Annotated in this window: 102 protein-coding genes and 1 pseudogene (2 of these 103 cut by a window edge); 57 read left to right on the top strand and 46 right to left on the bottom strand. The window is 72.2% G+C overall.

Annotated elements, in window-relative coordinates:
* The 12 genes from ACIQNG_RS21445 to ACIQNG_RS21390 form a co-directional block, all read left to right on the top strand.
* Positions 1 to 302: the 3' portion of a hypothetical protein gene (locus ACIQNG_RS21445; protein WP_401486944.1), read on the top strand. Its footprint begins 427 nt before the window's first position; the window shows 302 of its 729 coding nt (coding positions 428–729); its start codon lies off the left edge, out of view; the stop codon is at positions 300 to 302.
* 118 nt (positions 303 to 420) lie between these two features.
* Positions 421 to 1578: a sensor histidine kinase gene (locus tag ACIQNG_RS21440; protein ID WP_401486943.1), complete on the top strand. Its 1158-nt coding sequence runs from the start codon at positions 421 to 423 to the stop codon at positions 1576 to 1578.
* Between the two features lie 94 nt (positions 1579 to 1672).
* Positions 1673 to 2341, top strand: coding sequence for a response regulator (locus ACIQNG_RS21435; protein ID WP_401486941.1), 669 nt, complete (start codon positions 1673 to 1675; stop codon positions 2339 to 2341).
* Positions 2342 to 2479: 138 nt separating this feature from the next.
* Positions 2480 to 4678 carry an MMPL family transporter gene (locus ACIQNG_RS21430; RefSeq protein WP_401486939.1) on the top strand — a complete coding sequence of 733 codons (2199 nt, stop codon included), beginning with the start codon at positions 2480 to 2482 and terminating at the stop codon, positions 4676 to 4678.
* A gap of 624 nt (positions 4679 to 5302) precedes the next feature.
* Positions 5303 to 6382: an ABC transporter substrate-binding protein gene (locus ACIQNG_RS21425; RefSeq protein WP_401434823.1), complete on the top strand. Its 1080-nt coding sequence runs from the start codon at positions 5303 to 5305 to the stop codon at positions 6380 to 6382.
* Entirely contained in the window at positions 6379 to 7230 is an 852-nt protein-coding gene (locus ACIQNG_RS21420; RefSeq protein ID WP_401486937.1) for an ABC transporter permease, read from the top strand. The genes ACIQNG_RS21425 and ACIQNG_RS21420 overlap by 4 nt, the downstream gene beginning before the upstream one ends.
* Positions 7206 to 8024 carry an ABC transporter ATP-binding protein gene (locus ACIQNG_RS21415; RefSeq protein ID WP_401486935.1) on the top strand — a complete coding sequence of 273 codons (819 nt, stop codon included), beginning with the start codon at positions 7206 to 7208 and terminating at the stop codon, positions 8022 to 8024. The genes ACIQNG_RS21420 and ACIQNG_RS21415 overlap by 25 nt, the downstream gene beginning before the upstream one ends.
* Positions 8021 to 9361 (top strand): LLM class flavin-dependent oxidoreductase, encoded by a 1341-nt coding sequence (locus ACIQNG_RS21410; protein WP_401486933.1) that lies wholly within the window; start codon positions 8021 to 8023, stop codon positions 9359 to 9361. Before ACIQNG_RS21415 ends, ACIQNG_RS21410 begins: the two co-directional genes overlap by 4 nt.
* A complete protein-coding gene (locus ACIQNG_RS21405) occupies positions 9358 to 10617 on the top strand; it encodes a vanadium-dependent haloperoxidase (RefSeq protein WP_401486931.1) in 1260 nt (419 codons plus the stop codon). Before ACIQNG_RS21410 ends, ACIQNG_RS21405 begins: the two co-directional genes overlap by 4 nt.
* A gap of 111 nt (positions 10618 to 10728) precedes the next feature.
* Positions 10729 to 11202 carry a carboxymuconolactone decarboxylase family protein gene (locus tag ACIQNG_RS21400; RefSeq protein ID WP_401434835.1) on the top strand — a complete coding sequence of 158 codons (474 nt, stop codon included), beginning with the start codon at positions 10729 to 10731 and terminating at the stop codon, positions 11200 to 11202.
* 310 nt (positions 11203 to 11512) lie between these two features.
* The gene (locus ACIQNG_RS21395; RefSeq protein WP_401486929.1) at positions 11513 to 11878 is read left to right on the top strand and encodes an RNHCP domain-containing protein; all 366 of its coding nucleotides are present in this window, start codon (positions 11513 to 11515) and stop codon (positions 11876 to 11878) included.
* Positions 11879 to 11901: 23 nt separating this feature from the next.
* Positions 11902 to 12327, top strand: a complete 426-nt coding sequence (locus ACIQNG_RS21390; RefSeq protein ID WP_401434840.1) for an RNHCP domain-containing protein — start codon at positions 11902 to 11904, stop codon at positions 12325 to 12327.
* A 146-nt stretch (positions 12328 to 12473) separates the two neighbouring features.
* Here ACIQNG_RS21390 and ACIQNG_RS21385 read toward each other — a convergent pair whose 3' ends face one another.
* The 5 genes from ACIQNG_RS21385 to ACIQNG_RS21365 form a co-directional block, all read right to left on the bottom strand.
* Entirely contained in the window at positions 12474 to 13730 is a 1257-nt protein-coding gene (locus ACIQNG_RS21385; protein ID WP_401486926.1) for a cytochrome P450, read from the bottom strand.
* 121 nt (positions 13731 to 13851) lie between these two features.
* Entirely contained in the window at positions 13852 to 14625 is a 774-nt protein-coding gene (locus ACIQNG_RS21380; protein WP_401486924.1) for a peptidoglycan DD-metalloendopeptidase family protein, read from the bottom strand.
* A gap of 71 nt (positions 14626 to 14696) precedes the next feature.
* Positions 14697 to 15572 (bottom strand): C40 family peptidase, encoded by an 876-nt coding sequence (locus tag ACIQNG_RS21375; protein WP_401486923.1) that lies wholly within the window; start codon positions 15570 to 15572, stop codon positions 14697 to 14699.
* Between the two features lie 95 nt (positions 15573 to 15667).
* On the bottom strand, positions 15668 to 16219 hold the full coding sequence (locus ACIQNG_RS21370) for an RNA polymerase sigma factor (RefSeq protein ID WP_401487156.1): 552 nt from the start codon (positions 16217 to 16219) through the stop codon (positions 15668 to 15670).
* A 140-nt stretch (positions 16220 to 16359) separates the two neighbouring features.
* A complete protein-coding gene (locus ACIQNG_RS21365) occupies positions 16360 to 17019 on the bottom strand; it encodes a M15 family metallopeptidase (protein ID WP_401434849.1) in 660 nt (219 codons plus the stop codon).
* A gap of 475 nt (positions 17020 to 17494) precedes the next feature.
* Between ACIQNG_RS21365 and ACIQNG_RS21360 the strand changes: the two genes are divergently transcribed.
* The 3 genes from ACIQNG_RS21360 (at position 17495) to ACIQNG_RS21350 (ending at position 21899) form a co-directional block, all read left to right on the top strand.
* On the top strand, positions 17495 to 20845 hold the full coding sequence (locus ACIQNG_RS21360) for an AfsR/SARP family transcriptional regulator (RefSeq protein ID WP_401486921.1): 3351 nt from the start codon (positions 17495 to 17497) through the stop codon (positions 20843 to 20845).
* A 248-nt stretch (positions 20846 to 21093) separates the two neighbouring features.
* Positions 21094 to 21462 carry a hypothetical protein gene (locus tag ACIQNG_RS21355; protein ID WP_401486919.1) on the top strand — a complete coding sequence of 123 codons (369 nt, stop codon included), beginning with the start codon at positions 21094 to 21096 and terminating at the stop codon, positions 21460 to 21462.
* Positions 21462 to 21899: a peptidase M23 gene (locus ACIQNG_RS21350; RefSeq protein WP_401486917.1), complete on the top strand. Its 438-nt coding sequence runs from the start codon at positions 21462 to 21464 to the stop codon at positions 21897 to 21899. Before ACIQNG_RS21355 ends, ACIQNG_RS21350 begins: the two co-directional genes overlap by 1 nt.
* Here the strand turns inward: ACIQNG_RS21350 and ACIQNG_RS21345 are convergent.
* Both ACIQNG_RS21345 and ACIQNG_RS21340 read right to left on the bottom strand, forming a co-directional pair.
* Complete coding sequence (locus ACIQNG_RS21345; RefSeq protein WP_401486915.1) at positions 21848 to 22054, bottom strand: hypothetical protein; 207 nt, start codon at positions 22052 to 22054, stop codon at positions 21848 to 21850. The two genes, ACIQNG_RS21350 and ACIQNG_RS21345, sit on opposite strands and share 52 nt — an antisense overlap.
* A gap of 83 nt (positions 22055 to 22137) precedes the next feature.
* A complete protein-coding gene (locus ACIQNG_RS21340; protein ID WP_401486914.1) occupies positions 22138 to 22875 on the bottom strand; it encodes a D-Ala-D-Ala carboxypeptidase family metallohydrolase in 738 nt (245 codons plus the stop codon).
* A gap of 213 nt (positions 22876 to 23088) precedes the next feature.
* On the opposite strand from ACIQNG_RS21340, the gene ACIQNG_RS21335 reads away from it, so the two are divergent.
* Positions 23089 to 23682, top strand: a complete 594-nt coding sequence (locus tag ACIQNG_RS21335; protein ID WP_401434865.1) for a DUF6309 family protein — start codon at positions 23089 to 23091, stop codon at positions 23680 to 23682.
* A 222-nt stretch (positions 23683 to 23904) separates the two neighbouring features.
* On the opposite strand, the gene ACIQNG_RS21330 is transcribed toward ACIQNG_RS21335, so the two are convergent.
* Positions 23905 to 24315: a MerR family transcriptional regulator gene (locus ACIQNG_RS21330; RefSeq protein ID WP_401434868.1), complete on the bottom strand. Its 411-nt coding sequence runs from the start codon at positions 24313 to 24315 to the stop codon at positions 23905 to 23907.
* Between the two features lie 49 nt (positions 24316 to 24364).
* On the opposite strand from ACIQNG_RS21330, the gene ACIQNG_RS21325 reads away from it, so the two are divergent.
* Positions 24365 to 25246, top strand: coding sequence for an NAD(P)-dependent oxidoreductase (locus ACIQNG_RS21325; RefSeq protein ID WP_401486912.1), 882 nt, complete (start codon positions 24365 to 24367; stop codon positions 25244 to 25246).
* Here the strand turns inward: ACIQNG_RS21325 and ACIQNG_RS21320 are convergent.
* Together ACIQNG_RS21320 and ACIQNG_RS21315 are read right to left on the bottom strand one after the other, a co-directional pair.
* Positions 25224 to 27176, bottom strand: a complete 1953-nt coding sequence (locus tag ACIQNG_RS21320) for a DUF2264 domain-containing protein (protein ID WP_401486910.1) — start codon at positions 27174 to 27176, stop codon at positions 25224 to 25226. The genes ACIQNG_RS21325 and ACIQNG_RS21320 overlap by 23 nt on opposite strands.
* Before the next feature lie 259 nt (positions 27177 to 27435).
* The gene (locus tag ACIQNG_RS21315) at positions 27436 to 29856 is read right to left on the bottom strand and encodes a glycosyl hydrolase family 95 catalytic domain-containing protein (protein ID WP_401486908.1); all 2421 of its coding nucleotides are present in this window, start codon (positions 29854 to 29856) and stop codon (positions 27436 to 27438) included.
* A 406-nt stretch (positions 29857 to 30262) separates the two neighbouring features.
* On the opposite strand from ACIQNG_RS21315, the pseudogene ACIQNG_RS21310 reads away from it, so the two are divergent.
* A pseudogene (locus tag ACIQNG_RS21310) lies at positions 30263 to 30928 on the top strand (ThuA domain-containing protein); the annotation flags it as partial.
* Positions 30929 to 31023: 95 nt separating this feature from the next.
* Here the strand turns inward: ACIQNG_RS21310 and ACIQNG_RS21305 are convergent.
* A complete protein-coding gene (locus tag ACIQNG_RS21305) occupies positions 31024 to 31983 on the bottom strand; it encodes a TauD/TfdA dioxygenase family protein (RefSeq protein WP_401486907.1) in 960 nt (319 codons plus the stop codon).
* 482 nt (positions 31984 to 32465) lie between these two features.
* Here ACIQNG_RS21305 and ACIQNG_RS21300 point away from each other — a divergent pair, with 482 nt between their 5' ends.
* Positions 32466 to 35840: a pyruvate carboxylase gene (locus ACIQNG_RS21300; RefSeq protein WP_401486905.1), complete on the top strand. Its 3375-nt coding sequence runs from the start codon at positions 32466 to 32468 to the stop codon at positions 35838 to 35840.
* A gap of 113 nt (positions 35841 to 35953) precedes the next feature.
* Here ACIQNG_RS21300 and ACIQNG_RS21295 read toward each other — a convergent pair whose 3' ends face one another.
* Both ACIQNG_RS21295 and ACIQNG_RS21290 read right to left on the bottom strand, forming a co-directional pair.
* On the bottom strand, positions 35954 to 37483 hold the full coding sequence (locus tag ACIQNG_RS21295) for a carboxylesterase/lipase family protein (RefSeq protein WP_401486903.1): 1530 nt from the start codon (positions 37481 to 37483) through the stop codon (positions 35954 to 35956).
* Positions 37484 to 37503: 20 nt separating this feature from the next.
* Positions 37504 to 38418: an MBL fold metallo-hydrolase gene (locus ACIQNG_RS21290; protein WP_401486901.1), complete on the bottom strand. Its 915-nt coding sequence runs from the start codon at positions 38416 to 38418 to the stop codon at positions 37504 to 37506.
* Positions 38419 to 38594: 176 nt separating this feature from the next.
* Between ACIQNG_RS21290 and ACIQNG_RS21285 the strand changes: the two genes are divergently transcribed.
* On the top strand, positions 38595 to 41507 hold the full coding sequence (locus tag ACIQNG_RS21285; protein WP_401486900.1) for an AAA family ATPase: 2913 nt from the start codon (positions 38595 to 38597) through the stop codon (positions 41505 to 41507).
* A 152-nt stretch (positions 41508 to 41659) separates the two neighbouring features.
* On the opposite strand, the gene ACIQNG_RS21280 is transcribed toward ACIQNG_RS21285, so the two are convergent.
* The 5 genes from ACIQNG_RS21280 to ACIQNG_RS21260 form a co-directional block, all read right to left on the bottom strand.
* Positions 41660 to 42736: a thiopeptide maturation pyridine synthase gene (locus ACIQNG_RS21280; protein ID WP_401486898.1), complete on the bottom strand. Its 1077-nt coding sequence runs from the start codon at positions 42734 to 42736 to the stop codon at positions 41660 to 41662.
* On the bottom strand, positions 42733 to 43686 hold the full coding sequence (locus ACIQNG_RS21275; RefSeq protein WP_401486896.1) for a thiopeptide-type bacteriocin biosynthesis protein: 954 nt from the start codon (positions 43684 to 43686) through the stop codon (positions 42733 to 42735). The genes ACIQNG_RS21280 and ACIQNG_RS21275 overlap by 4 nt, the downstream gene beginning before the upstream one ends.
* A gap of 1 nt (position 43687) precedes the next feature.
* Positions 43688 to 46237: a lantibiotic dehydratase gene (locus ACIQNG_RS21270; RefSeq protein WP_401486894.1), complete on the bottom strand. Its 2550-nt coding sequence runs from the start codon at positions 46235 to 46237 to the stop codon at positions 43688 to 43690.
* 22 nt (positions 46238 to 46259) lie between these two features.
* Positions 46260 to 46424 carry a hypothetical protein gene (locus ACIQNG_RS21265; RefSeq protein WP_401434907.1) on the bottom strand — a complete coding sequence of 55 codons (165 nt, stop codon included), beginning with the start codon at positions 46422 to 46424 and terminating at the stop codon, positions 46260 to 46262.
* A gap of 110 nt (positions 46425 to 46534) precedes the next feature.
* Positions 46535 to 47710, bottom strand: a complete 1176-nt coding sequence (locus tag ACIQNG_RS21260; protein WP_401486892.1) for a cytochrome P450 — start codon at positions 47708 to 47710, stop codon at positions 46535 to 46537.
* A gap of 165 nt (positions 47711 to 47875) precedes the next feature.
* On the opposite strand from ACIQNG_RS21260, the gene ACIQNG_RS21255 reads away from it, so the two are divergent.
* Complete coding sequence (locus tag ACIQNG_RS21255) at positions 47876 to 48673, top strand: VOC family protein (protein ID WP_401486890.1); 798 nt, start codon at positions 47876 to 47878, stop codon at positions 48671 to 48673.
* Positions 48674 to 48779: 106 nt separating this feature from the next.
* Here the strand turns inward: ACIQNG_RS21255 and ACIQNG_RS21250 are convergent, their stop codons facing one another.
* Complete coding sequence (locus ACIQNG_RS21250; RefSeq protein WP_401486888.1) at positions 48780 to 49436, bottom strand: maleylpyruvate isomerase N-terminal domain-containing protein; 657 nt, start codon at positions 49434 to 49436, stop codon at positions 48780 to 48782.
* A gap of 141 nt (positions 49437 to 49577) precedes the next feature.
* Entirely contained in the window at positions 49578 to 49931 is a 354-nt protein-coding gene (locus ACIQNG_RS21245) for a hypothetical protein (protein ID WP_401434917.1), read from the bottom strand.
* 201 nt (positions 49932 to 50132) lie between these two features.
* Here ACIQNG_RS21245 and ACIQNG_RS21240 point away from each other — a divergent pair, with 201 nt between their 5' ends.
* The gene (locus ACIQNG_RS21240; protein WP_401486886.1) at positions 50133 to 51602 is read left to right on the top strand and encodes an aminotransferase class V-fold PLP-dependent enzyme; all 1470 of its coding nucleotides are present in this window, start codon (positions 50133 to 50135) and stop codon (positions 51600 to 51602) included.
* 55 nt (positions 51603 to 51657) lie between these two features.
* On the opposite strand, the gene ACIQNG_RS21235 is transcribed toward ACIQNG_RS21240, so the two are convergent.
* On the bottom strand, positions 51658 to 53355 hold the full coding sequence (locus ACIQNG_RS21235; RefSeq protein WP_401486884.1) for an ATP-binding cassette domain-containing protein: 1698 nt from the start codon (positions 53353 to 53355) through the stop codon (positions 51658 to 51660).
* Positions 53356 to 53385: 30 nt separating this feature from the next.
* Positions 53386 to 54255: a S1 family peptidase gene (locus tag ACIQNG_RS21230; protein WP_401434924.1), complete on the bottom strand. Its 870-nt coding sequence runs from the start codon at positions 54253 to 54255 to the stop codon at positions 53386 to 53388.
* Between the two features lie 237 nt (positions 54256 to 54492).
* On the opposite strand from ACIQNG_RS21230, the gene ACIQNG_RS21225 reads away from it, so the two are divergent.
* The 13 genes from ACIQNG_RS21225 (at position 54493) to ACIQNG_RS21165 (ending at position 68971) form a co-directional block, all read left to right on the top strand.
* Positions 54493 to 54984 carry a helix-turn-helix domain-containing protein gene (locus ACIQNG_RS21225; RefSeq protein WP_401486882.1) on the top strand — a complete coding sequence of 164 codons (492 nt, stop codon included), beginning with the start codon at positions 54493 to 54495 and terminating at the stop codon, positions 54982 to 54984.
* A gap of 10 nt (positions 54985 to 54994) precedes the next feature.
* Complete coding sequence (locus ACIQNG_RS21220) at positions 54995 to 55915, top strand: NADP-dependent oxidoreductase (protein WP_401487154.1); 921 nt, start codon at positions 54995 to 54997, stop codon at positions 55913 to 55915.
* A gap of 168 nt (positions 55916 to 56083) precedes the next feature.
* A complete protein-coding gene (gene hppD, locus ACIQNG_RS21215) occupies positions 56084 to 57289 on the top strand; it encodes a 4-hydroxyphenylpyruvate dioxygenase (protein ID WP_401486880.1) in 1206 nt (401 codons plus the stop codon).
* Positions 57290 to 57433: 144 nt separating this feature from the next.
* Positions 57434 to 58630, top strand: coding sequence for a fumarylacetoacetase (gene fahA / locus ACIQNG_RS21210; RefSeq protein WP_401486878.1), 1197 nt, complete (start codon positions 57434 to 57436; stop codon positions 58628 to 58630).
* Positions 58631 to 58724: 94 nt separating this feature from the next.
* The gene (locus tag ACIQNG_RS21205) at positions 58725 to 59408 is read left to right on the top strand and encodes a GntR family transcriptional regulator (protein WP_401434933.1); all 684 of its coding nucleotides are present in this window, start codon (positions 58725 to 58727) and stop codon (positions 59406 to 59408) included.
* Between the two features lie 293 nt (positions 59409 to 59701).
* The gene (locus ACIQNG_RS21200) at positions 59702 to 60922 is read left to right on the top strand and encodes an amino acid ABC transporter substrate-binding protein (protein WP_401434935.1); all 1221 of its coding nucleotides are present in this window, start codon (positions 59702 to 59704) and stop codon (positions 60920 to 60922) included.
* Positions 60922 to 61806, top strand: a complete 885-nt coding sequence (locus ACIQNG_RS21195; protein ID WP_401434938.1) for a branched-chain amino acid ABC transporter permease — start codon at positions 60922 to 60924, stop codon at positions 61804 to 61806. The genes ACIQNG_RS21200 and ACIQNG_RS21195 overlap by 1 nt, the downstream gene beginning before the upstream one ends.
* Positions 61803 to 63854 carry an ATP-binding cassette domain-containing protein gene (locus tag ACIQNG_RS21190; protein ID WP_401486875.1) on the top strand — a complete coding sequence of 684 codons (2052 nt, stop codon included), beginning with the start codon at positions 61803 to 61805 and terminating at the stop codon, positions 63852 to 63854. The genes ACIQNG_RS21195 and ACIQNG_RS21190 overlap by 4 nt, the downstream gene beginning before the upstream one ends.
* On the top strand, positions 63851 to 64627 hold the full coding sequence (locus ACIQNG_RS21185) for an ABC transporter ATP-binding protein (protein WP_401434942.1): 777 nt from the start codon (positions 63851 to 63853) through the stop codon (positions 64625 to 64627). Before ACIQNG_RS21190 ends, ACIQNG_RS21185 begins: the two co-directional genes overlap by 4 nt.
* Positions 64624 to 65739, top strand: a complete 1116-nt coding sequence (locus ACIQNG_RS21180) for a hypothetical protein (protein WP_401486873.1) — start codon at positions 64624 to 64626, stop codon at positions 65737 to 65739. The genes ACIQNG_RS21185 and ACIQNG_RS21180 overlap by 4 nt, the downstream gene beginning before the upstream one ends.
* A gap of 116 nt (positions 65740 to 65855) precedes the next feature.
* Positions 65856 to 67196 carry a DUF5624 domain-containing protein gene (locus ACIQNG_RS21175; protein ID WP_401486871.1) on the top strand — a complete coding sequence of 447 codons (1341 nt, stop codon included), beginning with the start codon at positions 65856 to 65858 and terminating at the stop codon, positions 67194 to 67196.
* 58 nt (positions 67197 to 67254) lie between these two features.
* Positions 67255 to 68073 (top strand): HpcH/HpaI aldolase/citrate lyase family protein, encoded by an 819-nt coding sequence (locus ACIQNG_RS21170; RefSeq protein ID WP_401486869.1) that lies wholly within the window; start codon positions 67255 to 67257, stop codon positions 68071 to 68073.
* 22 nt (positions 68074 to 68095) lie between these two features.
* A complete protein-coding gene (locus ACIQNG_RS21165) occupies positions 68096 to 68971 on the top strand; it encodes an amidohydrolase family protein (protein WP_401486867.1) in 876 nt (291 codons plus the stop codon).
* Between the two features lie 350 nt (positions 68972 to 69321).
* On the opposite strand, the gene ACIQNG_RS21160 is transcribed toward ACIQNG_RS21165, so the two are convergent.
* Together ACIQNG_RS21160 and ACIQNG_RS21155 are read right to left on the bottom strand one after the other, a co-directional pair.
* Positions 69322 to 69561, bottom strand: coding sequence for a twin-arginine translocase TatA/TatE family subunit (locus ACIQNG_RS21160; protein WP_401434954.1), 240 nt, complete (start codon positions 69559 to 69561; stop codon positions 69322 to 69324).
* A 17-nt stretch (positions 69562 to 69578) separates the two neighbouring features.
* Positions 69579 to 70154: a TerD family protein gene (locus ACIQNG_RS21155; RefSeq protein WP_401486865.1), complete on the bottom strand. Its 576-nt coding sequence runs from the start codon at positions 70152 to 70154 to the stop codon at positions 69579 to 69581.
* A 149-nt stretch (positions 70155 to 70303) separates the two neighbouring features.
* On the opposite strand from ACIQNG_RS21155, the gene ACIQNG_RS21150 reads away from it, so the two are divergent.
* A complete protein-coding gene (locus ACIQNG_RS21150; protein ID WP_401486863.1) occupies positions 70304 to 70693 on the top strand; it encodes a BlaI/MecI/CopY family transcriptional regulator in 390 nt (129 codons plus the stop codon).
* A 6-nt stretch (positions 70694 to 70699) separates the two neighbouring features.
* Positions 70700 to 71662 carry a M56 family metallopeptidase gene (locus ACIQNG_RS21145; RefSeq protein WP_401486861.1) on the top strand — a complete coding sequence of 321 codons (963 nt, stop codon included), beginning with the start codon at positions 70700 to 70702 and terminating at the stop codon, positions 71660 to 71662.
* Positions 71663 to 71681: 19 nt separating this feature from the next.
* On the opposite strand, the gene ACIQNG_RS21140 is transcribed toward ACIQNG_RS21145, so the two are convergent.
* The 6 genes from ACIQNG_RS21140 to ACIQNG_RS21115 form a co-directional block, all read right to left on the bottom strand.
* Positions 71682 to 72137: a tellurite resistance TerB family protein gene (locus ACIQNG_RS21140; protein WP_401486859.1), complete on the bottom strand. Its 456-nt coding sequence runs from the start codon at positions 72135 to 72137 to the stop codon at positions 71682 to 71684.
* 105 nt (positions 72138 to 72242) lie between these two features.
* A complete protein-coding gene (locus ACIQNG_RS21135; protein ID WP_401487152.1) occupies positions 72243 to 73211 on the bottom strand; it encodes a sporulation protein in 969 nt (322 codons plus the stop codon).
* A gap of 175 nt (positions 73212 to 73386) precedes the next feature.
* Positions 73387 to 73851 carry a nitroreductase family deazaflavin-dependent oxidoreductase gene (locus tag ACIQNG_RS21130; RefSeq protein ID WP_401486857.1) on the bottom strand — a complete coding sequence of 155 codons (465 nt, stop codon included), beginning with the start codon at positions 73849 to 73851 and terminating at the stop codon, positions 73387 to 73389.
* 112 nt (positions 73852 to 73963) lie between these two features.
* Positions 73964 to 74389, bottom strand: coding sequence for a hypothetical protein (locus ACIQNG_RS21125; RefSeq protein WP_401486855.1), 426 nt, complete (start codon positions 74387 to 74389; stop codon positions 73964 to 73966).
* Positions 74390 to 74501: 112 nt separating this feature from the next.
* The gene (locus ACIQNG_RS21120; RefSeq protein ID WP_401486853.1) at positions 74502 to 76337 is read right to left on the bottom strand and encodes a glycoside hydrolase family 3 protein; all 1836 of its coding nucleotides are present in this window, start codon (positions 76335 to 76337) and stop codon (positions 74502 to 74504) included.
* Positions 76338 to 76582: 245 nt separating this feature from the next.
* Positions 76583 to 77281: a TetR/AcrR family transcriptional regulator gene (locus ACIQNG_RS21115; protein WP_401486851.1), complete on the bottom strand. Its 699-nt coding sequence runs from the start codon at positions 77279 to 77281 to the stop codon at positions 76583 to 76585.
* 108 nt (positions 77282 to 77389) lie between these two features.
* Here ACIQNG_RS21115 and ACIQNG_RS21110 point away from each other — a divergent pair, with 108 nt between their 5' ends.
* Entirely contained in the window at positions 77390 to 78076 is a 687-nt protein-coding gene (locus ACIQNG_RS21110; protein WP_401486849.1) for an NAD(P)-dependent oxidoreductase, read from the top strand.
* Positions 78077 to 78099: 23 nt separating this feature from the next.
* On the opposite strand, the gene ACIQNG_RS21105 is transcribed toward ACIQNG_RS21110, so the two are convergent.
* The 4 genes from ACIQNG_RS21105 to ACIQNG_RS21090 all read right to left on the bottom strand — a co-directional run bounded on the left by ACIQNG_RS21105 (position 78100) and on the right by ACIQNG_RS21090 (position 81852).
* Positions 78100 to 79260, bottom strand: coding sequence for an oxygenase MpaB family protein (locus tag ACIQNG_RS21105; protein WP_401486847.1), 1161 nt, complete (start codon positions 79258 to 79260; stop codon positions 78100 to 78102).
* A 166-nt stretch (positions 79261 to 79426) separates the two neighbouring features.
* A complete protein-coding gene (locus ACIQNG_RS21100; RefSeq protein WP_401486845.1) occupies positions 79427 to 80479 on the bottom strand; it encodes a polyprenyl synthetase family protein in 1053 nt (350 codons plus the stop codon).
* On the bottom strand, positions 80472 to 80750 hold the full coding sequence (locus tag ACIQNG_RS21095; RefSeq protein ID WP_401486843.1) for a polyprenyl synthetase: 279 nt from the start codon (positions 80748 to 80750) through the stop codon (positions 80472 to 80474). The genes ACIQNG_RS21100 and ACIQNG_RS21095 overlap by 8 nt, the downstream gene beginning before the upstream one ends.
* A 163-nt stretch (positions 80751 to 80913) precedes the next feature.
* Positions 80914 to 81852: an aldo/keto reductase gene (locus ACIQNG_RS21090; protein ID WP_401486841.1), complete on the bottom strand. Its 939-nt coding sequence runs from the start codon at positions 81850 to 81852 to the stop codon at positions 80914 to 80916.
* A gap of 480 nt (positions 81853 to 82332) precedes the next feature.
* Between ACIQNG_RS21090 and ACIQNG_RS21085 the strand changes: the two genes are divergently transcribed.
* The 12 genes from ACIQNG_RS21085 to ACIQNG_RS21030 all read left to right on the top strand — a co-directional run bounded on the left by ACIQNG_RS21085 (position 82333) and on the right by ACIQNG_RS21030 (position 93299).
* Positions 82333 to 82608, top strand: coding sequence for a hypothetical protein (locus ACIQNG_RS21085; RefSeq protein ID WP_401434990.1), 276 nt, complete (start codon positions 82333 to 82335; stop codon positions 82606 to 82608).
* A 219-nt stretch (positions 82609 to 82827) separates the two neighbouring features.
* Positions 82828 to 83316 (top strand): MarR family winged helix-turn-helix transcriptional regulator, encoded by a 489-nt coding sequence (locus ACIQNG_RS21080; RefSeq protein WP_401434992.1) that lies wholly within the window; start codon positions 82828 to 82830, stop codon positions 83314 to 83316.
* A complete protein-coding gene (locus ACIQNG_RS21075; protein WP_401486839.1) occupies positions 83313 to 84629 on the top strand; it encodes an MFS transporter in 1317 nt (438 codons plus the stop codon). The genes ACIQNG_RS21080 and ACIQNG_RS21075 overlap by 4 nt, the downstream gene beginning before the upstream one ends.
* Positions 84630 to 84971: 342 nt before the next feature.
* Positions 84972 to 85424: a hypothetical protein gene (locus ACIQNG_RS21070; protein WP_401486837.1), complete on the top strand. Its 453-nt coding sequence runs from the start codon at positions 84972 to 84974 to the stop codon at positions 85422 to 85424.
* 106 nt (positions 85425 to 85530) lie between these two features.
* Entirely contained in the window at positions 85531 to 86619 is a 1089-nt protein-coding gene (locus tag ACIQNG_RS21065) for a protein kinase family protein (RefSeq protein WP_401486835.1), read from the top strand.
* 55 nt (positions 86620 to 86674) lie between these two features.
* Positions 86675 to 86947, top strand: coding sequence for a hypothetical protein (locus ACIQNG_RS21060; RefSeq protein WP_401435000.1), 273 nt, complete (start codon positions 86675 to 86677; stop codon positions 86945 to 86947).
* 413 nt (positions 86948 to 87360) lie between these two features.
* Positions 87361 to 88212: an ABC transporter ATP-binding protein gene (locus ACIQNG_RS21055; protein ID WP_401435003.1), complete on the top strand. Its 852-nt coding sequence runs from the start codon at positions 87361 to 87363 to the stop codon at positions 88210 to 88212.
* 2 nt (positions 88213 to 88214) lie between these two features.
* Entirely contained in the window at positions 88215 to 88973 is a 759-nt protein-coding gene (locus ACIQNG_RS21050; protein ID WP_401486832.1) for an ABC transporter permease, read from the top strand.
* 10 nt (positions 88974 to 88983) lie between these two features.
* A complete protein-coding gene (locus ACIQNG_RS21045) occupies positions 88984 to 89787 on the top strand; it encodes an ABC transporter permease (protein ID WP_401486830.1) in 804 nt (267 codons plus the stop codon).
* 230 nt (positions 89788 to 90017) lie between these two features.
* A complete protein-coding gene (locus ACIQNG_RS21040; protein WP_401486828.1) occupies positions 90018 to 90773 on the top strand; it encodes a (5-formylfuran-3-yl)methyl phosphate synthase in 756 nt (251 codons plus the stop codon).
* A 7-nt stretch (positions 90774 to 90780) separates the two neighbouring features.
* Positions 90781 to 92184, top strand: a complete 1404-nt coding sequence (locus ACIQNG_RS21035; protein ID WP_401486826.1) for an aldehyde dehydrogenase family protein — start codon at positions 90781 to 90783, stop codon at positions 92182 to 92184.
* 2 nt (positions 92185 to 92186) lie between these two features.
* The gene (locus ACIQNG_RS21030) at positions 92187 to 93299 is read left to right on the top strand and encodes an NAD(P)-dependent alcohol dehydrogenase (RefSeq protein ID WP_401487150.1); all 1113 of its coding nucleotides are present in this window, start codon (positions 92187 to 92189) and stop codon (positions 93297 to 93299) included.
* A gap of 19 nt (positions 93300 to 93318) precedes the next feature.
* On the opposite strand, the gene ACIQNG_RS21025 is transcribed toward ACIQNG_RS21030, so the two are convergent.
* The gene (locus ACIQNG_RS21025; RefSeq protein WP_401486824.1) at positions 93319 to 94224 is read right to left on the bottom strand and encodes a class I SAM-dependent methyltransferase; all 906 of its coding nucleotides are present in this window, start codon (positions 94222 to 94224) and stop codon (positions 93319 to 93321) included.
* A gap of 438 nt (positions 94225 to 94662) precedes the next feature.
* On the opposite strand from ACIQNG_RS21025, the gene ACIQNG_RS21020 reads away from it, so the two are divergent.
* On the top strand, positions 94663 to 95697 hold the full coding sequence (locus ACIQNG_RS21020; protein ID WP_401486822.1) for a dioxygenase: 1035 nt from the start codon (positions 94663 to 94665) through the stop codon (positions 95695 to 95697).
* Between the two features lie 693 nt (positions 95698 to 96390).
* Here ACIQNG_RS21020 and ACIQNG_RS21015 read toward each other — a convergent pair.
* Together ACIQNG_RS21015 and ACIQNG_RS21010 are read right to left on the bottom strand one after the other, a co-directional pair.
* Positions 96391 to 97422 (bottom strand): LacI family DNA-binding transcriptional regulator, encoded by a 1032-nt coding sequence (locus tag ACIQNG_RS21015; RefSeq protein ID WP_401486819.1) that lies wholly within the window; start codon positions 97420 to 97422, stop codon positions 96391 to 96393.
* 415 nt (positions 97423 to 97837) lie between these two features.
* Positions 97838 to 99775, bottom strand: a complete 1938-nt coding sequence (locus ACIQNG_RS21010) for a glycosyltransferase family 2 protein (RefSeq protein ID WP_401486818.1) — start codon at positions 99773 to 99775, stop codon at positions 97838 to 97840.
* Positions 99776 to 99928: 153 nt separating this feature from the next.
* Here ACIQNG_RS21010 and ACIQNG_RS21005 point away from each other — a divergent pair, with 153 nt between their 5' ends.
* Positions 99929 to 100312, top strand: coding sequence for a winged helix-turn-helix transcriptional regulator (locus ACIQNG_RS21005; RefSeq protein WP_401486816.1), 384 nt, complete (start codon positions 99929 to 99931; stop codon positions 100310 to 100312).
* Positions 100313 to 100348: 36 nt separating this feature from the next.
* Here the strand turns inward: ACIQNG_RS21005 and ACIQNG_RS21000 are convergent, their stop codons facing one another.
* Positions 100349 to 101023, bottom strand: coding sequence for a rhomboid-like protein (locus ACIQNG_RS21000; RefSeq protein ID WP_401486814.1), 675 nt, complete (start codon positions 101021 to 101023; stop codon positions 100349 to 100351).
* 222 nt (positions 101024 to 101245) lie between these two features.
* Positions 101246 to 101608, bottom strand: coding sequence for a MerR family transcriptional regulator (locus ACIQNG_RS20995; protein WP_401486812.1), 363 nt, complete (start codon positions 101606 to 101608; stop codon positions 101246 to 101248).
* Positions 101609 to 101801: 193 nt separating this feature from the next.
* Here ACIQNG_RS20995 and ACIQNG_RS20990 point away from each other — a divergent pair, with 193 nt between their 5' ends.
* Both ACIQNG_RS20990 and ACIQNG_RS20985 read left to right on the top strand, forming a co-directional pair.
* Positions 101802 to 102707, top strand: a complete 906-nt coding sequence (locus ACIQNG_RS20990) for an NADP-dependent oxidoreductase (RefSeq protein WP_401486811.1) — start codon at positions 101802 to 101804, stop codon at positions 102705 to 102707.
* A gap of 239 nt (positions 102708 to 102946) precedes the next feature.
* The gene (locus ACIQNG_RS20985; RefSeq protein WP_401486809.1) at positions 102947 to 103381 is read left to right on the top strand and encodes a hypothetical protein; all 435 of its coding nucleotides are present in this window, start codon (positions 102947 to 102949) and stop codon (positions 103379 to 103381) included.
* A 196-nt stretch (positions 103382 to 103577) separates the two neighbouring features.
* Here the strand turns inward: ACIQNG_RS20985 and ACIQNG_RS20980 are convergent, their stop codons facing one another.
* Positions 103578 to 103859, bottom strand: coding sequence for a hypothetical protein (locus ACIQNG_RS20980; protein ID WP_401486808.1), 282 nt, complete (start codon positions 103857 to 103859; stop codon positions 103578 to 103580).
* Positions 103860 to 104667: 808 nt separating this feature from the next.
* Between ACIQNG_RS20980 and ACIQNG_RS20975 the strand changes: the two genes are divergently transcribed.
* Both ACIQNG_RS20975 and ACIQNG_RS20970 read left to right on the top strand, forming a co-directional pair.
* Positions 104668 to 104853: a hypothetical protein gene (locus ACIQNG_RS20975; RefSeq protein WP_401486806.1), complete on the top strand. Its 186-nt coding sequence runs from the start codon at positions 104668 to 104670 to the stop codon at positions 104851 to 104853.
* Positions 104854 to 104950: 97 nt separating this feature from the next.
* Positions 104951 to 105865, top strand: a complete 915-nt coding sequence (locus ACIQNG_RS20970) for an SDR family oxidoreductase (RefSeq protein ID WP_401486804.1) — start codon at positions 104951 to 104953, stop codon at positions 105863 to 105865.
* Between the two features lie 748 nt (positions 105866 to 106613).
* Here ACIQNG_RS20970 and ACIQNG_RS20965 read toward each other — a convergent pair.
* Positions 106614 to 106865: a hypothetical protein gene (locus ACIQNG_RS20965; RefSeq protein ID WP_401486803.1), complete on the bottom strand. Its 252-nt coding sequence runs from the start codon at positions 106863 to 106865 to the stop codon at positions 106614 to 106616.
* A gap of 189 nt (positions 106866 to 107054) precedes the next feature.
* On the opposite strand from ACIQNG_RS20965, the gene ACIQNG_RS20960 reads away from it, so the two are divergent.
* A complete protein-coding gene (locus ACIQNG_RS20960) occupies positions 107055 to 107264 on the top strand; it encodes an AMP-binding protein (RefSeq protein ID WP_401486802.1) in 210 nt (69 codons plus the stop codon).
* On the opposite strand, the gene ACIQNG_RS20955 is transcribed toward ACIQNG_RS20960, so the two are convergent.
* The 5 genes from ACIQNG_RS20955 to ACIQNG_RS20935 all read right to left on the bottom strand — a co-directional run.
* A complete protein-coding gene (locus ACIQNG_RS20955; RefSeq protein ID WP_401435041.1) occupies positions 107240 to 107494 on the bottom strand; it encodes a hypothetical protein in 255 nt (84 codons plus the stop codon). The two genes, ACIQNG_RS20960 and ACIQNG_RS20955, sit on opposite strands and share 25 nt — an antisense overlap.
* A 215-nt stretch (positions 107495 to 107709) precedes the next feature.
* Positions 107710 to 111435: a glycoside hydrolase family 2 TIM barrel-domain containing protein gene (locus tag ACIQNG_RS20950; RefSeq protein WP_401486801.1), complete on the bottom strand. Its 3726-nt coding sequence runs from the start codon at positions 111433 to 111435 to the stop codon at positions 107710 to 107712.
* Between the two features lie 1236 nt (positions 111436 to 112671).
* Complete coding sequence (locus ACIQNG_RS20945) at positions 112672 to 113205, bottom strand: carboxymuconolactone decarboxylase family protein (RefSeq protein ID WP_401486799.1); 534 nt, start codon at positions 113203 to 113205, stop codon at positions 112672 to 112674.
* A 280-nt stretch (positions 113206 to 113485) separates the two neighbouring features.
* Positions 113486 to 115129 (bottom strand): flavin-containing monooxygenase, encoded by a 1644-nt coding sequence (locus ACIQNG_RS20940; RefSeq protein ID WP_401486797.1) that lies wholly within the window; start codon positions 115127 to 115129, stop codon positions 113486 to 113488.
* Positions 115119 to 115343, bottom strand: the 3' end of a protein-coding gene (locus tag ACIQNG_RS20935) for an alpha/beta hydrolase (protein WP_401486795.1). The gene runs 843 nt beyond the window's last position; 225 of the gene's 1068 nt are visible here — the last part of the coding sequence; the start codon falls outside the window, past its right edge; the stop codon is at positions 115119 to 115121. The genes ACIQNG_RS20940 and ACIQNG_RS20935 overlap by 11 nt, the downstream gene beginning before the upstream one ends.

Raw genomic sequence — 115343 nt, 5'->3', positions numbered from 1 at the left:
GGTTCGGCCTGTGGCACGGATACGGACGCCTGGACTTCGACCACGTCCCCACCTTCCCCACCCCGGAACGGGACGAGGTGCTGCTCGCCGGGGCCCTCGCCGACGCCCCCTCCCCGGAACTCATGGAGGACTTCGCCGAACTGCCCGACCTGTGGTGGCCGCAGGACGCCGCCTGGTGCCTCGGCGGTGACGTGGGTCTGGTCAGCACCTACGTCGGCGGCACCCCGGAGCTGATCGCCGACCTGCTGGCCGCGCCGGACCTGGAGGCCCACCCCGTCGCACCCGGCGCCACCGTCGACTGACCTACCCCCACGGTCGCGTACCGCCCGCCGCGCCTACCCCCAGGGTTGCGCCCCGACCCCTAAGGGTTCCGACTGCGGGAGGAAGGCGCAGGTCAGACGGGCGACCTACGCTGAGCCCATGGTCTCCGACGCCCTGTCCAGGCTGCATCGCCGGCTGCTCACCGCCCGCCACAGCGACACCGCGCTCGCCGTCGGTCTCTTCGTCCTGATCGGCCTCGGCAGCCTGCGGTCACTGATCGGTCCGTCCGACGAACCGTGGAGCGCCGTCGTGATCAGCTGGCTGCTGATCGCCGCCTCCTGCGGCGCGCTCCGGTTCCGCCGCCAACGGCCCGTCGCCGTCGCCGTCCTCGTCCTCGTGGCCTGCGCGGCGTACTACCTGACCAGCACGTACGACGGACCGCTGCTGGTCGTCGCGGTCGTCGCCCTCTACACCGTGGCCGCCGAGGGCCATCTGACGGCGGCCGTCACCCTGGGAGCGGTCGCCGTCGGCAGCACCGCCCTCGGCACCCTCGCCGGCAACGACGACGTCACCGGCGTCGCCCTGTTCATGCTCACCGGCTGGATCGTCGGCATCGTCGCCCTGGGCCGGCTGCGCCACAACCGGCTGATCTACACCCGGCAGGTGCAACGCCGGGCCGTCAGCGAGGAACGGCTGCGGATCGCCCGTGACCTGCACGATGTCATCGGCCATCACATCTCCCTGATCAATGTGCAGTCGTCGGCCGCACTGCGCCGGCTCACCCGCCACCCCGACACCGGCGCCGCCCAGGCCGAGCAGGCGCTCGCCGCCATCAAGGACTCCAGCCGCGAGGCCCTGCGCGACCTGAGGGCCACGCTCGGCGTGCTGCGGCAGGCGGGCGAGTCCGCGCCCACCGCCCCCGCGCCCGGCCTCGCCCGCATCGACGACCTCGCCCGGTCCGCCCGCGGCGCCGGACTCGACGTACGGGTCGAGTCGGCGGGGGAGCGGCACGCCCTGCCCGCCGAGGTCGACCTGGCCGCCTACCGGATCGTCCAGGAGTCACTGACCAATGTCACCCGGCACGCCCGCGCCGCCGCCGTCGTCATCCGCATCGACCAGCGGCCCGGCGCACTGCACGTGGAGATCGAGGACGACGGCCACGGCCCCACCCCGGGCTCCCACGGCACCGGCATCAGCGGTATGCGCGAACGCGCCCGAGCCCTCGGCGGCGCACTCTCCACCGGCCCCGGCGTCCACGGCGGCTTCACCGTCCGGGCCACACTGCCGTACACCCCGCCGACGGCGACCGGGCCGTAGCCGACCCCCGCGCCCCCTCCCCGCGTCGCCCCGCCCGATCCGTCATCATGGGCGAAGGCCCCCGTCCCCGTTCCGATCGGAGCACCCCACCCCCATGATCAAGGTCCTGCTGGCGGACGACCAGCGCCTCGTGCGTGCCGGGTTCCGGTCGATCCTGGAGGACGAGGAGGACTTCGACGTGGTCGGCGAGGCGGGCGACGGGGACGAGGCCGTCGCCCGGTGCCGGGAACTCGCCCCGGACGTGGTGCTCATGGACATCCGCATGCCCGGCACGGACGGCCTGGAGGCGGCCCGCAGGATCGCCGGGGACCCGCGCCTCGCGGCGGTGAAGGTCGTCATCCTGACCACCTTCGACCTGGACGACTACGTGTACGGCGCGCTGCGCGCCGGGGCCAGCGGCTTCCTGGTCAAGGACACCGAACCGGAGGAACTGATCCAGGCGGTACGGGTGGCCGCGCGCGGGGACGCGCTGATCAGCCCGGGCATCACCAGGCGGCTGATCGCCGAGTTCGCCGGGCGGGTCAAGGTGCCCGAGCCCAGCCCCCGGCTCAACGCCCTCACCGAACGCGAACGTGAGGTGATGCGCCTGGTCGCCCAGGGCCTCACCAACGACGAGATCGCCGCCCACCTGGTGCTCAGCCCCGCCACCGCCAAGACGCATGTCAGCCGCATCATGACCAAGCTCGACGTCCGCGACCGCTCCCAACTGGTCGTGCTGGCCTACGAGTCGGGCATGATCACCCCCGGCTGGCTCGGCGGCTGACGGCGGTTCCGCCCCCGGGACCCGGTGGGCCCGCAACCCCGGGCGTACGCCCGCCCCGCCGTCCGCAACCACGGGGGTAGCCCGGTTGTCCCCCGCAGGCCGACGCGGGGAGCCCCCGTCGCTCCCGAACCTGTCGGCATGAACGCACACGCACCGTCCGGCACGGACCACCGCCGGGGCCCCGGCCATCCCCAGGACGGACCGCCGCCCGGCGCGCGCGGCGGCGTCCTCGCCCGGCTGGCCGGCTGGTCACAGCGGCGGCGCTGGGCCGCCGTCCTCCTGTGGGTCCTGGTCGTCGTCGCGATCACCGCAGGATCCCAGGCGGCGGGCAGCGCCTACCGGAACGACTTCTCGCTGCCCGGCACCGACTCCCAGGCCGCCACCGACCTGCTGCGCGAACACGGCGCCGCCCAGGCCGGGGGCAGCGTACAGATCGTCCTCCAGGACCCGGCCGGGGTGGCCGACGACCGCTCCGCCGTCGAGACCATGCTGGCGACGGTGCGCGGCCTGCCCGGCGTGGCCGAGGTCCGCAGCCCCTACGAGGACGCCGCGGCCGTCTCCGAGGACGGCACCGTCGCCTACGCGACCGTGACCCTCGACGGCACGTCGGAGGAGGTGCCGAAGGACGACGTCACCCGCGTCATCGCCACCGCCCGAGGCGCCGCGGGCGACGGCCTGCGCGTCGAACTCGGCGGCGAGGCCGTACGCGGCGCCGAGGAGGGCGAGGGCGGGGCCGCCGAAGGCGCCGGCATGCTCGCCGCGCTCGTCGTCCTGGTGCTCCTCTTCGGCTCCCTGCTCGCGGCGGCCGTCCCCCTGGTCACCGCCCTGTTCGCGGTCGGCGGCGCCGTCGGCCTCATCGCCCTGGCCTCGCGCGTCTTCACCGTCGCCGACTTCACCCCGCCCATCATGATGCTGGTCGGCCTCGGCGTCGGCGTGGACTACGCGCTGCTGATCTTCTACCGCTACCGGCACGAGATCACGGCCGGATCCGACCGTGCCACCGCGACCCGCACCGCGCTGGACGCCGCCGGCCGCACCGTCGTCTTCGCCGGGTGCACGGTCGTCATCGCCCTGCTCGGACTGATCGCCCTCGGCCTCGGCTCCCTCCAGGGCGTCGCCCTGGCCGTCGCGCTCACCGTGCTGGTCACCCTGGCGGCCTCGCTGACCCTGCTGCCCGCGCTGCTCGCCCTGTTCGGCCGCCGGATCGAGCGGCACATCCACAAGAAGGCCGCGAAGGCGCGGGCCAAGGGCCGCCACGAGGGCGCCGGATGGCGGACCTGGGCCACCGCCGTACAGCGCCGGCCGCTGCCCGCGCTGCTCGCCACGGTCATCGCCCTGCTCGCCCTGTCGGCCCCCGCCCTCGGGATGCGCCTGGGTTTCGCCGACGCGGGCAACGACCCCACCACGACCACCGGCCGGCAGGCGTACGACCTGCTCGCCGACGGCTTCGGCCCCGGCTTCAACGGCCCGCTGGTCGTCGTGGTCGACGGGGGGACCGCGGACGCCGCCGCACAAGTGCGCACCACCCTCGCGGACACCGAGGGCATCGCCGCCGTCAGCCCGCCCCTGCCCACCCGTGACAGCGCCGTCTCCACCCTCATCGCCTACCCGGACACCGAGCCCCAGGACGAGGGCACCACCGACCTGGTGCACCGGCTCCGCGACGCGGTGCTGCCCGGCCTTGAGGAGCGGACCGACGCCACCTGCCTCGTCGGCGGCTCCACGGCGGCCACCCAGGACTTCTCCGACGCGGTCTCCGCCCGGATGCCGCTCTTCGTCGCCCTGGTCGTCGGACTGTCCGCGCTGCTGCTGATGGTCGTCTTCCGCTCCCTGCTCATCCCGCTCAAGGCGGCCCTGCTCAACCTGCTGTCCATCTCGGCGGCCCTCGGCGCCATCACCCTCGTCTTCCAGCACGGCTGGTTCGGCGTCGAACCGGGGCCCATCGAGGCGTTCATCCCCGTCATGATCTTCGCCATCGTGTTCGGGCTCTCCATGGACTACGAGGTGTTCCTCGTCTCCCGCATCCACGAGGAGTGGGAACACACCAAGGACCACGCCGGGGCGGTACGGGAGGGCCTCGCCGCGACCGGCCGGGTCATCACCGCCGCCGCGGCCATCATGATCGTGGTGTTCGCCGCGTTCGTGCTCAGCCCGAGCCGGATGCTCCAGCAGTTCGGGCTGGGCCTCGCGGTGGCCGTGCTGCTCGACGCCGTGCTCATCCGCTGCCTCATCGTGCCCGCCGTGATGCAACTGCTCGGCACCCGCGCCTGGTGGCTGCCGCGCCCCCTCGGCCGGCTGGTACCGAAGGTGGCGCTGGAGCGCCCCTCCACCGACTGACCGGCCCGCACACCGCACCCCACCGGCCCGGCACCCGGCCCCACCGGCCCGGCACCCGGCCCCACCGGCCCGGCACCCGGCCCCACCGGCCCGGCACCCGGCCCCACCGGCCCGGCACCCGGCCCCGACGGGACCGCCGCACCTCACCCCATCCCACCCCATCCCACCGGGACCGCCGCACCGCCCCACCGGGCACCGCGGCGGTCCCGTCGTCCTTCCCACCCGCAGCGCCCGCCCGCCGCCCTCCGACGCCCGCCCGCCGCCCTCCGACGGCCGCCCGCCCGTCCATCCGGCCGGACGGCCATTGTTACGGAAGCATGGCGCCGCCACGAAGCTGTCATTGCAGAATCCCTCCTTCAACTCCCGCTTCTTGACCGGAATTTGCCCCACGGATAGCTTCATGCGTATGCGGAAGCCCCGGCAGTTCAGAAAGCGGCCAGTCATCGATCTGATGCGTGTCGCCACTGCCGTGTGTCGTTGAGCCGTCCGGCCGCCACCCCCACCGCCTTTCGTCCGGCTGCTTCTCAGGCAGTCCTGGTGCTTCCCCTTTCGTATCCCTTTCACCGCCACTGAATTTCCCCCCGGTTCCCAGGGCGGTTTCCCGATTTCCCGTGAAGGCCCTTCATGACCTCTCGCACACGCATGCCCGGAATCCGTCGAGCGGCCGTCCTCGCCGCCCTCACCGCCCTCCCTCTCACCCTCACCGCGTGCGTGGAGAATGCCGCGTCCACCGCGGGCAGTGAAGACGTCTCCGCCGAGAAGATCCCGGCCACCGTCTCCTCCGGCACCACCCTCACCGTCGGCGCCCCCGACCTCAAGGTCGCCCTCGAACTCTCCGGGCAGATCGACGACCTGCCCTTCACCGTGAAATGGGCCAACATCAGTGGCGGCCCCCAATGCTCGGAGGCGTTTCGCGCCGACGCCCTCGATCTCTGCTCGGCCGCCGAGATCCCCTCCATCAACGCCCACTGGACGGGGCTCGACACCAAACTCGTCGCCGGCCGATTCCGCGCGGACCCGATCAAGAACCCCATCTACGAACTCGGCATCGCACCCGACGCCGACATCGCCACCCTGGAAGACCTGCGCGGAAAGAAGATCGCCTACAGCCCCGGACAGGCCCAGGGCGCCCTCGTCCTGCGCATTCTGGAGAAAGCCGGACTCACCCAGGACGATGTGGAACTCGTCGAGATCGCCAGCACCGGCGACGTCTATCCCACCGCCCTCGGAAACCATCAGGTCGACGCCGCCCCGCTCGGCGATGTGAACATCAAGCGCTATCTCACCAAGTACGGCGGCGACGGCGGCACCACCATCCAGCACGGACTGCGCGACGACCCGGCCCACCTCTGGGCCCTCACCGAGTCCGTCAGCGACCCGCAGAAGGCCGCGGCCACCAGGGAACTCATCGAGTTCTGGGCCCGCGCCCAGATCTGGATCGACGAACACCCCGAGGACTGGATCGAGGGCTACTACGTCAAGGACCAGGGACTCAGCCCCGAGGACGGCGAGTACCTCGTCCGGCGCAACGGCCACCCCGACATCCCCGCGGACTGGACCGCCGTCATCGAACGCCAGCAGCAGACCATCGACCTGCTGGCCCGGGAGCAGGACCACGAATCCTTCGACGCGGAGATCCTCTTCGACCGCCGCTTCGAATCGGTCGCCGCCGACGCCCTCGCCGCCGAAGGGACGACACCATGAGCACCACGGCCTACGAGAAACAGACGGCCCCCGCGGCCCCCACCGCCCGCCCGGCCCCCGTCCGCCTCGGCCGCAGGCGTCTGGGCCCCGGACGCCCCGTCCCCTACGGCTGGGCCGTCGGCCCGCTCCTGCTCCTCGCGCTCTGGGCGGCCGGCTCCGCCCTCGGCCTCCTCGACCCACGCAGCCTGCCCGCGCCCTGGACCATCGCGCGGACCTCCGCCGACCTGCTCGCCGACGGCCGCCTCCAGTCCCATCTGGCCACCTCCGCGCAACGCGCCCTGCTCGGCCTGCTGTTCGGAGTGGCCGCCGGACTCGTCCTCGCCGTCCTGTCCGGCCTCAGCCGTGTCGGAGAGGCGGTCATCGACGGCCCGGTGCAGATCAAACGGGCCATCCCCTCCCTCGCCCTCATCCCCCTGCTGATCCTCTGGTTCGGCATCGGCGAGACGATGAAGGTCGTCACCATCGCGCTCGGTGTGCTCGTGCCCGTCTACATCCACACCCACAACGGCCTGCGCACCATCGACAGCCGTTACGTCGAACTCGCAGAAACGGTACGCCTGTCCCGGCTCGGCTTCGTCCGCCATGTCGTGCTCCCCGGCGCCCTGCCGGGCTTCCTGCTCGGCATGCGCTTCGCGGTCACCGCCGCCTGGCTGGCCCTGGTGGTGGTCGAGCAGGTCAACGCCACCAGCGGCATCGGCTACATGATGGAACTGGCCCGCACCTACGGCCAGACCGACATCATCCTCGTCGGACTCGTCGTCTACGGTCTGCTCGGCCTCGTCTCCGACGCCCTCGTCCGGCTCGTGGAGAGGAGGACCCTGTCATGGCGCCGCACCCTGGCGGGCTGACCACCGCGGAGGACCGCACCACCGTCACCGCCCTCGTACGGTCTTTCGGGGCGCGTACGGTGCTCGACCGACTGGACCTGTCCATCGCCCCCGGCGAGTTCGTCGCCCTCCTCGGCCGCAGCGGCTCCGGCAAGAGCACCCTGCTGCGGGCCCTGGCCGGGCTCGACCACGACGTCACCGGCAGCGGCGACCTCACCGCCCCCGCCCATGTCTCGGTCGTCTTCCAGGACGCCCGGCTGCTGCCCTGGAAGCGGCTGCTCGACAATGTCGTCCTCGGTCTGACCGGCCCCGACGCCGAGCATCGGGGCAGGGCCGCGCTGGCCGAGGTGGGCCTCGCCGGACGCGAACGGGCCTGGCCCGTCGAACTCTCCGGCGGTGAACAGCAGCGCGTCTCCCTCGCCCGCTCCCTCGTACGGGAACCACAACTCCTCCTCGCGGACGAGCCGTTCGGGGCGCTCGACGCCCTCACCCGGCTCCGGATGCACACCCTGCTGCGACGGCTGTGCGCACGGCACCGGCCCGCCGTGCTCCTCGTCACCCACGACGTGGACGAGGCCATCGCCCTCGCCGACCGGGTCGTCGTCCTCGACCGGGGCCGGATCGCGGCCGACGAGCCCGTCACCCTGCCCGCACCACGACGCCACGGCGACACCGGGTACGCCGCCCTGCGCGGGCGCCTGCTGAACCACCTCGGAGTGGATCCCGTGGACCTCACGGACCTCACGGACCTCACCGAACGCACCGGCCCCGCGCCCGACCGTACGCGACCTCCCGAGAGGAGCGGCGCCGCATGACGTCCCGCAAGCTCCGGCTGAACCTGTTCATCTACCCCGGCGGCCACCACGAGGCCGCCTGGCGGCACTCCGGCACCGACCCCGGACGACTCCTCGACATCGGCCTCTACCAGGACCTCGCCCGCCGCGCCGAACGGGCCGCGTTCGACGCGGTGTTCTTCGCCGACGGACCCAGCCTCGCCGACAACGTCCGCTACGCCAGCCGGTTCCGCCTGGAACCCTTCACCTGGCTCTCCGCGATCGCCGCCGCCACCGAACGCATCGGCCTGATCGCCACCGCCTCCACCACCTACACCGAGCCCTACAACCTGGCCCGGCTCTTCGCCTCCCTCGACCACCTCAGCCGGGGCCGGGCGGGCTGGAACATCGTCACCACCGGAGCCCCCCAGGCCGCCGGGAACTTCGGCCTGGACGCCCACCCCGTGCACGCCGAACGCTACGACCTTGCCCGGGAGTTCGTGGACGTGGTGACCCGGCTGTGGGACAGCTGGGAGGACGAGGCACTCGTCGCCGACCAGCGCAGCGGACTGTTCGCCGACACCGACCGCATCCACGAGATCGACCACAGCGGCCCCCACCTCAAGGTGCGTGGCCCCCTCAATCTGCCCCGCTCCCCGCAGGGCCGCCCGGTCTACGTCCAGGCCGGGTCCTCCGACGACGGCCGCGCCTTCGCCGCCGCCCACGCCGAGGCCGTCTTCACCGCCCACCAGACCCTCCGCAGCGGCCAGGAGTTCTACGCCGACGTGAAGGCGCGCGCCTCGGTCCTGGGCCGCGACCCCGGCCGCCTGCTGGTGCTGCCGGGCATCAGCCCCTTCATCGGATCGACGGAGGCACAGGCACGCGCGCTGCACGAGGAGTTCAACGACCTCACCCAGCCCGACTACTCGCTCCAGCTCCTGCACCGGCTCCTCGGGCTGCGTCTGAGCGCCGCCGAACTCGACGGCCCCGTACCGCGCCGGCTCATCGAGACCGGCGGCGAACGCGGCAACGGCAGCCGCTTCCGACTGGTCCTCGACATCATCGAGCGCGAGGAGCCCACCGTCCGGCAACTGCTGCACCGCCTCGCCGGAGCCCGCGGCCACCGGGTCGTCGCCGGGACACCGGAGCAGATCGCCGACCAGATCCAGGAGTGGTTCGAGCACGGCGCCGCCGACGGGTTCAACATCATGCCGCCCTGGCTGCCCGGCGGCTTCGACCTCTTCGCCGACCAGGTCGTACCGATCCTGCGCTCGCGCGGCCTGTTCCGCACCGCCTACGACGGCACCACCCTGCGCGACCACTACGGACTGCCCAGACCCCGCGCCACCGCCCCCACCTCATCCAAGGAGTACGCGTGAGCCAGCCCGGACCCCGCCCCACCCGCCGCACCGTCGTCGCCCTGGGCGCCACCGCCGTCCTCGGCACCCTCGCCGGGACACCCCAGGCCGCCGCGGCCACCCCCGCCACCCGGGCGTCCTCCACCGACACCGTCCTGACCTGGTACGACGCCACCGCCGCGACGCTCGCCGCGGCCGGTGCGACGACCCAGGTCACCAACAGCCGCACCTGGGCGATCGGTTGGCTGGCGGCGGCCCGCGCCGCCCGCGGGGTGCCGGGCGGCACCGACCGCGCCGCCTTCCGGGCGGCGGCCGTCGCGGCGGCCCTCCACCACACCCTCGTCACCGTCGCCCCGACCCGCGCCGAGCATCTCGACGCCACCCTCCGCCAGACCCTCGCCGCCCTTCCGCCCGGCGACTCCACGGACGCCGGCCTCGCGGCCGGCCGGCGCGAGGCCGCCCGGGTCCTCGACTCCCGGCAGGGCGACGGACTGGACCCCGCCACGGTCAACGCCCCCTACCCCGTGCCCGCCCCGGCCCCCGGCCGCTGGCAGCCCACCCCGCCCGCCTACGGCCCCGCCGTCCAGTACGGCAACCGCCTCGCCCGCCCCTTCCTGCTCACCTCCCCGAGCCACTTCCGGCTCGGCCCGCCGCCCGCCCTGGACTCCCGCCAGTACGCCACGGACCTCGCCGAGGTACGGGCGTACGGCGCCCTGGACAGCACCGTACGCACCGCCCACCAGACGGAGACGGCGAACTTCTGGTACGGCTCCTCCCTCACCCTCTACACCGAGCCGCTGCGCGTCGCCCTCGACCGCAGCGGCCAGGACACGGCGGAGCGGGCCCTGAGCGTCGCCCTCTTCCACATCGCCCTGGTCGACACCCAGATCGCCACCTCGGACACCAAGTACGCCTACGAACGCTGGCGCCCCGTGACCGCGATCCGCACCGGGGTCATCGCCTCCGACCCGGCGTGGACCCCGCTGCACACCACGCCCTCCCACCCCGACTACCCCAGTGGTCACAACACCTACTCGGGAGCGGCGGAGGCCGTCCTCGCGAACCGCTTCGGCGCCCGCACCGCGCCCTTCCCGCTGACCAGCCCCACCGCACCCGGGGTGACCCGGACCTACACGACGTGGAAGCGGCTCTCGGACGAGAACGTCGGGGCACGGATCTTCTCCGGCATCCACACCAGGTCGGCCGACGAGGCCGGGATCCGGCTGGGCAAGCGGGTGGGCCGGTACACGCTGGAGCACATCGGCGACCTGCTGTGACCGGGGCGGGCGCGTGACCCAGGTCACGCGCCCGCATGTCACATCGCGCCGCTCGGACGCGTCAAAGGTGTGTACCCGCCAAAAGCACCCATTGAGGCAGAGGAGCACACCATGGACCCCCGTCTGAATCTGATGGCCGTCCCGTCCGCCGAGACCTTCCTGAAGCGCATCCACGCGGCCGGGAAGGAAGTCAGCGACTCGTCGCTGTCCGACGTCGTCCAGGAACTGGTGAAACTGCGCGCCAGCCAGATCAACGGCTGCGGCTTCTGCACCGACATGCACACCAAGGAGGCACTGGAGGCCGGTGAGACCCAGACCCGCCTCAACCTGGTCGCGGTCTGGCGCGAGGCCACGGTCTTCACCGAGGCCGAGCGCGCCGCCCTGGAGCTGACCGAGGAGGGCACCCGGATCGCCGACGCGGCGGGCGGCGTGTCGGACGAGGTGTGGGCCGCCGCGCAGAAGCACTACGACGAGGAGCAGCTCGCCGCGCTCGTGGCGCTGATCGCCATGATCAACGCCTATAACCGGCTGAACGTCATCGTCCGTCAGCCGGCCGGCTCCTACGTCCCGGGCATGTTCGGCTGACCAGGGACGACCGACGGGGACCGGGCGCAAGGGGCCCGGCGGGAGCCCGGCGGAGATCCGGAGACAAATGCTTTGACGCCCCCGAGTGCGACCCCGTTATCGTGGGGGCGTTCCGCACCGCAGTCGACCGGGCCCCACGGCCCCAGTGAGGGTGTTTTATGACCCGGCCCGCGCCGAGCGCGCCTCGCCGTACCGCGTAATCGTCCGACGCCCCGTGCCGCCATCCGGCCATGCACGCGGCTCCGTCCCGTCGAGGCCGCTCGGCCTGCTCTTGCTGTCATGACTCATCTCTCAGCAGGGAGCACCCCGGGTGTCCAGCAACACCTCTCACAACACTCTGAAGATCGACACTTTCACCTGCGCGTGGTGCGGACTCACCGTGTCCGCGGCCTCCGGTGACGGCACACGGCGCAATCACTGCCCGTCGTGCCTGCACTCCCGGCATATCATCGACCATGTCGAGGGCGGCGCCACCGACTGCCACGGCCGGATGGCCCCCATCGCCATCGCGGTGCTGCGCACCGGCGACTGGATGGTCATCCACCGCTGTGTGCAGTGCGACGAGCTGACGTCCAACCCCGTCTGCTCGGACGACAACCAGCTCATCCTGATGCGGATGGCCGTACGGCCACTCGCGCAACCGCCGTTCCCGCTCGAAGCGTTCGGCACCCTCTGACCGCCGGTAGGAGGGAACGCACCATGCCACGACGCACTCGTCAGCGCGGGGACGGAAAGCCACGCCGCCCCCAGCGGCACAAGACCGTCCTGCACACGCAGGGCGGACACCGGGCCAACGACTTCCGGTGTGTGGCCTGCCGGCTGGACGTCTCCGCGGACGCCCCCGGCACCGCCCACCGCAACCACTGCCCGTACTGCCTGGCCAGTCTGCACGTCGATCGCCGGATCCCCGGCGACCGGGCCTCGCAGTGCCGGGGCCGGATGGAGGCCCTCGGCATGTCGGTACGGCCGGACGGCGAATGGATGATCATCCATCAGTGCCGGACCTGCGGTGAGCTGAGCGCCAACCGCATCGCGGGGGACGACAACGCCCTGTCGCTGGTCCGTCTCGCCGTACGCCCGCTGAAGTCCACGGGAGTCGCGCACCGCGCACTCCTGACCCTGTGACGGACGCGGGCCCCGGCACCGCATGAACACCCTCGCGGGCGGCCCCCCTTCGGGAGGGACCGCCCGCGAGGGCATCGCCGTACCCGAACGGCGCCCTCGCCCGATCGGGCGCGCCGTTCGGCCGGCGCTCCCCGGGTGATGGACCGTCAGGAGGCCATCGGCGCGGAGGGCTCGGCGGTGTCGACGGCGACCGTGCAGTGGCGGAGTTCGTAGCTCTCGATGCCGTCGATGAAACCGACCTGGGGCGGGGCCGTCATCCGTACCCCTGGCAGCGCGAACAGCCTGCTCAGGAACACGTCCGTCTCCAGAAGCGCCACATGGAGTCCCGGGCACTTGTGCGGGCCGTCACCGAAGGAGAGCCCCGGGGCGCCGGCGCCGTCGCCCATGGGGCGGCCGGGGCGCACCCGGTCGGCGCCCGGTCCGACGGTGCGTTCGTCGAGGTTGACCCGGTCGACGAGGATCTCGATACGTTCCCCGGCCGGTACCGTCACCGCCCCGCCGCCGTCCCCGGGCAGATCGAGGGGACCGGTGGTACGGCGGCTCAGCCGCCCGATGACCGGCTCCAGACGCAGGATCTCGCCCAGCAGGTCGAGCCGGCCCCGCTCCTCCAAGGACCGGTAGTGCGCCAGAAGCCCGGGTTCCGAGAACAGATGCCACGCGGCGGCGCTGATGAACTCACGGGTGGTGACCATCCCGGCCGCGGCGAAGGTGAGGCACTCACCGAGAACCTCCTGGGCCGAGCAGCCCTCGTCCAGGAGATGCGAGATGAGGTCGTCACGCCGCTCACGGCGGCGGGCCCGCACGGCGGGGCGTACATCACCGAAGTAGATCCGCAGCCAGTTGGTGTTCTGCCGGACCATCCAGCGGATGCCGTGCAGGCTGGTCAGCCCCGGTGTGCCGAACTCCTCCGGGAAGAAGCGCTCCAGACGCCGCTTGATGCCCGGCTTGCTGTCGGTCAGCCCGATGACCGCACAGGCGACCTCGATGGCGAGATCGAAACTCAGATCGGACAACCGGGCCTGACGGGCCGTCCGGAGCTGATCGAGCCGGGCCTCGGCGACGCGCACCATGAGGTCGCGGTAGTGCTCGTGGACCCGGCGCGGGGTGAAGAACCGGGACGTCTGCCGCCGGTGCTCACGGTGTTCGGGCCCGTCCCGGTAGAGCACCGGACGCCGGATGCGGGCGGGCAGCTTCTCGACCGTCTCGATCCCGAGCCCGGCCTGCACGGTGGCGGTGCTGCGCAGCACCGTACGGGCCTCGTCGTAGCCGCTCACCCGCCAGACGCCGTCGGCGCCGCGGGAGACGGGACAGCCGTCGGCCACCGCCGTCTCCCGCTGGATCCTGCGGCACCCGTACTCCCGGTTCCCGTGTCCCTCGCCGACCCCACCGCCCACGAGCGGCACCTCCGTCTCCGTGACCCGTCCCGGCGGGCGCCCGCGACCGCGCGCCCCCGCCGGGTTGCACCGGGTTCCTTCCCGCCGACGGAGCCGTGGATGCGGGCGACCGGCGGACGGCGGGCGCGGGTCAGCAGGTACGTACCCCCGGCAGCCAGGCGTCCGGGTGGTCGATGTAGATGTTGCTGATGTAGCCGCCGAGCGCGGGGATGTACGCCCAGGCGTCGTTGCTGTGGCCCTCGGCGTTGACCAGGTCGCCGCGCTTCTGGCACTCCACCTGGACGGCGGTCGGCCCGCTCAGCGTCCGCACGACCGAGGCGTTCAGCCGGGCGTCGGAGCGGACCCGCACACTGGTGCCCCAGGTGGTGAAGTTGGTGCCGGGCGTACCGCCGCCGCCCGGGGTGCACGGCAGCCCGACCCCGCGCGCCGACAGATACGGCACCGGGTCCATGCCGCGGGTGCTGGAGGTCGAGCTGTGGGCCTCGAAGTGCAGGTGGTTGCCGGTGGATTCGCCCTCGGAGCCCATCCGCGCGATCAGCTGACCGCTGCCGACCCGCTGGTTCACGGAGACGAGCCGCTCGTACATGTGGCCGTACTCGGTGACCGTGCCGTCGTCGTGCCGGATGCGGATCCACTGGCCGTAGCCACTGGCGGGCCCGGACGCGATGACCGTGCCGGGACCGGTCGAGTGGATCGGCGTACCGCGGTTGTTGGCGATGTCGACGCCGTCGTGCCCGGAGTGCCAGCCCTGGGAGATCCGACCGGCGGCGGGGCAGGACCCGGCGTAGTCGGCGGGCCGGGCGGGGGCGGCCTCGGCGGCTCCGGCCGTGAGCGGGATCAGCCCGGTCGCGGCGAGAGCGGCGGTGAGCATCCCGAGCGACAGGGTGGGCTTGCGGACGCGCATGAGGGAACTCCTTCGTGGGGGTGGAGAGATGATCGGGGTCGGCTGTGCGGTGAGCGGGGGTGGCGGGTGGGTCAGCAGGTGGGGACGCCGGGCAGCCAGGCCGCCGGGTCGTCGATGTAGATGTTCGAGATCCAGGCCCGGTACTTCGGCAGATACGACCAGGCGTCGTTGCTGTGCCCCTCGGCCTCCACCAGCTCGCCCCGCTGCTGGCACCGCACGTCCACCGCCGTCGGGCCGGACAGCCGGGTCACGGGCGGCTGCCGGGTGCCGGCCTCCGGACGCAGACTGACGTCGGTGCCCCAGGTCATGAACCGCTTGGTGTCCTCGGGCGGCTGCTCACCACCGGTGATCCGCAGGGCGCCCGCGTACTGCGCGTTCAGCCGTACGTCGCTGACCATCACCCGCGTCCCCGACTCCCGCGCCTCCACCATCTTCCCGTCGCCGAGGTAGAGCGCGATGTGGTGCACGGAGCCCAGGTTGCCCGGATCGGACGCCCACAGCAGCAGATCGCCCGGCTGGAGCGGGCCGAGGCCCTGGCCCCGGTCGAAGCGGGCGGTGGCACCGCTCCACCGGGCCTGGTTCCAGGAGCCCTCCGGCAGCGCGATCCCCGCGCCCTGCCAGGCGGCGTACTGCATCAGGTGCGAGCAGTCGAAGCCCTTGACCTGGCTGTCGTGGGAGCCCGGGCCGCCGCCCGGATAGTCCTGGCCGTAGGTCGGCCCGTGGACGGAGCCGCCGCCCCACGAGTAGGGCACCCCGATCTGCGAACAGGCGGCGTTCACGATCGCCTGCGCGTCGGCGGGCGCGCTCGCCAGAGGCCGGCAGTCGGCGGCGGAGAGGGCCGGTGCCGAGGCCGGTGACACGGCGGCCACCGCCGTACCGGTACCGGCCGAGGTGGCGGCGAGCAGCAGTCCGGCTGCTGTCGCCAGAGTGCGGTGCGTGCGGCGCATTCGTTGCTCCCTGATGTGGTTCACGCGCTGTACGGATGAGGTCGACCGGAGGGAAGGAACGGGACCGGAGCCGAGGCGGTCCCGGAGGGCGCGGGTCATGCCGTGCGAGCCCGCCGCGCGGTCCCGTCCGCCTTCGCGGTGGGGACGGACGGGGTGGCCGGTTCGTATGCGTCGAGTGCGGCACGGATCTTGGCGAGGCCGCGCATCCGGTTGCGCTGGACCGTGCCCCGGTGCGCGCCGAGCCGTTCCGCCGCCATGTCGTGGGTCAGTCCCTCGATGTCCACCAGGATCACGGCCGCCGCCTCCTTCGCGGACAGCCCGCGCAGCAGCGCCGTGGCGACCGCCTCGGCCTCGCTGCCCGCGAAGCCGCCGTCCCAGCTAGGCTCCGGCAGCCGGTCGATGCTGCGCTCCTGACGTGAGGGGTGCCGCCACAGATCGCGCAGCAGGTTGAGCGCCGCCGCGCAGGTGTAGGCGTACGGCTGCCGCTGCCGCGCCAGGGTGTGGGCCCGCGCCCGGCGGGACAGCCGTAGATAGGTCTCCTGCACCAGGTCGTCGGCGTCGTACGGATTTCCGGTCAGGGCCAGCAGCCGGCGCCGCAGCCGGGGCATCGCGGTGGTGAACGCCTCGTCGAACTCGGCGACGCTCATGTGCTCGGCGGCGAAGGCCCTGCTGGTGCTGGTGCTGGTGTTCGGGCGGTGGGCGGTCGCGGACGACGTGGTCATCGTCGCCGCGACACAGTGGTTCTCCATGGTGTTCCCCGTGTCGTGTCCGATGTCGGACGGTGCCCCTAAGGGCGGCTGAGGGTGGTCGGTCCGTACGGGGCCGTCCGCGCCCGGGTCGTCAGCGCCCAGTACCGGTCCCCGTACGACCAGTGCCACCACTCGGTCGGGTAGTTGACGAATCCCGCCGCGGTCATCGCGTCGCCGAGCACCGCCCGGTGGGCGCGGGCCTCGGCGTCGAGGTCCGGCGCGGCGGTGCGGCAGCGGCCCCCGCTCTCCTCGGGCGTCGCGTTGACCTCGGTGCCGAGGGGGAGTTCCGTCCCGTCCTCGGCGCACAGCGTGAGATCCACCGCGCCGCCGCTCACGTGCGGGGCGACCTCGGGCGGCGAGATGTAGGCGCTGGCCAGCTCGCGTATGCGCGCGGGCGAGGCGTCGGGGTGCGCGGCCCGCAGGGTGGCCGCGTACTCCTCGAAGTAGCGGTGCTGGAGCGTGGGCGGCCGGAACCCCTCCACCACCAGGAGCCGTACGCCGGGCGGCAGCACGTTCTGGGCGAGCAGGAGCCGGTGCAGCACGCCGGCCCGCAGATGCGCGTACGAGCCGTCGCCGTCGGCCTGGCGGGAGTCCACCCGCAGCGTGGCGACCGCGCGGAGGTCGACCAGGGGTTCGCCGTTGTCGGAGACCGGGGTCGCGGCGACGCGGGGGTCCGAGAGCAGGATGATGTCCGTCACGCTCACCAGCGTGGCGGGGAGTTCTGCAAGAACGCTGCAGAACGGATGCAGGCCCGATCCGCCGCGCCGACGGGCGCTCTGCGGGTGTCTTTGGCCGCTTTCCGTCAGCGGCCGTCCGCCGAAATACCGCAGAAACGTTTTGTGCCCCGGTGCCGTGGACCGCGCTCGAACTCGGAGGGAATCCTCGAAACCCTCCGAACAATCCGGAATGGGGCCGCAACGGAACCAGGAGCGGGCTCCGGAGCGGCCCGGAGCGCGCTCATACAGCGGGGTGCCGACACCCGTCCCCAGGGCGGAAGTCGGACAGTCCCTTCATCGAATGGCGAGGAATTCCCACCGGACACCCAGCGTATTTCGGCCAACCGAGGTCCTTGCCGCGCCGCCGACAGCAGACGGGCAGCGCGGCGCGAGGCATGCCCGTCGGCGCGTGTCGGTATGTTGTCCCCTGATGCGGAACGTGAAATCGGGGGACACGATGGACGTTCGCCTTCTGGGTCCGGTCGAGGTGTCGAGCGGAGGACAGCGGATTCCGCTGAACGGCGCCAAACCGACGGCCATATTCGCCGCACTCGTCGTCCATCTCGGAGAGGTGCTGACCGCCGAAAGACTGGTCGACCTGATCTGGGAGGAGGAACCGCCCGCCACCGCGCGGGCGCTCGTCGCCTCGCACATCTCCGGACTGCGCCGCGCCCTGTCCGGCTGGGAGGGCGCCGACGCCGTCCGCACCCGCTCCCCGGGCTACGTCGCCGAGTTCCCGCCCGCCGCCGTGGACTCCCGGCGTTTCGAGCAGGCGTGCGCGGCCGGCCGGGCCGCCGCCCTCGACGGCCGCTCCGAGGAATCCGTCGACACCCTTCAGTCGGCGGTCCGCCTGTGGCGCGGCCGGGACGCCCTGGAAGGACTCGGCCAGAGCTTCGCCCGCGTCGAGGCCATGCGGCTGACGGAACTCCGTCTGGAGGCACAGGAGTTCCGCTTTGCCGCCGAACTGGACCTGGACCGCCGTACGGACCTCGTGGCCGAACTCGTCGCCCATGTCGCCGCCCACCCCCTGCGGGAACGCCCGCGCGGCCAGCTGATGACCGCGCTGTTCCGCGCCGGCCGGGTCGCCGACGCCCTGCGCTGCTACGACGAGGGCCGCCGACACCTCCGTACGGAACTGGGCCTCGACCCGGGCCCTGAACTGAGCGCCCTGCACCGCGCCGTGCTCCAGGCCGACACCTCGGTCCTGAGGGCGCCGGACCGCCGAACGGCGACGCAGGCACCCGCCCCCGCGCGGACCGTGACCTCGACGGGACCCTCGGCCGGTCCGCCACCACCCCGCCGTCCAGGCAACGCCCCGCCCGACGGCCCCGCCCGGCGCCCCGTACCCTCCCAACTCCCGCCCGACGTCGCCGACTTCATAGGGCGGGAGGCACAGATCAGCTGGGCGACCACCCTGCTGCGACAGGTACGCGACCCGCAGCGCACCGCGCCGCCGGTCGGGGTGATCTCCGGCCGGTCGGGCACCGGCAAGACCGCCCTGGCCGTCCACGTCGGCCACCGCACGGCCGCGCTCTTCCCCGACGGACAGCTCTTCGTGGACCTGCGCGCCGCCGACTCGGAGCCCGTACGGACCACGGACGCGCTCGCCCGGCTGCTGCGCGCCCTCGGTATCGACGCCGACACCCCGGCCCACGACGAGGAGGACCTCCTCGGCCTGTACCGCACCCACATCGCCCGCCGCCGGGTCCTGCTCATCCTGGACAACGCCGTCAGCGAGGCCCGGCTGCGCCCGCTGCTGCCCACCGGCGGCGGATCGGCCGTACTCATCACCGGCCGCCGTCGACTGGTCGCCCTGGAGGGCGCCGCCCACCTGGACCTGGGGGTGCCGTCCCAGTCCGAGGCGCTCGCCCTGCTGGCCCGGGTCGCCGGACCGACCCGCCCCGGCCTGGAGCCCGACCGGGCCGCCGAGATCGTCACCCTGTGCGGCCGGCTCCCGCTCGCCGTACGCATCGCCGGGGCCCGCCTCGCCGCCCGCCCCCACTGGACCCCCGCCCGCCTCGCCACCCGCCTCCAGGACGAACGCCGCCGCCTGGACGAACTACAGGCCGGTGACCTGGAGGTCCGCGCCAGCCTCGGCCTCGGCTACGCCGATCTCGACGCCCACGAACAGCGCGCCCTGCGCCGTCTGGCCCTGATGGACCTGCCCGACTTCGCCGCGTGGGTCGCCGGACCGCTGCTCGACGTGGCGGCGCACGAGGCGGAGGACGCCGTGGAGCGCCTGGTGGACTGCCACTTCGTGGAGGTCGTCCGCACCGACGAGACCGGCCGCACCCGCTACCGCATCCACGACCTGGCCCGCGAACACGCACGGGAACGGTGTCTGGCCGACGAGGATCCGCAGGAGCGGGAGACCGCCGTACGCCGCCTGGTCGCCCACTGGCTGGGCATGGCCAGGGACGCGGCGGCGCGCGGCCCGGGGGGCGCGGCGCGGCTGCTGCCGGGCACGGGACGGGAGGGGCTCTCGACGGGGGAGGGGTCGGGCACGGGACGGGAGGGGCTCTCGACGGGGGAGGGGTCGGGCACGGGACGGCAGGGGCTCTCGACGGCGGAGGGGTCGGGGGAGGTGGCGACGCCCTTGCCGCCTCCAGGTGCGGGAGCGGGCCCGCCGCCGGGGCCGATGCCGACGGTCAGGGCCGCCCCGGTGGCCGCGCCGGGGTCGGCGTACACGTCGGTGGGGGAGCCGGCCGCGTGGTTCGCCGCCGAGCACCGGTGTCTGCTCGCCGCCGTCACCCACTGCGCCGAGCACGGCATGCTGGACGCCGCCAGGGAACTCGCCGCCGCGCTGATGGCCGCTTCCGCCGCGCTCTACAACCGGTTCGACGCCTGGTCCCGGTCGCACCACGTGGCGCTGGACGCCGTACGCCGGGGCGGCGACACCGAGGGCGAGGCGTGGCTGCTCCACGGTCTCGGCCAACTCCGCCTGGAGCAGGACCGTCTGGACGAGGCGTACGACTTCTTCGCCGCCGCGCTGCGGCTGTTCGAGGAGCGGGCGGTGCGCAGGGGCCGGGCGGAGGCGCTGGCCGGGATGGGCGCGGCCCGCAGGGAGCAGGCCCGCTTCCAGGAGGCCCTGAACCTGCTGACCTCCGCTTTGGAGCACTACCGGGAGCCGGACGACCTCGTGTCCATGGCGCACGCCGCGTACGGCATCGGCTGTGTGCACCGGGACCAGGGTCGCTTCGAGGAGGCATGGGACGCCCTGTCCCGCTCGCGCCGCCTCTACGTCACGGCCCGCGACCGGCACGGTGAGGCGCTCGCGCTGCGCGCGCTGGGCCTGTGCCACCGGGCGCGCGGCGAGTTGTCGAGCGCGGAGACGCTGCTGCGCCGCTCCCTCGCGGTCTTCGAGGAGACGGGCGACACCTTCGGGGTCATGTACGCGAGCCAGTCGCTGGCCAAGGTGGAGTTCCGGCAGGGCCGGACGGTCGAGTCCCGGCGGCGGCTCGACCGGTGTCTGGAGATCACCCGTGAGCGCGAGGACCTGTTCGGGGAGGCCCTCGTCCTGCGCACGATCGGCGAGTGGCACCTCGTCGTGTCCGACTGGGACCGGGCCGCCGAGACCCTGCGGGGCGCCCTGCGCCTGTGGGAGAAGCTGGCACTGCCCCTGTGGCGGGCCCGCACCCTGCGCGACCTGGCCCGTGCCGAACGAGGCAGAGGCGAGGCGGAGGAGGGGCGGCGGCTGGCGCGGGAGGCGCTGCGGGTCTTCCGCGAACTCGGCAGCAGGGAGGCACGGGAACCGCTGGAACCGGTGGTGTCGGGGGGTCCCGGGGGCTGGGAGCACCCGGTCGGCTGAGTTCGGGGGCCCCGGGCATACGGCGGGACGGCACCGCCCGTCGACACGGTGGACCGCGCGGCACTCGCCGCCCGCGACGACCACCTGGAGGCTCCGGAATGACCACCACTCCACGGCACACGGACAGGGACAGGGACAGGGACACAGCCACGGGTACCGGCCCGCGTGGCACGGCGCGGAGGGCCGGGTCCAGCGCCGGACCCGGCGCTGTCGGCGCCCGGGTCCTGCGCTCGCTGGTGGGCCTTCTCGTGGCCGCCGCCTCGATCCTCCTGTCGGCGGCCCCGCCGGCGGCGGCGCATCCGCCGAGCGGGGAGGTGCATGTGTGGGCGAGCGACGTGCGGGTGCGTTCCTGCCAGAGCAGGACCTGCGACCTCGCCACCACCGAACGTCTCTCGCGGGTCAAGGTCAAGGCGTACTGCCAGGTCGACGCGGGGGAGTCCGGGCGGGTGACGGACGGCCGCCTCACCAACACCTACTGGGTGCAGATCATCACGCCGGGCCGGACCCTGGGCTGGATCTCGGCGGTGTACGTGAGCGGCGGTTCGAACAACGGGCCGGTGCCGGGTGCGCCGGTCGACAGCCTGTCGGACCCCACCGTCGACTGCGAGTACATCTGATGGGCGTGCGCCTGAGCGCCGCGCCGAACCGAACCGGTGGGGCGTGGGACACCGCACGCCTGGTCAGGGCGGTGACCGCCGTGGCCGCCGCGGTCGGCCTGCTGACGCTCGCCCCGAGCGCCTCGGGCCGTCCGGCGGCGTCAGCGGCGGCCCGCCCGTCCGTCTACATCTGGGCGACGGACGTCAACCTCCGCCACGACGGCGCGGACCCCAACTGCGTCTTCCACCCCTCCCGCACCTGCCCCGTCGTCGCCAAGGTCTCCCGTACGACGGTCGACGCGCACTGCCAGCGGACGGGGGAGACCGTCCACGACCTCGGACACAGCAACCGGTGGTGGACGCAGGTCGAGTTGGCGGACGGCACCATCGGCTGGGTGAACAACCTCTACGTCCGGGGTGGCGAGAAGATCGCCGGCGTTCCCGACTGCGCCTGGTGACCACCGCCCGCGTCCTGACGTACGGTCCAGATCCAGCCCAGCGGGATCAGGCCCAGGACGCGGGCGACCGACCGGGACGCCCGGTCGGTCGCGGAGGTGCTGTGGAAGAGCGCCTCCTTGGTACGGCGCTCGCGTCCGGCCCAGGCCGCCACCACGGCCGGGGCGATCCGTCGGCCCCGGAAGTCCGGGCGGGTCCGGCCGGGAAGGGGCCGGGCGGGCGGCCCGAGCGGAGGCCGGGTCAGATGCCGCAGGTGGGGGCGGACCAGAACGGGGCGGAGCGCTGGTCGACGTGGGTGTGGTCGTCGTGGCCGGGGTAGCCCGGGCCGAGGATGCCGCGGAAGCCGTGGTCGCGGGCCTGTTTGGCGAGGGTGCACAGGGAGTGCGGCCCGGCGCCCAGATCGGCCGCGTCGCCGTACAGATGGCGGCTGTTGCTCGCGCCGCCGACCGCGTTGTTGCAGGCGACGGAACGGAAGCCGCTGGTCACGGTGATCGGCTGATCCCCGAGCGCGTGCCGCAGGGCCTCCAGCTTCCACATGGTGCGCAGGGCGTTCGACTTCGCGGTCGCGGCGCTCACCGCCCCGCCCGACCAGGTGGTGTTGCAGTCGTTGAGTTCGCCGTAGGAGAAGTGGATGGGCGTGCAGTCGTCGTCCTGGAGGGCGTACAGCTTGGTGTACGTGCCGGAGCCGGCGACCCCGTCGGACGCCAGCCCGTACGCCGACTGGAAGCGCTTGAGGGCGGCGGTGGTGCCGGGCCCGAACTGTCCGTCGACGGCGAGTTCGGCGCCGTGGCCGGGGTAGCCGACGAGGCGGATCTGGAGCTGGGTGACATCGGCGCCCGAGGCGCCCTGCGACAGCGTGCGGCTCCAGGTGTAACACCCGTCGGCGTGGGCGGTTCCGGCGGTCGCGACGGTACCCACCGCCACGGCAGACAGGAACATGACAAATGCGGCGACCAGTCTCAGAGTGCGTCGGAGCATGTGATCTCCAGGCCGGGTGAGATGGGAAGGGGGGAGGTGGGGGGTGAGGTGACGCGCGTCAACCATGGAGCCTGCGCGGCCGGGAGGCAAGAGGGCGTCAGGTCCCCGCCCACGGGTCGAAATCGTTTGATCGACGGTGGCCGGGTGGGTGACCCTGATCGGGGTGTGCCCCGCTGCGGGGCGGTGACCGGCCCGGACCCCGAGAGGCAGCGCATGAGAGTGATCGGCTCCGTCCCGTCCGACGCCGTGGTGCGGGAGTTCCTGCGGGACCACCCCTACGACCCGGACGAGCGGGACAACACCAACGACGACGCCGAGTCGAACCTTCACGCGGCGGACCGACTGCTGGGGCACTGGTACCGGGTGCTGCTCGACCGGAGCGAACTGCTGGAGGTGATCCTCCCCTGGCACCTCGGGGAGGGCGGCGGGATCGAACTCGTCCCCCCGACCGGCCTCACCCTCGCCGACGCCTCGGCGGCGCTCCGGGCGCTCGGCGATACCTACGCGCTGTCCAACCCGCATTGCGCGCACAAGCTGAACTGGCAGGCCACGGCACCTCTCGGCCCCATCCATCTGAGCACCCGCGCCGTCCCCGGAGCCGACTACGAACGGATGGAGCCACGCGAGGGCCTGATCCATCTCGACGGCCTCCACCGGATGCTGGCCTGGGAGAACGCCGGACGGCTCCACGGAGGCGTACGGATCGAGGCGCTGGTGGCCGCGGACGCGTCCTGGCCGACGACCCTGAACGCCGGGCAGGACAGCGGGCGGAACACGGCGGGTCGGATCCACGGAGAGGCGAGGTAGATCCCGCCCCGGGCGACGACGGAAGACCGCGAAGGACTTTCCCCAGCCCCGACCCGGACCCCGGCCCCGACCTCGGCCCCGACCTCGGCCCCAACCCCGACCTCGGCCCCGACCCCGGTTCCGGCGCCCCCCCCGGGCTCGGAGCGGAGGCTCCGGACGGGTGTGGCGGGCGATGTCATGGCCCTACGTCGACGCGCACCGCCACATGCCCGCACCCGACCGTCAGGCGGGCACCGACTCCGCCTCGTCCGTGTGCTCGAAGGGCGGATAGGACTCCCGGCCCGTACGCTCCGCCGCGTCGATGTAGTCGGCGAGAGCGTCCCGGGACTGCGCGAGCCGGGCCATCTGCTCGGTCAGCCGCCGCATCCGAGAGCGCATCGCGGCCAGCAGTTCCGGACACCCGATCAGCTCCGGGACCTCACCCTGCGCGCACGGCAGCAGATAGGCGATGTCCTCCGAGTTCAGCCCGGCCCCCAGCAGATGACGGATCTGCTTGACCCGCAGCACGGCGTCGGCGCCGTACTCCCGGTACCCGTTGGCCCCGCGCTCGGCCTCCAGCAGGCCCTGTGCCTCGTAATAGCGCAACTGGTGGGCGTTCACACCTGTTCGCCGACTCAGTTCCCCGATCCGCATGGCGACCTCGCTTGACCTTCATACCGGTATCAACGTTGACGATCCTGTCATGGAGAGAAACGAACCATCCGTGACCGTCATCGGCCTCGGACTGATGGGCCGGGCCCTCGCCGGGGCCTTCCTCAAGGCCGGGCACCCCACCACCGTCTGGAACCGTACGACCGCCAAGGCCGACCGGCTCGTCGCCGACGGGGCCCGGCTCGCGCCCTCGCTCACGGCCGCGCTCAGACCCGGAACCCTGGCGGCCGTCTGCCTCACCGACTACCCGGCCCTGTACGAACTGCTCGACACCGACGAGGTCGACCTGACCGGCACGACCCTGCTCCAACTGACCTCCGGCTCCTCCGGCCAGGCCCGCGACGCCGCCCGCTGGGCCGAGCGGCGCGGCGCCCGCTACCTGGACGGCGCCATCATGGCCGTACCGCCCGCCATCGGCACCGCGGAGGCGGTGATCCTCACCAGCGGGCCCCGCACCGACCTCGATCCCCACCGGCCGGTGCTCGACGCCCTCGGCACCGTCGACCACCTGGGCACCGACCACGGCCTCGCCGCCCTGTACGACGTGGCGGGCCTCGCCATGATGTGGAGCGTCCTCAACGCCTGGCTCCAGGGCACCGCCCTGGTCAGGACCGCCGGGGTCGACGCCACGACGTACGCCGGATTCGCGCGGACCATCGCGGCCGGTGTCGCCGACTGGCTGCCCGGATACGCGGAGCAGATAGACAGCGGCTCCTTCCCCGCCGAGGTGTCGGCGCTGGAGACCGACGCGCGGGCCATGGCGCACCTGGTGGAGGAGAGCGAGGCCGTCGGTGTCAACGCCGAACTGCCACGGCTGATCCAGGCGATGGCCCACCGCGCCCTCGCCGCAGGACACGGGGGAGAGCAGTACCCCGTACTGATCGAGGAGTTCAGCCGGCCCCGCCGGGACTGAGCCCCGGGCCGGGCAGCTCCACGGAGTCCGTCTCCCCGTTCGGCCAGCGGATCCGCGCCCCGGCCCCGTCGACCCGGAGCCGGGGCGACTCCTCGCCGCGGGCGGGCTCACCGCCGAGCCGTACGGCGGCGGCGTACATCGTCGCGTACGACACCGGCCCCGTCGTGGAGAGCAGGGGGACGGCGGAACTCTCCCCCAGGAGGTTGCCGCCGGTCGATCGGTGGACGTGGGCACGGTCGAAGCCGGTGAGGGCCACGACCGTGCTGCGCAGACCGGATCCGGAGACGGAGGCGGTGTGCCGTTCCTCCTCGACCGCCACGGGCTCGGCGTCATGGACCGCCCATCCGCCGAGCCGCAGCCGCCACGGCCCGGGTGCCCGCTCCGCCTCTGGCGCCGGGTCGGGGTCCACCCGGACCAGCCGCACCTCCCAGCTCCCGCGCAGCACCGACCCGACCGTGATCCACGGCCCGACCCCGTACTCCGTCTCCGGCCCGCCGAAGCAGTCCCAGCGTTCGTCGGCAGGCCAGTGCGCGCGGCTGCGGGAGACGGCGACGCGCCCCCGGACGGCGACCCGCCGCAGCGGGCGGCGATGGCTGGCCCGCCCGTCCGGGCCGATCAGGACCACCGCCGAGTCCGTCGGCCCGCCCGTCGGGTCCTCGGGGGTCTCCGGAGCGGCGTGCGTGGAGTACGCGAGCCGGGCGTACAGCGGGTCGTCGGAGTGCAGACGCGCCGGATCGCTGTGGTCGCCACCGTGGTTGAGGACCCGTACGACGCCGTCGGCCACCGTGCCGGAGACCAGCCAGCCGGGCGCCGTGAGGGTGTACGCGAAGTCGCCCCGCTCGACCGCGAGGGGCTCTTCCGGCGCGGTCCACACCGGATGGGCGGGCGGCAGCAGCAGCCCCGCGAAGCCCTTGCTCGCCCAGTAGGGGGAGGCGGGGCCGGAGTAGTCCTGGAGCAGCGGACGGTACGGCCGGTGCCAGCCGAGGGTCAGCAAGCCGTCCGCGTCGATCGCGCCGTTGCGGGTGAAGTGGTCCAGCGTCAGCGCGGCGATCCGGCGGGTCTCCCCGGGCGGCAGCGGCGTCGCGTCGAACAGCGCGCCCGCCCAGACCGGGGCCAGCGCGGCGAAGCGGTAGGTGAGGGAGCGGCCCTGGATCAGCGGGGAGCCGTTGCCGCCGACCAGATGACGGTGATCGGCGAGATAGCGGCGCAGCCGGGCCCGGTAGCGGTCCAGGAGACCGGACGGGGCCCGGTCGCCGAGGACACGGCAGAACCACAGCGGATAGAAGTGCATCGCCCAGCCGTTGTAGTGGTCGTGGTTGCGGTGCTCGCCCCCGGCCAGCCCGTCCGAGTACCAGCCGTCGCCCGTGTACCAGGAGTCGGTCAGCTCGACGGTCCGCTCCAGGTCGCAGGCGTCCCAGCGCCCGCCCACCGTCCGGGCGAACGCCTCGGTGACGGACCGGAACCAGATCCAGTTGTTGGCCGGCATACCGGCGCCGACCATCGGGGCCAGCCAGTCCAGGACCCGCTGCCGGGTGCCGTCGTCCAGCCGGTCCCAGATCCAGGGGCGCGTCTCGTGCAACGCGATGGCGATGGACGCGGCCTCCACCTTGGCCTGTGCGCACTCGGCGAAGACGGGCCAGCGTTCCGCTCCCGCCGGGTCGGTGCCCGCGGCGAGTCCTTCGGCGTAGAAGCCGGCCAGTCCGTGCGGGTCGGCGCCGCCCGCGCCCGCCAGCCGGAACGCGGCGAGCAGGAACGTCCGCGCGAACCCCTCCAGGCCGTCGCTCCACCGGCCGCTGACGCTCGCCGGGCCGGGGAGGTGGATGAGGGAGCGGCGCTCGGTGGCGTACGGACGGACGGCCAGGAGCAGCCGGTCGGCCCGGCGCTCCCAGGCGACGCGGTCCAGTGCGGTCGAGGAAGGGGGCCGGTTCACGTGGGGGGTCGCCTTTTCACCGGAGGAGCGGGGACTGCGGGCGGGCGGACCGCATGCGGTCCAGGACCGGACAGGCCACGCCGACCGTCGTCACCGACGTCGGCCTGTTTCCCATGAAAGGCAGGTATATCAAGTCGATTCACCCAGGGGAAAGCGCCGATCCCCGCGGTTGGAAGCGCGCGGGAAGCGCGGGAAGCGCGGGGAGGACACCGGGGGACACCTTCCACCCCGGGCCTCTCCCGGACCGGCCGCCGTACAGCTAGGAAGGGCGCGCGACGATCTCGTACGTCCGTCCCGCCCGCGCCCGGAAGGTGAGCGCGCCGGCCTCTCTGGCGACCCGCGGGCTCGTGCCTCCGGAACGGTCCCGGACCTCGAACGAGTCGTCGAACCAGGCGCCGCGCACGGTCAGTTCCCCCGTGTGCCCGGGGCGCAGCGTGGTCCGTACGGGCTCGCCGTCCACCCAGTCGATGTCCACGGTGACGCCGCCGCGCGCCCGCAGCCCCCGCACCGACCCCGTGTTCCAGAACGAGGGCAGCGCGGGCAGCAGATCGATCTCACCGCGATGACTCTGCAACAGCATCTCCGCGACACCGGCCGTGGCACCGAAGTTGCCGTCGATCTGGAACGGCGGATGGGTGTCCCACAGGTTGGCCAGCGTGCTGTTCCTCAGCTGCTCGGAGAGCATCAGATGGGCGTGGTCCCCGTCGAGCAGCCGCGCCCAGAAGTTGATCTTCCAGGCTTTGCTCCAGCCGGTGCCGCCGTCGCCGCGCGCGGTCAGGGAGACCCGCGCCGCCTCCGCGTACCGGGGCTGGTCCCGCGGGCTCACCTGGCGGCCCGGGTGGACGGCGAAGAGGTGCGAGACATGCCGGTGGTCGTTGCCGGGGGCGTCCCAGTCCTCCTTCCACTCCTGCAACTGACCCCAGGAACCCACGCGCAGCCCGGTGTCGAGCCGGTCGAGGGTGCCGGACACCTCGCTGGCGAAACCGCCGTCACCGAGCTGCCGGGCCGCCGCCAGGGTGTTGCTGAACAGGTCCCACACGATCTGCTGGGACATCGACGCGCCCGCCGAGAAGTCGCCCTGCTCCGGCGAGTAGCTGGGGCTCACCACGAGCCTGCCGTCCCGGGGGTCGGTCACCAGCTCGTCCATCCAGAACTGGGCCAGCCCCTTCATCACCGGATAGGCCCGGTCCCGCAGGAATCCCACGTCGCCGGTGAACAGGTAGTGCTCGTAGAAGTGCTGGGCGAGCCAGGCCCCGGCCTCCGGGAAGAAGAACGACCAGGCCCAGTTGTGCAGGCCCGTGAAGCCGTACGGGTTGGTCTCGTTGTGCACCACCCAGCCCCGGTTGCCGTAGATCTCCCGGGCCGTGACCTGACCCGGCGCCACCATCGAGGCGACGTACTCGAACAGCGGGCCCGTCGTCTCGGTCAGGTTGGTGGTCTCGGCGGGCCAGTAGTTCATCTGGAGGTTGATGTTGACGTGGTAGTCGGCGTCCCAGGGTGGGCTCGTGGAGTTGTTCCACACGCCCTGGAGGTTCGCCGGGAGCGAGCCCGCGCGGGACGACGCGATCAGCAGATAGCGGCCGTACTGGAAGAACAGCACCTCCAGCGCCTTGCGCCCGGCCGCGCTCAGCGACCCGTCCCGGTAGGCGGCGAGGGTGGTGTCCGTCGGGGTGCCCGGGTCCTGCTGGCCCACGTCGAGCCGTACCCGGTCGAACAGCGCCCGATGGTCGGCGACATGGGACGCCCGCAGGGCCGTGTACCCCTTGGCCGCGGCGGCGTCCACCCGCCGGGTGACCGGGCCGTGCGGGTCGGTGCCGGTGCGGTAGTCCGGGTGGCGCGCGGCGTAGTCGGTGCCAGCGGCCAGCACGAGCGTCACCGCGTCCGCGCCGGACACCGTCACCGAGCCGTCCGCGTGGTCCGTACGGGTCCCGCCCTGGTTGAGGACCCGGAGCTGGGACTCGTAGCGCAGCGCGTTGTCGGTGAGCCGGCCCGCGAGGGTGATCCGGCCGCCGCTCGCCGACCGGTTCACGGACCGGTTGGTGGGTGTGGTGACGGAGACGGTGAAGGAGATCCGCCCGGGCCGGTCGGCCGTGAAACGGGCCACGGCGACCCCGTCGGCGGCCGACACAAAGTACTCGCGGCTGTGGCCGGCGCCCTCCCAGGTGTACGTGACCCCGCCGACCGCCTTCGCGATGTCGAGGTGCCGGCGGTATCCGGTGGCGCCCGCCGGGTCGCGGGTCTGCTGGATCCAGATGTCGCCGAAGGTCTGGTACGAGCCGAAGTGGGTCTTGGGCTGGCCCAGCTTCTGCGCCACCCACTCCGGTGCGGCCCGCAGCTCGTCGCGGATACGCCGCTGCACCTCGGCGAGGGCGCCGGGGCGGGGTGAGGTCCAGTTCCCGAAGTTGTAGCCCGGGGCCCCAGGCCCTCCCGTCCACAGCGTCTTCTCGTTGAACTGGAGCTGTTCGCGGCCCGTGCCGCCGAAGAAGCACAGGCCGAGCGCTCCGTTGCCCAGCGGCAGCGACTGGGACTCCCAGGCCGTCGCGGGCTCGTCGTACCACAGGGTCATGCCGGGGGTGGCGGCCGGCGCGGCGCCCGCCACCCCCGGTATCAGGGGGGTCGCGCCGAGGGCGGCGGCACCGGCGAGGAAGATCCGTCGGGAGACCTCCGGTGTGTGTGTCATGGGCACCTCAATTCGACGGGCGGCGGGGTGCGTGGATCGCGGTACGTGGATGGTGTCGTGCTGGGTGCTGGGTGCTGGGTGCTGGGTGTTTGGGGCTCGGGGCTCGGTGCGCGGTGTTCGCTGTTCGGGGCTCGGCGCGCGTGCGCGGTGGAGTCGCGGGGGCGTCGTCCGGGGCCCCTACCACCGTGAGCCCCGTCGCCGAAGGTGTCCGAACCCTTGGCCGAGGTGATTTGTCGAGTCGATGGACAAATTAGGAGCGTGGGCCTGAGCGGTCAAGGTGCCGGGCCGGAGCGGCAGTTGGGGCGGGGGAGGGCCGCCGGTCTGACCTGGGGGTGCGACGGGATCGCTTGACGAATTTGTCAAGTGGATTTACTTTCGGCGGTTCCGCACCCTGCCCCAGGAGGTTCCTGTGCCCGGCACGGCCCTTCACGTCCTGGTCTTCTCCAAGACCGCGGGCTTCCGCCACGACTCCATCCCCGCCGGGGTCACCGCGATCGAGCGGCTCGGAGCCGACCACGGCTTCTCCGTCTTCGCCACTGAGGACCCGGACGTCTTCACCGACGCGGACCTCGCCGAGTACGAGGTCGCCGTCTTCCTCTCCACCACCGGCGAGGTGCTCGACCTGGACCAGAAGGACGCCTTCGAGCGCTTCGTCCACACCGGCGGCGGCTACGTCGGTGTCCACGCGGCCTCCGACACCGAGCACGACTGGGCCTGGTACGGCGAACTGGTCGGCGCCCGGTTCCGCTCCCACCCCGCCGTCCAGCGGGCCACCGTCAGGGTCGAGGACCGCACCCATCCCGCGACCGCCCACCTGGACGAGCACTGGCGGCGCGTGGACGAGTGGTACGACTTCCACGCCGGCCCGCCTGCCGACGTACGGGTGCTCGCCTCGGTGGACGAGTCGACGTACGAAGGAGGCGGCATGGGCGCGGACCATCCGGTCGCCTGGTGCCGCCCCTTCGACGGGGGCCGTTCCTTCTACACGGCCCTCGGCCATACGGAGGAGTCCTTCGCCGAGCCCGCGTTCCTCGCCCATCTGCTGGGCGGAATCCGGTACGCGGCGGGTGAGTGAATCGGCACCAGGGCGCGGCCGGGCTCCACGGCCGGATCTCCCACGGTGCCGCCCCGCTCACCCGTGGCGGACACCCCGAACGGGCCGCTCGTTCAGACCTCGGCGGTCGTGCCGTCCGTGGACGCCCCGGACGCGATGCCGTACCCCGGCTCCGGCACCGACTCCGGCGCCAGCAGCACCGAGCGGCGCCCGTCGACACCCACCGGCACATCGCCGTCCACGGTGATCCGGCGCAGGGTGCGCTCATGGTCGTCGGAGTCGTCCACGCCGTAGTGCTGGGTCGCCCGGTTGTCCCAGATCGCCACGTCACCGGCCCGCCACTGCCAGCGCACCGTGTTCTCCGGGCGCTCCACATGCGCCTGGAACACCCCCATCAGCGCCCGGGAGTCGGCGCCGTTGAACCCGCTCAGCCGCTGGACGAAGTTGCCCAGGAGCAGGGCGCGTTCCCCCGTCTCCGGGTGCACCCGCACCACCGGGTGCTCGGTGCGGAAGGTGACCGACGTGAACACCCTGCGGTGCTGCTCCAGCTCGGCGGAGATCGCGCCGGGTCGCACCGCCGCGTAGTCGTAGTCGTTGGTGTGCACCGCGCGCAGCCCGTCCGCCAGCACCCGCAGCGGCTCGGGCAGCTCCGCGTAGGCGGCGGCCGTGTTGGACCACAGTGTGTTGCCGCCGTAGGGCGGGATGACCTCGGCGCGCAGGATCGAGAACGCCGGGTAGGCCGGGACGAAGGTCACGTCCGTGTGCCACTGGTTGGCCCGGCCGCCGTGGTCGTTGTCGATGCCGAGCGCGTAGCGGCCGTCCACGGACGGCACCGTCGGATGCGCGACGGGCGTCCCGAGGAGCCGCCCGAACGATTCGTGCCCGTCGGCGTCCAGATGGTGCTGGTCGCGGAAGAAGACGACCTTGTGCTCCAGCACGGCGGCCCGGATCGCGGCGACGGCGGAGGCGTCCAGGCCGCCGCCGAGCCGGACCCCGGAGACCACGGCTCCGATACGACCACCGGTCTTCTCCACCGTCAGGGCGGACGGCTGCGCGGTGGTGAGGGAGGTCATGGGAGTGTCCTTTCGAAGAGGCGTACGAGACTTGCGAGGGTGGCGCGCGGGGGTACGGGAGGCCGGCGGGGCGTCCATCCGTACGGCGAGGGAAGGACGCGTACTCCCGACCGGAGGGGGCAGCGGGGACGTCCCGCGGACTTCGTGACGTCGGCGAGTCCTGGAAGGCCCGACGTACGGCGGATCAGCGACAGCGACAGGCGGCCGGGCACGGACAGCCCCGGCCGGGGCGCGGGCACAGGGCGTGCGGTCGGGTCGCGTTCACCGTTCGAGCTTGCGGACGGGCAGGTCAAGCGGTCAAGGCGGCCCCGGATCGTTTCACGACGCTGCAACACGCCCGTCGCGGGTACAAGGCGGGGAGAGGATCGGGAAGTCCGCACCACGGGCCGCCACCAGGGCCGAGTGGCCTGGCTCACATGGCGTGTCGGGTGCGGCGCGGACACCATGGTCCTCGTCACCGGCAGGCCGCGAAGGGATCCAGGATGTTCCGCAAGGTACTGGTCGCCAACCGAGGCGAGATCGCGATTCGCGCGTTCCGCGCCGGCTACGAGCTGGGCGCACGGACGGTCGCCGTGTTCCCGCACGAGGACCGCAACTCGCTGCACCGCCTCAAAGCGGACGAGGCGTACGAGATCGGCGAGCCCGGCCATCCCGTACGGGCCTACCTCTCGGTCGAGGAGATCGTCCGGGCCGCGCGCCGCGCCGGGGCCGACGCCGTCTACCCCGGCTACGGCTTCCTCTCCGAGAACCCGGAACTGGCCCGCGCCTGCGCCGCCGCCGGCATCACCTTCGTCGGCCCGGACGCCGACATCCTGGAGCTGACCGGCAACAAGGCCCGCGCGGTGGCCGCCGCCCGCGCCGCCGGAGTCCCCGTCCTCGGCTCCTCCCAGCCCTCCACGGACGTGGACGAACTGGTCCGCGCCGCCGACGACATCGGCTTCCCGGTGTTCGTCAAGGCCGTCGCGGGCGGCGGCGGACGCGGCATGCGCCGCGTGGCGGACCCGGCACACCTGCGCGAATCCATCGAGGCCGCCTCCCGCGAGGCGGCCTCCGCCTTCGGCGACTCCACCGTCTTCCTGGAGAAGGCCGTCGTCGAACCCCGCCACATCGAGGTGCAGATCCTCGCCGACGGCGAGGGCGATGTCATCCACCTCTACGAACGCGACTGCTCGCTCCAGCGCCGCCACCAGAAGGTCATCGAACTCGCCCCCGCACCCAACCTGGACCCCGAACTGCGCGCGCGGATCTGCGCCGACGCCGTCCGCTTCGCCCGCGAGATCGGCTACCGCAACGCCGGCACCGTGGAGTTCCTCCTCGACCGCGACGGCAACCACGTCTTCATCGAGATGAACCCCCGCATCCAGGTCGAACACACCGTCACCGAAGAGGTGACCGACGTCGACCTGGTCCAGGCCCAGCTCCGTATCGCCTCCGGCGAGACCCTCGCCGACCTCGGCCTCTCCCAGGACACCGTCGTCCTGCGCGGCGCCGCCCTCCAGTGCCGGATCACCACCGAGGACCCCGCCAACGGCTTCCGCCCCGACACCGGCCGCATCAGCGCCTACCGCTCACCCGGCGGCTCCGGCATCCGCCTTGACGGCGGCACCACCCACGCCGGTACGGAGATCAGCGCCCACTTCGACTCCATGCTGGTGAAACTCACCTGCCGGGGCCGCGACCTCACCGCCGCCATCGGCCGCGCCCGGCGCGCGGTCGCCGAGTTCCGCATCCGCGGCGTCGCCACCAACATCCCCTTCCTCCAAGCCGTCCTGGACGACCCCGACTTCCAGGCCGGACGGGTCACCACCTCCTTCATCGAGCAGCGCCCCCACCTGCTGACGGCCCGCCACTCCGCCGACCGCGGCACCAAACTGCTCACCTACCTCGCCGACGTCACCGTCAACAAACCGCACGGCGAGCGCCCCGAACTGATCGACCCCACCACCAAGCTGCCGCCGCTGCCCACCGGGGAACCAGCCGCCGGCTCCCGCCGGCGGCTGGCCGAACTCGGCCCCGAAGGGTTCGCCCGCGCCCTGCGGGAATCCCCCCTGCTCGGCGTCACCGACACCACCTTCCGCGACGCCCACCAGTCCCTCCTCGCCACCCGGGTGCGCACCAAGGACCTGCTGGCCGTCGCCCCCGTCGTCGCCCGCACCCTGCCCGGACTGCTCTCCCTGGAGTGCTGGGGCGGCGCCACCTACGACGTCGCCCTCCGCTTCCTCGCCGAGGACCCCTGGGAACGCCTCGCCGCCCTGCGCGAGACCGTCCCCAACCTCTGCCTCCAGATGCTGCTCCGCGGACGCAACACCGTCGGCTACACCCCGTACCCCACCGAGGTCACCGACGCCTTCGTCCAGGAGGCCGCCGCCACCGGCATCGACATCTTCCGCATCTTCGACGCCCTCAACGACGTCGGCCAGATGCGGCCCGCCATCGACGCCGTACGCGAGACCGGCACGGCCGTCGCCGAGGTCGCCCTCTGCTACACCGCCGACCTCTCCGACCCCTCCGAACGCCTCTACACCCTCGACTACTACCTGCGGCTCGCCGAGCAGATCGTGGAAGCCGGCGCCCACGTCCTGGCCGTCAAGGACATGGCCGGACTGCTGCGCGCCCCCGCCGCCGCCACCCTCGTCACCGCGCTGCGCCGCGCATTCGACCTCCCCGTCCATCTGCACACCCACGACACCGCGGGCGGCCAACTCGCCACCTACCTCGCCGCCGCACAGGCCGGGGTCGACGCCGTGGACGGGGCGGTCGCCTCCATGGCCGGCACCACCTCCCAGCCGTCCCTGTCCGCGATCGTCGCCGCGACCGACCACTCCGAACGGCCCACCGGCCTCGACCTCCAGGCCGTCGGCGACCTGGAGCCGTACTGGGAGAGCGTCCGCCGCGTCTACGCCCCCTTCGAGGCGGGCCTCGCCTCACCCACCGGGCGCGTCTACCACCACGAGATCCCCGGCGGCCAGCTCTCCAACCTGCGCACCCAGGCCGTCGCCCTCGGCCTCGGCGACCGCTTCGAGGAGATCGAGGCGATGTACGCCGCCGCCGACCGGATCCTCGGCCGCCTCGTCAAGGTCACCCCCTCCTCCAAGGTGGTCGGCGACCTCGCCCTCCACCTCGTCGGCGCGGGCGTCACCCCCGCGGACTTTGAAGCCACCCCCGACCGCTTCGACATCCCCGACTCCGTCATCGGCTTCCTCCGCGGCGAACTCGGCACCCCGCCGGGCGGCTGGCCCGAACCCTTCCGCACCAAGGCCCTCCAGGGCCGCGCCGCCGCCAAGCCCGTCGCCGACCTGGGCGACGAGGACCGCGACGGCCTGGAGAAGACCCGCCGCGCCACCCTCAACCGCCTCCTCTTCCCCGGCCCGACCCGCGACTTCGACACCCACCGCCACTCCTACGGCGACACCAGCGTCCTCGACAGCAAGGACTTCTTCTACGGCCTGCGCCCCGCCAAGGAGTACGCCGTCGACCTCGAACCCGGGGTCCGTCTCCTCATCGAACTCCAGGCCATCGGCGAGCCCGACGAACGCGGCATGCGCACCGTCATGGCCGGACTCAACGGACAGCTCCGACCCATCCAGGTCCGCGACACCGCCGCCGCCTCCGACGCCCCCGTCACCGAGAAGGCCGACCGGAACAACCCCGGCCACGTGGCCGCCCCCTTCGCCGGGGTCGTCACCCTCGCGGTCGCCGAGGGCGACGAGGTGGCGGCCGGTGCCACCGTCGCCACCATCGAGGCCATGAAGATGGAGGCCGCCATCACCGCCCCCGCCTCCGGCCGCGTCACCCGCCTCGCCATCAACCGCATCCAGCAGGTGGAGGGCGGCGACCTCCTGGTCGAGGTGGTCTGAACCACGATGGCGTAGGTGCTGGTCCCGGCAGCCGGTCCGCGCGCCGACCGGCTGCTCACCGGGCGCCTCCTCCCCGGGCCGTGATGGCGCGCGACGGCCCCGGACGCCCTCCGTCAGGGGCGCGTCGGACGAGCGGCCGTCGTCGTCAGCCGTGCCGGCCAGGCCCGCCGTTCCCGGCCGCGGGGGTCGTCGACCTGCGTCCACTCGGCGTCGATGCGCATCGTGGCCCGGCGCCCGTCGTCGTACCGGTCCCAGCCGGGGTCGCCGGTCCTGGCGAACCGGACCCATGTCGCGTGCACACGGGCGGCGAGATCCGCGGGGGGCGCGTCGGGGCCCAGGACCGCGGTGGGTCCGTGCAGCTGCGGAAGGTGGGTGACATCGAAGACGAACGGCAGCTCGACCGCGTGCGTGGCGCCGAGTCGTCCGTCCAGGGCGTGGGAGCGCCAGGCGAACTCGTAGGCGTAGGTGGCCGATTCGGGGTGGGCGGCATGGGCGCCGGCCAGGGCCCAGGTGCCCGCGCCGAACAGCGCGTCGCCCATGATGGCGGACCGCAGCGCGCCGAAGGACGCCCCGGGGCGGGTCCCGCGGTACGTCTCCACGAGCCGGGTCGGATCCGGGTGCGAGCGCGCCGCCGCGTCGCCCACGTCCGCGAGGGTCGAGGTGGCGTACTTGCCCACCGGGACCAGATAGAGGTGCCCTTCCTCGGTGTTGGTCCCGATGAGCAGGTCGATGTCGCCGCCGAGGCCGGCGGCGACGGCTTCGGCCGGCTGCGTGTCGAGCACCAGGCTGAACGGGCTGAGCCCGATCAGCGGATCGTGGTGCGTCGCCGTCCGCAGGTCGATGCCCGCGAGCCGGGAGGCGGCCTCGACCAGGCGCTCGTCGGAGAGGTCCGCGAAGGCGTCCACCCGGGGCTCGACGCCCAGGGCCTCGGCCGCCGCCCTGGTGACGCGGGCGGCCTGCTCGGGGGTGAACGCCCCCAGGCCGCTGCCGCTCTGGACGATCGCCCGGCGGAAGAGGCCGGTGGCCTCCGGGGCGGCGAGGACGCCGCCGACGACGGTCGCCCCGGCCGACTGGCCGAAGAGAGTGACCTGCTGCGGATCACCGCCGAACGCGGCGATGTTCTCCCGCACCCACCGCAGCGCGGCGACGACGTCGAGCAGGCCGCGGTTGGCGGGCGCGCCGGGGAGGTCGAGGAACCCGGCGATGCCGAGCCGGTAGTTGAGGGTGACGAGGACGACGCCGTCGCGGGCGAAGGCGGAACCGTCGTACAGCGCGGACCGGGTCGAGCCGGCGACGAATCCGCCGCCGTGGACGAACACCATGACGGGCAGGCCGCCGCCGCCCTCGGCGGGCGTGAAGACGTCGACGGTGAGGTAGTCCTCGCCGCGGCTCCAGCCGGGGCCGAAGTAGGGGGCCATGTCCACGCTGCCGAGCCTGCGCTCGGACTGCGGCGCGGTGGGGCCCGGCACGGTGGCGTCCCGTACGCCGTCCCACGGCTCGTGCGGCCGGGGCGCCGCGAACCGGTCGGCGCCGCGCGGCGGTGCGGCGTAGGGGATGCCGAGGAAGGCGGCGGTGTCGCCTCGGCGCAGGCCGCGGACGGCTCCCCGCGCCGTGGTCACCAGGGGGTCGGGGTGGTGGCTCATGTCCTGTGTCCTTCCGGGGTTCAGGCCCGCTCGGTGTACGGGGCGAACGGGGCCCAGCCCTTGATCGCGAACTTGTCTCCCTCGCGTGCCACCTCGGCGGCGCCGTGGCCGCCCAGGTGCGCGGGGATCACCAGCGCGTTGTTGTCGGCCGCCCAGCCCAGCACCTTGCGGCGGGTGGCCCGGGCGCCCGCGGGGTCCTCGCAGAAGCAGCTGTTGGAGTCGGGTTCGAGGATCTGCACGGGGTGGTGCAGCAGGTCGCCGACGAACACCGCGCGGTCCGTCCCGGAGACGAGGGTCAGCACCGAGGAGCCCGGGGTGTGTCCGGGAGCCGCGTCGAGGCGGAGGTCGGCGTCGATCCGGTGACTGTCCTCCCACAGCAGCGTCCGGCCGGCCCGGTGCACCGGGGCCACGCTGTCCTCGAACACATTCTGGTTGCCGCGGCCGAGCACCGGATCGTGCCCGTTCTCGGGATTCCAGAAGTCGAAGTCGTCCTTCGGCATCAGATAGGTGGCATTCGGAAAAGTGGGTATCCACTGCCGACCGTGCAGGACGGTGTTCCAGCCGACGTGATCGACATGAAGATGTGTGTTGATCACGATGTCCACGTCCTCGGGCGCGACGCCGGCGCGCGCGAGATTGGCCAGGAAGTCCGTTTCGAGGCGGTTCCAGACCGGCGCGTACGGGCGGTCCTTGTGGTTGCCCACACCGGTGTCGACCAGGATGGTCCTGCCGCCGCTGCGCAGCAGCCACGTCTGGATCGCGGAATGGACGACCTGGGTCTCGGAATCGAGGAAATGCGGACTCAGCCAGGAGGCGCCGCCGTTCCACACCTCCTTGGGACTCTCGGGGAAGAACGTGCCGGGCGTCATGTCGACGGAACCGAAGTACTCCCAGATGCGGGTGACGGTGATATTTCCAAGCGTGATCTGATCCACAGAGCGTCCTCGGGAATGTGGGGGCTTTCCCAGGACCGTACGAGCGGCCCCGGCGCGCGCGGTATCCGTCATGTGACTGCACCTGTGCGGGGTCCGGGCACGTGCTCGACCGCTTGTAGCCTGGACGGGCCGGGGCGAGGCGGCTCCGATCGGAATGCCGTATTCCGGGAGACTTCGTGGACGAGCACACAGGCGACCGCGGCGCGGGCATGGCGCCGGAGCAGGATCCGGGGGAGCCGGGTCAGGGGGAATCGGAACCGGGGGAATCGGAGCCGGAACCGGGGGAGCCGGGGCCGGGGGCGCTGATCGTCGGCCGGGACGCGGAACTGGCACGCCTCCATCACGCGATGGACCCGCTGTCGGCCGACCGGGTGCTGATCCTGGCCGGTGAGATGGGCACAGGGAAGAGCGCGCTGCTGGAACACGCGGCGCGCCGGGCCGGGGCAGCCGGTGCTCGCGTCCTGCGCGCCACGGGGAGCGCGTCGGAGTCGGGCCTGGCGTTCTCCGCGCTGCACCAGTTGCTGCGGCCGGTGCCGACCGAGGTGGCCGCCCTGCCGGGGAGGCAGCGCGCCGCGGTGCGGGACGCCTTCGGCGAGGGGCGGGCCGAGTCGGAACCCGATCTCATGCTGGTCGGGGTCGCCGTCCTGAGCCTGCTGTCCGGCCTGGGCGAGCACCGTCCCGTGCTCGTGGTGCTGGACGACGCGCAGTGGTTCGACCGCGCCTCCCTGGACGCGCTGTCCTTCGTCGCCCGACGGCTGGACGGCGAACCCGTCACGATGCTGATCGGTGTCCGGGGCGGCGATCACCTTCCGGGGTTCGACCGCCATGTGCCGACGCTCACCCTGGGACCGCTCGACAACGCCGCGGCCCATCACCTGCTGGACCTCCAGCCGAACAGCCCCGCCGGGCACACCAGGTCACGGATCCTCGACCAGGCGGGCGGCAACCCGCTGGCGCTGCGGGAGCTGACGAGGACAGCCTCGGCACAGGACACCGCCGCGGGGCCGCCGTCCGTGGGTCCGCTGCCGCTCTCCGACCGCCTGGAGCGGCTCTTCGCCGCCCGCCTGGACCGTCTCCCCGCCGCCACCGCACGGGCTCTGCTGCTCCTGGCCGCCATGGACAGCGCCGACGCGACCCTCGCCGGCTCGGCCGGGCTGCCCCGCGCCGAGGACCCGGTCTGGCTGCCGGCCGCGCAGGCCGGGCTGGTCCGGCGCGGTGGCACGGACATCCGGTTCCGCCACCCCCTGGTCCGGTCCGCCGTCTATCAGGCCGCGTCCGTGGACGCCCGGCGCGAGGCCCATCGCGCCCTCGCCGAGGTGCTGCGGGACGAACCGGACCGGCGTGCCTGGCATCGTGCCGCCGGCTGCCCGCACCCGGACGCGGCCGTGTCGGCGGAACTGGAGCGGACCGCGGACCGGGCCCGCCGCCGTGGCGGCCACGCGGCGGCGGCGCAGACCCTGCGGCGCGCCGCGGAACTCGCACCGCGGCGCGAGGACAGCGCCCGGCTCCTGGTCGAAGCCGCAGCGGAGGCCGTGTTCACCGGAGACCTTCCCTGGGTCGAGGACTTGGTCGCCCAGGCACGCGCCCGCACGGACGACGCGACCCTGCTGGCCTCCGCCGCCGTACAGGCCGGACGGCTGGCCGTCCTGACCGGGCGCCACACCGCGGTCTTCTCCCGACTGGCCGACGCGGCCGAGGAGTGGGCGGCCTCCCACCCCGCCGCCGCGCTGGACCTCGTGGTCGGCGCCGCAGTGGTCCGCTTCTACTCAGGAGAGGACACCCAGCGCCACCGCATCCAGGACATCCTGCGCCGCCTTCCCACGAGCGCCGCCCAGACGGGCTTGCGCACCTGGGTGAGAGCCGTGTCGGACCCCTTCGACAACCGCACCCGACTCACCGCCCTGCTACCGCGGTTGACCGCCGAGGCGAAGGAGCGGCCGGAGCGCCTCACCGCCGTCGGCATCATGGCGTGGCTCCTGGACGAGACCCCACAGGCCGTCCGCGCCTTCGACGCGGCCTTCGACCGCTGGGAGCTGCGCGGAGCGCTGCCCGAGGGGCTGGGCGGCGCGGTCGCCTGGGCCTACCTGGAGCGAGGCCGGTGGGAGCAGGCCCGCGAGGCATGCGCCCGCACCACCGCCGTCGGCCGGGCGGCCGGTCTCGACCACGCCGTGGCCTGCGCGGCCACCGTGGACGCCACCCTGCTGGCCTTCCAGGGCGACGCGTCCGAGGCCCGCGCCCGCGCCGAGGACGCGCTCGCGCTGATCGATCCGCTGGAGAGCCGCTCGGTCTCCGTCCAGGCCCATCGTGCCCTCGGCGCCGCGGCTGCCGCGGAAGGCGCCCACGAGACCGCGTACGGCCACCTCCGCAGGGTCTTCACGGCGGACGGCGCGCCCGTGCACTACCACGCCTCCTACCCGGCCCTCGCGGACCTGGCCGCCGCCGCGGTGCGCTGTGGCCGCCACGAGGAGGCCGCCGCGCTCGTCGAGCGCTCGGCAGCCGCCCTGGCGGACAACGCCTCACCTCGTCTGCGGGCGCTGATCAGCCGGGCGCGCGGCCTGCTGGCGGACCCCGAGGACGCCGAACCCCACTTCCGCGCGGCTCTGGCCGATCCGGCCCTGGAGTACTGGCCCTTCGAACGCGCACAGACCCTGCTCGACCTCGCCGAGTGGCTGCGGCGCCGTCGGCGCATCGCCGAGGCACGCGGGCCGCTCACCGAGGCCCTGGAGCTCTTCCGCCGACTGGGCGCGCGGCCGTGGATCGAACGTGCCCGGGCCGAATCGCGCGCCGCCGGCCTCGACGTCACGGACGCGTCCCCCGACGCGCTCGCCGAGCTGTCCCCCCAACAGCGCCAGATCATCCGGCTCGCCGCCCGCGGGCTGACCAACCGTGAGATCGGCGAGAAACTCTTCCTCTCCCCACGCACGGTCAGCTCGCACCTCTACCGCAGCTTCCCGAAACTGGGCATCACCGCCCGCTCCCAACTGCGCGACCTCGTCACGGGTGCCGAGGAGACGTCCACTCCCCGGGCGACGCACTCCTGGTCGCCCGGACCGGCAGGGTCGCGTTCGCCGGCCGGAGGCCCGCGCTGACCGTCGCGGCCCGCTCCTACGGCATACGGACCCGCGGCGTCCGAGGAGAGAGTGCACGTGCGGCACCCTGAGCGCGGCCGGGGCGAGGCCGAGCGGCTGGAGGTCGACGCGGCTCGACGCGCGGGCCGGCGGGGGACGGTGGCGGCCGGTCGTCAGGTTCGGGCGTCGGCCCATGCGCGGGCCCTCTCGACCGGGGACACCCCGTACTCCTCCTCGACGGCGTCGGAGATCAGGTGGCAGAACAGGTAGCGCTGGAGGGGGGTGAGGCCGAGCCGGGCGAGGTGGGCGTAGAGCATGTTGATGGCGAGGCGGTGGGTGAGGAACCAGGGGGATCCGAGGATCTCGGTCGTGTAGCGGCCGGTGCCGAGGAGGATCTCGTGGAAGTCGACCGTGTGGAGTTGCACCATCTCCGGCTCCGGCTCGGCGGCGTCCAGATCGATCCGGCCGTCGGCGATCAGCGGGGCGGCGGTCTCCTTCTGCCGTGCGACGAGCCGGAGCCATTCCCGGACGTGCGGCGGCGAACGGTCCTCGTCGACCTGGGCCACCCGGTCGCGCACGAGCGCGCGGAGCGGTTCGGCCTGCTGCCGGTACTTGGCCTCGAAGCCCGCCCGGACGCCGTCACGGTCCTCGCAGTAGGAGCAGAACGCCTCGGCGTGCGACCGGAAGGACAGGTAGCCGCGCGAGATCGGGGGGACGCTGGTGTGCGCGAAGGCGATCATCAGATCCAGGGCGACCTGGAACAGGCTGAGTTCACCCCGGCGGACGGCCTCCAGGGTCGGGAACGCCAACGCCGTGCTCTGGGCGTGGAAGGTGTCGAACAGATCGATGAGCCGCTGACTGCGGAGAACGTGCCGACGGTCCTCGTACGGCTCGGTCTGGAGGGTGTTGTCCGGGTACCAGGGACGCAGCGGGCCGTGGTCGCTCTCGCGGATGGCGAGCAGCCGGTGCGGCTCGGCGAGGGCGGCCTCGTCCAGGACCGTCGTGGAGGGATGCTCCTTCAGATAGCGGCCGAGCCGCCCGGTGGCCTCGGGCAGGACCTCGTCGTGCCAGACCGCGTCACCGGCCTGGAGGCTGAGCCGCAGATGGGGGCCGCGCCGCCAGTGCCGGACGAAGTGAGGCCGGCGTACCCGGCCGTCCAGATCGGCCAGCAGGGGACGGACGGCGTCGAGGATGAGGTCGTCCTTGGCCTCGTCGTAGTAGCGGATCTGGATGCTGCGCCAGTCGGTCACGGGTTCTCCTTGAGGTGGAGGAAGGCCATCGCGGTGAGGTGGCGCAGGTGCGCTTCCTGCGGACCGGACAGGCCGAGCCGGTTGCAGAGCAGATGGACACAGCGCAGCAGCAGGATCATCACGTCGCCGCTCGGGCCCGGGCCGGGGTGGAAGGACGAGTCGGCGGGCGCGGGGGAGAACCGGCCCCGGGCCTGGAGGACGCGGAGTTCGCGGTGCAGGGTGATGATCGAACGCGCCCACGCGCCGACGAGCCCGTACGCCTCGGGGTCGGCCGTGATCCCGCGACAGCGCGTTGCCTGAGCGGTCAACGCCGCACGCTGGCGGGCGAAAGCGTCCGCCCGCCCGGCCCGGGCCGACGCGTCGCCGTCCCACTGGTCCCGGTTCCGCCGCAGGGCTACGGTGATCCGCTCGTGGTCGGGATCGCAGACCGTCAGCGCGAGCATCAGGGACACCAGTGCGAAACCCAGCCGGCGTTCGGGTTCCCCGGTGCGTGCGAGGACCGCGAGGGCGATACGGCTGGAGTCGGTGAAGTGCCGCTCGACGGCCTCGGTCGCCTCCGGCCCGCCGAACACCGCGTACTCCGGCCGGTACGGGATGACTTCCACACCGTCGGTGTGCCGCAGTCGCCGGTCGTAGTCCGTGAGGTCTTCGGCCCGCGCCAGGCTCTGCGCGGCGCGGGCGTAGCGCTCCGGGTCCCAGCTCTCGGTGGTCGGGTGCGCGGCCAGGTGGTTCTCCAGCGCGCTCCTGGCCCGCTCCTGGACGTCCGCGCCGGTCACGGGCCGCAGCCGCAGCCGCAGATGCGGGCCGCCCTCCCAGTAGCGCAGGAAGAAGAACCCGTCGAGCAGCCGGTCGGTCTCCAGGGAACGGACCAGGGCGCCGACCGCCCCGACGATCAGCAGATCGGTTCCGCCGCGGTGGAAGACGTGCAGCGACGTCCAGGCCGGGGCCATCTCACTCCTCGGGCGCGCTGGTGAGTTCGACGACGAATTCGGTGACGTGACGTCCGTGCTCACCCAGGTCGGTCGCCGCTGTGAACTCGGGGAGCGGTTCGTGGAAGACGACGCAGGCGCCGCTGTCGCGGAGCCGGCGGTCGAGCAGTGTGACCAGCGCGGGATCCGCGAGATCGAGATAGGTCGGCTTGGCGAGCCGGGCCGTCCGCCACGGGTCCTCGCACCACGAGTCGGGATCCAGGGAGGACACGAAGCAGCGGGTCGGGATGGCGTGGTCCCTGAACCACCGGGCGAGGGCCAGCAGATGAGCCGCCTCCGTCTCGCCCTTGGCCCGGCGGGGAACCGCGTCCCGCGGCGCGTACCAGGCGGCACGGGCCACGGCCACCCGTCCGACCTCGACCCGTGCGGTGCGCACCACGCCCTCGGGTGTGCGGGGCGGGGGCGGGGAGAAGATCGCCCAGGTGGGCACGGTGGTGCCCGGCAGGTCACCGAAGAGCTGGAGCAGGAGCCGGGCCGTTCCCGGCAGGAACAGCGCCGCCATCATCCCGGTGTGGAGGGGACGCAGTGCCCGGCGCCCGGCGTCCAGCAGGACGAGGTGGCCGGTGCCGGGATCGTGGCGAACCGCCAGTTCCCGCAGCGGGACCCGGTCGGCGACCGGGCGGCCGGAGACCACCCCGGGGTAGTCGATCTCGTAGGACGCGGCGGGCGAACGCAGATTGACGTTGGTTCCGAAACCCCCCACGATCTCGGCGGTTGTTCCGTCGCCCTGGTCGCCCTGGTCGCCCTGGTCGGCCCGGTCGGCCCGGTCGGCCCGAGGGTGGGCGGGCCCGCTTCCGAGCAGGCGGTGGACGCGGCTGCGCATCGCGCCGTGCCCGACCGCGACACCGTTGAGCACCAGCCGCGTCGGCCGCTCGGCGACCACCTGGACGAAGCAGGCCAAGGACTGTGACGGCTCGCCCGACCGCCAGGAGTCCAACAGGACCGGATCGATCCGGATCGTCCCGTCGGGATCGGGGCGTCGGTCGCGCAGCGCGGCCGAGGCCCGCTCCCGCGCGTCCTGCGACGCGCGGAGTTCCGGGACCACGCTCGGCCCCGTCTCGCCCCGGTACAGCAGAGCGTGCAACTCGGCGGCGGGTGTCCCGGGCGGCGCGTCGCCCGTCCATGCGGCCAGCGCGCGGTGGAAACGTCCGAACGGGACGAGCGCGCCGGTGCCGAACCGCTCGGCGAAGAGCCTCCCGGCGATCAGCCGCGCAGCCGCGTTCTGCTGGAACCCGCCGAGGAACCCGCGGACCGTGTGCAGGTCCGCGATCGCCGGACGCCATGCCTCCGCACCCAGACGCAGAACGGGCGAGTCGAAGACGGCGTTCTCATGGAAGAGGTTCTTGTCCGGCAGCCGGTTGTCCCCGGCCAGCTCCGTCAGCGAGGCCCGGACCTGGCCGTGGACCTCCACCCGGTCGGCGGCGTCCGGGTATCGGTCGAGCGCCCGCCCCACGTCCGACAGCACGCGCGCGACGCGGTGGGGGGCGAGCCGGGACGCCAGGTCGGCCAGAGGACGCACGGCCTGGTCGGCGACCGGCGGATGGACCTCCAGCAACCCCAGCCCGGTCAGCCGATCCAGCACCGGGAGCGGGATCCCCAGCCGGTCACGGACGTCGGCGACCCGGTGCCCGGCCCCGTCGCCGAGGACTTTCACCAGCATCCGCAGATCGTCGGTCGCACCGACACTGTGGTACTGGTCCTCGGTCCGGCTCAGGAACCACAGCCGCCCCTCGTCCTCGGCCAGGCTCGGGTTGGTCCTGATCTCGAACGACCCGGCGAGGTCCTGGTCCGTTCCGGCGAGGTCGGTGAGCAGCCGGCGCAGCAGCCAGACGTTCGGCTCGACCGCGCTGCGCCACCGCCACGGTCCGGACCAGCGAGCCGCCTCCGTCTCCGCACCCCACCGGCCGAGGCCCGTCATGGTGAAGGTCGCGTGGGGGCTGGTCTTGGCGACGACCCGCGCGAGGTACTTGGCCAGGCGCAGGGTGACCTTGGGCGGCGGGACGGTCCCGGGCGGGGACGCCAGCCAGCGGCGCAGCGCCGACGACAGCGCGGGACTGGCCTGGAGCAGACCATGGGCGAACACCTCGGTGGCGACCCAGCGCCGCAGCACCTCGTTCTTGTCCCGCCGTTCGCGCTCCAGCACCTCGGGCAGGCGTGCGGTCAGCCGGTCGAGCCGGTCGTGATCAGCCAGCCATGCCCCGAGCCGGACCGCGAAGGCGGCTTCCAACGGCAGGGCGAGCAGGGCGGCCTGCGGACGGCGTGCTGCGTACAGGGACCGGCGCAGCCCCACCAGCCGCGGCTTCAACGGGCCCGAGGCGAGCCCGATCGGTCCCTCCAGGGCGACCGCCAGATCGCGACCCACTCGGACGAGCCGGTCACGATCCGCGATGATCTCCTGGACCGTGTGCCAGGTGGCCGTGCACCTCAACTCCTCCAGAGCGGACACGGGCAGGGCGGCGATCCTGGCCACCACGACCCCGTCCACCCCCGGCACCCGCGTCACATCAGTCACTGAGACCCGTCACTCCCGGTTCTCAGATGAGGTAGCTCTTACCGGAAGGAGTCCCCGAGGCGCCGATCTCGGTGTTGCCGAGCCCCATCGCCACCGCGTCCAGCAGTCCCTCGGCGCCCGGCAGCTCGACGGACATGACGTCCAGCTCCCCGAGGTCGAGTTCCCGCGGCGTTTCCATTTCGGCCATCTTGTCCTCCTGATGCGTTGACTCCGGGAATATCCCTTCCAGGCAACTACCCAGTGCATGGGGTCCCTTACGCACGGATGCCGCCCTCGCGCCCCCGCCGGTGTGCCCGCTCAGCCATGGCCGTCCCACCGCACAGACAGCTCGGCGGGTTTGCGGAACACCAGGCCGTACGGAGCCGAAGGACGGTCGGGGTTGAGGCGGAGGCCGGGCAGGCGCTCCAGGAGATGTCGGAGCGCTGTCCGGGTCTCCAGCCGGGCCAGATGGGCGCCGATGCAGTGGTGCGGACCGTGCGCGAAGGCCAGTTGCAGGCGCGCGTTGGCACGTCCCACGTCGAACCGGTCGGGGTCGGGGAAGACCTCGGGGTCGCGATTGGCGCCCGTGAGGGAGACGCTGACCAGGTCACCCCGGCCGATCGCGGCGGAGCCGAGGACCGTGTCCCGGGTGGCGTACCGGTCCACGACCGCCGCGCCGGGCTCCAGCCGCAGCGATTCCTCGACCGCCCCGTCCAGCAGCGCGGGGTCGGCCCGCACGCGCGCGAGCTGACCGGGATGGTTCAGCAGATGCAGCAGCGCGTTGGTGATCATCGCCTCGGTGGTCTCGATGCCGCCGAACATGAGGACCGCCGCGTTCGACGCCACCTCGGGCACGGTGAGCCGGCCCGCGGCGGACCCCAGCAGCGAGGCGGTGTCCCGGTCGGCGACGGTGGCCTCCACGGCGGACCGCAGTGCGGCGTAGGCCGCGCCGCCGTCGGCCCCCGCCGGGTGACCCCCGGTGAGGTCCGCGACGGCCCGCACGATGGCGTCGTACCAGGCGAGGACCGTGTCGGTGGTGGTGCCTGCCAGTCCGAGGGCCTCGGTCATCACGGCGACCGCGAGCGGCCCGGCGAAGGCGCGGCGCAGCTCTGCCGCGCCCGCCGGCACGAGGGGGGTGATGAGCCGGTCGGTCTCCTGTTCGATGAAGTCGCTGAAGCCCTCGCGCACCTCCCGGTGCCGGAAGGGCGCGGTGAACGGCTCACGGTGGTGGGTGTGCCGCTCGCCGTCCAGCGACAGCATGCTCGGCCCGACGACCCGCGCGGTGGAGAAGCGGGGATCGTCCACGGTGAAGGTGACCGCGTCCCGCATCACCCGGATCGCGAGGTCACGCCGTGTCACCAGCCAGCCGTTCAGTTCGGGCAGCCACGACACGGGCTCGTGCGCGCGCAGCAGCGCCAGCCGCGGATGCGGGTCCTCGGTCAGTTCGGCCAGGGTGGTCGCGGCACCGAGCGGACACGCCGCGGCGGCACTCATCGGGAACCGGGTGTCGGGTGCTCCATCACGGCTCCGAGGTTAGGGGTCGGCACTGACAGCAAGGGCCCCGGTGACCGCTATGGAACATATGTGCGAACCCCGACGGGCGATTGTCAGTGCCGGGTGTCAGGGTGGGGGAAACAGGATCTGCGAAAGGGAACTGCCGTGATCACCACAGATTTCGTCCCCGGCTCACCCTGTTGGCTCGACCTGGGGGTCCCCGACGTCCGGTCCGCCGCGGCCTTCTACGGCGCGGTGCTCGGCTGGGACTTCGAAGCGATGGGGGAGGGGGACGACTGGCAGGGCGGGATGTTCCGCAAGGACGGCAAGACCGCCGCCGGGCTCGGCCGGCTCACCGAGGAGGGTGCCCGTCCGGCCTGGATGGTCTATTACTCGGTCGCCGACGCCGAGGCCACCACCCAGGCGGTGCAGCGAGCGGGCGGCACCGTGCGCGTGCCGCCGACGGACCTTGACGAGTGGGGCCGCATGGCGCAGTACACGGACCCGCTGGGCGGCCAGTTCGCCGTCTGGCAGGCGGGTACGAGCCCGGGCATCGAAGTGGTCGACCAGCCGGGCGCGCTCTCCTGGACCGAGTTGTACACCACGGACGCCGCCGCGGCGAAGGAGTTCTACGGCAGCGTATTCGGCTGGCAGTACGGCGACATGCAGTTGCCCGGCGGCGGTGGGACGTACTCGCTCATCACCCCGGCCGGTCTTCCGGAGGAGCGTATGCAAGGCGGCCTCATGCAGGTCGACAAGGAGGCCCTCGCCCTGGCCAACGGGCAGCCGTACTGGCACCCGGTCTTCGACGTCACCGACTGCGACGCCGCCGTGGCGAAGGTCGAAGAGAGCGGCGGCAGTGTGCAGATGGGGCCCGACACCGCCGAGGGCATCGGCCGGATGGCGGTCTGCCTCGACCGCTGGGACGCGGACTTCGTGGTGCTCGCACCGGAGCGGAAGTGAGCGCCTGGTAAAGACCCAGCGTTCCCGCACGCTCTCAGCCGGCCCATCCCGGTCGGGCCGGTCCGTCTGATCCGCCCTGAGGGCCGACCTTGAGCGTTCCGGCCTGTCAGCCGAGGATGAACGGCAGCCGTGTGCCCAACGCGCCCAGCGTCGCCCGTTCCTCCCCGGTCGGTGCCCTGCGTCCCGTGCCGATCAGCAGGGCGTCCTTGTCGGAGAACGACGCGGGGAACGGGGCGTCGGCGATCCGCTCCAGCAGGGTGCGGGCCGCCGCCATGCTCTCGGCGGGCGGATCGGCGGCCGACGGCAGATGCGCGATCAGGTCCAGATGGTGGAGGGTCCATTCCAGGACGTACGCGGTGAGGTAGTCGCCCACGGTCAGCACCATGTCCTGGGTGCCGACCCTGGCCTCGGGGTCGGCGAGAGCGGCGGCCCGTCCCGCGGCCGAACCGACGTCGTCCAGATGGGACATGAGCCATCGGGGCTCACTGTACGCCGCCGCCAGCCGGGGGATCAGCGCGTCCAGCGGGTCGTCACCGGTGGGCGGTCGGTCCAGCAGGCTCCAGTACGTCGCCGCGTTCGCCGTCGGCTCGGTCCCGGCGGGGGTGACCAGGGTGATCAGAACGTCCTGCGCGTCGATGACCAGGTGACACACCAGGTCCCGGACGAGCCAGCCGGCACAGCCGGACGGCCGCGCGAAATCCTCGTCGGAAAGCTCGGCCACGGCCGTGCGCAGCGCGGTCCACGCAGGTGAGAAGTGATCCACGCGCGGCAGCGTAGGGCCGCACGGCCACCACGGACAACCGACTTGACGACCGGCCGCACCGCTCCCACCGCTCCCACCGCTCCCACCGGTCCCACCCCTCTCAACGGTCCCACCGCTCCGACCCGCCGACCCGCCGACCGCCTAGAACCCGCCACCGGACCCGGCGCCACCGTCCGTCCCGCCCGTACCGGCGGACCGGGTCTCCCCGATGTCCCCCTCGGCCTCGGGCCTCGCATGCCGTACGGCGGACTTCACATCCTCCTCGGCCTGGAAACGAGCGACCCCCTGTTCCTGGGCGTACTCCGTGACGGCGGCCTGGACGTCGCGGGCGAGGTCGCGCCAGGCGCGCAGCGCCGTCTCGTACGTCTCCGTCTGCTGCTCGGACCACGGTTGCGCGGTGGGCGGCCCGTACTGGTCGCGCAGTTGTTGCACCTGGGTCTGCGCGTGATCGGCGGCGCGCTGCATCTCCACGAGTTCATCGAAAGTATGTGCCACGCGCGGGATCGTATGCATGGTCCGGGTTTGTCGTGGCCGCGACCCGCGAAGCGAAGCCGACGGCACCGGCCCCGGTCCTCCATCCGGCCCTCCCCACACCCTCCTACGCCCTCCCCGCGCTGCCCGGACGGGCGTCGCGCCGCCGTGTCGGACCCGCCGCGCGGAGTTACCGTGAAAGGGCAGGCGTGCGGAAGGGGTTCCATGGAATCGGCCGGTACCACCGGGCGCACCTCCGGTGGGGGGACGGGCACCCCCGTCGCCCCTGACGGCTTCGCGGAGCTTCGGGCACGCGAGTTCGGCTATCTGGACGAGGGCGGCCACACCTATCTCGACCACACCGGTGCCGGACTCCCCCCGCGCTCCCTCGTCCAGGGCAGCGCGCGGAGGATCACGGGCGGACTGTTCGGCAACCCGCACACCGAGAGCCCCGCCTCCCGCGCCTCCGGCCGACTGCTGGACGAGGCCCGCGAGGCGGTCCTGCGGCACTTCAACGCCGACCCCGCCGAATACGCCGTGATCTTCACGGCCAACGCCACCGGCGCCCTGCGCCTGGTCGGTGAGGCGTACCCCTTCACCCGCGCCACCCGGCTGGTCATGTCGCTCGACAACCACAACTCGGTCAACGGACTGCGGGAGTACGCGCGCGCCCACGGGGCGACGACCACCTACGTGCCGGTGAGCGGCCCCGACCTGCGCCTGGACGAGACCCGGTTGAGGAAGGCCCTGTCCCGTCGCCGCCCCGGCCCGACGCGATCCCGTCCCCGCGACGGTCGGCGCGGGCTCCTCGCCTACCCGGCCCAGAGCAACTTCACCGGCGTACAACACCCGCTCGACTGGATCACGGCCGCACAGGCACTCGGTTACGACGTCCTGCTCGACGCCGCCGCCTTCGTCCCGGCCAACTCCCTGGACCTGAGCCGCCATCACCCGGACTTCACGGCCGTGAGCTGGTACAAGGTCTTCGGACACCCCACCGGCGTCGGCAGTCTGATAGCCCGCAGGGCGGCACTCGCCCGGCTGCGCCGCCCCTGGTTCTCGGGCGGCACGATCTACGCGGTCAGCGCCCAGGCCCAGTGGCACGTCCTCGCCGAGGACGAGACCGCGTTCGAGGACGGCACAGTCAACTTCCTCTCCGTCCCCGACGTGACCGCCGGAATCGACTGGATCGACCGTCTCGGCATGGACCGTGTGCACGCCCACGTCACCGGCCTGACCGGTCGGCTGCTCGCCGGGATCCGGGAGTCACGGCACAGCGACGGCTCCCCGATGGTCCGCGTGTACGGCCCCGGACACGCCGACGACACCCGCGGCGGCACCGTCGCCCTGAACCTCCTCGGAGCGGACGGCCGGGTCGTGGACGAACGGGTGGTCAGCCGGGACAGCGCCGCGCACGGCATCTCCCTGCGCACCGGCTGCTTCTGCAACCCCGGCGCCGGGGAGGCCGCCTTCGCCCTGCCGCTGCGCCGGCTCCGCGCGGCGTCCCGGCGGCGACCGGGCACCCTGGAGGACTACCTGGACCTGCTGCGGCTGCCGACGGCCGGAGCGATCCGCGTCTCCCTGGGGGTGTCCTCCCAGCCGAAGGACATCGACACCTTCCTGTCCTTCGTACGGCGGACCTACCGCGACCGGACACCGGGGACCGCGGGCCTGCCGCCCCGCGAGGGCTGCTGAACGCGCGCCACCGGGAAGATTCGGTGGATGCCGGGGACACCGAGGACGCCGGGCCTCACCGTCCGGCGCGGCTCCGGACCGCCCCCTCCCGGCACGTGCGGACCAGGATCACCCACGTCCACGCCAGGAACAGCAGCGCGAACCCGGCGAGGATCAGCCACCCCCGGCTCGCCGGATGCCCGAAGGAATCGCCGTACGACTCCAGCAGCGGCGGCCCCGCCGGTGAGACGCCTGTACGCCACAGCGCCTCCAGGCCCACCCCGCTGCCCAGCGCCTCGAACGCCCAGCGGTTCGTCATGGCCCAGCTGACGACCTCCCCGGCGACCGTCATCCGGGGCACCGGCACAAAAGCCCCCGAGAACAGCACCTGGGGAAAGCACAGGAGCGGCAGCATCAGCGTCGCCTGCGTCGGCTCCGACACGGCCGCCGAAGCGAGCAGCCCCAGCGCCAGCGCGGCGGCGGAGGCCAGCACACTGGTCGCGAACAGCGAACCGTACGTCCCCCATCCCGCGGCCGGCAGCCGGTCCAGCATCCGCAGGACGGCCAGCAGCAGCGCGTCCGCGAGAGCGAGCACGGGCAGCGTCGTCGTCAGCTTCGAGGCCACATAAGGGCCGATCCGCAGCCCCGCCAGCCACTCCCGGCGCAGCACGGGCAACTCGGTGCAGATCTGCAACAGCCCGTACGTCAGCCCGAAGAAGAAGGCACCGAACGCGATCCAGAACATGATCATCGCCGTGGTGGCCGGGTCGGGCGAGGCGGGATCGAACGCGCCCGCGCGGAAGAGCACCGCGAACATCGCCACGATCATCACCGGCGACCCGGCGAGAACGGCGACCGAGAGCCGGTTGTGCACCAGCAGCGCCGTGCCGCGCCGGGTGAGCAGTGCCCACTGCCGCAGCGCGCCCACCCGGGGCGGGCCGGGGGACCGCGGCCCCGGGTCCGGTGCCGGGTGGTGCGCGGGCGCGGGCGGGGTGACCCGTACGCCGTCCGCGACCGCCTCGTACACCTCCTCGACGGTGGTGACGCCGAAGGCCCCGCACAGGGCGGCCGGTTCGCCCGCGTAGGCGACCTGGCCGCCGGAGGACAGGAAGACGACCTGGTCGCCGCGGAGGAGATCGGCGAGGACGTGGGTGGTCAGGACGACGGTGGTGCCGTTCTCCGCGAGCGTGCGCAGGGTGCGCAGCAGCCCGGCACCCGTCACCGGGTCGAGCCCCGAGGCCGGCTCGTCCAGGAACAGCACCCGAGGACGGGTCAGCAACTCCACCGCGATACTCGCCCGTTTGCGCTCACCCCCGCTGAGCGCCCGTACCGGTGTCCCGGCCCGATCGGTCAGCCCGAGGGTGTCGAGCACCCCGTCCACGGTCGCGGCGAGCCGCTCCCTCGGGGTACCGGAGGGCATCCGCAGGCCCGCCGCGTACAGCAGGGTCCGGCGCAGCGGCAGTTCGCGGTGGATGATGTCTTCCTGCGGGACGAACCCGAACTCCGGGCCGGGTGGCCCCGGGGGCGCCCCGTCGTGCAGGACCTCGCCCGCGCTCGGTGTGCTCAGCCCCGCCAGGGTCTGGAGCAGTACCGTCTTGCCGGCGCCGCTGCTCCCGGCGATGACGGTGAGCCGGCCGGGTGCGAGGTCGAGGGAGACCTCGCCCAGCACCCGGCCGGCGCCGGGCACCTCCTGGTCGACGCCGCGCGCCTGGAGGCGCAGGCCCCGGACGGCGGGAACGGTGACATCGAGCGGACGGGTGGGGGGCGTCGACATGCGTGCAGCATGCCAGGCGCCCCGGTCGGGTCAGTAGACGGACAGGCCGTGAACGCTCAGCGCCTCCTGAACCGGCTGGAAGTAGCTGGTGCCGCCGCTCACGCAGTTCCCGGTGCCGCCGGAGAGGATGCCGATCACCTTGTCCCCGGCGTACAGCGGGGCGCCGCTGTCGCCGGGCTGGGCACAGATGGTGGTCTGGATGAGGCCGTACACGATCGAGCCGCCTCCGTAGTTGACCGTGGCATTGAGCCCGGTCACCCGGCCGCAGCGCACCCCGCTGACCGCGCCGCGCATGCAGACGGCCTGCCCGATCGTGGCGTAGGCCGCGCCGGTGATGTCGACCGTGCCGATCGTGCCCGGGTGGGGGACGGTGGTGTTGGTGTAGCGGACCACGCCGAAGTCGTTCACCGGGAAGCTGCTGGCGGTGGCCGGCCCGATCACCGTGGTGAGCGCGGAACCGGTGTACCAGGTGGACAGGCCGGAGGTGCAGTGCCCGGCGGTGAGGAAGTAGTACGTCGTACCGCTCTGCACATTGACGCCGGCGGTGCAGCGCGCGCCGGTCGAGTAGACGCCGTCGCCGCCGGAGACGAGGGGCCGCAGTCGGCCGTCGGCCCGTTCCAGGCGCATACCGCCGTCGGTGTCCCCGGCGGTCTCCCGGAGCCGGGCCAGGTCGGTGTCCGTGACGGTGGCGTCGGCGAGCACACGGGTGGTGCGGGTCTCCTCGTCCAGGACCCAGGCCGTTCCCGGTATCCGCAAGGACTCGACGGCCGAGGCCACGCCCGAGGGCGGCATCGCCGCGGTCCCGGCGGCGCTGGTGCCGGTGCCGGCCAGCGCGAGGCCGAACACGGCGAAGAGGCTGATCAGGGAACGTCCGACGGCGGTACGGCGTGCTCTCGTCACCCAAGTCCCCCCGGGGAAGAAGGCCGGCCAGGCAAGGCGCGGACCGCCGCCCATTGTGCCGACGGGGCGGGGGACCGGGCTAGTGCGTCTTCGGCCGTCCTCCGACCCGCCCTCCGTGGGCGAGGCGCCGCCGTCCCCCTCGCTGCCGGCGGTTTCGCGGGACCGGCGCGAGCGCCTCGCGCCGGCTGGGGACGGCAGTACCAGGCACGCCCCGCCGCCGGCGCGGACACTGGGCCCATGGGACATGACGGCATCGCCTCCGGCGGCAACGCCCTGGGCGACTTTCTGAGGGCACGGCGTGCCGCGCTGGATCCCGGGGCCCTGGGGTTTCCGGACGACGGCCGGCTGCGCAGGGTACCGGGCCTGCGGCGCGAGGAACTGGCCCAGTTGGCGCACATCAGCGTCGACTACGTCGTACGGCTGGAGCAGGGCCGCACCCGCAGGGTCTCCCGGCCCGTCCTGGACGCCCTCGCGGGTGCCCTCCGCCTCGCCGACGACGAACGGGCCCACCTCTTCACCCCCGCCGACACGGCCCCGTCACCCGCGCCGCGCCCGCCCGGCCCCACGGAGGTCGCCCCGCACCTGCGCCGACTGCTCGACGGCATGCGCGACATCCCCGCGATCGTGCTCAACCGCCGGATGGACGTCCCGAACGCCCCGGCCCGCAGGCTGTCGGGTGGCCCGGCCAAGTGGGCCGCCTTCTGCTTACGGTGGCGCCATGAACCGTGAGAGCACCCTCATGCGAGCCATCACCGTCCAGGACCGTGACGCCGGTGTCCGTGGCCTCACCCTCACCGAGCGGCCCTACCCGCACGCCGCCGAGAACGACGTCGTCGTGCGGGTCCACGCCGCCGGGTTCACCCCGGGCGAGCTGACCTGGCCCGGTACCTGGACCGACCGGGCGGGACGGGACCGTACCCCGAGCGTGCCGGGACATGAACTGTCCGGCGTGGTGGTGGAGTCGGGGTACGGCACCACCGGTCTGACCGTCGGTCAGCGGGTCTTCGGCCTGGCCGACTGGACCCGGGACGGCTCACTCGCCGAGTACACCGCCGTCGAGGCCCGCAACCTCGCCCCGCTGCCCGCCGACATCGACCATGTGACCGCTGCCGCGCTGCCCGTCTCCGGGCTCACCGCCTGGCAGGCCCTCTTCGACCACGCCCGGCTCACCACCGGCCAGGCTGTGGTCATCCACGGGGCGGCGGGCGGCGTCGGCTCCCTCGCCGTGCAACTCGCGCGGGAGGCCGGCGCCCACATCATCGGCACGGGCCGGGCCGCCGACCGTGCCACCGTCCTCGGCCTCGGCGCGCACTCCTTCGTGGACCTCCAGGCCGAGCGCCTGGAGGACATCGGTCACGCCGACGTCGTGTTCGACGTGATCGGCGGCGAGATCCTCGACCGCTCCACCGCCCTGGTGCGCCCCGGCGGCACACTGGTCACCATCGCCCGTCCCGTCACCGTCCACCCGGTCGACGGCCGGGCCCTCTTCTTCGTCGTCGAACCCGACCGCGCCCGCCTCGCCGACCTCGCCGGACGGCTGCGCGACGGACGCCTCAAACCGATCGTCGGGGCGGTCCGCCCGCTCGCCGGGACCGCCGCCGCCTTCGCCCCCGAACGGCGCACCCCGGGCAAGACGATCATCCGCGTCACCGAAGACTGATCTCTCCTCCTCGCTGTACAAGATGCACACCATCTCTCGGATGCGGCTGGGCAGATTGAGCATGATGCTCAGCATTCGGCGGCACTCTTGCAGGTGATCCGCGGACCCGCTGTCCTGTGTGCAGCGCCGCCCGCGACCGGGCCCCGTTGCCACCGAAGGGAAGAGGACATGAGCATCGAGCAGATTCTCACCAGCCAGGAGCGTCTGGCCGAGCTGGACCTTCCGCAGCTCCAGCAGTTGGTCGGACTGGTGGAGTACGACGCCCAGGGCGACCCCTTCCCCGTCACCGGCTGGGACGCGGTGGTGTGGACCGTCGGCAACGCCAACCAGACCGCGCACTTCTACCAGTCGGCCTTCGGCATGGAACTGATCGCCTACTCCGGTCCGGAGACCGGCAACCGCGACCACCAGGCGTACGTCCTGCGCAGCGGGGCCATCCGGTTCGTCATCAAGGGCGCCGTCGCCCCGGAGAGCCCGCTGGCCGACGCCCACCGGCGCCACGGTGACGGTGTCATCGACATCGCGCTGGAGGTGCCGGACGTCGACCGGTGCGTCAAGCACGCCCGCGCCCAGGGCGCGACCCTCCTGGAGGAGCCGCACGACGTCACCGACGAGCACGGCACGGTCCGCACGGCCGCGATCGCCGCGTACGGCGAGACCCGCCACACCCTGATCGACCGCTCCCGCTACGACGGCCCCTACCTGCCCGGCTATGTCGTGCGCACCTCCTCCTACGTCAAGCGCCCCGGCAGCCCCCGGCGGATCTTCCAGGCCCTCGACCACGTGGTCGGCAATGTCGAACTCGGCAAGATGGACGAGTGGGTCGACTTCTACAACCGGGTCATGAACTTCACCAACATGGCCGAGTTCATCGGCGACGACATCGCCACCGAGTACTCCGCCCTGATGAGCAAGGTCGTCGCCAACGGCAACCACCGGGTGAAGTTCCCCCTGAACGAGCCCGCGCCGGGCAAGAAGAAGTCCCAGATCGACGAGTTCCTGGACTTCTACCAGGGCCCCGGCGCCCAGCACCTCGCCCTCGCCACCAATGACATCCTCGCCTCCGTCGACGCGCTGCGCGCCGAGGGCGTCGAGTTCCTGGCCACCCCCGACTCGTACTACGAGGACCCGGAGCTGCGGGCCCGTATCGGCGAGGTCCGCGTGCCCATCGAGGAACTGCAGAAGCGGGGCATCCTCGTGGACCGTGACGAGGACGGCTATCTGCTCCAGATCTTCACCAAGCCGCTCGGCGACCGCCCGACCGTCTTCTTCGAGCTGATCGAACGCCATGGCTCCCTCGGCTTCGGCAAGGGCAACTTCAAGGCGCTGTTCGAGGCCATCGAGCGCGAGCAGGCCCGGCGCGGCAACTTCTGACCGACGCCCGGGCGGGGCCCGGCGCCACCGCGACCGGCCCCGAGGCCCCTACGGCCGACCGCCGACCGGCGCTGGATGACCGTCGGCCCCGCCCGCGTCACCCGAACGTCCCGCCCCCGCCGCCCTCACCCCGAAAGTCACCCCATGACCTGGCTCGACCTGCCGTCCGACGATGTGTTCGGCCTCGACAACCTTCCCTACGGTGTGTTCGCTCCGCCCGGCGGAGCCCCCCGCGTGGGGGTCCGCGTCGGCAACCAGGTGCTCGACCTCGCCGCGGCCCTGGACGACCCGGTCTTCGCCCGCCCCACCCTCAACACCTTCATGGCACAGGGACGTACGGCCTGGTCGGCGGCGCGGGCACGGATCCGCGCACTGTTCACCGGTGAGGAGCGGCGCCCCGCCACCGAGGCGGCCCTGTACCGCCTGGACGAGGTCGAGTCGAGACTGCCGTACGAGGTCGGGGACTATGTCGACTTCTACGCCAGCGAGCACCACGCCACCAACCTCGGCCGCCTCTTCCGGCCGAACGGCGACCCGCTGACCCCCAACTGGAAGCACCTGCCGATCGGTTACCACGGCAGGTCCGGCACGGTCGTGGTCTCCGGGACCCCGGTCACCCGCCCGCACGGCCAGCGCAAGCCCCCCGAGAGCGCGGTCCCGGAGTTCGGGCCCACCCGGCGCCTGGACATCGAGGCGGAGATCGGCTTCGTCGTCGGCACGGGCTCAGCGCTCGGCAGCCCGGTCCCCGTGGGCGCGTTCCGCGACCACGTCTTCGGGATCTGCCTGCTCAACGACTGGTCCGCCCGGGACATCCAGGCATGGGAGTACGTACCCCTGGGACCGTTCCTGGGCAAGTCGTTCGCCACCTCCGTCTCCCCGTGGGTCGTCCCGTTGGAGGCCCTGGACGCCGCCTGGACCGAGCCGCCGCACCGCGACCCCGAACCCCTGCCCTACCTCGCGGACCAGGGCAAGGACGGGCTGGACCTGGCGCTGTCGGTGAGGCTCAACGGGCAGGAGATCTCGACACCGCCGTTCGCCTCGATGTACTGGTCCGGCGCCCAGATGCTCGCCCACCTCACCGCCAACGGGGCCTCCCTGCGCACCGGCGACCTCTACGCCTCGGGCACGGTCAGCGGTCCCCGGGCCGGCGAGGAGGGCTCGCTCATCGAACTCACCCACGGCGGCAGCCGGCCGCTCGCCCTGCCCGGCGGACAGACCCGCACCTTCCTGGAGGACGGCGACGAGGTCACCCTCAGCGGCACGGCCCCCGGTGCGTCCGGCGGCCGGATCGGCCTGGGCGAGGTCACCGGCCGGATCCACCCGGCCCGTCCGCTCTCCTGACCCCGCGCCGTGCGACCCTCGGTGACGCGGGGGGCGGTGACGCGGGGCGCACGGGTTGTTGCGGGCGCCACTGAATACAATGTATACGTTAGATATGCTCTCTTCCGGCAGCTCCTCCGACGAGCGTCCAGGGATCCACAACCAGGCCGAGGTCGCCTACCGAAGGCTGCGGGAGCGGCTGGTGGAGGGGCACTACCGCCCCGGCGACCGGCTCACCGAACTGGGCCTGTGCAAGGACCTGGACATGAGCCGGACCCCGGTGCGCGAGGCGCTGCGGCGGCTCCAGAGCGACGGTCTGGTCGCCTCGACGGGCAGGGGAGTGGTCGTCAGTTCCCTCACCCCGCAGGAGATGCTCCAGGGCATGCAGCTCCAGGCCGCGTTGGACGCGCTGGCGGCCCGCCTCGCCGCCACCGCCCAGCGCGACGGGCGGCTCTCCCCGGCCCAGCTCGGCGAGTTGAAGTCCGCCGCGCGGGCCGTGGAGGAGCGGGGCGAGGCGGGCGACGCCGACGGCGCCTGGCACGCGAATCTGGCCTTCCATATGATGCTGGCGCGACTCGCCGGCAACCCGCTGCTCACCGACGCCCTCGATCGGATCTGGGCGCGGTTCGCGGTCGGCAGCCGGTCCAACATCAGACGCCGTACGGACCTCACCACCCGCGACCACGACGCGATCGTCGGCGCGATCCTCGACGGCGACCCCGAGCGCGCCGCCGTGGCGGCCACCGAGCATGTGCACGAGGCAGCCGCGATGTACGGCCTGGAGGACCCCGTCACCTGAACCCGGTCGACGCGAACGGCGCGGGACGGATGCATCCGTCCCGCGCCGTTCGCATACCCCCACGCCGGGGACGGCGGATTTCCCGCCACCTCTTGCGCGATGTCTTGCCGACCCTTCATGTGCAATGTATACATTGCACATGAAGGCGGGGTCCGCAGCCCCGCCCGACCGGGCGCCGCGCCGGCTGTCGCCGCCCCGACACCCCACCCAGGGCTGAGCCGCTCACCACCGCACCGTACCGAGGGGCTGTCCGAAGGCACCGCCACAACCATCACCTACCGAAGGTGGGACCCATGCCAGGAACCGGCCGAGGCGGACGGCGCATCGCCGCCCTCAGCACCACCGCACTCCTGCTCGCCACCGCCGCCTGCGGCTCGGGCTCCGGCTCGACCAGCGGCCCCATCACCATCGGCATCTCCCTGCCGCTCTCCGGCCCCGTCGCCGACGCCTCCGAACCCGCCTACGAGGGCTACAAGGTGTGGGTCGAGCAGCTCAACGCCGACGGCGGACTGCTGGGCCGCCAGGTCGAACTCAAGGTCCTGGACGACGGGTTCGACCAGAACACCGTCGTCAGCAACTACAACCGGCTGATCAGTCAGGACCGCGTCGACCTGCTCCTCGGCACCTTCTCCTCCAAGCTCAACCTCCCCGCCTCCTCCGTCGCCGAGCGCCACAAGATGCTCTACGTCGAACCCTCCGGAGGCGCCGAGGAGATCTTCAGCCGCGGCTACGAATACCTGTTCTTCGCCCAGCCCAGCACCTCCCTCGACCTGCCCGAGCAGTTCCTCGACTACATCGGCTCACTGCCCGCGGACCAGCGGCCCGAGACCGCCGCCTATCCCACCCAGGACGACCCCAACACCGATGTCACCATCGAGGAGTTCCGCAAGGAACTGACCGCGCTCGGCGTCAGGTCGGTCTACGACGAGAAGTACGCCCCCGAGACCGTCAACTTCGACCCCATCGCCAGCGCCATCGCCCGCGCCGAACCCGACCTCGTCATCCACGGGGCGGTCGCCGCCAACGACGGCGCCGGACTGGTCAAGGCCCTGCAGAAGCAGGACTTCAGCCCCGAGATGATGTTCCAGACCAACGCGCCCAGTCTCGTGGGCTCCTACCCGCAGGCCGTCGGTGAGGAGAACACCGAGGGCATCTTCACCACCACCGCGTGGAGCCCGAAATCCACCTACCCGGGCAACGCCGAGTTCGTGAAGGCGTACACCGACTCCTACGGCTCCCCGCCCACCGACGACGCCGCCAACGCCTACACCGCGGGCCAGGTCCTGCAAGCCGCCGTCGAGAACGTGGGCAGCCTCGACCAGGACGAACTCGCCGACTGGCTGCACGCCTCACCCGTCTCCACCATCGTCGGCCCCCTGCGCTGGGACGAACGCGGGGTGCCCGAGGGCGACATGCTGCTCGCCCAGTGGCAGAAGGGGAACCTGGAGTTCATCCTCCCCGAGGGCCAGCAGACGGTGGAGCGGGCGGTCAACCCCAAGCCGGGGTGGTCGTAGTGTCGACGTTCCTCCAGGCGCTCATCCTCGGGATCCTCATCGGCGGCGTCTACTCCCTGGCCGCCTCCGGGATGAACCTCGTCTTCGGAGTCATGCGGGTGATCAACATCGCCCAGGGCAGCATGCTCATCCTGAGCGCCTACCTCACCTACTCGCTCTGGGAGGCCACCGGCCTCGACCCCCTCCTGCTCACCGTGATCACCACGCCGTCACTGCTCGTCGTCGGCTGGGTCACCTACTACCTCTTCATCGAACGCTCCCGCACCACCGACCCGACGATGGCACTGGTCACCACCTTCGGCCTCGGCCTCATGGTGAAAGGCATCATCGCGCTGATCTGGGGCAACGCCCCCCACTCGGTGACCCCCGGCTACGCCAACGAGTCGTTCACCGTGTTCGGGCTGCGCTTCCCGCAGGCGCAGGTCTACGCCTGGCTGGTGGCCGCCGCCGTCCTCGCCTGTCTGTATCTGCTGCTGCGCCGCACCTGGCTGGGACGGTCCATCCAGGCCACCGCGTCCAGCTCCGAAGGGGCCCGCCTCATCGGCATCGAGGTCCGCTCCACCTGGGCCGCCTCCTACGCCATCGGCGTCGCGGCGGCGGGGGCCGGCGGCTCACTGCTGAGCGTGCTCTACCCCTTCATGCCCAGCTCCGCCGACCACTGGATCGGCCTCACCCTCGCGATCATCGTGCTCGGCGGCATGGGCAGCCTCCCGGGCAGCGTCCTCGGCGCCCTCGTCATCGCCGTCGCCGAATCCCTCACCTCCACCTACGTCTCGCCCGACTGGGCGGTCGCGGTGCCCTACATCGCGATCATCGTCGTGCTCCTCGCCCGTCCCCAGGGGCTGCTCGGCACCCGACTGCGAGAGGACATGAGCCGCGCATGAGCATCTCCCGACCCCGGGCCGCGATCATCGGCGCCGCCGCCGTCACCCTGGCCCTGTTCCCGGTCGTCTCCTCCAACGCCTACTGGCAGAACATGGCCATCATGGCGTTCCTGCTGGCCATCATGGCCACCAGCTGGAACATCATGTCCGGCTACGCGGGCTATGTCTCCCTCGGCCAGAGCGCCTTCCTCGGCATCGGCGCCTACACGACCGCCCTGCTCTCCCTCCACACCGGGATCGACCCCCTGCTGGCCGCACCGCTCGGCGGGGTCGTCGCCGCCGTCGCCGCCCTCGGACTCGGCCTCACCGGCCGCCGCACCCGAGGCGTCGCCTTCGTGATCGTCAGCTTCGCGTTCCTGGAGTTCACCGCCCTGCTGACCGCCAACTGGTCGTCCCTCACCAACGGCAACCACGGACTCAACCTGCCCCTGCCCACCTGGGACAGCGCCTACCTGAACTGGCCTTTCTACTACTACCTGCTGGTCCTGCTCGCCCTCACCGTCCTCGCCTCCTGGGCGATCCGCCGCTCCCGCTTCGGCATCGGTCTCATGGCCATCCGCGACGACGAGTCCAAGGCCGACGGCATCGGCGTACGCACCGACCGCTACAAGATGTTCGCCTTCGCCGCGAGCGCCTTCCCCATCGGCGTCGCCGGCGGCATCTACGGCTACTACATCGCCTTCCTCGAACCGGCGTCCATGTTCGACATCGTCATCGCCATGCAGATCGTGCTCGCCGCCCACCTCGGCGGCGTCGGCACCCTGTGGGGCCCCGTCCTCGGCGCCTTCCTGCTGGAACCGCTCAACCAGTTCACCAACCAGACCCTCAGCGGCCCCGACGCCGGCTCCTGGCGACTGATCATCTACGGCGCCCTGCTCGCCGCGATCGTCCTGTTCTTCCCGCGCGGTGTCCTCACCGAAGCGGCCGACCTGCTGGCCCGGCTGCGCCGCACCGGCCCCCAGGCCGGTGTCCTCACCGAAGCGGCCGACCTGCTGGCCCGGCTGCGCCGCACCGGCCCCCAGGCCCAGGCAGGCGCCCGCCTCGCCCCCCTCTCCGGAGCCCCCGGAGCCCCCGGAGTCCCCGGAGTCCCCGGAGTCCCCGGAGCCCTCGCCCGCCCGCGCACCGACCCCGACGCCGCCCCCGCCCCCGCCCCGCACGACGACCGCACCCCCCGCGCCGACCCGACACCCGCCAAGGGCCCGGCAGCGCACGACGGCCGCGCGCCGCACCACGGCCCGGCCCCGCACCACGGCCCGGCCCCGCACCACGGCCCGGCCCCGGACGACGGCCCGCTCCTTCGGGTCGAGGGACTCTCGAAGGCGTTCGGCGGAGTCCAGGCGGTGGACGACTGCACCTTCACCGTCCGACGCGGCTCCATCACCGGGCTGATCGGACCCAACGGCTCCGGCAAGACCACCGTCTTCAACCTCCTGGACGGCAGCCTCGCCGCCGACAGCGGTACCATCCATCTCGGCGGACACCGGCTCGACGGCATGCCCCGCTGGCAGCGCGCCCACCACGGACTCGCCCGCACCTTCCAGGCCACCCGAGTCTTCCCGCACCTGACCGCGCTGGAGAACCTCGCCGTCCCCAGCCGCACCTTCTCCACCGCGCGCCTCGCGGACTCCGCCATCAGCGGCAGCACCGCCGAACGCGCCCGCGCCTGGCTCGACTTCGTCGGCATGGGCGCCTACGAGGTCCACCAGGCCGGCGGCCTCTCCTTCGGCCAGCAGAAACTGGTGGAACTCGCCCAGGCGTTGATGCTGGAACCCGAGATCCTGCTCCTCGACGAGCCCGCCGCGGGCATCAACCCGACCCTCGTCGAACGCCTCGCGGACACCGTCCGCACCCTCAACGCCGCCGGCACCACCGTCGTCGTCGTGGAGCACAACGTGCCGCTGGTGCTGTCCCTGTGCGACCACCTCCACGTCCTCGCCCAGGGCCAGGTCATCGCGAGCGGCCCGCCCAGCCGGATCGAGCAGGACCCCGCCGTGCTGGAGGCATACCTCGGCGACCACACCCGCACCGCCACGGGAGCAGACGCATGATCACCCTCAACGGCCTGGTGGCAGGCTACGGCAAGGCCGGTGACATCCTGCGCGGCGTCGACCTCACCGCACCCGCCGCCACCATCACCTGTGTCGTCGGACCCAACGGGGCCGGCAAGTCCACCGTCCTCAAGGTGTGCAGCGGACTGCTGCGCCCCCGCGCCGGCCGGGTCAGGATCGGCGACGACGACATCGGCGGACGCAGCCCCGCCGACATCCTGCGCCGAGGCGTCGTCCAAGTCCCCCAGCACCACGGCCTGTTCCCCTCCCTCACCGTCCGCGAGAACGTGATGCTCGGCGCGTACACCCGGCGCGGCGAGAAGGAACGCAACCGCCGCCGCTACACCGAGATCACCGAGATCTTCCCCCTGGTCGCCGAACGCGCCGGGGACAAGGCCGCCTCGCTCTCCGGCGGCCAGCGCCGCACCGTCGAGTTCGCCCGCGCCCTCATGCTCACTCCCCGGGTCGTCCTCCTGGACGAACCCACCCTCGGCCTCGACCCCAAGGCAGCCGCCCAGCTCGCCGACGCCATCCGCGCCCTGCGGGACGCGGACGTCACCGTCCTCATGGTCGAACAGAACGTCCGCTTCGGACTCACCCTCGCCGAACACGCCGTCGTCATGGAGAGCGGACGCGTCCTGCACTCCGGCGACGCCAAAGCGCTCCTCGCCGACCCCGACATGGCCCAGCTCTTCTTCGGCGCCGCCCCCGCGAGCCACCCCCGCCCCACCCCCGCGCCCCCCGGCAGCCCCGACGGAGACCCCTCGCCGTGACCGACACCCACCCCACCTCCCTCCTCACCCTCGTCCAGGACATCCCCGCCTCCGGCGCCCGGGCCGTACAACCCCTCAGCGTCGACGGCACGGACCTGCTCGCCGTCCCGCAACTCGCCTACGACATCCCCGGCGCCCCCGCCCACATGAACGGCGGCGACAGCGAGACCGAACTCCTGCTGCTGCGCCGCGACGGCGACCGGTTCACCCCCTGGGCCACCCTCCCGGCGCCCGGCGGCGAGGACGCCGAGTCCTTCACCATCGGCGACCGCACCTTCCTCGCCGTCGCCAGCATCCGCTCGGGCGCCGGGCCCTACGACTACACCGTCCCGTCCGTCCTCCACGAGTGGACCGGCGACACCTTCGAACCGTTCCAGGTGTTCGACGGCTTCGCGGCCAAGCAGTGGCGGCACTTCACCATCGGCGACCGGCACTTCCTGGCCCTCGCCCAGGGGGTCGCCGTACCCGGCCACGAGGACGACAACCGGCCCTCCCTCATCCACACCTGGGACGGCACCCGCTTCGTCCCCTTCCAGGACATCCCCTCCCGATGGGCCTACAACTGGCATCCCTTCACCGTCGGCGGGCACACCTTCCTCGCCCACGCCGACCACGTCGACCCCAGCGTCCTGTACCGCTGGGACGGCGCACGCTTCGTCGCCCACCAGGAACTCGCCGACCGCGCGGGCCGCGCCTTCGCCACCTTCACCGACCCGGACGGCGAGGACACCTACCTGGCCGTCGCCCGGATCGACGACGGCTCGCGACTGCTGCGCTGGGACTCCGCCGCCGGACGCTTCGTGGACCATCAGCGCCTCACCGGAGCCGGCGCCCGTGAACTGGCCCTGGTCCGCACCGATCGCGCCCTCTACCTGGTCCGGGTCAACTTCATCCACGGCACCCCCGCCGACCCCACCGCCGACCTGACGTCACAGATCTACCGCTGGGACAAGGACCACCTGGAACTCGCCGAGGAGTTCCCGACCACCGGCGGAACCGACCTCGCCGTACTCGACGGAGCCCAGGGCCCCCTGCTCGTCCAGAGCAATGGCCTCAGCCCTGACCTGCGCTTTTCCGCCGGTGTCCGCGTCTACCGGTTCACCGACCGATGACCCGCACCTCCCGCCCGACGGCCCCGGGGCCCCCGGTGTCCCCGGCGCCCCCGGTGTCCTCGCCGGTGCCGGGCAACCGGGGTCCGGGCGTCCAGGGTGTCCCAAGGAGAGATGACATGTCCCACCACGAGAGCCCCGAACTCGTCGACCTGTTCACGACCTACACCGCGGGCCCCGACTCCATCGGCGCCCATCTGCGCGCCTGCGCCGCCCGCGCCCGGGCCCGCGACCCCCTGCTGGTCGTGACCGGAGCGGACATGGCGCTCTACCCCGGTGACGGCTCCCCGCCCACCGTGCTGCCCTACCGCCTCAGCAACCGGGGCTTCAAGGAACTCGCCGCCGTCTCGCACCTCGCCACGGCACTCGCCTCACTGGTCGAACTGCACCGCCGCGAACCCGACGGCACCTGGCGCCGGGACGCCGAACTGCTCCTGCGCCAGACCCGGCGCGCCCGCGCGGCCAACACCACGGAACTGTGGCGCGACCGCATCGCCGCCGTCGCCTTCCGGGGCCGCGAGGAGGCCATCGCCGTCATGGTGGACTACGCCTGCGCCCTCACCGAGCGCTATCTGGTCCGAGCCCTGGCCGACCCGGCCCACCTCAACCACCAGACCCTGCGCGAGACCTACCTGGAGGACGGCCACCCCGACGTGCCGGTGTCCTTCAACCGGATCATGGTCGCCACCTTCTATCTCGTCGGTCTCGACATCTCCCACCGGCTCATCACCTGGCTGGACGAACGCCGCATCGACTGGACCCGCGCCATGGTCGTCATCGTCGGGCAGATCGGCCGCCCCACCGCCGGGGTCACCTGGCGCACCAACAGCGTCGCCGGTCTCGTCCTGGCCGCCGCACGCGGCAAACTCCCGCTCAGCCACCTCTACATCGCCCCGCACGCGGCCGGCTTCGCCACCCCTGTCGACGGCGACCTGTGGGAGGTCAGGGCCGTGGAGGAACAACTGCGCCAACTCTGGGCCGGCACCCGCGTCACCGTGGAGCTGGGCGCCGCGATGTTCGAGGGCTACCCCGCGTTCGACCCCGGCGACGACGACGTGGTGCCGGGCACCCGGACCACGGCCCCCGCCGGACCCGCCGGACCCGCCGGACCCGCCGGACCCGCCGGACCCGCCGGTCCCGCCGGTCCCGCCGGACCCACCGGTCCCGCCGGTCCCGCAGGTCCCACCGGACTCACCGGACCCTTCGTCGACCTGCCCGCCGACGGATCCGCCGGGGCCGTCACCGAACAGCCCGGCATCCGCTCCGCCGACGACTGGTACTCCCTGGTCACCCGGCTCCGCCTGGTGATGGAGGACCCGCGCCAACTCCTCTCCGGCGCCGTGACGGACTACGCCGCCCAGCAGCTCATCGCCCACGACAACGACCCGCTGGCGGTCACCGTCCCCGGCCTCGATCACGAGCCCTATCCGGCCTTCGGCACCACACCCACGGCGGCCTGACCGGACCCTGTCCGGATCTGCCCGGACCTCCCCGGACCTCCCTGGAAGGGACACCACGATGACGACGACCCCACCCCCCGCCCCGGGGTTCCTCCAGCGCCTGCACTCCGGCGAGCCCACCCTGATGCTGACGCTGCGCACCGCCCGCACCGCCGACGTCGTCCACATCGCCGCGTCCAGCGGGCACCACAGCGTCATGGTGGACCTGGAGCACTCCACGATGTCCACCGACACCGCCGCGCATCTGTGCGCGGTGGCCGGCGGCCTCGGCCTCACCGCGCTGGTACGCGTCCCGGAGCGCGAGTACGGCATGATCGGCCGACTGCTCGACGGCGGGGCGCACGGGGTGATCGCCCCGCGGATCGAGACCGCGGAGGAGGCCCGGCGGATCGTGGGCGCCTGCCGCTTCCCGCCGCGAGGGCAGCGCTCGCAGACCAACATGCTGCCGCAACTGGGCATGCGGCCGACCCCGGCGGCCCGCATGAACCCGGCGATCGACGCGACGACGGTGGTCCAGATCCTCCTCGAAACGCCCGAGGGCGTCGCCAACGCCGACGCGATCGCCGCACTGGACGGTGTGGACATGCTGGCGCTCGGCGCCAACGACTTCACCGCCGAACTGGGCGTTCCCGGACGGTACGACGACCCGCGCGTACGGCAGGCCGTGTGGGAACTGGCCGAGGCGTGCCGCCGCCACGGCAAGTTGATGGTCCTGGGCGGCATAGGCGACCAGAAGCTGATGGCCGACCTGGTGCCGCTCGGCGTGTGCCCGCTGCGGATCACCGGAACCGACACGGCGTTCCTGTTCGAAGCCGCCACGGTCCACGCCGGCCGCGCACTGGACGCCCTGCGTCCGCCCACGTCGTCCCTGTCGTAGCGCACAGAGAGCGAGCCCCACCATGGCAGCCGACCTGCCCCAGCCCACCCCCATGCGGGACGCGGAGACCGTCACCCCGCCCGACTTCGCCATGCCACCGGGCAGTTGCGACACCCACTTCCATGTCTTCGAGCCCGGCTACCCGGTCGCCTCCGACCCCCTCTACGGGTTCCCCGACGGCACCCTCCAGCAGTATCTGAAGCTCACCGAGCGACTCGGGATCGAGCGGATGGTCCTGGTCCAGCCGACGTACTACGGCAACGACAACAGCCTCCTGACCGAGGTGCTCCGGCAGATCGGTCCGCGCTGCCGCGGCGTCGTACGCATCGACGACCAGGCCCCCGACGCCGAACTCGACACCTACCACCGGCTCGGCGTACGGGCGATCCGCCTCGACCTGTTCGCCCGCGCCTCCTGGCCTCTGGCCGACCTCATCGCCTACATCCGGGCGATGGCCGACCGGGCCCGGCCGCGCGGCTGGCACCTCCAGTTCTACACACCCGGAACCGTCGTCCGGGACCTGCTGCCCTTCTTCGCCGACTTCGAGGACACCTATGTCATCGACCACATGGGGTACATGAAGGAATCCGACGGTCTGACCGAGGCCGATCTCACCCGGTTGGTCCGCGTCCTTGACCACGGCAGCGGCCACATCAAACTGTCCGCCCCCTACCGCCTGGTCGGCGCCAGGCCCCTCTCCTCGCTCACCCCGCTGGGCCGGGCGCTGGTGGCCGCCCGCCCCGACCGTCTGATCTGGGGCTCCGACTGGCCTCATCTGACCGACGGCCAGCGCGACACCGGCCAGTACCTCAATCTGCTCCCCGCCTGGGCCCCCACCGCCGAAGACCGCCACCACATCCTCGTGGAGACCCCGCAGCGCCTCTTCTTCACCGACTGACACCCCGCACGGAGAGCGGCCGAGAGCCGCTGATGAGCCCGCTGACCGCCGGCGCCCCCTGCCCCCTGCCGGGACGGGCAGGGGCAGCGCCTCCCGCCCTGGGTACGCGAGTTCCGGCGCTCCCTGCCGATGCTGCTCGACGCCCTGCGGGGGTGACACATCCCCCTCGGCGGCCGGGAACACCACGGACTCGCCCGGGGGCCACTGAAGGCCCTGAACGCCGTACGCGCCCGCCACGGGACGAGCGGTGCCCGGCACCCGGAGAACCGAATCTCCGGCCGGGACCGCCCACCGAGGTGACGGGCGCGGGGTACGGGCTGCTCACCGGGCGCGAGCGGGGAGGGCCGCCGTCAGAGGCGCGGCCCGCCCTCGGACGGCCGGGGCCCCTCCGTGGAGGCCGGAGCCGCGGGCTCCCCCGGGATGATGTGAGGCTCCGCCGCCTTCGGCTCCGGCTCCTTCATCGCCCGGCCCTCCGCCTTGAGGATCCGGGCCGCCTTCCCCGCGGAACGTGCCAGATCGGGCCCCTTTTTGGCGGCGATGACGGCTATGACGACGATGAGAATGATCGCCAGTTCACTCAACCCGAACATAAGGACCCTGCTCCCGGTCAGACGTTGACACCGAAGTCGGCGGCGATGCCCGCCAGTCCGGAGGCATACCCCTGACCGACCGCGCGGAACTTCCACTCGGCACCATTGCGATAAAGCTCACCGAAGACCATGGCGGTCTCGGTGGCCGCGTCCTCCGAGAGGTCGTAGCGCGCGATCTCGGCGCCGCCCGCCTGGTTGACCACCCGGATGAAGGCGCCCCGGACCTGGCCGAAGCTCTGGCCGCGGTTCTCGGCGTCGTGGATGGACACCGGGAAGACGATCCGCTCGATGTCGGCGGGGACCCCCGCGAGATCGACCTTGACCACCTCGTCGTCGCCCTCGCCCTCACCGGTGAGGTTGTCACCGGTGTGCTCGACCGAGCCGTCCGGGCTGGTGAGGTTGTTGTAGAAGATGAAGTGCCGGTCGGAGAGGACCTTGCCCGCGGTGTCCAGGAGCAGGGCCGAGGCATCGAGGTCGTAGTCGGCGCCGGTCGTGGTGCGCACGTCCCAGCCGAGCCCCACCAGAACCGCCGTCAGACCCGGCGCCTCCTTGGTGAGCGATACGTTGCCGCCCTTGGACAGGGAAACCCCCACAGTTGTCCTCCTCGTTTCGGGACGAAATTCGACGGTGTGACCGCAGAAAACTCTACATCACTGTAGAAATATGTGGGGCGCGGAGGAGCGCCGAGTGTCCTTACGATGGACCGCTCACGTAGCGCAGACCAGCGGAAGGGAGACATCGCGTGACGGATCACCGGAGACCCCGGCGACGGGGACAGGGCGAACTGGAGGTGCAGGTCCTCTCCGCCCTGCGTGAGGCGGACGGCCCCGCCACCGCCGGCTGGGTGCAGGAGCGGCTCGGCGGCGACCTCGCGTACACGACGGTGGTCACCATCCTGAGCCGGCTGCTCGCCAAGGGCGCGGTCACCCGCGAACGCGAAGGGCGGTCGTTCGCCTGGACCCCCGCCTCGGACGAGGCCGGACTGGCCGCCCACAAGATGCGCAAGGTGCTGGACGCCTCACGGCAGGACCGGGAGGCTGTGCTGGCGAGCTTCGTCACCGCCCTCGAACCCGAGGACGAGCGGCTGCTGCGCGAACTGCTGGGCCGGAACAGGGACGAAGGGGAAGGCTGAGGCCGCATGGGGGTGTTCGTCTTCCTCCCGCTGGTGCTGCCCCTGACGGCCTGGCCGATCGCGCGCCTGGCCGAACAGCATCTGCACCCGCGGGTGGCCACCCGGCTGCTGACCGGCGTGGCCGGAGTGATGGCGCTGTGCAGCACGGTGTGCCTCGCGCTGCTGATGGTCGTCGGCACCGCGCAACTGCCCGGCAACCCGCTGCCGGACGCCTGGTCCGACCCCGAGGTCCGCGCGGCCGTCCCCTACGACGAGGTGGCCGGCCGGGCCGCCATCCCCGCGCTGCTGGCCGTGGCCGTGGCATGCGGCCGTACGCTGGGGCGCCACGGCAGGCTGCGCCGCCGCTCCCACCGGGCGCTCACCGGACTGCCCGCGACACAGGTCGCCGTGCTCCCCGACGACGCGCCCTACGCCTACGCCCTGCCCGGCGGGCCCATCCGCGACCGGATCGTCGTCACCACCGGCCTCCTGCGCACCCTGGGCTCCGCCGAACGCCGGGCCCTGTTCGCCCATGAACGCGCCCACCTGACCGGCCGCCACCACCGCTTCCTCCTGGTCGTCGCGCTCGCGGCCCGCGCCAACCCGTTCCTGCGCCCGCTGCGCACCGCCGTGTCGTACACCACCGAGCGCTGGGCGGACGAGGACGCCGCCCGCGCCGTCGGCGACCGCCGGACCGTGGCCCGCGCGATCGGCAAGGCCGCGCTGGTCTCGAAAGCCCCGAGGGGGGCAAGAGGGTCGGGCGGGGGCCCGCTGCCCACGCTCGCGGGCTTCGCGTCCCCCGGCCCCGTCCCCCGCCGTGTCGCCGCCCTCCTCGGCTCCGCCCCGGTGCCGCGTACCTGGCCGTCGGTGTTCACCGGCGTCGGCGTCGCAGCGTGGACCGCCGCCGCCGGTACGGCCGTGTCGGCGATGGCGTCCGCCAACTCGGCCGTGACCCTGGTCGTGATCCTTTACGCGGCGACGCCGCTGTGAACCGCGCCGCGCGCCGGACTCAGAGGTCGAACTCGTGCGGCGGCAGGTCGAGCGCGTAACACGCCTCCCGTACGACCGCCCGCTCGTCCTTGTCGAAGTCGCCGTCGGCGCCGCCGATCACGATGCCGATCTGGACGACGGCCCGCGCCTCGGCCGGCTTCTTCTTGGCCTTGGCGATCTCCTGGAGCACACTCACCTTGCCGAACGCGAAGTCGGCGGCGAGCTTGTCGAGGTTCTCCTCGAAGCGCTTGCGCAGCTCCAGCGCGTCGAAGTTCTGGAGCACCTCGTTGGTGGCGATCAGCTGGGCCACGCGCTGGCGCTCGGCGGGGTCCACCGTGCCGTCGGCAGCCGCGACCAGCGCGCACATCGCCATGCTCGCGTCCCGGAACGCGCCGCTCTTGAGGTCGTTCTTCTTCGCGGTGAGCTGGGTCTGCATCTGCGACGCGGACTCCTTGAGGCGGTCCCAGAGGGCCATGTGAACTCCGTATGTTGAGCGGAAGGTGCGCCCGGACCACGGAGGTCCGGGCGTGCCGTATCTTCTACAGCTCTGTAGAAGATAACAGCGAAGCTCACCGCAGGCTCACTCCTCCTCGGCGTCGCCCTCGAAGAAGTCGCCCACCTCGTCCACCACCTCCGCCGCGACCATGCCGCCCACCACGCCGACCGCGAGCCCGGCGGCACCGGCCGCGACGACGGTGCCCATGCCCGGACCGGAGCGGTGTCCCCCCTCGTGGTGAGTGCCGTGGGAGGGGTCGTCGTGGCCGTGGGCCGCGCCATGTCCCAACCGGTACTCGATCAGCTGCCGGATCCAGCCGTCGACCTCGGCGTTCCAGTCCCGCGCGTCGTGGTGGCCGACGGTGAAGCGGGTGAGGGTGTCACGGCCCTCCGAGAAGAGGCCGCCGCGCTTGTCGGCCTCCAGGACCACGTCCATCCCGGCCGGGGACGCGAGGAAGGTCAGCTCGATCTCGTTGACCTGGTGCGCGTACTGCGCGGGCGGGGTCAGCTCGATCTCCTGGTAGAAGGGCAGTCGCTGACCGGTGCCGCCGATCCGCCCGTACTCCAGGTCGGCCGAGCGGAAGCCGAAGCCGAGCTGCCCGAGGGCCTCCAGGACCGCCTCCTGCGCGGGCAGCGGGCCCACGGTGAGCTGATCGAGGTCGCCCTTGTCCTTGGCCCCCGCCACCGCCAGCTCGGTCCGCACCCCGAGCACGATGCCGAGGGGCTGGCCGTACAGCTCGGTGACAGGGGTCTCCCAGTGCAGCGGCAGACTGAACGGCACCGCGTGCTCCGCGCCCGTCCCGAGCCGGAAGCCGCCGCCGACGGTGAACCGGTCGAAGGCGACCGTCCCCTCGCTCTCGCCCTCGCCGTGCTCCGCCTCGACCCGGGCCACCAGCTCCAGGGTGATCTCCTCGATGTCGAAGTCGGAGTCACCGCCCTTGAGGCGGACCTCGCCCGCCAGACTGCCGCCGGGCGTGGCCGGACCCGACCGAAGGACCGTGTCCACCGTGGGCCCGCCGACACCGAGCGAACCGAGCAGCCGTTTGAACACCATCGCGGCGTCCACTCCTTTACCTGCGTCCATGTACTCGCGTACGTCACACGGGGCGACCCGGCCGTCCGGGCGCCCTCTACAAGCGAGTAGAAGCTTAGGGCGAGGAGAGCGCGGAGAACGCGAGGTGACCGACCGGCACGGGTGATTGTCCGAAATCCGCCGCCGGACGGCCCCTTCATCGAGGTGTCAGCCGCACCACCGGGTACTGCCGCTCGGACTTGCTCTGGTACTTCGCGATCCGCGGCTGGGCCGCCGCGATGAGCCGCCACGCCTGTTCCCGGTCGGCGCCGTCGAGCACCTGAGGGGTGACCGGCACCTGGCCCCGACCGACCACCTCGACCGACGCCCGCTCGGGGTGCGCCATCAGGTTCTCGTGCCAGTCCGGGTGCCTGCTGCCGCCGCCCGAGGCGACGACCAGCCAGGCGTCCGCCCCGTCGGCGAAGTAGGCGACGGGCGTCTCCCGGGGCTGCCCGCTGCGGCGCCCGACCGTGTTCAGCACCAGCACCTCCATCCCCATGACCGCACCCCGTCCCCGCCGCACCTTGCGGATCACCCGCGCGTTCGCCTTGTGCTGCATCCACCGCGAGAGCCCACCGGGCGCACCTGCCTTGCCCTTCCCCGCCTGCTGTTCCTGACTCATTCCGGGTCACCTCCGCCGACTGTCCTGCGAACCTTGACTCACAACGTAGGAGCGGTGGGCCCGGTGCGCTTCTCGATTCCTGACGGGCCGGTGCCGCCCCCGGTCGCCGCGGTCACGGATCACCGGACCGTCGCCGGCACGGACAGGGGTGGTGACCGCCCTGTCCCCTGGGCAGATGTCCACGGACGGCGGAGCCACCCATGCGTGGCCCCGAGGGCGCACGGCGAGGAGAGGACGGGGGGCCGATCGGGTTGTCCTCGGACGAGGTGCGGTACCGGAAGCTGATGCACCGTGAGTTCGTGTGGTGGTCCGTGACCACGGTGTCCAGGACGAACGCGTGGACACCCCCGTCCCACGCCACATTGACGAAGCCGACGAGTGTGCCGTCGCCCCCACGCGCACAGACCCAGCCCAGACTGTGCCGCCGCACCTGCGTCAGCCGGTCGATGTTCAGCACCGCATGCCGGAACCCGTCCGCGTGCAGCACGTTGACGTCCGCGTTGTCGAAGTCGCCGCGCCATGCGTAGGTGATCGTCATGGCCGCGAGCGTAGAGGACCGACCGATCCGACCGGCATCAGAAAAAGTGGGGGTGGAGCCGTCGCGGCTCCACCCCCACTCAGGACACGCCCGGAGCCACGTCCGGTCCGGGTCAGTCGTCGAACGTCAGCCCGTGACCGGCCGGGAACAGCACCCGCGCCGGGTCGTCGGCCCGCTGGACCGGCACCGGCAGCTTGCCGCGCGGGTCGACCCGGCCCGCGATCACCCGGGCGGCGGCGCGGAGATCGACGTCGGTCCAGCAGTAGGTGGCGAGCGAGGCCCGCACCCCGCTGAGCTGGGCGATGTCGTACGGGTTGCGGACGGCGACGTGGATGACCGGAACACCGGTGGCGACCAGCCGGGCGACCAGGGTCCGCTGGGTACTGGTGGCACCGACGTTGTCGGTGGCGACCACGACGGCGTCCCGGCCCTTCGCCGCCGCGACGGCCGAGTCGATCGTCGCCGCGTCGGGGGCGCGACCGGTGACGATCTCCGTCGTGCTGAAGCCCAGGTCATCGAGGGCCGAGGTGAGCGCCGGGAGCGCGAACCGGGTGTCGTCGGCGGGGAAGACCGGGTTGGCGCCGACCACCAGCAGCTTGCGCTGACGGCGTCGCAGCGGCAGGAACTCGTCCTTGTTGACCAGCAGGGTGGTCGTCCGCTCGGCGATCCGGTCCGCGGTGCTGAGGTGCTTGCGGGCACCGACGACCCGGTCCACCTCGCGGTGGGAGACGTACGGGCTGCCGTTGAGCAGACCGACCTTGTCCTTGAGGCGCAGGATGCGCAGCACCGACTGCTCGATCCGCTCCTCGGTCAGCTCACCGCTGCGCACCGCGTCGACCACGGCGTTCCAGGCCACGCCGATGTTCGGCGGGAAGAGCAGCTGGTCGACGCCGGCCTTGATCGCGAGCACCGGCACCCGGTCGTCGCCGTACTTGGTGCGCACGCCCCGCATGTTGAGGGCGTCGGTCACGATCACGCCCTCGAAGCCCATCTCGCCGCGGAGCACCCCGGTGAGGATGGTGGGGGAGAGGGTGGCCGGATCGTTGCTCGGGTCGAGCGCCGGGACCTGGAGGTGGGCGGTCATGATGGAGTCCACACCGGCGGCGATCGCGGCCCGGAACGGCGGGGCGTCGATCCGGTTCCACTCCTCGCGGGTGTGGGTGATGACCGGCAGCTGGGTGTGGCTGTCCTCACCGGTGTCACCATGGCCCGGGAAGTGCTTGGCACAGGCGACGACCCCGGCGCGCTGGTACCCCTGCACCTGGGCGGCGACCAGCTTGCCCACCGCGTTCGGGTCGGAACCGAAGGAACGCACGTTGATGACCGGGTTGGCCGGGTTGACATTGACGTCGGCGACCGGCGCGAAGTTCTGGAGGATACCGAGGGCGGCCAGTTCCGTACCGGCTATCTGGCCCGCCGTACGCGCGTCGGAGGTGGAGCGCCCCGCGCCGAAGGCCATCGCGCCGGGCATCTGCGTGGCCGGGCTGCCGATCCGGGTGTTGGCGCCGTGCTCCTGGTCGATGGAGATCAGGGAGGGGATGCGGGCGGGCAGGGCGAGCGAGGCCCGCTGGATCCCATTGGTGAGATCGGCGATCTGGTGCGGGTCGCGGATGTTGCCCGCCCAGCCGCTGAAGTAGATGACACCACCGAGTTGGTACTTGGTGACGACCTCGGCGGCGGTTCTGACGCCCAACTCCCTTAGATTGGAGTCCACATGATTCTGGTCGGGGTTGTCGGCGGAGTGGCCGTAGAAGTAGGCCGTGAACAATTGGCCGACCTTCGCCTCCAGGCTCATCTTGCCGATGAGCGCGCGGAGGCGGGCGTCCCGGTCGCTGGGACGCTCGGTGGCGGCGAGGGCGGGAGCACTGGACGCCCCCACGGCTGCGGCGCCCGCGACCGCGGTCGCGGAGGCGAGCAGGGTACGCCTGGACAGACTCCGGTCATGCATGCGGAGGAGCTCCTTCCGGCCATGCCCGTCAAGGGAGTTGGCGCAAATTTGAACTACACCTGGACAGCCGGAAACGTAGCTGTGGATCACTCTCGCCACAAGAGGTCTAGACAAAAAAGGTCTAGACAAGATTAAACAGCCCTGCCGTGACCAGGGAGTTCGTCCAACGGGCTTTCGGCCGTTGGGTGTGACCGAGGTGATCGAGGCCGGGAACGCACCAGACTCGTGCCGGGCCCGGCGACGGCTCACCCCCTCGGTGCATCCGCGGCGGGTTCCTCGTCGGGGTGGAGTGCGTCGAGGACGAGTCGGAGGCCGAAGGCGAACTCGTCGGTGTAGTCGTAGCCGGGACGCAGGACATGCTCGGTGGCCAGTTCGGTGAGGTGGGGGTACAGGTCGGCGGACATGTTCCGCGCGATGGCCCCCGCCACCTCGTCCTGCTCGGCCGTACCGGTGAACGGCAGGCTCACCTCCTGGAGGACGAAGCCGTACAGATAGCTGTCGATCAGCGAGACGGCGTGCGCGGTCATCGGGACGGAGAACCCGGCGGTCCGCAAGGTGCCGATGACCGCGTCGTGGTGGCGCAGTGTGGCGGGTCCGGGCCGGGAACGTGAGTCCATCAGGCCGATGGCCCACGGGTGGCGCAGCAGTGCGGCACGGGCGGAGTCGGCGCGGTGGCGCATGGCGCTCTTCCAGTCGGTGTCGCGTGGCGGCACATCGATCTCGGCGAACACCGCGTCCACCATGCCGTCGAGGATGTCCTCCCGGCCCGACACATGGTGGTAGAGCGACATCGCCTCGACCCGGAGCGGCGCGGCGATCGCCCGCATCGTGAGCGCGGCCGAACCCTTCTCGTCCGCGACCGCCACGGCCGTACGGATCACCCGCTCACGGCTGAGCGGCGTGCGTGCGGAGGCCGCGCGCCGCCCTTTGCCTCCCTCGCCCATCTGCCTCTTCCCTTCACCCGCTTGTCAGCCTTACGCCATAAGGCTACCGTGCCTTACAACATAAGGTGAGCAGGTCGGCGAGGGGAACACACCATGAGTGCGCAACGCATGAAGAAAGTCTGCATCGTCGGGGCGTCAGGAAAGCTCGGGCAGTACATGGTCCGGCACGCGCTGGAGCGCGGCTACGAGGTGGTCGGCGTGTGCCGTGAGCGCAGCGTGCCGAAGCTGGCCGCGTTCGAGGATCGGATCACTGTCGTTCCCGGTCCCACCAACGACCCGGAGGTGATCCGGCGGGCGGTCGACGGCTGCGACGGGGTGCTGACGGTGCTGGTGCCCTGGCGGGTGCAGCAGTACGCCTCGGGCACGGCACAGGCGGTGCTCGACCACGCGCGGCCCGGTGCCCGCCTGGTCTTCTCCTGCGGCTGGCACATCACACGTGACGGCAAGGACCGGTACTCGCGGCTGTTCACCCTGGGCCTCAAGGCGGCCACCGTGATCGGCAAGCTCCTGCGCGCCGCCGAGATCGACGACCAGGTGGAGGCGTGCCGCCGGGTGTTCGCCAGCGACACCCGGTGGACCGTCGTACGCGGCAGCGACCTGGAGGAGGGCGAGAGCGAGGGACTGCCCGTGTGGAGCCGCCATGTCGGCGATCCGCTGCTGGCCGGCAACCTCACCCGCCGGGTGGACTTCGCCCTGTTCATGGTGGCGGCCCTCACCGACGACACCCTGGTCCAGGAGGCCCCGGCCATCGTCGGCTGCCGGACCCCGGCCGCCCTCGCCCACGCCGCCTCCTGACACCCCCGGACAGGAGCGCGGGGTCACGACGCCGTGGTGGGCGGCGGGCTCCAACGGCGGTTGGGGGGAACGGTGTTGGAGACGCCGTAGTCCTTCTTCAGCTGCTCCGGAATGGCGTAGTGCATGATGCGCCCGCGCGTGAGGGTGGACAGCTCCAGACGGGCGGTGAGATGGCCGAGACGGTCCAGCGCCCAGGCGGCGAAGGGGGAGTGGTCCTCGATCGTCTCCAGCACGCCCAGGAGATGCGGCGCGGCCTTCACGGGGGTGTCCCACGCGGTGCGCGGCACCTCCAGCCAGTCGGCGCAGATGTCGCCGACGAGATACCGGATCAGCGCGGAGACGAGCGGGTCGAAGAACGTGCCCGGCACGACCTCCTCGTAGAGGTCGATGAGCTGACGGGTGAGGTGGGCACCCTCCGGGGACGGACCCATGTGGCGGGCCAGGTAGCGGTCCAGGAAGCCGCGGGCGTCCTCCAGCGTCTTGGGGACCGCCTCCTGGTCGACACCGAGCATCGCACCGACGACCCGCCAGGCGTAGTAGTACGCGTCCGCGCCCTCCTGCGACATGTGGATGCCGAGGCGGTGCAGGCTGTCGAGGACGAGCAGGGAGAAGAACATCTGCCCGCAGATCATGTCCTCCTGACAGATCGGCGTGCCCAGCGTCCCGACGTCCCACCGGTTCTCCCGGACGAGGTGGTGGCGGATGGACGCGTGCAGAAGGCGCACCTTCTGGGCGGCGGGCACGAAACGCCCACCGGCCTCGAATGCCTCCGGCTGCATCAGGTAGACGGTGAACTGGCCTGTCTCGGCCATCCGCTTGGACGGGTACTTCAGCCCGTGGGTGGCGGACAGGAGCTTCGCCATGTGCGGGACGACGTAGCAGGCGGGCATGGAGGCGAAGGACAGCGCGGTGGAGATGTGTACGTTGTTGTCGATGAAGAACAGGCGGGCCTTCTCCATCTCCGCCCAGTCCACCCAGTCCGGCGGATGCCGGGTGGCCTCCAGGTACTCCCGGGCCACGTCCGGCAGCCCGTCGGGCAGCGGAGCGCCCGCGGTGGACATGAAGCGCATGAGGGTGTTGAACGTACCCACCTGTCCCTGCTCGAAGAGCGCGGCGACCGTGGCGTCCGCCAACTCGTCACCGGCGTGCCGCAGCGGGGCTGTCGTTCCGTCTGGGTCGGTCATCGCGGGCTCCTTGACTGCTTGGTCGGGTGCGGAACTGCTGGGGTGGCGAGCGGAACTGCTGGGGTGGCGTGGGGAACTGCTCCGGTGGGGCGAGGAACTGCTGGGGTGGCATTGGGAACTGCTCTGGTGGGGCGAGGACCGCTGTGGTGGGGTGGGGCGAGGTGGCTCAGGATCGGCGGTGGGCCGCCGAGGCGGCGAGCGAGGTGAGCGCGGTGGCGGCCTGTGCGGGCAGTCCGAGACCGTGGAGGGCGGACAGCGCCTCTTCGACCCGGTCGCTGATCATGTCCTCGATCCGCTCCGGGGCCTTGAGACGCCGCATCGTCTCGCGGACGGTGTCGAGCGTCGTCTCGTCCTGGCGGCGTCTGCCGAGGAGCGCCCGGAGCCGACGGCGGTCCTCGCCGTCGGCGAGACGCCAGGTCTCCGCGAGCAGGGCGGTGGGCCGATGCCCGCGTACGTCGTCGGCGTCGGCCTTCCCGGTCTGGCCGGGGGCGGAGAACAGCCCGAGCAGATCGTCCCGGAGCTGGAACGCCTCGCCGAGCGGCAGTCCGTAGGCGCGGTATCCGTCCCGCAGCCGCTCACCGGCACCGGCGAGGGCCCCGCCGATGAGGAGCGGCTGTTCGACGGTGTACTTGGCGGTCTTGTACCGGATGACCTTCAGCGACGCCGCAGTGTCGGGTCCGCCGCCGGTGTGCAGGATCTCCAGGCACTCGCCCGCGATCAGCTCCCGCGCCATCACCGACCACAGCGGGCGGGCCCGCGCCAGATACGCGGCGGGCAGCCCGCTGGCGGTGAAGAGCTGTCCGGCCAGCGCCATCAGCAGATCGCCCACCAGCATCGCCAGGGACCGTGCGGCGGCATCCGCCCGCGGTCGGCGCGCCAGGGCCGGACGGAGGGCGACATGCGCGGTGGCCCGCCCGTGCCGCAAGGGACTGTCGTCGATCAGGTCGTCATGGACGACGGCCGCGGCGTGCACCAGCTCCATGGAGGCCGCCGCCCGCACCAGGGCCTCGCTGTCGGGCTGTCCGGCGGCCCGCCAACCCCAGTAGCAGAACGCCGCCCGCAGCCGCTTGCCGTTCGCGACCGCCACTTCCACCTGCTCGGCGACAGGGGCGAGGAGCGGATCGATCGCGGCGAGCTGGTCGGCCTCCTCGGCGGCGAACCGGTGCAGCACCTCGTCCACGCGGGCCTTGAACGCGGCCGGTTCCCACCGGTCAGTCATCGCCGCCCGCCCGCCGCTCCACCGCGACTCGGGCGAGCTGCTCCAGATAGGCCGGGGGCGTGGCGGTGTACCGGTCCAGCGTCAGCCGCCCGCGCGCCATGAGGTCGTGCTCGGCCTGTGCCGCCAGTTCCGCCGTGTCCGACCTGCCCAGCAGCCCTCGTACGGTGCCCACGGCCGAGAACACCGTACTCACCGCCAGATCGGCCAACCCGGCCACCAGCAGTACCGCTTGCTCCTCGGGTCCCCCACGCCGTGCTTCTTCTCGTGTCACGCTCTGCCCCCAGCCCCTACCAGGTCGAAGCGGCGCCGATCACGCACCGCTCCTTGAGCTTCGGGCCCGGGGAGAGGCGAGCGGGGGAGAACTCACGAACGGCCTAGTACTTCGTGCGTCCGTGCGAATAAACTCCGCGTGCCCGCCGACGCTGTCCCGGCGCTCAGCCCCAGGCGAGCCGCGACCGGTGGGCCCAGTAGGCCGCCGGGGGCTCGGCCATCCCGTCCAGCCGCTCCCACTGGGCCTGGTCGAGCCGAACCCGCCCCGCCGTGAGATTGCTGCCGAGCTGGGCGACGGTGGCGGCCCCGGAGAGTACGACGTCCACCCAGGGCCGCGCGAGAACCGCGGCGAGCGCGACCGCGTCGCACGACGTGTCCACCGCCCGGGCGACGTCGCGCAGCGCCTGCGTCTCCGGGGACACGGTGTGCGGATCGGCGAGCCGCCCGTTGGCCAGCGCCTCCTTGACGATGACCGCGCAACCCGCGGCATGCGCCTCCGCGAGGGCCTCGCCCGCCGAGGGCTCCAACAGGTTGTAGGTGCTCTGCACACTGTCGAACAGCCGCCGTCCGCCCACGGTGACGGACAGCGCGGCGCGGACGGTCTCCGCCTGAGCGGGCCCGCTGGTGGACAGCCCGACGGTGACGCCGCCGTCCGCCAGCTCGGCCAACCGCTCGTGCAGGGCGGTGTCCGTCAGCGCCGGGCTCTCCGGGGTGACGGAGTGGATCTGATACAGGTTCAGCCGGTCGCCGAGCAGGGCACGACTCTCGGCGACCTGACGCTCGTACGAGGCGACGCTGTGGTCCTTCACCTCGTGCACGTCCGCCTCGGTGCTCCAGCCGGCGGTGTACGTGTAGCCCCACTTGCTGCCGATCACCACGTCCTCGACGTCCGGACGGGAGTCGAGCCACCGCGCGAGAAAGGTCTCGGCCAGCCCGTACGACCGAGCGGCGTCGAAGTAGCGCACGCCCTGGGCATGGGCCGCGTCCATCAGCTCGAAGGCCCGCTCCTCCAACGCCTCGACCGAGCGTACGGCGGGCAGGTCCCGGTCCCGCCCCAGATTGATGTAGCCGGGCCGCCCGACGGCGGCGAGTCCCAGCCCCATACGGAGAGGTGAGGCGGTACGGAGAGTCGGACTCATGGGGGCCCTTCGGTCGGGGCGTCGCCCTCACATCGGCGCGCGCACGGGAGAGGCACCAGCCTGCCTGTTCCTGAGCGTTCCCGTCGGGATTCGGCTCCGGTCCCGCGAGGCCCGCCCGGGCACGGCCCTTGGTCACGCCGAAGGATCCACGGCGGAGATGGCTCGAATTCGGGGTGTCGGTTGTAGCATGGTCTAGACCTTCTAGACCCTCTTGGGAGGGGGCCTCGGGCCCGGGCGTGGCCGTCAAAATCCCCGAGGCGCGCCGATCGCCGAGCGGATCTTCACGAGATGCGCACATTATCAGCCGGATGATCCGGAAATCAGCCAATTCATCAGGGAATGCGGACTTCGCGGTGTAGTGCCCGGTGGGTCCGGACAGTCTTCCTTCAGCCATCGGGGGGTATGGCCCCCGATGCATCTGACGAAGTGGGAGGGCTCGACGTCATGTCCCTGCGCAAGATGTTCGCCACCGCGGCTGTGGTCGGTACGGTCGGTGTCGCCGGACTGGTGGCCGCCCCGGCGGTCCAGGCGGCCGAAGCGGCCCCGACGATATCGGCCTCCGCCGTCGGCCCGACGGCGTGGATTCCCTGGGGTCAGTACGCGGACGCGACCAGCTGCAACCACGCGGGTCGGTGGGCGGTCTCGAACGCCGGTGCGAGCAACTACACCTGCTCGCCCAACGCGTCCGGTCTCTGGGACCTGTACATCTACCGCGTCTGACATCCCGAACCGGCCGGTCGTGCGGCCGACTCCAGGCATCCCGGCTGCGAGCGCTCGCAGCCGGGAGTGACGCACGTGGTGCCGGGGCGTCGTTGTGTGACCGCTCACAGGTGAGCGCTGTTGTGTCAGCGCTATTACATCGGTGCTGTTGTATCGGTCCTGATATTTATGGGCGCTGATACATGAGCGCTGATACATGAGCGCTGATATATTAGCGCTGTGACAAACGTCGACCCCACAGCCCTGCCCGACCCCTGGCATGCGCTGCACGAGCTGCTGGCCGCCCTGGACGCCGAGATCGAACAGGTCTATGTGGAGCGCGGGGTCACCGGAGTGCGGCCACGGTTCGCGTATCCGCTGATCCGTCTGGCCCACACCGGCCCCCTCACGATCCGCGAACTGGCGACGTCCCTGCACCGCTCGCACTCCGCGCTCAGTCAGACGATCGCCGCCATGCGCAAGGAGGGCCTGGTCACCTCGGAGCCGGGACCGGACGCCCGCACCCGGCGGATCGACCTGACGGACCGCGGCCGGGCCCTGGTCCCCTTCCTGGAGGCCGAGTGGCGCGCCACGCACGCGTCCCTCGCCGAACTCGACGCCGAGGTCCCGCACCCCCTGACCGAGGTGGTCGCGGACCTGCGCGGGGCACTGGAACACCGCTCCATGCGCCGGCGCATCCTCGACCACCTGGTCGAGCCGCCGCGATGAGGGCACGCGTCCGCTTCCTCGACACCCGCCCCCTGCGCTCCAGTCGCCCCTTCCGCGACCTGTGGATCGGCACCTCGATGTCCCAACTCGGCGGCCAGACGGCCAACGTGGCGGTGCTCGCCCAGGTCTGGGAGCTGACCGGCAGCCCGATCGGCACCGGCGCCATCGGACTCGCGTCCGGCCTGCCCCTGCTGCTGTTCGGACTGCTCGGCGGCACACTGGCGGACGCCGTGGACCGACGGGCGGTGGTACGGGCCACCACCGCGGGCCAGTTCGTGGCGGCGGCGGGGCTGTGCGCGCAGGCCCTGGCGGACAACCGGAGCGTGCTCCTGCTGCTCACCCTGGTCGCCGCCGGGTCCTCCTGCAGCGCGCTCGGCGCCCCGGCCCGCCGTACCTTCCCGGTGCGGCTGCTGCCCGCGGACCAGGTCGCGGCCGGCCTCGCCCTGACCAACCTTTCCTTCCAGGCGGCGATGCTCGCCGGACCCGCGGCGGCCGGCCTGATCATCGCCCACTGGGATTTCCCTGCCGCCTACGCCGTACAGGCGATGGCCGTGGCGATCTCGATGGTCGCGGTGATCCGACTCCCGGCCATGAAGCCGCGGGGGACCACCACGGACGACGGCACGCGCCGCCCCCGGGCGCAACGCGGCGGCTGGTCCGTCGTCCTGCGCCGCCCGACCCTGTGGGGCTCGTTGGCCACCGACCTCTCCGCGACCCTGCTGGCCATGCCGATCGCGCTCTTCCCGCTGGTCAACGAGGCCCGCTTCGACGGCGACCCGCAGACGCTCGGACTGTTCCTGTCGGCCGTCGCCGTCGGCGGCATCACGGCCGGCCTGCTCTCCGGCACGGTCACCCGCTGGCGCCGCAGCGGCCTGGTCCAACTGACCGCGGCCTGCGTCTGGGGCCTGGCCCTGGCGGGGTTCGGCCTGGCCGGGCCCCTGTGGCTGACCCTCGGCTGCCTCGCCGTGGCCGGCGCCGCCGACACCGTCTCCGTGATCACCCGCAGCGCCCTGGTCCAACTGGAGACACCGGACGCGTACCGGGGCCGGGTCTCGTCGGTGGAGCACGTGATCGGCGTCGCGGGACCGGAACTCGGCAACTTCCGCGGCGGCCTTGTCGCGTCCGCCACCTCCGCCTCCTTCTCCCTGGTGACCGGCGGACTGTCGGCCGTCCTGGCGATCGCCGCCGTGGCCGCGGCCAATGGCCCGCTGCGGGCCTACCGCACCCCGACGCCCACCGACGCCCCGCCCATCGACCCCCCGCCTGCTGGGCCGCCACCGCCCACCGAGGCAGTGAAGGCCGTCGGCCAGTAGGAGGGCTGGACGAGGCCGTCGGCCCGACCCGCGATGAACTCCCGGCCCGTACCCCGACAAGGGACGTCCGTAGGACGGGGCCCGCGCCCGTGGTGAGCGCCCCGGCGACACCGCCCCCCGCCGGCCCCGGCCCGCACCGCCGCGACGGCCACAACGGCCCCCGCCCGCCCCGGCGGTGACGGCCTGTCCCGTGCCCCCGGGCCCACGCCTATGATCACTGGGCCGACCGCCCGAGCGGTGGCGATCGCCGTCCCGGACCGAGCGGTACCGCGACGACGCACGGGACAAGCCCGGCCCCTGCTCGGACGGGGGTCGGACGGGGAAGAAGGGTGGGAGCCCAGCGTGGGCAAGGGTGGGGAGTCCATACCGGACGAGGAGTGGGAACGCTTCCTGCGAGAGGCCGAGCCCGCGCCCGGCACCAAGGGCGAGGAAGTGCCCGAGGAACCGTCCGCGCGCGCCCGGATGGTGACCCGGCGGCTCCAGGAGCGCAGCGGCCCGCCGGAGCCGTGGCGCGGTCACCAGCCTCCCCGGCGCCGGGGAGGCAAGGGCCGGTACGTGGTCGGCCTCCTGGCCCTGGCCGCCGTACTGGTCGTGGCGCTGGATCCCGGACGGGTCACCGGGTGGTTCGGGGACGAGGACCCAGGCGCCCCGCTCGCCGCGGAGTCGGAGCACCCGGACCAGGATTCACCCCCGGGAGACGGTCCCGAGGTCGACCCCTACCACCGGAGCGAGTCGATGGAGACGCGGATGCGGGAGTCCGGTGACGCGGGATGCGGGACCGCCACCCGCTTCTGAGACGGCCCGGCGGGCCGTCCGGCCGGACGGCCGTGCGTCTCCCGTACGGCCTCCACGGTACGCTCGGGCGCGTCCTCGGCGGTGATGTCGGGGGCTGGAGGCATCGGTGAGGACCCCTGACCCGTCCCGAGGTGCCCGCCTGGCGGCCCACGGCGCCGTCGCCACGTCGCTGGCCCTGTGCGGCGACCGCAGACTCCGCGAACTCCTGGACGCCGCCACCCCGATGGGCTCCGGCATCGGTGGGCAGACGGCCCTGCTGGAGGTCGAGGGCACCCCCGTCTTCGTCAAACAGGTACGCCTCACCGATCTGGAGCTACGGCCGGAGCACCTGCACTCCACGGCGAATCTCTTCGGGCTGCCCCTCTTCACCCACTACGGCGTCGGCACGATCGGCGGCCCGGGATTCGGCGCCTGGCGGGAGCTGGCCGTGCACACCATGACCACGAACTGGGTGATCGCGGGCGACCACGAGGGCTTCCCCCTGCTGCATCACTGGCGGGTGCTGCCCGACCCCGGCCGGCCGCTTCCCGAGGAACTGGCCGATGTGGAACGGGCCGTCACGCACTGGGGCGGCGGCCCGGCCGTACGCCGCCGCATCGAGGCCCTCCGGGATTCCTCGGCGAGCCTCACCCTGTTCCTGGAGTACGTCCCGCGGAACCTGCACGACTGGCTGGGCGTCCGGATCGGCGCCGACGACGGGACGGCCGCTCGCGCCTGCGCCATGGTGGTCAGCGAGCTGACGGCCGGCGTCTCGTTCATGAACGCCCGCGGCCTGCTGCACTTCGATGTCCACTTCGAGAACATCCTCACCGACGGCCGACGGCTCTACTTCACCGACTACGGCCTCGCGATCTCCTCCCGTTTCGACCTCGCGCGGGACGAGGCCGACTTCGTCGCCCGGCACGACACCTACGACCGCTCCTACGCCGCCACCCACCTGGTGAACTGGCTGGCCGTCGCGCTCTACGGGCACGGTCCCGAGGAGCGCCGGGTGTTTGTGCGCGCCTGGGCCCGGGGGGAGCCGCCGCAGGGGATCCCCGCGTCGATCGCGGCGACCCTGGTCCGGCACGCGCCGATCGCCGCGGTCATGGGGGACTTCTCCCGCCGGTTCCGGCAGGAGAGCCGGACGGTCCCCTACCCGCTGGAGGCCATCCGCCGGATCGAGGCCGAAGCGGTTCTCGGTCCGCACCGGTGAGCGGTCCGGCATCGGGCCCGGTCCGATTGTCAGTGGTGGCTGCGAGGCTGTGCGGATGGACCGTGATGATGAGCAGCTGCTGCGCGGCAGGGTCTACGGCGCGGATCCGCGCAGCCCGGGCCCGGTCGAGGGGCAGCGCTACGTAGAACTGGTCGGCGGCCCCCTGGACGGCCTGCTCCTGGACATCACCGGCTGGACCCGGACCGAGCGGGACGCCGGTGCCGTGCTCCGCACGGAACTGGGACGCTTCGGCCCGGGCGGCCGGGCGCTGTACGAACCCCGCCCGGACGATCCGGACCGCTGGGACTGGGTCGGCGACAGCCCCTGACCGCCCCGCCCGCATTCCCGGAAGACGCCCGCGTGGGGTCGCGGCGGACCATCCCTTCGGTACGCACCACGAGCAAGCGGCTCGGACTCCACCACGGGAAGAGCGACTACCACCCCCGACCGCCGTCACAGTCCCACCTCTCCCCGGACTCGCCCGCCTGGAATTCACCGGGGAAGAACCCGATTGTTTCTCGTCGGCAGCGCTGAATCCCGAAGCGGGAACGGGCTGTTGTTTCGGAATTCAATTCGGTAGCTTGCCGGTGACGCCCGCCGCGCAAGTGCGGGATTTCGGAGGACAGCGCAATGGGAAAACAGGGGCACACGTGTGCCGAAAACCAGGGCGGACCCGCTCTCGTACGGGCCCGGGGCCTGGTGAAGCGCTTCGGTGAATTCACCGCGGTCGACGGTATCGATTTGGACCTGCACGCGGGAGTCGCCTTCGGCCTGCTCGGGCCGAACGGCGCCGGGAAAACAACGACCATGCGCATGCTGAGCTGTGTCAGCGTACCGTCCGGCGGCGAACTCAGGATCCTGGGCCGCGATCCGGCCCGCGAGCAGACCCGGATCCGCGAACGGCTGGGAATCTGCCCTCAGACGGACAATCTCGACCTGGATCTGACCGTTCTCGAAAACATCACCACGTACGCGCGGTATTTCGGCATGTCCCGGAGACGGGCGCTCGACAGGGCGGCCGAACTCCTGGAGTTCGCCCGGCTGGAGGACCGGGCCGGGGACCGGGTGCAGTCCCTGTCCGGAGGGATGAAGCGCCGCCTCACCATCGCCCGCGCTCTGGCGAACGAACCCGACATCGTGCTGCTGGACGAGCCGACCACCGGACTGGACCCCCAGGCCCGGCACCTGCTGTGGGAGCGGCTGTTCCGGCTCAAGCAACGCGGCACCACCCTGGTGATCAGCACCCACTACATGGACGAGGCGGAGCAGTTGTGCGACCGGCTCGTGATCATGGACGGTGGCCGGATCGCCGCCGAGGGATCGCCGCGGGAGCTGATCGCGACGCATTCCAGCCCCGAGGTGGTCGAGCTGCGCTTCGGCTACGACGCCGCTGACACCTACGCCGGAAGGCTGGACGGCATCGGCGACCGCGTCGACCCGCTGGCGGACCGCGTCCTGGTCTACGCCCGGGACGGAGACGCGGTCGTGGACGAAGTGCACCGGCGCGGACTGCGACCGGCGAGTGTGCTGGTACGCAGGTCCACACTCGAAGACGTCTTCCTCCGGCTCACCGGCCGGGCACTGGTGGAGTAGCGATGGTCCAGCCCTCCCTCGCCGTGCTCGAACGGCACCTGCTCCTGTACCGCCGGCTCTGGAAAGCGTCGGTGTTCTCCTTCTTCGCCCTGCCCCTTCTGTTCCTGGTCAGCATCGGCGCCGGGGTGGGCGGCTACGTCGGTGAGGTCGACGGCGTCCCCTACCTGGACTGGATCGCCCCGGGCATCCTGGCCGCGACGGCGTACCAGATCGCCGCCAACGAGTCGACGTACGGCGTCCTCAGCGAATTCGAATGGGTCGGCGGCATCCACGCCATGCGCGGCACACGCGTGACGATCCGGGACATGATCGCCGGCTGGCTGCTGTACCTCCTGTGCGTGGTGACCCTGTCCGTCGCCGCGTTCCTGGCCATCGCCTGGACCTTCGGCGCGCTGCACTCGCCCTGGGCACTGACCGTGCCCCTGGTGTGCGCGCTGCTCACCCCGGGCGCCGCGGGACCGACCATGGCGTTCGCGGCGTCCATCCGCAACGACGGCTACTTCGAACTGCTGATCCGCTTCGTCGTCATCCCCACCACCCTGTTCGCCGGAGTCTTCTTCCCCGTCGGTGAACTCCCCGACGGCTTCCGGCAGCTCGCCCACGCCTCGCCGCTGTGGCACGGCGTCGAGCTGTGCCGCGCCGCCAGCCTGGGAACCCCGCCCGCCTGGCCGGTGGCCTGGCACATCGGATACCTGCTGCTGTGGGCGGTGGCGGGCTGGATCTGCGCCGAGGCGGCCTTCCGCCGTCGGCTCGCGAGCTGAGAGAGGCACCATGCTCACCCACGCCGTCGCCGGACGCTTCTCCGCGCACCGGTCCGCCGCAGTGGTCAGACGCAACGCACGAGCCATGCAGACCGGGCCCTCGGCCTGGCTCCTGGTCCTGGCCGGCCTGGTCGAGCCATTGTTCTACCTGCTGTCCATCGGCCTCGGGGTCGGCAGCCTCATCGCGAAGGACATCGCCTACCAGGGACACCGGATCCCCTACGCCGACTTCGTCGCCCCCGCCATGCTCGCCACCTCGGCGATGACGGCGGCGTTCTCGACCGTCACCTTCGCCTTCTTCGCGAAGCTCCGGCAGTCCAAGGTGTACGAAGCGGTCCTCGTCACCCCCGTCACCCCGGCGGAGGTCGCCGTCGCCGAAGTGGTGTGGAGCGCCCTGCGCGGGGCGGTGTACTGCGGGCTGTTCCTGGTCACGATGGTGCTCCTGGGCACGGTCACCCCCGGCTGGGCGCTGCTCGCCCTCCCGGCGTCCGTCCTGGCGGTGATCGCGTTCGCCGCGCTCGGTCTGGCGGCCAGCACCCTGATGCGCGGCTGGCACGACTTCGACGCGCTCACCACCGCCCAGATGGCACTGTTCCTGTTCTCCGGAACCTTCTCGCCCGTCCAGGACTACCCCGGCGCCGCACAGATCCTGGTCGAGCTGACCCCCCTGTACCACGCGGTCGAACTGCTCCGCCGCATCTGCGTCGGCGACCCCGGCCCCCACCTGCTCTGGCACGTCGGCTACCTGCTGGCGATCACGGGCCTGTGCCTGACGTTCGCCGCCCGCCGCATCCACGCCCTCGTCCACGACTGAACCGATGCCGTCGGGACAACCGGCCCCCGGTGCGCGGATGCGACCGCTGTGGCACATCCGCGGACCGGCGTGGACGGCGCGCGCACGAGGCGGGGAATGATCCGAGAGGCACCCGCACGCCCTGTCGGCAGCCCAGGAGTCACCGTGATGATAAGCGGACCTCAAGTGAACCAGGCGTCACCGCACCTCCGCGCCGCGGCCCGGTGGCGAGGCGGTGGAAGGAGTCCACCTTGTTGCTTCTCATCTCACCGGACAGCGTCGAAGAGGCTCTGGAGTGCGCGAAGGCGGCGGAGCACCTCGACATCGTGGACGTCAAGAAGCCCGACGAGGGCTCCCTCGGAGCGAACTTCCCCTGGGTCATCCGGGAGATCAGGGACGTGGTCCCCGCGGACAAGCCGGTCTCCGCCACCGTGGGGGACGTACCGTACAAGCCCGGCACGGTGGCCCAGGCCGCGCTCGGCGCGACCGTCTCCGGCGCCACGTACATCAAGGTCGGCCTCTACGGCTGTACGACGCCCGGCCAGGCCGTCGACGTCATGAGCGCCGTCGTACGGGCGGTGAAGGACCACCGGCCCGACGCGCTCGTGGTCGCCTCCGGTTACGCCGACGCCCACCGGATCGGCTGTGTCAGCCCGCTCGCGCTGCCCGACATCGCCCGCCGCTCCGGCTCCGACGCGGCCATGCTCGACACCGCGATCAAGGACGGGACCCGGCTGTTCGACCACGTTCCGCCCGACGTCTGCGCGGAGTTCGTCCGGCTGGCCCACGCCTCCGGGCTGCTCGCCGCCCTCGCGGGCAGTGTGCGGAAGGAGGACCTCGGCGCACTGACCCGTATCGGCACCGACATCGTGGGGGTCCGCGGCGCGGTCTGCGAGGGAGGCGACCGGGACGCCGGACGGATCCAGCCGCGGATGGTGGCGGCGTTCCGGGCCGAGATGGACCGCCACGCCCGGGAGTCCGAGGCCACGGCCGGCGTCGCGAGCTGACCGCCGCATGCCGACCGGCCGGCCCCGCCGCGCACCAGGAACCCGCGCGGCCTGCTTCGCCGTCCTCGACCCGGCGACGGGCGAGCCGTTCGAGGACGCTCCCGATCAGCGACCGGAGGAACTGGACGCCGTCGTCGGCCGGGCGCACACGGCCTGGCACGACTGGCGTACCGACCGGGCCGCCCGCACCACCGCGTTGCTGGCGGCGGCGGACGCCGTGGACACGGCCGCGGCCGAACTGGCCCCCCTGCTCACGCGGGAACAGGGCAAGCCCCTGGCCGAGTCGTACGCCGAGATCGCCCGCACCGCGGCCCGGCTGCGCTACTTCGCCGAACTGGACCCCGGGACCCAGCCGATCACGGACGGCCGGCCGGTGCGCAGCGAGATCCGCTGGCGGTCCCTCGGGCCCGTCGCCGCGATCGTGCCGTGGAACTTCCCGCTCCAGCTCGCGTCGGCGAAGTTCGCGCCCGCGCTCGCGGCGGGCAACACGGTGGTGCTCAAGCCGTCCCCGTACACCCCCCTGGCCACCCGGCTCCTGGCCTCCGTGCTCTCCGCCGCCCTCCCCGAGGACGTCCTGACGGTCGTCACCGGCCGGGAGCCGCTGGGCGCCCGCCTCGCCTCACATCCAGGCATCCGCCATGTGACCTTCACCGGATCGATCCCCACGGGCCGGGCCGTCGCCCGCGGCGCGGCGGCCACCCCGGCCCGGGTCACCCTGGAACTGGGCGGCAACGACGCCGCCGTCCTCCTGGACGACGTGCGGGTGGAGCGGATCGCCGACCGGCTGTTCTGGGCGGCGTTCCGCAACTGCGGGCAGGTCTGCATGGCCGTCAAACGCGTCTACGCCCCCGCCCGGCTCCACGCCCAGGTGGTCGAGGCCCTCGCGGAACGCGCGAGGACCACCGTCGTGGGCGCCGGACTCCACCCGGACTCCCGGCTGGGCCCGGTCAACAACGCCCCCCAACTGGCCCGGGTCGAACACTGCACGGCCCAGGCCCTCGCCGAGGGCGCGCGAGCCGCCGCCGGCGGACACCGACTGGACGGACCGGGCTACTTCTTCGCCCCCACCGTCCTCACCGACGTCCCACCCGACAGCCCCGTGGTGAGGGAGGAGCAATTCGGCCCGGTCCTGCCGGTGCTGCCGTACCGGAACCTCGACGAAGCCGTCGCGGCGGCCAACGGCACCGGCTTCGGGCTGGGCGGCTCGGTGTGGGGCACCGACCTCGACCGGGCCGAGGCGGTCGCCGACCGGCTGGAGTGCGGCACGGCGTGGATCAACCACCACGCCGAACTCTCCCTCGCCCAGCCCTTCGCCGGCATCAAGGAGAGCGGTGTCGGAGTCGCGGGCGGCCCGTGGGGGCTGTACGGCAACCTCACTCCGTTCGTCGTGCACCGCCCGGAGGAGCCATGACCCTGACCTTCCGCGCCGCCGTGCTGCGTTCGTACGAGGCCAAGTTCACCGTGGAGGACGTACGGCTGAACACCGGGCCGACCCACGGTGAGCTGCTGGTCAGGATCGCGGGCTGCGGGATGTGCCGGACCGATCTCGCGGTACGCCGCTCGGCGGGCCGCTCGCCCCTGCCCGCGGTCCTCGGCCACGAGGGTGCCGGGACCGTGGTGGAGACCGGCGGACCGGACACCGGGCCACGCGTCGGCGACCACGTCGTCCTGAGCTTCGACTCCTGCGGACAGTGCCGCAACTGCCTGCGCGCGGCCCCCGCCTACTGCGACTCCTTCGCCGCCCTCAACCTCTTCGGCGGACGCGAGGAGCACCCGGCACGGTTCACCGACGCGACCGGGGGAGCGCTGGCGCCCCGATGGTTCGGCCAGTCCTCGTTCGCCGAGTACGCCCTCGTCCCGGCCCGCAACGCCGTCGTGGTCGACCCCGCCCTGCCGGTCGAACTGCTCGGCCCGCTCGGCTGCGGCTTCCTCACCGGCGCCGGGGCGATCCTCAACACCTTCGGCGCGGGCCCGGGCGACACCGTCGCCGTGCTCGGCGCGGGCCCGGTGGGACTGGCCGCGGTGATGGCGGCGACCGCGGCCGGAGCGGTGACCGTGGCCGTCGACCGGAACCCCGTACGACTGGCCCTCGCCGAACGCTTCGGCGCGACCCCGCTGCCCGCCACCACCCCCGCCCTCCCCGACCGCATCCGGCGCCTGACCGACGGAGGCGCCCGGTACGCCCTGGACACCACCGCCTCCCCCCACCTCATCAACGACGCGCTACGCGCCCTGCGTCCCACCGGCCACCTCGCCCTGGCGGCACGGCTCCACACCCCGCTCTCCCTTGAGGTGGGCACCCTGGACCGGGGCCGCGGGATCTCCCACCTCTGCGAGGGGGACGCCGTCCCGGGTGTGCTGATCCCGAGGCTCACCGCGCTCTGGCAGGCGGGACTGTTCCCCTTCGAGCAGCTGATCCGCACCTATCCCCTCGCCGACATCGACCGGGCGGAACAGGACTGCGAGGCGGGCCGAGTGGTCAAGCCCGTCCTGCTTCCCGACCGCACCGGCCACCCCCACGACTGACCGCCGCCCGACGCCGCCGCTACGAGCGCGGTTTGTCCGCGAACACCCACCGATTGCCCTCCAGGGCGTCATGCGGCTCGGGCAGCGGGCCACGCCCGTGCCGCTCGGTGAACTCGAAGGGACTGTGCACGCTGGTGGACCAGCCCCGGCCCGCCAGATCACCCGCGGAGTCAGGACGCTGCTCCAGGGCGAAGAGGCCGATCAGGTCGATGCCGATCTGCTCTCTGGTCGCGGTGTAGATCGAGCTGTCGCGGAAGGCCGCCAGATCCTCCTCCAGCTTGGCCTCGTAGGCCAGGGCACTGCCCTCGGCGCTCAACCGGTCGATCAGGCCGATGAGCTGTGTCTCGGCACTCCGGGGAAGGTAGAACAGCACCCCTTCGACCAGCCACACGCTCGGCGCGGACGGGTCGAAACCGGCCCCGGTCAGCGCCGTCACCCAGTCGTCGCGCAGATCCGCCGGCACGGCGACACGCGCTGCCTTCGGCTCGGCCGACAGCCCGGCGAGCACCTCGTGCTTGAACGCCAGGACGCCCTCCCGGTCGACCTCGAAGACCACACACCCCTCCGGCCAGCCGAGCCGGAACGCACGGGTGTCCAACCCCGCCCCGAGCAGCACCACTTGGCGTGCCCCCGCACCCGCCGACCGCAACAGGAAGTCGTCGAACACCTTCGTCCGCAGTCCGAAGTACCGCGCGAACCGCCCCCACAGCGGGTTCGTGTCCCCGCCCGGAACCTGATGCGAACGGACCGGCCACCCCGCCGACGCCGGGGCCGCGCGCACGAAGTGCTCGGCGAACCTGTCCTGCGCCAGGCTGTCGTCCCGGTGGGTCTCGATCGCCCGCGCGGCGGCGACCAGCAGCGCGGTCACCCCGACGCCCCCGTCCACCCCTTCCGCACCTGAGTTCCGTCGAGCCGTGTCGACCATGTGTCCTCCCGTGACACCAGCGCAGAGCAACCCGGAAACCGGCCTCCGCAGGGGCAGCGCCGATCCCCGCCGCGGAAGCCTCCCCACTGTCCGGCCACCGGCCGCGGCACCAGAGGGCAACCCCACCGCATTCACCCGATCTGATGAGGGCCCGCCGGACGTGCGAAGACCCGCCGCTCGCACAACCCTCCGATCAGCGACGCCGACCGGGCGAAGAACGGCCACACAAGGCCGAACGCCTCCCGAGCCCCACCCCCACCGAGGAATGATGCTGCTACGCAGTCGCCGCCCGCGGCGCACCGCTGCGTCTGCCGTAGGAGCACCCGCGCATCCACAGGGAGTCGACCCATGCAGACCAGCGCGGCGGCCCGGCGCTCCGGCGACCCGGCGCTCCTCGCACCGCTTCCCGGCTGACACCGTCGCATCGAAGGGACTGCCATGGCGTATGAACACTCCGCACCCGAAGACACCACGCCCGTACACACGCTGCCGCACGTACACACGCAGCACCACCACACGGCACTGAACCACTCGGCCGACGGCACAGCCCCCGACCCCGGCGGCCCCGGCGCCCGCCGGGAGCAAGCGGTGACCGACAAGGCGGTGACCAGTTTCGCCACGGCGCACGACGAGCGACTGCGTGAGGTGATGCAGGCGCTCGTCCGGCACACCCACGCGTTCGTCCGGGAGGTCCGGCTCTCCGAGGACGAATGGAGGCAGGCCGTCGCGTTCCTGACCGCGGTCGGGCATACGACGACGGCCACCCGCCAGGAGTTCGTGCTCCTGTCGGACGTGCTCGGCCTCTCCATGCTCACCGTCACGGTGAACGACTCCGCACCTGACGCGGCCCCGGTGCGGGACGGGGTCAGCGAATCGGCCGACGCCACCGAGGCAACAGTCTTTGGACCCTTCTTCCTGGAGGACTCGCCCGGTATCGAACCCGGCGGGGACATCGCCCGAGGTGCCGTCGGCGAGCCGGCCTGGATCAGCGGCACCGTGTCCGACCCGGGCGGCCGTCCGATCGCCGGGGCCAGGATCGAGGTCTGGGAGGCCGACTCCGACGGGATGTACGACGTCCAGTACGACGGCGGCCGTCGCGCGGCCCGAGGGCACCTGCACACCGACGCCGAGGGCCGCTACCGGTTCTGGGGGCTCACCCCCACGCCCTACCCGATCCCCGCCGACGGGCCCGTCGGCCGGTTGCTGGACGCCGCCCGACGTTCCCCGATGCGGGCATCCCACCTGCACTTCATGGTGACCGCGTCCGGGTTCCGCCGACTCGTTACCCACATCTTCGTCGCCGGCGACCCGTACCTCGGCACCGACTCCGTCTTCGGTGTCAAGGAGTCACTCGTCCACGACTTCGTACGCCATGAACCCGGTACGCCGACCCCGGACGGCCGGGTGATCGCCGGAACCTGGACGTCGGCGGTCTTCGACATCGTCCTGCCGGCCGAGGAACCCTCCCACTGACCTTCGCGGACCGCCCCTGACCTGGCGAGACCCGGCAAGGCGCACCGGCCGTCCCGGTACGGCCCGCTCCCCGTGGACGCCGCCGAACTGCGGTGCCCCGCACGGCACTTCACGTCCTGACGCGCGGCGGCCGAGTGCTGCGCGGGGTCTGGACAGCCCTCCGAGAGCGTGCTGTCATACCGCTGTCAGCGAATTTCTAACGTTGAAAGGGCCGTGTCGCCGAACCTGCCCCATCCGGTGTGCAGCTCTCACCCCGCGGGCTTCCTCCCCGAACCCCGCGCCTCTGCCCCGGCGGTCGGACCCGGTCACGGCCTCTGTCCGAGGAAAGGTTCGATGACACGACACGACACCCGCCCCAGAGCCGGAAGCAGCGCCCACGACAAGACCGGGAGCCGGGTCAGGGTCCGCGCCAAAGGCTGGGCCAGAGCGCTGGCGTTGTGCGCCGCCGCGGCCCTGCTACTGCCGCCGAGCGGGATGCCCCCCACCGCGTCAGCAGCTTGACGCCCCGCTTCTTCGCCTCGTCCTTGATGGACCGGGTCTCGGCGATACGGAACGGATTGGCCTCCTTCTCCGACTGGGAGGTGCACGCAGTGCGCGGAACGCCGGGAGTGGCCCGGGCGTCACAGGACCGGGCTGTGCGGGGCCGGACGGGGCGGGGCGGGATGGGGTGGTGCGGGGCGGGGCGGGGTGGAGTCACCCGCGTCGGTGCACGGCTGACGCCCGCCCCAGGGTGCTCTCCCGCTCCACCAGCCGGTAGTCCGCCCAGACGCGGTGCGGTTCGGACACCTCGTCGCCGCCGAGCCGGGCCAGCACCGACTCCACGGCGAGCCGGCCGATGGCTTCCTTGTCCGGCGACACGGAGGTGAGCGTGACCGCGCTGAAGCGCCCCTCGACCACATCGTCGAAGCCGACGACCGCGATGTCCTCGGGAACACGCAGGCCCCATTCGAAGAGCACACGCATCGCGCCGATGGCCATGGGGTCGTTGTAGGCGAAGACGGCGTCGGGGCGCCGTCCGGAAGCCAGAAGGCGGCGCATGGCGTCGGCTCCGTCCGCGTGCCCCCAGCCGTCGGTGGCGGCGACGAGCCCCTCGTCGGCCGGGAGACCGGCGGCGGCCAGTTCCTCGCGCCAGCCGCGCACCCGGAGTTGAGCGGGCCCGCTGCGTCCGCGCCGGGCACCGATGAACGCCACCTCCCGGCGCCCGAGTCCGACCAGATGCCGGACCGCGGCCCGGGCGGCGGCGACGTTGTCGATGGCGATGTGGTCGTACGGCAGGTCGTAGTCGCGTTCGCCGAGCAGCACCAACGGAACGTTCTCCGCGCGGTCGCTGAGGTCTTCGGCCTCCAACTCGATGGGGCTGAGGATGAGCCCGTCGATGACCCGCGCCCGGAAGCCCTGGCTGACCAGGATCTCCTGCTCGCGACGGCCCCCGGTGTGGTCCAGCAGCACGATGTACTCGTGCGCTGCCGCCGCGTCGATGACGGCCGCCGCGAGTTCGGCGAAGTAGGGGTTGCCGAGTTCGGGCAGGGCGAGCGCGATGATGCCCGTACGGCCTTTGCGCAGATGCCGGGCGGCCAGGTTGGGGCGGTAGCCGAGCGCGTCGAGGGAGCGCTGGACGCGCTCGCGCATGGCGGGGGTGACGTGCTGGTAGTTGTTCACCACGTTGGAGACGGTCTTGATGGAGACCCCCGCGTGCGCGGCGACGTCCTTGAGGCTGACCCGCACGGCATTCCCCTTTTTCGGAGTTCCGACCGGTCCGGTCGGTGCGGGTACGGGGGTGTCATCGCCCTTGTCGCGGACCGCGCTCCGACTCCCCGCACGTGATCTTTACAACGGTATACAGGCGCCCGCGCCGCACTGACAAGCCGCCGGTCGACAGTCCCCGACGCCGGTCACCGGGCCGTGGAGCGGCGCCCGGACGACCGACATCGTGGGGGACTGAGGGACTGAGGGACTGAGGGACTGAGGGACGGCACGGATGGCACGGACGGGAGAAGTCTGCTCCGCGTACCCGTCGTCGGTCGAGTCGACGGGGCCGGAGCGTCATCGACGCGGGCTCGACGGTTCTCGTGGCGACCGAGGATCGCCGCGCTGCTTCCCCTCGGTTTCCTCTCGCCTTCCTGGCGCTTCCTAGCCGTTCCTAGCGCTTCTTCGCGGGGCCGGGGGTCGGTGACTGGCGGGTCGGGGCGGGGTGTCCGCGGAGGGTGTCGAGGAGGCGCTGGCCCCGGCCGGGTTCGTAGGCGGGGCCTTCCAGCCGGAGCAGAGAGTTGTTCCGGACGACGGCGTAGGCGAGGGGGACCGGGGACTTCGGGAGGGTCACCGGGTGGTGGCCGGACGGCAGCTGAAGCCGCGCGGGCAGCCGCAGGGAGACGGTGTCTCCCTCGGGGACGAGTTCGGCGTCGACCTTGAGGTCCGAGACGCTCACTTGCAGGCGTGCGGTGGAGGTACCGGCGGCGGCCGTGATGCTCGGCAGGGGGAGCGCCTGGTTGGCGCGTGCGGCGTTCTCCGGCGCGACCTCGGCTATCTGCGGTCCGAGTCTTCGCTGGCGCTCGTCGATGTCGAGGGCCAGCTGGTTCTTCACGGTCCAGTAGGGAAGGGCGAGTCGACCGCCGGTGAGGGCGGGAGGCGCGGCCGGGGTGCCGGGGGTGTGGTCGCCGGTGATGCGGACCATCCGGTCGATGCCCAGCAACTGGACGTACGCCCAGACGTCGTGCACCGCACGTGGCAGGGGGCGGCCCCCGGCCAGGCGTTCGGGGTCGAGGCGCAGCAGGCCACTGGCGACGAGCTGGGACCGGCCCGCGCCGAGGGGACGCAGCCGCACCTCCATCTCGCCGTCCGGGTACCACCAGTCCTGGCGGTCGCGGTCCTTGACCACCAGCTCGGCATAGGCCAGGCGGAAGGGGTCGCGGACCTCCCAGCCGTCCTCCGTACCGGGTACGCCGTCCAGCAACTCCGGGTCGAGGAGGAGCTGTGTGTCCCGCTCGACCAGAGTGAGGGGCCGGCCGTCACCGCGCAGCAGGCTGAGCGTGATGTCGGCGACCAGGCTGCCGCCTTCCCAGCGAGGGGCGCCGACCTCGCTGTGGGCCTTGACCTCGCGGACGCGTTCGGCGAGCGCGACCGCGGCGTCGTAGTCGTCGCGTTCGAGGAATTCGGCGCGGAGCCGGGAGACGGCGGAAAGGCCGTCACGCACGGCGGCCGGGAACTCGCTCATCGCCAGTTCGCGGGCGGCCTCGAAGCGGGGACGCTGCTCGGCCGGCTCCTCGCGGAGGATCTCGGGTTCCCGGGTGCGGCCGAGGATCTCGACCTGGTAGAGGCGGTGCAGGAGACGGTTCTGGAGGGCGTCCAGGTCGTCGGACGGGGTCGTCCCGTCCTTGATCTGGCGGGTGATGGTGCGCAGATTGGGCCAGAAACCGTACCGCGGGTTGAACCGGTGCCGGGTGTTGTTGCCGCCGTCGTCCCGCCGCATCCAGTAGTAGCAGGGGTAGTCGGCCAGGATCGAGATCCGCTCGGCCTTGAGGTAGGCGGCGGTGACGAAGAGCTGGTCCTCCATGAACCAGGGGCCCTCCGGGAACCGGAGGCCGTACTGCTCGACGAAGGCACGCCGGAACATCTTGTGCGGGGTCAGGCTCTGCATGAGCTCGTCGTGGTCGACGGTGCAGGCGTCGACCGTGTGCCGGAAGATCCGGCGGGGGCGGACCATGGTGCTGGACATCTTGCCGAGCACCACGTCGGCGTCGTTGCGCTTCGCGTGCTCGTACAGCCGCTCAAGCGCCTCCGGCCCGAGCGTGTCGTCGTGGTCCACGAACTGGATGTACTCGCCGCGGGCATGTCGTATCCCGAGATTGCGTGGCGCACCCGGCCAGCCGGAGTTCGGCTGGGAATGGACCCGCACGTTCGGGTGCTGACCGGCGAGCTTCTCCAGCCGGCCCGGTGTGTCGTCCGTCGACCCGTCATCGACGTAGATCACCTCGTACTCGTCCGCGGGCAGGCTCTGCCCCAGCAGCGACGGGGCGCACTCGTCGATGTATTTCCCGGTGTTGTAGACGGGGACGATCACACTGACCTTGAGTCTCGGCATCTCACGAACTTTACCCGGGGAGACCCGCCCCTCCTGCTCACTCTCCACCGGTGACCAGGAATCCGTAGGAGAGTAAAGTAGGGGACTCGGGCGGTGTATTTTTCGACATTCTCGATGGCCGAGGGTCTGCTGGGGAACGGGAGACAGCATCTGATGGGGACCGGAGAGCAGTTGGAGGGCCTGCCCGAGGACTCCGATCTCAGGCGTGCGGACTCGCTGGCGCGGGAGGTCTTCTCGGAGGTCGCCAACAAATGGGCGCTGCTGATCATCGAGGCGCTCGGTGAGCGCACGCTGCGTTTCAGCGAGCTGCGCAGGGAGGTCGAGGGCGTCAGCCACAAGATGCTCACCCAGAACCTGCGCATGCTGGAACACAACGGGCTGGTGGACCGCGAGGTGTTTCCGACGGTGCCGCCGAGGGTCGAGTACACCCTCACCGAGCCGGGGCGGGCGCTACGGGTCACGGTCGACGCCTTCTGCGACTGGACGCAGCTGTACCTCGACCGGATCGAGGAGGCCCGCCGCCGCTCCGGCTCCTGATACCCCGGGGGCCGCCGACCCGTGGAACCCCGTACCTCACCGCCCCGTGCCCCGTCCGCGCCATCGCCGCGCACCGGCCGCCGGGTCCCAGGCCGCTCCCCGCCCCCAGGTCACCGGGTAGCAGGCCAGCCCGATGAGGACCGCCGTGAAATGCCCGACGTCGGTGAAGGTGCGCCCCGTGAACAGGGGCGGCACGTAGACGGCGAGAACCCCGGCCAGATACACGTACCGCCACGGGGCGACGATCCGGTACGTCAGCACCGCGACCACGCCCGCGAGGGCGTAACTCACGCCCACATCGAGCGTGTTGACCGCAGAATGAGGCGCCAGCCCGTGCCGGATGCCCCACGCCAGGACGCCCTCGCTCATGTACGTGGCCAGCACATGCGCCGTCAGTGCCACCAGCAGCCACCGCGCGGTGCCCAGCCAACGCTCGGCCTGCGCGTGGAACACGCTGTACAGCACGGCGTACGACAGCCAGCCCCCGCCGTCGATCCAGAACGCGCTGGAGATCAGGACCCGGATCGGGTTCGTCGTCAGCTCATGGATGTTCGTGGAGCGCTGCCGCAGGAAGTCGTTCTCGAAGTCGGACGACATGTGGTGCAGGAGAACGGTGGTCACCAGGAGCGCGGCGAGCCAGATGTACGTACCGGGCGCCGCGCGCACATACCCGGCCACCGCCCGCCCGGCCCGCCGGAGCTGCGTTCGCATGCCCTGATTCACCCACGGGACGCGCACGAGCGCGGTGACCGACACCCCGGCTCCTCCGAGGCCGCCGGCCGGCCGAGCCCGTAGCGTCCCGCTCCGCCCCGCGTCGCTCCGCACCACCGCATCGACCGGGACGAAAGCCCTTCCCCCTGCGTCACCGGCCCCCGCCGACCGGGATGCGCACCCGTCCGCCGGCGACGACCGCGGTCGTCGCGGCAGTGGTCCTCACTGCCCGTGGATGCAGGTAACGGGGTCCCATGTGTTGCTGATCACGGCGTCGAGCCGCTCACGCGCAGCCATCAGGTCGGTGATCCGCTGGTCGATGCGGACCCGTTCGGCCTCCAGCCGCTCCATGAGGGCCGGGGACGCCTCACCCGACTCCACGCACGGCAGCACCTCACGCACCACCCTGCTCGGGAGACCCGCGGCGTACAGCTGTTGGATCAGCCGGACTCGGCCGACGGCGGTGTCGCAGTACCGCCGCTGGCCGCCGGGGCTGCGGCAAGCCTGGAGAAGATCCTGTTCCTCGTAGTAGCGCAGCGCCCGGACACTCACTCCCGCCCTGGCGGCGACCTCACCGATGCGCACCGGTCCCCCTTCGTCCGGGCGGCCCGCCCGACTTGCACCTGACGCCAACGTCAACTTTTAGCGTAGTCGGCGTCGGCGTCGGCGTCGGTGTTGGCGTCGGCGTCGGTGTTGGTGTCGGCATCGGCGTCCGGCGGACATTCCCCCCACCGATCTCACGAACGGCCGTACGGGCCATAGGGAAAGGCAGAACGCTATGCGCGCAGTCCGATATCACGAGTACGGCGGTGTGGAGACCCTCGTGGTCGAGGAGGTGCCGGACCCACATCCCGGGCCCGGTGAGATCCGCGTCCGCGTCACGGCGGCCGGCGTCAATCCCGTGGACTGGAAGGTCCGTTCCGGCGCGGTGCGCGAGGTGTTCCCCGTGGACCTGCCCGCGATTCCAGGGCGTGAAGTCGTCGGCGTGGTGGACGGGATGGGCGAGGGTGTGCGGGGGGTCAGCGTCGGTGACCGGGTCTTCGGGCTGGGCGGCATCACCGGCGCGACAGCGGAGCTGGTCGTGCTCTCGGCCTGGGCCCACGCGCCCGCAACCTGGACCGACGAGGAGGCGGCCGGCGCCGCTCTGGCATCCGTGACGGCGATGGGCGGCCTGGAGGTGCTCGGTCCCCTCCAGGGGCGCACCCTCCTCATCGAGGGCGCCGCCGGAGGCGTGGGCAGCGCCGCGGTCGAGATCGCGGTGGCCCGGGGTGCCACCGTGATCGGGACGGCCGGCGAGCGCAACCACGCGTTCCTCACCTCCCTCGGAGCCGTTCCCACCACCTACGGCACCGGCCTCGCGGAGCGTCTCGCCACCCTGGCTCCGGACGGTGTCGACATCGCGCTCGACACCGCGGCGTCCGGGTCCCTGGCCGATCTCGTCGCGATCGTGGGCGACCCTGCCCGCGTCTCGACCATCGCCGACTCCCTCAACGCGCCCCTCCTGGGTGTGCGTCTCGCCCACGCGGTGAACGACTCCACGCTCCTCGCCGAAGCGGCCGAACTCGGCAGGCAGGGCCGCTACACACCGCGCATCGAGCGGACCTACCCCATCGAACGGATCGCGGACGCGCACGCCCACTCCGAGCGCGGACACACGCGGGGGAAGGTCGTCGTCCGCATCTGAGCCCGTCCAGCCGTCGAGGGTTTCCCACGGCGCCGACCGCGGGGAGCCCGGCCGCTCCCTCGCCTCCGCCGCGCGGCACCACGAGGGACGGCCGCGCGTTTGGCCGGAACGAGCGTCGCCGCGTACCCCTGAGCGCGGACATACTCGCTTCGGCCTGGCCCTCCTCGCTCGCTCTCGGGCCTCTCGCACGTGTGGGAACAGTTCTCCCGACCTGGAAAGCGTCGATGAAAGGATCACCCATGCGCCCCAGAATCGCCACGGCCGCCGGTCTCGCCCTCGCCCTGGCCATCAGCGGACTCGCCCTCGCCCCGTCCGCCGTGGCCGCACCCGCCGCGTCCTCGGCCGCACCGAGCGCGACCACCCTCGCACCCGGCTTCTACGCCGGCGGCACCTGGCAGCTCCACCAGAGCAACGGACCCGTGGTCACGGTCAACCTGACGCAGGACAGCAGCGGGCGGCTCTACGGCAGCGGATACTACGGCGGTACCTCCGGAACCATCGAGTACGGCGCGGTGGTGGACGGCACGTCCATCACCTTCGTCCTGAGCTGGTCGAACGGGGCCAGAGGCAGATACACCGGCAACCTGGGCGCCGACCGACGGCTCTCCGGCATCACGTTCGACCTGAACCGCCCCTCTAACCAGGCGTCGTGGTCGACCACGCGCACCTTCTAGACCGTCGCGGGGCGGGACGCCCGGACTGGGGAGGCCGTAGGTGTCCTCACGCCCTCCCTTCCGGTGCGTCCCCGCAGTTGTCCGTGGCGACCGGAACGTGAGACCCGTCGGGGCGTCGAAAGAGGTCGGACAGGAAGAGATGACAGATCGTATGCCCGAGGGTCCACTGGTGCGGGTGACGGAACGGAACCTTCGTTCACGGCACTCCCTCCCACGACCCGATGGGGATGATCTCTTGCTCACCGACCGATCCGCCTCCTCCGACTGTCCCGACGAGCCCAGGCTCAGAATCGGCGAGCGCAGCTTCCGCTCCCGGCTCATCGTCGGCATCGAGCAGTACGAGTCCGTGCCCGCGGTGGAGGACGTCCTGACCGTCACCGGTGCCGACGTCTTCATCACCACGGTCGATCCCGATGATCGCAGCGGCCTGCTGCTCTCCGACCCCGACCAAGTCCTGGACCTCGACCGCCGCGACCACCGCCGGGCGACTCGTGCACGAGTCGGGCCCGAGCCGGTGTCTCGGCGCCGGCTGGGCGTGGAGCCGATCGTGTGCGGCGCGCGGTCGGTGGGCGACGGGAGGAGATGCACGGTGATCGGCTGTGTGGCGGCCGTCTCCACGGAGGGGTTTCCACGGTGGCATGAAGTCCGTGGGGGGTTGCCCCGCACGCCACGGTGTCAGCGACACGGGTGCGCGCGCGGTCGTGGGCCGCGCTGTCGTCCGAGACGCTCACGCCGGTTGCCGTCTGCTTGGTACGACGATCGTCTGGTGGATGCCGGTGTCGGGCTGTCTGAGGTGCCGCGGCAACGGTGCCGTGTCGCGGGGGAGGTGAGCGGTCCACGGCTCCGCCGCGTTCGTCGGGTCGTCGTGCTCGGCCGTGTCGACCAGGACAGGGGTGGTCTCTTGCTCCCGCGATCGGCTCGGTGTCGACGCGAGTTCGTGGACGGGCAGCGTCGGCGGGGCGATGGTGACTGGCGCCGCCGGTGGAGCCGGGGTTCCGGTGACCAGGGAGGCGATGAGGCGTCCTTCGGATGCGTCCTTGCCAGTGTCGGCGAGGCGCTCGGTGGCCCCCGCCGTGCGCAGGTTCGACGCCGCAGACGTACCGACGACGCACCCCCGTGCCGACGGCGAGTGCCGAACGCACCCGCCTCAACCGACCTTCGGACCCCAGGGGCGGACACGGACCGCCACGCGGTGGAGTCGGTGTGGGGGGAGCGGCCGGGGCCGACGCCGCCTGCGCACGACGCCTGTTACCTGGGCGGCATCCGCCTCGCCTGCGCCGTCATCGATGAATGCGCCGACATCTGAGACCCATCGGTACTCGGGCGACGTTGCGTACGCCTCGGAGGAGCCTCGCGTCAACGGCCTCCTCCAGGACTGGGCGCTGAACCCGGAAGGCGAGCTGACCGAGCGGGTGCGGCAGGACCTGGACGCCGTGCTCAGCGCGTGGCGCGGCCCGGTGGACGCCCCCTGAGCCACCGGCCGCGCCGGTCGGACGCGTGAGCACCCGAGCCCACGCGGAATCCGATCGACCACCATGGATCCGATCACGTGAGTGGAGATGACACACGATGAAGCCCTCACTCGAAGGCAAGGTCGCAGTCGTCAGCGGAGCGACCCGCGGTTGCGGGCGGGCGATCGCCGTCGAACTCGGAGCACTGGGAGCGACCGTGTTCGCGGCCGGCCGCACCACCCGCGCCCGTCGCAGCGAGATGAACCGGCCGGAGACCATCGAGGAGACCGCCGAACTGGTCTCCGAGGCCGGCGGAACGGGCGTGGCGGTCCGCTGCGACTTCCTCGACCAGAAGGACGTCGACGCCTTGCGCGACCGGGTCGTCGCCGAAGCAGGCGGCACGGTCGACATCCTCATAGACGACGTGTGGGGCGGGGATCCGTTCATCGACTGGGACACACCGTTCTGGGAGCAGGACATCGAACGGTCCGTTCGCGTCTGGCGAGGCGGCCTTGAGACCCATCTGCGGACCCTGCACGCGCTGCTGCCGTTGGTGACGGCCGCGCCGGGCGGCCTGGTGGTCGAGGTGACCGACGGCGTCTCCGACGGCAACTCCGGTTCGCTGGTGTACGACCAGGTGAAGGCGGGCGTACGGCGTCTGGCCTCGGGGTTGTCCGAGCAGTTGCCGAGGCACGGGACCACCGCGTTCGCGGCCACCCCCGGCTTCCTCCGCTCCGAGGCGATGCTCGACCATTTCGGGGTCACCGAGGACACCTGGCGCGACGGCGTCAAGAAGGATCCGCACTTCGTGCTCTCGGAGACCCCGCGCCTGCTCGGCCGCGGTATCGCCGCGCTGGCCGCGGACGACGGCAAGGCCCGCTGGAACGGCCGTGTCGTCACCTCGTACGCCCTCGCCGACGCCTACGACCTGAAGGACGTGGACGGTACCCGACCCGACTGGCCACGCTGGCTGGACGAGGTGGTCGCCGGCGGCCTGGACCCGAACACGGTGGACCCCGCCGAATACCGCTGAACCCACCGTCGACCCGCCGACGGAACCACCCGAGTACCCCGACCTCGCGTCGGGCCCCTCTTCCAGGCGACGGTGCTGTTGGCGGAGGACGACGACAGGGCGCCGGTCCGGTTGGTGGTCCGCGTGCACCACAGTGTGGCCGGCCTGTGGAGCGTAGGCGTCCTGATGCCGGAGTTGTTCCGGCTCTACGCCCAGGACCCCGCGCTGCCCCCGGCGACCCCCTGCTCCACAGGCCCGCGGTGCCCCAACGCCTGTAGCGCGCACGGCACTTCTGGGCGGACCTGTGGGCGGACGGGCACGTGACCACGAACCTCCCGCGCGCCACCGCGCCCCCCCCGCACCACCCGGCAAGTCCCGATCCGTCCGCCGGGTCCCCGTCGACCTCGGGGAGAGGCGCACCACGGCCCTGCGCGCCTTCGCCAAGGACGGCGGAACGTCCCGCTACTCGCTGCTGTTCGCCGTGCAGGCCCTCGCACTCGCCTGCTTCGGCCACACCTCCAGGACACCCTTGTCCGTGTCCATGAACGCGCGCACCGGTGCCGACAGCCGGGCCGTCGGCTATGGGCTCTCCACCGCTGTCCTGCCCGTCGACCGCGTCAGGTACGGCCCGCGACCACGTTCGGCGTGTCCCTCACCTGCTCCGTGGGGCGCTCGCCCACCGGTGCCTCGGCCGTCCGGACCTGGTCGCCCCGGACACCGGCGAGACGGGCGTACGCATGCCGGCGCCGGAAGCCACCCTGGCCGTGTCCTAGGACCCGCCGGGGACCGAGGGCGTGGGCTCCGCGCTGCTGACCCGGGCGGACATCCCGCTCGGCGGACTCACGGAGCGGACGGTCGTACCGCCCGTCAGCGTGGGACCGTGGCACCTGGCCACGGCACTCCCCGACGACGCCGGGCGACGCAGGGCTTCATCGACGGCGACCCGGCGCACCACCCGGCATGGCTTGCCGAGCGCCTCGCGGACCTGCTGCCCGTGGTCCTCGACGCCCTGATCACCCACCCCGAGAAGTCCTGGCACAGCTTGACATCAGCTCCCCGGCCCAGCGGGAACCCCTCGACCGAATCACTCTGGCCCACCGCACCACCGAGGTCGTCACCGGCGCCCGCTGCGCCGCCGTGATCACCGACGACAGCACCCACGACCAGCCGTACCCTGCCCAGTCGGCCGGACACACCGCCGCTCCCCGGCATGGAACCGTCCGTCGGCCCCGACGACCCGGCCTATCTGATGTTCACGTCCGACTCGACCGGCCGCCCCAAAGGAGCTGCGATCGCCCACCACTCCGCCGTCAACCTGATCCGGTCGGCCGGTCCGCGGGCCCTGCCCGGGTGTCCGGCAGGGCCCGCGGACTCACACGGGTGGGGTCAGCGCGGTCAGTCGGTCCGGGTCCCCCGGTAGGCGACGGGTCCCTCGTTCGGGAACTGAGCGGTCCCCTGGAACGAGTCGCCGTTGTCGAAGAAGGTGACGCTGCCGTTTCCCGCGTCGCCGGACCAGGTGACCGTCGTTCCGGTCGGGGGAGCACCCTCTGAGGGAACGGCATCCGAGCGGTTGGCGATGGAAAGGCTCAGCGGCTGGTCCGGCTGCCATCCGCCGCCACCCGTGTGAATCTCGGTCTGGTACGTCGCCATGTCTTCTCCTTGTGTCCGGCACGGGCTCGGCTGGGTCGGCGCGGCCCGGGGAGCGGACGCCCCGCCCCTGCACCACACTCACGTACCCAAGGACCCACGGGCATCGCCTCCGGACCGAAACCACCCCTTCTGCTGATCGGCTGCCTCACCTGTGCGGTTGCGCCGCCGGGCACGGACGCCGCCCGGCACGGGCACCGGGCATTGCCGAGGCGGGGTCAGGGCAGCAGCCGGATACGGGCCGTGGTCGGCCGGCCCGGTTCCAGGGTGATCGGCGGGTCGGTGTGGTTGCCCCATGCGAGGTCCGGGTAGGTGAGTCCCGCGTTCACGATGAGGTCCACTCCGGACGTCGGTTCGTACAGGTCGGCTTCCAGTGTCTCGAAGGCGTCGAAGGACACGTACGCGTCGGTGGCGGAGGCGTTCTTGTCGCCGGTGACCCTGACCGTGACGGTGTGCTCGCCGTCCCTCAGGTCCGTCCGCTGGAACACCTTCTGCTGGTACTGCTTGCTTCCCGCGTGGAGGTCCACGCGGACCGGGCGCCCGCCGTCGACCGTGATCTCGGCGATGCCCTGGTTCGGACCCTTGGGGCAGATGACCCGGATGCCCGTGCCCCGGAAGGCGGTGGTGGCGCTGTCGCCCGCCGTCCGGCTGTACGACTCGGTCCGGTTCAGGTCGCCACCGGTCCAGGGCTGGGACGCGTCCGCGTGCGTCCACGTGCCGTCGTAGGCGATGTGCTGTGAGGTGTCGTCGATGAGCGGGTCGATCACGCGGAACGCGTCGACGAGGGCATAGGCGCCCTTCGTCCACTTGCCCTTTTCTCCGGTGCACTCGACCTTGATCGTGTGCCGGCCGTAGGGCAGGGGCGTACTGCGGAAGACGAGCTGGGCGGGGGACTTCCCGGGGCCGTAGAGGTCGATGGAGCGGGCGGGTTCCCCGTCGATGTACACCTTGACGATGCCCAGGTTCTCGGCCAGGGCCGAGTAGAGGCCGACCCCGGTGCCGGTGAACGCCAGCTCCGCCGTCGCCCCGGCCGCGTCGGTGAAGGACTCCGTGCCGAAGAGGTCTCCGACGGTGTATCCGGCGCTGATGTCGGCATGGGTCCACGCGCCCGTGTACACGATGTCCGGCGACGTGTCGTCGACGAGGGGAGCCTGGGCGGGGGCCAGGCGGACGCCGTCCCGGCCGCCGGACTCGACCTGCACCCCCGGACCGGACGCCCCCGCGGTGGCCTTCGCCAGCCGTACGTTCGCCTTGGCGCTGCGGAAGTCGTTGGTCCAGTGGGTGGCGCTGTCCTTGCCGTTCAGGAAGTAGCTGTGGGTGTCATGGGCCCAGGGCCAGGCCGGTCGGGTGCCGTAGCCGTCGGTGCCCGATGTCCGGGTGCGGGCCGCGGTGCCGGAGGGTCGTCCGATGTGGTCGTCGGGGTACACCGTCCACTGCGCGTCCCGGTCCCACGTCAGCGTGTCCGTCCTGGCGGAGAGGCCGAAGCGGATACCGACGTCGGTGACCGGTGCCGAGGGCGGGTTCGCGATCGTGTACGTCGTGGTCAGCAGACCGCGGCCGTCCACGGACAGGACGATCGTGGTGTCCAGGGCGCCGAAACGACCGGTCAGGGTGACGACCGCCTGCCCGCCGTCGGTGGTGACGGTGGCGGATGTGCCGGTCCACCGGCCGGGAACCGCGCGTGAGAGCACCAGGTCCGGGCCGCCGCCGAGGACCTTCCTGCCGCCCGCGGTGGCCTCGGTGAGGCGGGCGGTCCCCTTGTCGAAGGCGACGGTGAAAGGCGAGTCGACACCCGACACGGTGATCGTGTCCGTCGTCTCCCGGACGGCGGGTGCGATGCCCCCGGGGGCGGGCAGGGGCGGCGCCTTCCGGGTGTTGAGCCACAGCCGGTACTCGTCGACGAGCGCCGCACCGCGGCGGAACGTCAGCTGAAGTGTGTCACCGGAAGCCCAGGCCCCGGCCGGGACGGTGAGGATGCCGGCCTGTCGTTGCGGGATACGCACCTCGGTGAGGGTCCCGGACCGTGTGCCGATCCTCCAGGTGATGGTCAGCTCGCCGAGGTCGCTGTGGTCGTACCAGTTCTGGACGGGGACCGGTATCGCCGCTCCTGGGGTCAGTCCCGACAGGACGCCGTCGGTGATCCGTACCGGGGAGAACGCCTTCTTGGTCAGCCAGAACTCGGGCTTGGGCCGCCGCCACAGGTCGATGACCCCCCACTCGCCGTAGCCGACCGGCCCGGCGGGCAGGTGGAACACCTCATCGACGGCCGCCCAGACGGCGCCGCCGACGACGCCGTCCGTGGTGCGGAACTTCTCCGCGAACCTGTCGATGCTGCGGCCCCAGACGTCCCGCACGCCGGGGTCGGCTGCCAGCGTGCCGACGTTGTAGCACGCGACGTGGGCGAACTCCCCGTACTGGATGGGCTGGTTCCTGTTTCCGTTCGCGTTCCCCGGACTGGGGTAGTGGCCGGAGTAGATGTCGGTCTGGTCGCCGCCGTTGTGCTGCTGGACATCCTCGAAGACCGTCGGGCGCGAGGCGTCGGTCTTGTGCGCGTAGGTGTTCTCCGCGGCGAAGTTGCGCCCCATCCCGCTCTCGTTGCCGACGGACCACTCGATCACGCTCGGGTGGCTCCGGTCGCGCTCGATCATCTCGGCGAACTGCGTCATGTACTGGTCGGTGTAGGCGGGGTCGTCGACCGTGTGGTACTGGAAGCAGACCGGCGCCTCCTCCTCCACGTAGAGCCCGATGCGGTCGGCCGCCTCCAACAGCGCGGTGGTCGGCGGGTAGTGGGAGGTACGGATGAGGTTGCAGTTCGCCTCCTTGTAGAGCCGGACGGTCTGCTCCTCCGTGGCCGCGTCCGCCGACCGGCCCCGTGTCCCGGTCATGCTGTGGTGGCAGACGCCGAGCAGGTGCACCGGCTTGCCGTTGACGAGCAGTCGGTTGCCGTCCACCTCGACCTGTCGGAAGCCGATGGCCCGCGACACCGTCTGTGTCACACCGTCGGCGGTGAACGTCGCGCGCAGGGTGTAGAGGTTCGGGTGCTCCGCGTCCCACTTGAGCGGCGCCTTCACCGGGATGGCCGCCGAAGCCTGGGGAGTCGTGGCCGACAAGGCGATACGGGACGGAGTGAGGCGAACCGACCGGCCCGCTGCGTCGGTGAGCCGGAGGTCGACGGTGCCGCTCCCGCCGGCCGACAGCGCGGCAGCGGCGGTCACGGTGAGCGTGGCGTCGGTGTAGGAGGCGTCGAACGTCGTGTCCACGTGCAGCCGGGTGAGAGGGGAGACCGGCAGCGCCACGAGCGTCACATCGCGCAGGATCCCGCCGATGGTGTGCTGGGCGTACTCTGACTGGCCCGAAATGCTGTCGGGACGGTCGGTGACGCCCAAGGTCACGGTCGCCCGGGCGCCCGGCGTGACCAGCGGGGTGATGTCGGCGTACCAGGTGGTGAAGCCGCCGTCATGGGTCCGGACAGCCGTGCCGTTGACCCACAGACGGGCGAAGCTGTAGACGCCGTCGAAACGCAGCAGGATCTTGCGGCCCGCGAAGTCCGCGGGCACGGCCACCTCGACGGAGTACGCGCATTCGGTGCCGGAGGGCACGGCGTGGCCCTGCAGCGCGGGTTCCCCCGGAACGCTGATCTCGGCCCAGGAAGAGGCGTCGGTGCCGTTCGTCCAGAAGGACGCCGGCGGTTCGGTCGTGTACCGCCAGCCGGAGGCGAGGGGGATGCGTGGTCTGGCCACGCCCGAGACGGTGTCGGGAAGTGGCGGAAGGAGAGGCGGCGCGGTGGCCGCGCCCGCCGGTCCGGCGAGGAGGGTGTCCCCGGCGACGGCGATGACTCCCGCGGCGGCGAGTCCCCTGAGCGCACTGCGTCGGGAGAGCGGCTCGGACGTCGTCGGCTCCGGGTCGGGGGAAGGTGTCGCGGTGTGGCGCGGGGGAGGGGTCACGGTCCGACCTTTCTCGGCAATCAGGCTTCGGCCACGAAGGAGAAGGATCTTGCGGCGGGCGGCGGGCGGCGGGCGGCGGGCGGCGAGCGGCGAGCGGCGGGCGGCGAACGGCGGGCGGCGGGCGGTGTGTCCACGTCCTGCGACCCGCACCGCCGCGCCCGTCGCTCGGCAGCGTCTGTGAGCCGTCGTCGTCGCGGCGCGTCGCGACGATGCCAGCGGGATTCGGTGGTGCGACTGATGCAGTGTTTACGTAAACACTGCAGTGACGTGATGAGTGTGGAAGCACGTCCGCGGACATGTCAAGGCTCGGGTGGTGCCCCTCGTGGAGGGCACGGCCGCGGCCTGTCGGGCGCGGCAGCCGGGTGCGCGCGGCCGGTCGGCAGGGCCTTCGCCCGGTCGATCCGACGGCGTGTCACGTACACCGTGGGTGAGAGGCCCGGTGATTCGGCGGGCGGCGGCCCTGGTGCGGGTGTCGCGGGACGCCGCCGACTCCCGGGCGATGGCACCGATCCGCACCGGACCGTCGACGGGGTCGAGCGGGTGCAGGGCGCGGTGGCCGTCAGTTGGGGGCGCGGCGGTCGATGTCGTACCGGGCGCGCCTTGGATCTGTGGACCTGCGCCGACCGCCGGCCCTGGATCGTGGGGGGAAGCGCCGCCGAAGGTGTTCACAAGCGCGCAAGCGTTCAACGCGTGCACACGCTTCTTCTCCCCAGGGGGTGTTCCCGGTGAAGCCGAGGCAAGTAGTACAGAGGTACGTGCCGACGCGCCACTGCTTCCCGGACAGCCGGGCTGTGCGCTGGGACACCCCGTACACAGGGGTGCGCCGACACGGGGAGCGAGCGCTCGGGCCGTCATGGCCGTGAGGGCGCGCTGTCGGCCCGGCGCCGCCGGGTTCGCGCATCGGGCCGGCTGCCGGCGGCTCGTCGCGGAGTGAACGGACATCCACCCGCCTGGAGAAGAAGCATGGTGTTGACATCGATCACAGCGTGGACACCGGCCACGGTGTCGGCTCGGGCCGCGGCACGGATCATGGCGTACGTCGCCACGGGGAACGCGCCCGGTAGCGCCACCGGTGGTGGCTGTTTCAGGCCAACATCGTCTCCCGTACCGCGTACCCGTGCTTCTCCGGGTGGCCCGCCACCGGTGACACCGAGTCACCGGGGTGAGGGTGGTCGCGGGCCTTGATCCACGCCGTTCCGCTCTCCGGCGGAGATTCGGAAATCCACGCCCGAAGCATCAGTCGCCGGAGCTGGGCTGTGCGTCGACCTCTTTCCACGGGTCGATGTCGACCGCGGTCCCGTTGAGCAGCCCGGCGACCATCACGTAGTAGCCGACAAGCATGATTAATTCTGTCAGCTGACGTTCCGGATACCGGATGCGTGCTGCCTCGAAAACGTCGATTTCAATCGTCCTGGAAAGGAGGAGACTGCTGGCGACAGTGAGTGCGGAGATCTCCGCTTCGTCGAAATACTCACCGCCATGGTGCCCGGCGGAAATCGCGTCGAGTTGCGTCCGCGTGACTCCGGCATCGAGTGCGATCGGTGTGTGCTGTACGGCCATGTACGCGCATTCCGTTTCTGTGGCCACAGCCATGATGACCAATTCACGGGTGCTCGGTGACAAGGAGGACCCGGTCAGAAGTATGAGGCCGAGATCCGCGGTCGGGCCGACCAGATCGGGAGCGTGGGAGAGCATCTTGAAGACATTCAATGGAACCGGAAGCCGGCTGACGACGTCCGGCAGCCTTTCCGGGTAGGGGATACGTGCCATGTTCTCGCCCGCCTCTTCTGTTCGGTCGGATTCTGTTCGGTCGGATCAATCGTTCTGCCGCTCGTCACATCCGGCGTCGCCGTCCGCTCGCGGCCTGTCGTCCGGCGCGCTGGGGCCGCTGGGGCCGGTGGGGCCGGTGGGGCCGTTGGCGCCGGGCCTGGTGCTCGGGCCGCCCGGTGTCCCCGTCCCTGTAGCGGCGCCGATGGCGGTCGGCGGTGACGGTCGCTCCCGCCACCGCCGCCCCTGTCCCGTCTTCCGGGCCGGGCCTTCGTGGCCTTCGTCAGGTGACGATGAAGCCTCGGTAGCCGTCGTCGGCGACGGCATCGCACGTGTCGCGGTAGCTCTTCAAGCCGCCCGGGTAGGGCATGAAGACCCGGGGCTTCCCCGCGACATTGGCACCGGTCCACCACGACGCCGCGCGGGGCAGCAGGGTCGCCGCGCTGAGCGCGTCCACGTGGGCCGTCCAGGCCGTCTCCGCTTCGTCGGCCGCCTCGAGGGACACAGCCGCGCGCCGGGACAGCCACTGGATGGCGTCGGCGATCCAGTCGACGTGCTGCTCGATGGAGACGATCATGTTGCTGAGCACCGAGGGGCTGCCCGGCCCGGTGATCAGGAACAGGTTCGGGAACCCCGCGACAGCCAGACCCAGGTAGGTGCGGGGGCCGTTGGCCCAGGCCGCCCGCAGTGTTCGGCCCGCGCGCCCGCGGATGTCGAGGGCGAGCAGGGCACCGGTCATGGCGTCGAAACCGGTCGCCAGGACGATGCTGTCCACCCGGTGTTCGTCCGCGGTGGTGACGATGCTGTTCCGGGTGACGCGGACCAGCGGGCTGGAGCGCAGATCCACCAGCGCGACATGGGAACGGTTGAAGGTGTCGTAGTAGCCGCTGTCCAGGCACAGGCGCTTGGTGCCGAAGGGATGGTGTCGCGGCGTCAGCCGATCCGCGGTGGCCGGGTCGCGGATCGCCTCACGGATACGGGCCCGGACGTAGTCCCCGGCCGTCTCGTTCGCCGATTCGTCGGTGATCAGGTCGCTGTAGGTGTCGGAGAAACCGAACAGGCTGCCCGCGTCCCACGCGGCCCCGTAGCGCGCCGCACGCTCCTCGGGGCTCGCGGCGAGGGCGGAGCCACTGGGGGTGTCCGGGGCCTGAGGGACACCGAACGCGGAGTTCCGGGCCAGCTCGCGAAGGTGTGGATAGCGCTTCTTGACCCGGGTCAGCTCGGCCGGGTCCAGCGGCCGGTTGCGGGCGGGCAGCGAGAAGTTCGGCGTGCGCTGGAACACCGTGAGCCGCGCGGCCTGGTCGGCGATCAGCGGGATCGCCTGGATGGCGGAGGAGCCCGTACCGATGACGGCGACCCGTCGGCCGCTGAAGTCGACGCCCTCGTGCGGCCAGCGTGCCGTCCGGTGGACGGAGCCGCCGAAGTCGTCAAGTCCCTCCAGACCGGGCGATTGACTGCGGGAGAGACATCCGGTGGCCATGACGCAGTACGAGGCCGTCAGCGTCGTTCCGTCGTGCGTGCGGATCCGCCAGCCGCCAGCGGCCTCGTCGTAGTGGGCCGCCGTGACCCGGGTGTTGAGGCGGATGTCCCGGCGCAGATCGAAGCGGTCGGCCACATGCTCCAGGTAGCGCAGGATCTCCGGCTGGCCGGCGTAGCGCTCGGTCCATTGCCACTCCTGCTGCAGCTCGGGGCTGAAGGAGTAGGAGTAGAACACGCTCTCCACGTCGCAGCGGGCGCCCGGGTAGCGGTTCCAGTACCAGGTGCCTCCCACCCCGTCGGCCGCCTCCAGGACGAGGGTGCGTGCTCCCAGACCGCGCAGCCGGTGCAGCGCGTACAGCCCGGCCAGACCCGCGCCGACCACGATGACGTCGTACGCACCGGCACCCCGCGCGGGCCCCGGGCGGTTGAGTCGATCCTCACCGGACATCGGCGGAACCTCCTCCCGGGACAGGGCGGACGGCCGCCGGCCCACACCGAGGGTCAGGTTCGCGCAGCGGGCCCGGCCCGTACAGACGGTCAGGCTCGTGGAGAGGGTCCGGCCCGTACAGAGGGCCCGGCCCGTGCACATCGACGGGGCCCCGCCCCTCACCTGAACCCTGTCCCTCACCCGAGCCCTGTCCCTCACCCGAGCCCTGTCCCTC

This window comes from Streptomyces sp. NPDC091377, from assembly GCF_044757045.1.
Lineage (GTDB): Bacteria > Actinomycetota > Actinomycetes > Streptomycetales > Streptomycetaceae > Streptomyces.
Note: the sequence above shows the minus strand (reverse complement) of the source record. Positions and strands in the feature narration are given on the sequence as shown.

Coding starts and splice junctions, on each gene's coding strand:
- ACIQNG_RS21020 (WP_401486822.1), top strand. CDS start 94,663: ATGGCGTATGAACACTCCGCACCCGAAGACACCACGCCCGTACACACG.
- ACIQNG_RS21335 (WP_401434865.1), top strand. CDS start 23,089: ATGAGAGTGATCGGCTCCGTCCCGTCCGACGCCGTGGTGCGGGAGTTC.
- ACIQNG_RS21075 (WP_401486839.1), top strand. CDS start 83,313: ATGAGGGCACGCGTCCGCTTCCTCGACACCCGCCCCCTGCGCTCCAGT.
- ACIQNG_RS21295 (WP_401486903.1), bottom strand. CDS start 37,483: ATGAGCCACCACCCCGACCCCCTGGTGACCACGGCGCGGGGAGCCGTC.
- ACIQNG_RS21260 (WP_401486892.1), bottom strand. CDS start 47,710: ATGAGTGCCGCCGCGGCGTGTCCGCTCGGTGCCGCGACCACCCTGGCC.
- ACIQNG_RS21370 (WP_401487156.1), bottom strand. CDS start 16,219: ATGAGCGTCGCCGAGTTCGACGAGGCGTTCACCACCGCGATGCCCCGG.
- ACIQNG_RS21300 (WP_401486905.1), top strand. CDS start 32,466: ATGTTCCGCAAGGTACTGGTCGCCAACCGAGGCGAGATCGCGATTCGC.
- ACIQNG_RS21265 (WP_401434907.1), bottom strand. CDS start 46,424: ATGGCCGAAATGGAAACGCCGCGGGAACTCGACCTCGGGGAGCTGGAC.
- ACIQNG_RS21190 (WP_401486875.1), top strand. CDS start 61,803: ATGAGCATCTCCCGACCCCGGGCCGCGATCATCGGCGCCGCCGCCGTC.
- fahA (WP_401486878.1), top strand. CDS start 57,434: ATGACCTGGCTCGACCTGCCGTCCGACGATGTGTTCGGCCTCGACAAC.
- ACIQNG_RS21035 (WP_401486826.1), top strand. CDS start 90,781: ATGCCGACCGGCCGGCCCCGCCGCGCACCAGGAACCCGCGCGGCCTGC.
- ACIQNG_RS21050 (WP_401486832.1), top strand. CDS start 88,215: ATGGTCCAGCCCTCCCTCGCCGTGCTCGAACGGCACCTGCTCCTGTAC.
- ACIQNG_RS21160 (WP_401434954.1), bottom strand. CDS start 69,561: ATGTTCGGGTTGAGTGAACTGGCGATCATTCTCATCGTCGTCATAGCC.
- ACIQNG_RS20985 (WP_401486809.1), top strand. CDS start 102,947: ATGCGCCCCAGAATCGCCACGGCCGCCGGTCTCGCCCTCGCCCTGGCC.
- ACIQNG_RS21085 (WP_401434990.1), top strand. CDS start 82,333: ATGTCCCTGCGCAAGATGTTCGCCACCGCGGCTGTGGTCGGTACGGTC.
- ACIQNG_RS21315 (WP_401486908.1), bottom strand. CDS start 29,856: ATGACACACACACCGGAGGTCTCCCGACGGATCTTCCTCGCCGGTGCC.
- ACIQNG_RS21165 (WP_401486867.1), top strand. CDS start 68,096: ATGGCAGCCGACCTGCCCCAGCCCACCCCCATGCGGGACGCGGAGACC.
- ACIQNG_RS21125 (WP_401486855.1), bottom strand. CDS start 74,389: ATGACGATCACCTACGCATGGCGCGGCGACTTCGACAACGCGGACGTC.
- ACIQNG_RS21010 (WP_401486818.1), bottom strand. CDS start 99,775: ATGCCGAGACTCAAGGTCAGTGTGATCGTCCCCGTCTACAACACCGGG.
- ACIQNG_RS20955 (WP_401435041.1), bottom strand. CDS start 107,494: ATGGCGACGTACCAGACCGAGATTCACACGGGTGGCGGCGGATGGCAG.
- ACIQNG_RS20970 (WP_401486804.1), top strand. CDS start 104,951: ATGAAGCCCTCACTCGAAGGCAAGGTCGCAGTCGTCAGCGGAGCGACC.
- ACIQNG_RS21415 (WP_401486935.1), top strand. CDS start 7,206: ATGGCGCCGCACCCTGGCGGGCTGACCACCGCGGAGGACCGCACCACC.
- ACIQNG_RS21145 (WP_401486861.1), top strand. CDS start 70,700: ATGGGGGTGTTCGTCTTCCTCCCGCTGGTGCTGCCCCTGACGGCCTGG.
- ACIQNG_RS20940 (WP_401486797.1), bottom strand. CDS start 115,129: ATGTCCGGTGAGGATCGACTCAACCGCCCGGGGCCCGCGCGGGGTGCC.
- ACIQNG_RS21235 (WP_401486884.1), bottom strand. CDS start 53,355: ATGTCGACGCCCCCCACCCGTCCGCTCGATGTCACCGTTCCCGCCGTC.
- ACIQNG_RS21205 (WP_401434933.1), top strand. CDS start 58,725: ATGCTCTCTTCCGGCAGCTCCTCCGACGAGCGTCCAGGGATCCACAAC.
- ACIQNG_RS20960 (WP_401486802.1), top strand. CDS start 107,055: ATGGAACCGTCCGTCGGCCCCGACGACCCGGCCTATCTGATGTTCACG.
- ACIQNG_RS20975 (WP_401486806.1), top strand. CDS start 104,668: ATGAATGCGCCGACATCTGAGACCCATCGGTACTCGGGCGACGTTGCG.
- ACIQNG_RS21275 (WP_401486896.1), bottom strand. CDS start 43,686: ATGGCCCCGGCCTGGACGTCGCTGCACGTCTTCCACCGCGGCGGAACC.
- ACIQNG_RS21170 (WP_401486869.1), top strand. CDS start 67,255: ATGACGACGACCCCACCCCCCGCCCCGGGGTTCCTCCAGCGCCTGCAC.
- ACIQNG_RS21340 (WP_401486914.1), bottom strand. CDS start 22,875: ATGCTCCGACGCACTCTGAGACTGGTCGCCGCATTTGTCATGTTCCTG.
- ACIQNG_RS21025 (WP_401486824.1), bottom strand. CDS start 94,224: ATGGTCGACACGGCTCGACGGAACTCAGGTGCGGAAGGGGTGGACGGG.
- ACIQNG_RS21400 (WP_401434835.1), top strand. CDS start 10,729: ATGGACCCCCGTCTGAATCTGATGGCCGTCCCGTCCGCCGAGACCTTC.
- ACIQNG_RS21220 (WP_401487154.1), top strand. CDS start 54,995: ATGCGAGCCATCACCGTCCAGGACCGTGACGCCGGTGTCCGTGGCCTC.
- ACIQNG_RS21130 (WP_401486857.1), bottom strand. CDS start 73,851: ATGAGTCAGGAACAGCAGGCGGGGAAGGGCAAGGCAGGTGCGCCCGGT.
- ACIQNG_RS21440 (WP_401486943.1), top strand. CDS start 421: ATGGTCTCCGACGCCCTGTCCAGGCTGCATCGCCGGCTGCTCACCGCC.
- ACIQNG_RS21325 (WP_401486912.1), top strand. CDS start 24,365: ATGGAGAGAAACGAACCATCCGTGACCGTCATCGGCCTCGGACTGATG.
- ACIQNG_RS21435 (WP_401486941.1), top strand. CDS start 1,673: ATGATCAAGGTCCTGCTGGCGGACGACCAGCGCCTCGTGCGTGCCGGG.
- ACIQNG_RS21120 (WP_401486853.1), bottom strand. CDS start 76,337: ATGCATGACCGGAGTCTGTCCAGGCGTACCCTGCTCGCCTCCGCGACC.
- ACIQNG_RS21375 (WP_401486923.1), bottom strand. CDS start 15,572: ATGCGCCGCACGCACCGCACTCTGGCGACAGCAGCCGGACTGCTGCTC.
- ACIQNG_RS21360 (WP_401486921.1), top strand. CDS start 17,495: ATGGACGTTCGCCTTCTGGGTCCGGTCGAGGTGTCGAGCGGAGGACAG.
- ACIQNG_RS21305 (WP_401486907.1), bottom strand. CDS start 31,983: ATGACCTCCCTCACCACCGCGCAGCCGTCCGCCCTGACGGTGGAGAAG.
- ACIQNG_RS21185 (WP_401434942.1), top strand. CDS start 63,851: ATGATCACCCTCAACGGCCTGGTGGCAGGCTACGGCAAGGCCGGTGAC.
- ACIQNG_RS21200 (WP_401434935.1), top strand. CDS start 59,702: ATGCCAGGAACCGGCCGAGGCGGACGGCGCATCGCCGCCCTCAGCACC.
- ACIQNG_RS21000 (WP_401486814.1), bottom strand. CDS start 101,023: ATGCGAACGCAGCTCCGGCGGGCCGGGCGGGCGGTGGCCGGGTATGTG.
- ACIQNG_RS21090 (WP_401486841.1), bottom strand. CDS start 81,852: ATGGGGCTGGGACTCGCCGCCGTCGGGCGGCCCGGCTACATCAATCTG.
- ACIQNG_RS21005 (WP_401486816.1), top strand. CDS start 99,929: ATGGGGACCGGAGAGCAGTTGGAGGGCCTGCCCGAGGACTCCGATCTC.
- ACIQNG_RS21140 (WP_401486859.1), bottom strand. CDS start 72,137: ATGGCCCTCTGGGACCGCCTCAAGGAGTCCGCGTCGCAGATGCAGACC.
- ACIQNG_RS21430 (WP_401486939.1), top strand. CDS start 2,480: ATGAACGCACACGCACCGTCCGGCACGGACCACCGCCGGGGCCCCGGC.
- ACIQNG_RS21390 (WP_401434840.1), top strand. CDS start 11,902: ATGCCACGACGCACTCGTCAGCGCGGGGACGGAAAGCCACGCCGCCCC.
- ACIQNG_RS21350 (WP_401486917.1), top strand. CDS start 21,462: ATGGGCGTGCGCCTGAGCGCCGCGCCGAACCGAACCGGTGGGGCGTGG.
- hppD (WP_401486880.1), top strand. CDS start 56,084: ATGAGCATCGAGCAGATTCTCACCAGCCAGGAGCGTCTGGCCGAGCTG.
- ACIQNG_RS21110 (WP_401486849.1), top strand. CDS start 77,390: ATGAAGAAAGTCTGCATCGTCGGGGCGTCAGGAAAGCTCGGGCAGTAC.
- ACIQNG_RS21105 (WP_401486847.1), bottom strand. CDS start 79,260: ATGACCGACCCAGACGGAACGACAGCCCCGCTGCGGCACGCCGGTGAC.
- ACIQNG_RS21100 (WP_401486845.1), bottom strand. CDS start 80,479: ATGACTGACCGGTGGGAACCGGCCGCGTTCAAGGCCCGCGTGGACGAG.
- ACIQNG_RS21115 (WP_401486851.1), bottom strand. CDS start 77,281: ATGGGCGAGGGAGGCAAAGGGCGGCGCGCGGCCTCCGCACGCACGCCG.
- ACIQNG_RS20945 (WP_401486799.1), bottom strand. CDS start 113,205: ATGGCACGTATCCCCTACCCGGAAAGGCTGCCGGACGTCGTCAGCCGG.
- ACIQNG_RS21060 (WP_401435000.1), top strand. CDS start 86,675: ATGGACCGTGATGATGAGCAGCTGCTGCGCGGCAGGGTCTACGGCGCG.
- ACIQNG_RS21240 (WP_401486886.1), top strand. CDS start 50,133: ATGGAATCGGCCGGTACCACCGGGCGCACCTCCGGTGGGGGGACGGGC.
- ACIQNG_RS21410 (WP_401486933.1), top strand. CDS start 8,021: ATGACGTCCCGCAAGCTCCGGCTGAACCTGTTCATCTACCCCGGCGGC.
- ACIQNG_RS21135 (WP_401487152.1), bottom strand. CDS start 73,211: ATGGTGTTCAAACGGCTGCTCGGTTCGCTCGGTGTCGGCGGGCCCACG.
- ACIQNG_RS21225 (WP_401486882.1), top strand. CDS start 54,493: ATGGGACATGACGGCATCGCCTCCGGCGGCAACGCCCTGGGCGACTTT.
- ACIQNG_RS21380 (WP_401486924.1), bottom strand. CDS start 14,625: ATGCGCGTCCGCAAGCCCACCCTGTCGCTCGGGATGCTCACCGCCGCT.
- ACIQNG_RS21420 (WP_401486937.1), top strand. CDS start 6,379: ATGAGCACCACGGCCTACGAGAAACAGACGGCCCCCGCGGCCCCCACC.
- ACIQNG_RS21175 (WP_401486871.1), top strand. CDS start 65,856: ATGTCCCACCACGAGAGCCCCGAACTCGTCGACCTGTTCACGACCTAC.
- ACIQNG_RS20990 (WP_401486811.1), top strand. CDS start 101,802: ATGCGCGCAGTCCGATATCACGAGTACGGCGGTGTGGAGACCCTCGTG.
- ACIQNG_RS21425 (WP_401434823.1), top strand. CDS start 5,303: ATGACCTCTCGCACACGCATGCCCGGAATCCGTCGAGCGGCCGTCCTC.
- ACIQNG_RS21330 (WP_401434868.1), bottom strand. CDS start 24,315: ATGCGGATCGGGGAACTGAGTCGGCGAACAGGTGTGAACGCCCACCAG.
- ACIQNG_RS21045 (WP_401486830.1), top strand. CDS start 88,984: ATGCTCACCCACGCCGTCGCCGGACGCTTCTCCGCGCACCGGTCCGCC.